This is a genomic window from Bradyrhizobium sp. 61 (assembly GCF_023073075.1).
Taxonomy (GTDB): Bacteria; Pseudomonadota; Alphaproteobacteria; order Rhizobiales; family Xanthobacteraceae; genus Bradyrhizobium; species Bradyrhizobium barranii.
Genome location: NZ_JADPIU010000082.1, coordinates 398,982 through 512,818, shown reverse-complemented (window position 1 = coordinate 512,818; position 113,837 = coordinate 398,982). Strand labels below are relative to the sequence as shown.

109 protein-coding genes and 1 tRNA gene (2 of these 110 cut by a window edge) are annotated in these 113,837 nt (G+C 64.5%); 61 read left to right on the top strand and 49 right to left on the bottom strand.

The features are described from left to right. Together IVB46_RS33325 and IVB46_RS33320 are read right to left on the bottom strand one after the other, a co-directional pair. Positions 1-2,494, bottom strand: the 5' portion of a protein-coding gene (locus IVB46_RS33325; RefSeq protein WP_247344331.1) for a helicase-related protein. The gene continues 1,010 nt to the left of window position 1, outside the view; only the first 2,494 of its 3,504 coding nucleotides appear in the window; its start codon is at positions 2,492-2,494; the stop codon falls past the left edge of the window. A 25-nt stretch (positions 2,495-2,519) separates the two neighbouring features. Beyond that, positions 2,520-3,383 (bottom strand): WYL domain-containing protein, encoded by an 864-nt coding sequence (locus IVB46_RS33320; protein ID WP_247344328.1) that lies wholly within the window; start codon positions 3,381-3,383, stop codon positions 2,520-2,522. A 160-nt stretch (positions 3,384-3,543) separates the two neighbouring features. Here IVB46_RS33320 and IVB46_RS33315 point away from each other — a divergent pair, with 160 nt between their 5' ends. The 3 genes from IVB46_RS33315 to IVB46_RS33305 are packed head-to-tail and all read left to right on the top strand — an operon-like array spanning position 3,544 to position 8,136. Next, positions 3,544-4,677: a hypothetical protein gene (locus tag IVB46_RS33315; protein WP_247344325.1), complete on the top strand. Its 1,134-nt coding sequence runs from the start codon at positions 3,544-3,546 to the stop codon at positions 4,675-4,677. 1 nt (position 4,678) lies between these two features. Further along, entirely contained in the window at positions 4,679-6,928 is a 2,250-nt protein-coding gene (locus IVB46_RS33310; protein ID WP_247344321.1) for a ThiF family adenylyltransferase, read from the top strand. After that, positions 6,925-8,136: a patatin-like phospholipase family protein gene (locus tag IVB46_RS33305; RefSeq protein WP_247344393.1), complete on the top strand. Its 1,212-nt coding sequence runs from the start codon at positions 6,925-6,927 to the stop codon at positions 8,134-8,136. The genes IVB46_RS33310 and IVB46_RS33305 overlap by 4 nt, the downstream gene beginning before the upstream one ends. Positions 8,137-8,215: 79 nt before the next feature. Here the strand turns inward: IVB46_RS33305 and IVB46_RS33300 are convergent, their stop codons facing one another. Further along, positions 8,216-9,838 carry a hypothetical protein gene (locus IVB46_RS33300; RefSeq protein WP_247344316.1) on the bottom strand — a complete coding sequence of 541 codons (1,623 nt, stop codon included), beginning with the start codon at positions 9,836-9,838 and terminating at the stop codon, positions 8,216-8,218. Between the two features lie 370 nt (positions 9,839-10,208). After that, a tRNA-Ser gene (locus IVB46_RS33295) sits at positions 10,209-10,298 on the bottom strand. 235 nt (positions 10,299-10,533) lie between these two features. On the opposite strand from IVB46_RS33295, the gene IVB46_RS33290 reads away from it, so the two are divergent. Beyond that, positions 10,534-11,397: an alpha/beta hydrolase gene (locus IVB46_RS33290; RefSeq protein WP_247306856.1), complete on the top strand. Its 864-nt coding sequence runs from the start codon at positions 10,534-10,536 to the stop codon at positions 11,395-11,397. 169 nt (positions 11,398-11,566) lie between these two features. On the opposite strand, the gene IVB46_RS33285 is transcribed toward IVB46_RS33290, so the two are convergent. Then, positions 11,567-12,700 carry an ROK family protein gene (locus IVB46_RS33285; protein WP_247306853.1) on the bottom strand — a complete coding sequence of 378 codons (1,134 nt, stop codon included), beginning with the start codon at positions 12,698-12,700 and terminating at the stop codon, positions 11,567-11,569. A 331-nt stretch (positions 12,701-13,031) separates the two neighbouring features. Here IVB46_RS33285 and rplU point away from each other — a divergent pair, with 331 nt between their 5' ends. The 3 genes from rplU (at position 13,032) to IVB46_RS33270 (ending at position 14,525) form a co-directional block, all read left to right on the top strand. After that, positions 13,032-13,421, top strand: a complete 390-nt coding sequence (rplU, locus tag IVB46_RS33280; RefSeq protein ID WP_028149982.1) for a 50S ribosomal protein L21 — start codon at positions 13,032-13,034, stop codon at positions 13,419-13,421. Between the two features lie 97 nt (positions 13,422-13,518). After that, positions 13,519-13,788, top strand: coding sequence for a 50S ribosomal protein L27 (gene rpmA, locus IVB46_RS33275; protein WP_011083253.1), 270 nt, complete (start codon positions 13,519-13,521; stop codon positions 13,786-13,788). A gap of 143 nt (positions 13,789-13,931) precedes the next feature. Continuing rightward, entirely contained in the window at positions 13,932-14,525 is a 594-nt protein-coding gene (locus IVB46_RS33270; protein ID WP_028149983.1) for a GNAT family N-acetyltransferase, read from the top strand. Between the two features lie 181 nt (positions 14,526-14,706). Here IVB46_RS33270 and IVB46_RS33265 read toward each other — a convergent pair whose 3' ends face one another. Beyond that, complete coding sequence (locus IVB46_RS33265; RefSeq protein ID WP_247306851.1) at positions 14,707-15,621, bottom strand: DMT family transporter; 915 nt, start codon at positions 15,619-15,621, stop codon at positions 14,707-14,709. Positions 15,622-15,739: 118 nt separating this feature from the next. Here IVB46_RS33265 and IVB46_RS33260 point away from each other — a divergent pair, with 118 nt between their 5' ends. From IVB46_RS33260 to IVB46_RS33250, 3 genes are all read left to right on the top strand, one after another. Next, positions 15,740-16,222: a MaoC family dehydratase gene (locus IVB46_RS33260; RefSeq protein WP_014490587.1), complete on the top strand. Its 483-nt coding sequence runs from the start codon at positions 15,740-15,742 to the stop codon at positions 16,220-16,222. Positions 16,223-16,307: 85 nt separating this feature from the next. Continuing rightward, entirely contained in the window at positions 16,308-17,348 is a 1,041-nt protein-coding gene (obgE, locus tag IVB46_RS33255; RefSeq protein ID WP_063980437.1) for a GTPase ObgE, read from the top strand. Between the two features lie 256 nt (positions 17,349-17,604). Further along, positions 17,605-19,239, top strand: a complete 1,635-nt coding sequence (locus IVB46_RS33250) for an alkaline phosphatase family protein (RefSeq protein ID WP_247306848.1) — start codon at positions 17,605-17,607, stop codon at positions 19,237-19,239. Between the two features lie 133 nt (positions 19,240-19,372). Here the strand turns inward: IVB46_RS33250 and IVB46_RS33245 are convergent, their stop codons facing one another. Further along, complete coding sequence (locus tag IVB46_RS33245; protein WP_247306844.1) at positions 19,373-20,338, bottom strand: Bug family tripartite tricarboxylate transporter substrate binding protein; 966 nt, start codon at positions 20,336-20,338, stop codon at positions 19,373-19,375. A 195-nt stretch (positions 20,339-20,533) separates the two neighbouring features. Here IVB46_RS33245 and proB point away from each other — a divergent pair, with 195 nt between their 5' ends. The 10 genes from proB to IVB46_RS33195 all read left to right on the top strand — a co-directional run bounded on the left by proB (position 20,534) and on the right by IVB46_RS33195 (position 30,137). Beyond that, positions 20,534-21,655, top strand: a complete 1,122-nt coding sequence (gene proB, locus IVB46_RS33240; RefSeq protein ID WP_028149988.1) for a glutamate 5-kinase — start codon at positions 20,534-20,536, stop codon at positions 21,653-21,655. A gap of 146 nt (positions 21,656-21,801) precedes the next feature. Beyond that, positions 21,802-23,097, top strand: a complete 1,296-nt coding sequence (locus IVB46_RS33235; RefSeq protein WP_247306841.1) for a glutamate-5-semialdehyde dehydrogenase — start codon at positions 21,802-21,804, stop codon at positions 23,095-23,097. Between the two features lie 23 nt (positions 23,098-23,120). Beyond that, positions 23,121-23,765, top strand: coding sequence for a nicotinate-nucleotide adenylyltransferase (locus IVB46_RS33230; RefSeq protein ID WP_247306825.1), 645 nt, complete (start codon positions 23,121-23,123; stop codon positions 23,763-23,765). Between the two features lie 208 nt (positions 23,766-23,973). Then, positions 23,974-24,330 (top strand): ribosome silencing factor, encoded by a 357-nt coding sequence (gene rsfS / locus IVB46_RS33225; protein ID WP_014490594.1) that lies wholly within the window; start codon positions 23,974-23,976, stop codon positions 24,328-24,330. Positions 24,331-24,423: 93 nt separating this feature from the next. After that, positions 24,424-24,906 carry a 23S rRNA (pseudouridine(1915)-N(3))-methyltransferase RlmH gene (gene rlmH, locus IVB46_RS33220; RefSeq protein ID WP_247344313.1) on the top strand — a complete coding sequence of 161 codons (483 nt, stop codon included), beginning with the start codon at positions 24,424-24,426 and terminating at the stop codon, positions 24,904-24,906. Between the two features lie 32 nt (positions 24,907-24,938). Next, positions 24,939-26,276, top strand: coding sequence for a peptidoglycan DD-metalloendopeptidase family protein (locus IVB46_RS33215; RefSeq protein ID WP_247306946.1), 1,338 nt, complete (start codon positions 24,939-24,941; stop codon positions 26,274-26,276). Then, positions 26,273-27,628, top strand: a complete 1,356-nt coding sequence (locus IVB46_RS33210; protein WP_014490597.1) for a S41 family peptidase — start codon at positions 26,273-26,275, stop codon at positions 27,626-27,628. The genes IVB46_RS33215 and IVB46_RS33210 overlap by 4 nt, the downstream gene beginning before the upstream one ends. A gap of 145 nt (positions 27,629-27,773) precedes the next feature. Further along, positions 27,774-28,997 (top strand): divergent polysaccharide deacetylase family protein, encoded by a 1,224-nt coding sequence (locus tag IVB46_RS33205; RefSeq protein ID WP_247344310.1) that lies wholly within the window; start codon positions 27,774-27,776, stop codon positions 28,995-28,997. Positions 28,998-29,069: 72 nt separating this feature from the next. Then, positions 29,070-29,573, top strand: coding sequence for an RNA pyrophosphohydrolase (locus tag IVB46_RS33200; RefSeq protein ID WP_063980427.1), 504 nt, complete (start codon positions 29,070-29,072; stop codon positions 29,571-29,573). Between the two features lie 63 nt (positions 29,574-29,636). Then, on the top strand, positions 29,637-30,137 hold the full coding sequence (locus tag IVB46_RS33195; protein WP_063985996.1) for an RNA pyrophosphohydrolase: 501 nt from the start codon (positions 29,637-29,639) through the stop codon (positions 30,135-30,137). A gap of 136 nt (positions 30,138-30,273) precedes the next feature. Here IVB46_RS33195 and IVB46_RS33190 read toward each other — a convergent pair whose 3' ends face one another. From IVB46_RS33190 to IVB46_RS33165, 6 genes are all read right to left on the bottom strand, one after another. Further along, the gene (locus IVB46_RS33190) at positions 30,274-31,956 is read right to left on the bottom strand and encodes an adenylate/guanylate cyclase domain-containing protein (protein WP_247306821.1); all 1,683 of its coding nucleotides are present in this window, start codon (positions 31,954-31,956) and stop codon (positions 30,274-30,276) included. 149 nt (positions 31,957-32,105) lie between these two features. After that, positions 32,106-32,513 carry a F0F1 ATP synthase subunit epsilon gene (locus IVB46_RS33185; protein ID WP_247306819.1) on the bottom strand — a complete coding sequence of 136 codons (408 nt, stop codon included), beginning with the start codon at positions 32,511-32,513 and terminating at the stop codon, positions 32,106-32,108. Between the two features lie 96 nt (positions 32,514-32,609). Next, positions 32,610-34,052, bottom strand: coding sequence for a F0F1 ATP synthase subunit beta (gene atpD, locus IVB46_RS33180; RefSeq protein ID WP_063980424.1), 1,443 nt, complete (start codon positions 34,050-34,052; stop codon positions 32,610-32,612). 54 nt (positions 34,053-34,106) lie between these two features. Then, positions 34,107-34,982, bottom strand: coding sequence for a F0F1 ATP synthase subunit gamma (locus IVB46_RS33175; RefSeq protein WP_063980423.1), 876 nt, complete (start codon positions 34,980-34,982; stop codon positions 34,107-34,109). Between the two features lie 141 nt (positions 34,983-35,123). Continuing rightward, complete coding sequence (gene atpA, locus IVB46_RS33170) at positions 35,124-36,653, bottom strand: F0F1 ATP synthase subunit alpha (protein ID WP_166346738.1); 1,530 nt, start codon at positions 36,651-36,653, stop codon at positions 35,124-35,126. After that, the gene (locus IVB46_RS33165; protein WP_247306817.1) at positions 36,653-37,213 is read right to left on the bottom strand and encodes a F0F1 ATP synthase subunit delta; all 561 of its coding nucleotides are present in this window, start codon (positions 37,211-37,213) and stop codon (positions 36,653-36,655) included. The genes atpA and IVB46_RS33165 overlap by 1 nt, the downstream gene beginning before the upstream one ends. Positions 37,214-37,848: 635 nt before the next feature. On the opposite strand from IVB46_RS33165, the gene IVB46_RS33160 reads away from it, so the two are divergent. Beyond that, a complete protein-coding gene (locus tag IVB46_RS33160) occupies positions 37,849-38,358 on the top strand; it encodes a septal ring lytic transglycosylase RlpA family protein (RefSeq protein WP_028150468.1) in 510 nt (169 codons plus the stop codon). 389 nt (positions 38,359-38,747) lie between these two features. Here IVB46_RS33160 and IVB46_RS33155 read toward each other — a convergent pair whose 3' ends face one another. Next, positions 38,748-40,958, bottom strand: a complete 2,211-nt coding sequence (locus IVB46_RS33155; RefSeq protein ID WP_247306802.1) for a primosomal protein N' — start codon at positions 40,956-40,958, stop codon at positions 38,748-38,750. 123 nt (positions 40,959-41,081) lie between these two features. Here IVB46_RS33155 and IVB46_RS33150 point away from each other — a divergent pair, with 123 nt between their 5' ends. Continuing rightward, positions 41,082-42,047 carry a tyrosine recombinase XerC gene (locus tag IVB46_RS33150; protein WP_166346744.1) on the top strand — a complete coding sequence of 322 codons (966 nt, stop codon included), beginning with the start codon at positions 41,082-41,084 and terminating at the stop codon, positions 42,045-42,047. 88 nt (positions 42,048-42,135) lie between these two features. Next, a complete protein-coding gene (locus IVB46_RS33145) occupies positions 42,136-42,723 on the top strand; it encodes a DUF4337 domain-containing protein (RefSeq protein ID WP_063980418.1) in 588 nt (195 codons plus the stop codon). Between the two features lie 250 nt (positions 42,724-42,973). Here the strand turns inward: IVB46_RS33145 and IVB46_RS33140 are convergent, their stop codons facing one another. From IVB46_RS33140 to IVB46_RS33080, 13 genes are all read right to left on the bottom strand, one after another. Then, positions 42,974-43,504 carry a hypothetical protein gene (locus IVB46_RS33140; protein WP_166346747.1) on the bottom strand — a complete coding sequence of 177 codons (531 nt, stop codon included), beginning with the start codon at positions 43,502-43,504 and terminating at the stop codon, positions 42,974-42,976. Positions 43,505-43,539: 35 nt separating this feature from the next. Continuing rightward, a complete protein-coding gene (lpdA, locus tag IVB46_RS33135) occupies positions 43,540-44,940 on the bottom strand; it encodes a dihydrolipoyl dehydrogenase (RefSeq protein WP_247306799.1) in 1,401 nt (466 codons plus the stop codon). 57 nt (positions 44,941-44,997) lie between these two features. Continuing rightward, positions 44,998-45,747, bottom strand: coding sequence for an SDR family oxidoreductase (locus IVB46_RS33130; RefSeq protein ID WP_063985995.1), 750 nt, complete (start codon positions 45,745-45,747; stop codon positions 44,998-45,000). Positions 45,748-45,772: 25 nt separating this feature from the next. Next, positions 45,773-46,006 carry a hypothetical protein gene (locus tag IVB46_RS33125; RefSeq protein WP_247306798.1) on the bottom strand — a complete coding sequence of 78 codons (234 nt, stop codon included), beginning with the start codon at positions 46,004-46,006 and terminating at the stop codon, positions 45,773-45,775. An 11-nt stretch (positions 46,007-46,017) separates the two neighbouring features. Beyond that, positions 46,018-47,262, bottom strand: coding sequence for a 2-oxoglutarate dehydrogenase complex dihydrolipoyllysine-residue succinyltransferase (gene odhB / locus IVB46_RS33120; RefSeq protein ID WP_014490618.1), 1,245 nt, complete (start codon positions 47,260-47,262; stop codon positions 46,018-46,020). Between the two features lie 177 nt (positions 47,263-47,439). Next, positions 47,440-50,409 carry a 2-oxoglutarate dehydrogenase E1 component gene (locus IVB46_RS33115; RefSeq protein WP_247306796.1) on the bottom strand — a complete coding sequence of 990 codons (2,970 nt, stop codon included), beginning with the start codon at positions 50,407-50,409 and terminating at the stop codon, positions 47,440-47,442. A gap of 137 nt (positions 50,410-50,546) precedes the next feature. Continuing rightward, the gene (sucD, locus tag IVB46_RS33110) at positions 50,547-51,431 is read right to left on the bottom strand and encodes a succinate--CoA ligase subunit alpha (protein ID WP_025575976.1); all 885 of its coding nucleotides are present in this window, start codon (positions 51,429-51,431) and stop codon (positions 50,547-50,549) included. Positions 51,432-51,464: 33 nt separating this feature from the next. After that, entirely contained in the window at positions 51,465-51,944 is a 480-nt protein-coding gene (locus IVB46_RS33105; RefSeq protein WP_166053462.1) for a DUF1579 family protein, read from the bottom strand. A gap of 4 nt (positions 51,945-51,948) precedes the next feature. Further along, a complete protein-coding gene (gene sucC / locus IVB46_RS33100) occupies positions 51,949-53,145 on the bottom strand; it encodes an ADP-forming succinate--CoA ligase subunit beta (protein WP_135215827.1) in 1,197 nt (398 codons plus the stop codon). 205 nt (positions 53,146-53,350) lie between these two features. Continuing rightward, positions 53,351-54,319, bottom strand: a complete 969-nt coding sequence (mdh, locus tag IVB46_RS33095) for a malate dehydrogenase (RefSeq protein WP_063980412.1) — start codon at positions 54,317-54,319, stop codon at positions 53,351-53,353. 263 nt (positions 54,320-54,582) lie between these two features. Next, complete coding sequence (gene zapE / locus IVB46_RS33090) at positions 54,583-55,767, bottom strand: cell division protein ZapE (protein ID WP_166053392.1); 1,185 nt, start codon at positions 55,765-55,767, stop codon at positions 54,583-54,585. 240 nt (positions 55,768-56,007) lie between these two features. Continuing rightward, positions 56,008-56,544 carry an RNA 2',3'-cyclic phosphodiesterase gene (gene thpR / locus IVB46_RS33085; protein WP_063985994.1) on the bottom strand — a complete coding sequence of 179 codons (537 nt, stop codon included), beginning with the start codon at positions 56,542-56,544 and terminating at the stop codon, positions 56,008-56,010. Positions 56,545-56,718: 174 nt separating this feature from the next. Beyond that, positions 56,719-57,354 carry an arylesterase gene (locus IVB46_RS33080; protein ID WP_247306794.1) on the bottom strand — a complete coding sequence of 212 codons (636 nt, stop codon included), beginning with the start codon at positions 57,352-57,354 and terminating at the stop codon, positions 56,719-56,721. A 55-nt stretch (positions 57,355-57,409) separates the two neighbouring features. Between IVB46_RS33080 and IVB46_RS33075 the strand changes: the two genes are divergently transcribed. The 4 genes from IVB46_RS33075 (at position 57,410) to IVB46_RS33060 (ending at position 62,592) form a co-directional block, all read left to right on the top strand. Next, entirely contained in the window at positions 57,410-58,132 is a 723-nt protein-coding gene (locus IVB46_RS33075; RefSeq protein WP_063980410.1) for an ABC transporter ATP-binding protein, read from the top strand. Continuing rightward, entirely contained in the window at positions 58,129-60,699 is a 2,571-nt protein-coding gene (locus IVB46_RS33070) for an ABC transporter permease (protein WP_247306792.1), read from the top strand. Before IVB46_RS33075 ends, IVB46_RS33070 begins: the two co-directional genes overlap by 4 nt. A gap of 270 nt (positions 60,700-60,969) precedes the next feature. Further along, entirely contained in the window at positions 60,970-61,761 is a 792-nt protein-coding gene (locus tag IVB46_RS33065; protein ID WP_014490629.1) for a Bax inhibitor-1/YccA family protein, read from the top strand. Between the two features lie 303 nt (positions 61,762-62,064). Continuing rightward, a complete protein-coding gene (locus tag IVB46_RS33060) occupies positions 62,065-62,592 on the top strand; it encodes a GNAT family N-acetyltransferase (protein WP_063980408.1) in 528 nt (175 codons plus the stop codon). 130 nt (positions 62,593-62,722) lie between these two features. Here IVB46_RS33060 and IVB46_RS33055 read toward each other — a convergent pair whose 3' ends face one another. The 3 genes from IVB46_RS33055 to acnA form a co-directional block, all read right to left on the bottom strand. Further along, entirely contained in the window at positions 62,723-63,094 is a 372-nt protein-coding gene (locus IVB46_RS33055; RefSeq protein WP_063980407.1) for a DUF2794 domain-containing protein, read from the bottom strand. A gap of 611 nt (positions 63,095-63,705) precedes the next feature. Continuing rightward, the gene (locus IVB46_RS33050) at positions 63,706-64,482 is read right to left on the bottom strand and encodes a DUF1223 domain-containing protein (RefSeq protein ID WP_063985992.1); all 777 of its coding nucleotides are present in this window, start codon (positions 64,480-64,482) and stop codon (positions 63,706-63,708) included. Between the two features lie 217 nt (positions 64,483-64,699). After that, entirely contained in the window at positions 64,700-67,420 is a 2,721-nt protein-coding gene (gene acnA, locus IVB46_RS33045) for an aconitate hydratase AcnA (RefSeq protein WP_063980406.1), read from the bottom strand. Between the two features lie 243 nt (positions 67,421-67,663). On the opposite strand from acnA, the gene ccmA reads away from it, so the two are divergent. The 5 genes from ccmA (at position 67,664) to IVB46_RS33020 (ending at position 70,812) form a co-directional block, all read left to right on the top strand. Continuing rightward, a complete protein-coding gene (gene ccmA, locus IVB46_RS33040; protein ID WP_247306943.1) occupies positions 67,664-68,266 on the top strand; it encodes a heme ABC exporter ATP-binding protein CcmA in 603 nt (200 codons plus the stop codon). 268 nt (positions 68,267-68,534) lie between these two features. Beyond that, positions 68,535-69,203, top strand: a complete 669-nt coding sequence (ccmB, locus tag IVB46_RS33035; RefSeq protein WP_028150494.1) for a heme exporter protein CcmB — start codon at positions 68,535-68,537, stop codon at positions 69,201-69,203. A 91-nt stretch (positions 69,204-69,294) separates the two neighbouring features. Beyond that, positions 69,295-70,026 carry a heme ABC transporter permease gene (locus IVB46_RS33030; RefSeq protein ID WP_247306941.1) on the top strand — a complete coding sequence of 244 codons (732 nt, stop codon included), beginning with the start codon at positions 69,295-69,297 and terminating at the stop codon, positions 70,024-70,026. Beyond that, entirely contained in the window at positions 70,023-70,208 is a 186-nt protein-coding gene (gene ccmD, locus IVB46_RS33025) for a heme exporter protein CcmD (protein WP_014490637.1), read from the top strand. The genes IVB46_RS33030 and ccmD overlap by 4 nt, the downstream gene beginning before the upstream one ends. A 10-nt stretch (positions 70,209-70,218) precedes the next feature. After that, positions 70,219-70,812 (top strand): DsbE family thiol:disulfide interchange protein, encoded by a 594-nt coding sequence (locus tag IVB46_RS33020; RefSeq protein ID WP_063980404.1) that lies wholly within the window; start codon positions 70,219-70,221, stop codon positions 70,810-70,812. A 196-nt stretch (positions 70,813-71,008) separates the two neighbouring features. Here the strand turns inward: IVB46_RS33020 and IVB46_RS33015 are convergent, their stop codons facing one another. Both IVB46_RS33015 and ftsY read right to left on the bottom strand, forming a co-directional pair. Next, positions 71,009-71,611, bottom strand: coding sequence for a septation protein A (locus IVB46_RS33015; protein WP_247306790.1), 603 nt, complete (start codon positions 71,609-71,611; stop codon positions 71,009-71,011). 2 nt (positions 71,612-71,613) lie between these two features. Further along, a complete protein-coding gene (ftsY, locus tag IVB46_RS33010; RefSeq protein ID WP_247306788.1) occupies positions 71,614-72,561 on the bottom strand; it encodes a signal recognition particle-docking protein FtsY in 948 nt (315 codons plus the stop codon). A 60-nt stretch (positions 72,562-72,621) separates the two neighbouring features. On the opposite strand from ftsY, the gene IVB46_RS33005 reads away from it, so the two are divergent. Both IVB46_RS33005 and IVB46_RS33000 read left to right on the top strand, forming a co-directional pair. After that, positions 72,622-73,323, top strand: a complete 702-nt coding sequence (locus IVB46_RS33005) for an RNA pseudouridine synthase (RefSeq protein ID WP_247306787.1) — start codon at positions 72,622-72,624, stop codon at positions 73,321-73,323. Positions 73,324-73,544: 221 nt separating this feature from the next. Then, positions 73,545-74,654, top strand: a complete 1,110-nt coding sequence (locus tag IVB46_RS33000) for a DUF2336 domain-containing protein (protein WP_247306784.1) — start codon at positions 73,545-73,547, stop codon at positions 74,652-74,654. Positions 74,655-74,806: 152 nt separating this feature from the next. Here IVB46_RS33000 and mtaB read toward each other — a convergent pair whose 3' ends face one another. Together mtaB and dapF are read right to left on the bottom strand one after the other, a co-directional pair. Then, positions 74,807-76,060 (bottom strand): tRNA (N(6)-L-threonylcarbamoyladenosine(37)-C(2))-methylthiotransferase MtaB, encoded by a 1,254-nt coding sequence (gene mtaB, locus IVB46_RS32995; protein ID WP_063980400.1) that lies wholly within the window; start codon positions 76,058-76,060, stop codon positions 74,807-74,809. After that, on the bottom strand, positions 76,060-76,935 hold the full coding sequence (gene dapF / locus IVB46_RS32990; RefSeq protein ID WP_071908658.1) for a diaminopimelate epimerase: 876 nt from the start codon (positions 76,933-76,935) through the stop codon (positions 76,060-76,062). Before dapF ends, mtaB begins: the two co-directional genes overlap by 1 nt. 206 nt (positions 76,936-77,141) lie before the next feature. On the opposite strand from dapF, the gene IVB46_RS32985 reads away from it, so the two are divergent. Both IVB46_RS32985 and IVB46_RS32980 read left to right on the top strand, forming a co-directional pair. Next, entirely contained in the window at positions 77,142-77,885 is a 744-nt protein-coding gene (locus IVB46_RS32985; protein WP_071908659.1) for a GyrI-like domain-containing protein, read from the top strand. A gap of 5 nt (positions 77,886-77,890) precedes the next feature. Beyond that, positions 77,891-78,610: an SIMPL domain-containing protein gene (locus IVB46_RS32980; RefSeq protein ID WP_247306782.1), complete on the top strand. Its 720-nt coding sequence runs from the start codon at positions 77,891-77,893 to the stop codon at positions 78,608-78,610. Positions 78,611-78,769: 159 nt separating this feature from the next. Here the strand turns inward: IVB46_RS32980 and IVB46_RS32975 are convergent, their stop codons facing one another. After that, a complete protein-coding gene (locus IVB46_RS32975) occupies positions 78,770-79,750 on the bottom strand; it encodes an MBL fold metallo-hydrolase (RefSeq protein ID WP_247306779.1) in 981 nt (326 codons plus the stop codon). A 529-nt stretch (positions 79,751-80,279) separates the two neighbouring features. On the opposite strand from IVB46_RS32975, the gene ffh reads away from it, so the two are divergent. The 9 genes from ffh (at position 80,280) to IVB46_RS32930 (ending at position 87,646) form a co-directional block, all read left to right on the top strand. After that, positions 80,280-81,824: a signal recognition particle protein gene (gene ffh, locus IVB46_RS32970; protein WP_166346789.1), complete on the top strand. Its 1,545-nt coding sequence runs from the start codon at positions 80,280-80,282 to the stop codon at positions 81,822-81,824. 85 nt (positions 81,825-81,909) lie between these two features. Then, positions 81,910-82,242: a 30S ribosomal protein S16 gene (rpsP, locus tag IVB46_RS32965; protein ID WP_063980395.1), complete on the top strand. Its 333-nt coding sequence runs from the start codon at positions 81,910-81,912 to the stop codon at positions 82,240-82,242. Positions 82,243-82,251: 9 nt separating this feature from the next. Beyond that, positions 82,252-82,794, top strand: coding sequence for a ribosome maturation factor RimM (gene rimM, locus IVB46_RS32960; protein ID WP_247306777.1), 543 nt, complete (start codon positions 82,252-82,254; stop codon positions 82,792-82,794). 119 nt (positions 82,795-82,913) lie between these two features. Then, entirely contained in the window at positions 82,914-83,594 is a 681-nt protein-coding gene (locus tag IVB46_RS32955) for a hypothetical protein (RefSeq protein WP_247306755.1), read from the top strand. Between the two features lie 53 nt (positions 83,595-83,647). Further along, on the top strand, positions 83,648-84,313 hold the full coding sequence (locus IVB46_RS32950) for a hypothetical protein (protein WP_247306752.1): 666 nt from the start codon (positions 83,648-83,650) through the stop codon (positions 84,311-84,313). 55 nt (positions 84,314-84,368) lie between these two features. Beyond that, positions 84,369-85,124, top strand: coding sequence for a tRNA (guanosine(37)-N1)-methyltransferase TrmD (gene trmD, locus IVB46_RS32945; protein WP_247306750.1), 756 nt, complete (start codon positions 84,369-84,371; stop codon positions 85,122-85,124). Positions 85,125-85,232: 108 nt separating this feature from the next. After that, positions 85,233-85,613: a 50S ribosomal protein L19 gene (gene rplS, locus IVB46_RS32940; protein WP_063980390.1), complete on the top strand. Its 381-nt coding sequence runs from the start codon at positions 85,233-85,235 to the stop codon at positions 85,611-85,613. Positions 85,614-85,935: 322 nt separating this feature from the next. Further along, the gene (gene leuC, locus IVB46_RS32935) at positions 85,936-87,342 is read left to right on the top strand and encodes a 3-isopropylmalate dehydratase large subunit (protein WP_063985988.1); all 1,407 of its coding nucleotides are present in this window, start codon (positions 85,936-85,938) and stop codon (positions 87,340-87,342) included. Between the two features lie 94 nt (positions 87,343-87,436). Then, positions 87,437-87,646, top strand: coding sequence for a hypothetical protein (locus IVB46_RS32930; protein ID WP_247306729.1), 210 nt, complete (start codon positions 87,437-87,439; stop codon positions 87,644-87,646). Between the two features lie 51 nt (positions 87,647-87,697). Here the strand turns inward: IVB46_RS32930 and IVB46_RS32925 are convergent, their stop codons facing one another. Then, positions 87,698-88,258 carry a hypothetical protein gene (locus IVB46_RS32925; protein ID WP_247306726.1) on the bottom strand — a complete coding sequence of 187 codons (561 nt, stop codon included), beginning with the start codon at positions 88,256-88,258 and terminating at the stop codon, positions 87,698-87,700. A 161-nt stretch (positions 88,259-88,419) separates the two neighbouring features. Here IVB46_RS32925 and IVB46_RS32920 point away from each other — a divergent pair, with 161 nt between their 5' ends. Continuing rightward, positions 88,420-88,719: a DUF1330 domain-containing protein gene (locus tag IVB46_RS32920; protein ID WP_063985986.1), complete on the top strand. Its 300-nt coding sequence runs from the start codon at positions 88,420-88,422 to the stop codon at positions 88,717-88,719. A gap of 9 nt (positions 88,720-88,728) precedes the next feature. Here the strand turns inward: IVB46_RS32920 and IVB46_RS32915 are convergent, their stop codons facing one another. Next, the gene (locus IVB46_RS32915) at positions 88,729-88,989 is read right to left on the bottom strand and encodes a hypothetical protein (protein ID WP_084794921.1); all 261 of its coding nucleotides are present in this window, start codon (positions 88,987-88,989) and stop codon (positions 88,729-88,731) included. Positions 88,990-89,038: 49 nt separating this feature from the next. Next, complete coding sequence (locus IVB46_RS32910) at positions 89,039-89,320, bottom strand: hypothetical protein (RefSeq protein WP_063980388.1); 282 nt, start codon at positions 89,318-89,320, stop codon at positions 89,039-89,041. Positions 89,321-89,486: 166 nt separating this feature from the next. Here IVB46_RS32910 and IVB46_RS32905 point away from each other — a divergent pair, with 166 nt between their 5' ends. Then, on the top strand, positions 89,487-89,885 hold the full coding sequence (locus IVB46_RS32905) for a metallopeptidase family protein (protein ID WP_071908668.1): 399 nt from the start codon (positions 89,487-89,489) through the stop codon (positions 89,883-89,885). A gap of 4 nt (positions 89,886-89,889) precedes the next feature. On the opposite strand, the gene IVB46_RS32900 is transcribed toward IVB46_RS32905, so the two are convergent. Further along, the gene (locus IVB46_RS32900; protein WP_085402930.1) at positions 89,890-90,693 is read right to left on the bottom strand and encodes a helix-turn-helix transcriptional regulator; all 804 of its coding nucleotides are present in this window, start codon (positions 90,691-90,693) and stop codon (positions 89,890-89,892) included. 99 nt (positions 90,694-90,792) lie between these two features. Here IVB46_RS32900 and IVB46_RS32895 point away from each other — a divergent pair, with 99 nt between their 5' ends. The 4 genes from IVB46_RS32895 (at position 90,793) to IVB46_RS32880 (ending at position 93,651) form a co-directional block, all read left to right on the top strand. Then, positions 90,793-91,362: a pyridoxamine 5'-phosphate oxidase family protein gene (locus IVB46_RS32895; RefSeq protein WP_071908670.1), complete on the top strand. Its 570-nt coding sequence runs from the start codon at positions 90,793-90,795 to the stop codon at positions 91,360-91,362. A gap of 106 nt (positions 91,363-91,468) precedes the next feature. Continuing rightward, entirely contained in the window at positions 91,469-92,074 is a 606-nt protein-coding gene (gene leuD, locus IVB46_RS32890) for a 3-isopropylmalate dehydratase small subunit (protein WP_014490662.1), read from the top strand. Between the two features lie 80 nt (positions 92,075-92,154). After that, a complete protein-coding gene (locus IVB46_RS32885) occupies positions 92,155-92,940 on the top strand; it encodes a hypothetical protein (protein ID WP_135213881.1) in 786 nt (261 codons plus the stop codon). Positions 92,941-93,231: 291 nt separating this feature from the next. Continuing rightward, the gene (locus IVB46_RS32880; protein WP_247344303.1) at positions 93,232-93,651 is read left to right on the top strand and encodes a DUF6455 family protein; all 420 of its coding nucleotides are present in this window, start codon (positions 93,232-93,234) and stop codon (positions 93,649-93,651) included. A gap of 21 nt (positions 93,652-93,672) precedes the next feature. Here the strand turns inward: IVB46_RS32880 and IVB46_RS32875 are convergent, their stop codons facing one another. After that, positions 93,673-95,343, bottom strand: a complete 1,671-nt coding sequence (locus IVB46_RS32875; protein ID WP_247306722.1) for a caspase family protein — start codon at positions 95,341-95,343, stop codon at positions 93,673-93,675. Positions 95,344-95,788: 445 nt separating this feature from the next. On the opposite strand from IVB46_RS32875, the gene IVB46_RS32870 reads away from it, so the two are divergent. Beyond that, positions 95,789-96,589: a Crp/Fnr family transcriptional regulator gene (locus tag IVB46_RS32870; RefSeq protein ID WP_063980381.1), complete on the top strand. Its 801-nt coding sequence runs from the start codon at positions 95,789-95,791 to the stop codon at positions 96,587-96,589. 116 nt (positions 96,590-96,705) lie between these two features. Here IVB46_RS32870 and IVB46_RS32865 read toward each other — a convergent pair whose 3' ends face one another. Beyond that, complete coding sequence (locus tag IVB46_RS32865; RefSeq protein ID WP_071908673.1) at positions 96,706-97,587, bottom strand: CoA ester lyase; 882 nt, start codon at positions 97,585-97,587, stop codon at positions 96,706-96,708. A gap of 169 nt (positions 97,588-97,756) precedes the next feature. Between IVB46_RS32865 and IVB46_RS32860 the strand changes: the two genes are divergently transcribed. Continuing rightward, positions 97,757-98,401 carry a carbonic anhydrase gene (locus IVB46_RS32860; RefSeq protein WP_063980379.1) on the top strand — a complete coding sequence of 215 codons (645 nt, stop codon included), beginning with the start codon at positions 97,757-97,759 and terminating at the stop codon, positions 98,399-98,401. Between the two features lie 104 nt (positions 98,402-98,505). On the opposite strand, the gene IVB46_RS32855 is transcribed toward IVB46_RS32860, so the two are convergent. Continuing rightward, the gene (locus IVB46_RS32855) at positions 98,506-99,540 is read right to left on the bottom strand and encodes an aspartate-semialdehyde dehydrogenase (RefSeq protein WP_247306718.1); all 1,035 of its coding nucleotides are present in this window, start codon (positions 99,538-99,540) and stop codon (positions 98,506-98,508) included. A gap of 116 nt (positions 99,541-99,656) precedes the next feature. Between IVB46_RS32855 and IVB46_RS32850 the strand changes: the two genes are divergently transcribed. Next, positions 99,657-100,445: a hypothetical protein gene (locus IVB46_RS32850; RefSeq protein ID WP_247306700.1), complete on the top strand. Its 789-nt coding sequence runs from the start codon at positions 99,657-99,659 to the stop codon at positions 100,443-100,445. Between the two features lie 157 nt (positions 100,446-100,602). After that, positions 100,603-100,989 (top strand): hypothetical protein, encoded by a 387-nt coding sequence (locus IVB46_RS32845; RefSeq protein ID WP_028158592.1) that lies wholly within the window; start codon positions 100,603-100,605, stop codon positions 100,987-100,989. Between the two features lie 68 nt (positions 100,990-101,057). On the opposite strand, the gene IVB46_RS32840 is transcribed toward IVB46_RS32845, so the two are convergent. Both IVB46_RS32840 and leuB read right to left on the bottom strand, forming a co-directional pair. Beyond that, on the bottom strand, positions 101,058-101,696 hold the full coding sequence (locus IVB46_RS32840) for a DapH/DapD/GlmU-related protein (protein WP_247306697.1): 639 nt from the start codon (positions 101,694-101,696) through the stop codon (positions 101,058-101,060). 141 nt (positions 101,697-101,837) lie between these two features. Next, the gene (gene leuB / locus IVB46_RS32835; RefSeq protein WP_071908678.1) at positions 101,838-102,950 is read right to left on the bottom strand and encodes a 3-isopropylmalate dehydrogenase; all 1,113 of its coding nucleotides are present in this window, start codon (positions 102,948-102,950) and stop codon (positions 101,838-101,840) included. Between the two features lie 131 nt (positions 102,951-103,081). On the opposite strand from leuB, the gene IVB46_RS32830 reads away from it, so the two are divergent. Beyond that, entirely contained in the window at positions 103,082-104,284 is a 1,203-nt protein-coding gene (locus IVB46_RS32830) for a YbfB/YjiJ family MFS transporter (protein ID WP_166346833.1), read from the top strand. Between the two features lie 131 nt (positions 104,285-104,415). On the opposite strand, the gene IVB46_RS32825 is transcribed toward IVB46_RS32830, so the two are convergent. The 4 genes from IVB46_RS32825 to IVB46_RS32810 form a co-directional block, all read right to left on the bottom strand. Next, positions 104,416-105,198, bottom strand: coding sequence for a molybdopterin-binding protein (locus tag IVB46_RS32825; protein ID WP_063980374.1), 783 nt, complete (start codon positions 105,196-105,198; stop codon positions 104,416-104,418). A gap of 72 nt (positions 105,199-105,270) precedes the next feature. Continuing rightward, the gene (locus IVB46_RS32820) at positions 105,271-105,900 is read right to left on the bottom strand and encodes a cytochrome b/b6 domain-containing protein (protein ID WP_085403096.1); all 630 of its coding nucleotides are present in this window, start codon (positions 105,898-105,900) and stop codon (positions 105,271-105,273) included. Between the two features lie 183 nt (positions 105,901-106,083). Continuing rightward, the gene (locus IVB46_RS32815) at positions 106,084-106,638 is read right to left on the bottom strand and encodes a fasciclin domain-containing protein (protein ID WP_014490676.1); all 555 of its coding nucleotides are present in this window, start codon (positions 106,636-106,638) and stop codon (positions 106,084-106,086) included. Between the two features lie 316 nt (positions 106,639-106,954). Beyond that, the gene (locus IVB46_RS32810) at positions 106,955-107,716 is read right to left on the bottom strand and encodes an SDR family NAD(P)-dependent oxidoreductase (protein WP_247306694.1); all 762 of its coding nucleotides are present in this window, start codon (positions 107,714-107,716) and stop codon (positions 106,955-106,957) included. A 94-nt stretch (positions 107,717-107,810) separates the two neighbouring features. Here IVB46_RS32810 and IVB46_RS32805 point away from each other — a divergent pair, with 94 nt between their 5' ends. Together IVB46_RS32805 and IVB46_RS32800 are read left to right on the top strand one after the other, a co-directional pair. Further along, a complete protein-coding gene (locus IVB46_RS32805) occupies positions 107,811-109,340 on the top strand; it encodes a malonyl-CoA synthase (protein WP_247344299.1) in 1,530 nt (509 codons plus the stop codon). A gap of 29 nt (positions 109,341-109,369) precedes the next feature. Further along, positions 109,370-109,879 carry a hypothetical protein gene (locus IVB46_RS32800; protein WP_247306688.1) on the top strand — a complete coding sequence of 170 codons (510 nt, stop codon included), beginning with the start codon at positions 109,370-109,372 and terminating at the stop codon, positions 109,877-109,879. Positions 109,880-109,988: 109 nt separating this feature from the next. On the opposite strand, the gene IVB46_RS32795 is transcribed toward IVB46_RS32800, so the two are convergent. After that, entirely contained in the window at positions 109,989-110,849 is an 861-nt protein-coding gene (locus IVB46_RS32795; RefSeq protein ID WP_247306685.1) for a sulfite exporter TauE/SafE family protein, read from the bottom strand. 507 nt (positions 110,850-111,356) lie between these two features. Between IVB46_RS32795 and sdhC the strand changes: the two genes are divergently transcribed. The 3 genes in view from sdhC to sdhA are tightly spaced (at most 3 nt apart) and all read left to right on the top strand, a layout consistent with a single transcriptional unit that may run on beyond the window. Beyond that, positions 111,357-111,755 carry a succinate dehydrogenase, cytochrome b556 subunit gene (gene sdhC / locus IVB46_RS32790; protein ID WP_085402948.1) on the top strand — a complete coding sequence of 133 codons (399 nt, stop codon included), beginning with the start codon at positions 111,357-111,359 and terminating at the stop codon, positions 111,753-111,755. Further along, complete coding sequence (sdhD, locus tag IVB46_RS32785) at positions 111,752-112,156, top strand: succinate dehydrogenase, hydrophobic membrane anchor protein (protein WP_028151915.1); 405 nt, start codon at positions 111,752-111,754, stop codon at positions 112,154-112,156. The genes sdhC and sdhD overlap by 4 nt, the downstream gene beginning before the upstream one ends. Positions 112,157-112,159: 3 nt before the next feature. After that, positions 112,160-113,837 carry the 5' portion of a succinate dehydrogenase flavoprotein subunit gene (sdhA, locus tag IVB46_RS32780; RefSeq protein WP_247306684.1) on the top strand. The gene runs 158 nt beyond the window's last position, so the window shows 1,678 of its 1,836 coding nt (coding positions 1-1,678); it begins with the start codon at positions 112,160-112,162; its stop codon lies beyond the right edge, outside the window.

The window sequence follows — 113,837 nt, the reverse complement described above, 5'->3', positions numbered from 1 at the left end:
GATCGGTTTCGTCGACCAGGATCGCGCCCTGGCGCATGATCTGCTCATATTGCTCTCGGGTGAGGCTGATCACCGCCTCCAGCAGCGGGTGCCCCGGACAGACGAAGGCCGCGACTGGCTGCTGATTGATCTGGCTCTTCTCGAAGCAGATCCGCTCATATTGCTTCTGGATCGGCGCGCCGGTGCCGATCTGGCGATCGCGCTCGCGGATGCGCACCGGCACATGAGTGATCTCCCAACGGCCATCCTCGCGGCGCTTGAGGCGGCCGCCGAGATGCTGGAACGCTTCGACGAAGAAGCTCTGGATGTGATACGGCTGAAGGCGCAGCGCCTCGGCCCGCTCCATCTCGAGCCGCAGTTCCTCGACCTTCGCCTCGGGCATGGTGTCATTGGTGAGCGCCCGGCGGCGAAGCAATTCCAGCAGATGGGTCTGGTCGACCGCGCCATCGACCTGTCGGAAGAGACGCGCCTTCACATCCTCCTGCTCGCCATACTGGATGGCCTCGAAGAGAAGGTCTTTCAGCGCGGTGCCTTCGAACAACTCGCCGAGCACATCATAGACGCGCCCGCCCAATGCCTCGCGCGCGGCCTCCAGTTTTTCGAGGAGGCGCCCATAGACCTCGCCTTCTCGCGTGTCGGCCGCCACGAGGTTCCAGAGATGACAAACTTCGGTCTGGCCGATGCGGTGGATGCGGCCGAACCGCTGCTCAATCTTATTCGGGTTCCAGGGCAGGTCGTAATTGACCATCAGGTGGCCGCGCTGGAGGTTCACGCCTTCACCAGCGGCATCGTTGGCGATCAGTACGAGCAGATCCTTGTCCTGCATGAAACGCTCGATCACCTTGCGGCGCTCTTCGCGCGACACGCCGCCGTGGATCACGTCGACCGCGTCGGGGTTACCGAGACGCGCGCGCACTTTGTCGAGCAGGTAGTGGAGCGTGTCCTTGGGCTCGGTGAAGATGATCAGCTTGCGACGATTGCCGGCGGCGTCGACCATCAGATCATCGTCGAGGATGCGATTGAGCTGGGTCCATTTGGTATCGACCCCGGAGCGCAGCACGCCTAGGGCCATCGACTCCAGGCCCTTCAGCGTCTCGACCTCAAGCGCGAGCTGTTCGACCGTCTCAGCCGTGGTCGCGCCCGTCGAGATCAGCTCTTCAAGCTCGTCGATCTCCTCCTGCCCATATTCCTCTATGTTACCCAGCACGTCGGAGCCTATCGACGGCTCTCCGATGCCGACCCGTCGCCCCTTTGCGGCGAGGCGTGCCTCGCCCAGCTCGGTCTCCAGCCGCTCGCGGCGGCGCTTCAGCGACTGATAGATCGCGGCCGGTGACGAGGCGAGACGCCGCTGGAGGACCTGCAAGGCGAAGCCGACATTGTTGCGCTTCTTGCCGTCCCCCTCCGCGAAACGCTGCACGCGATTCATCTCGGTGCGGACATATTCGGTGACGGCGGCATAGAGCGCGGCCTCGCCTTCCGAGAGCGGATATTTGACCGTGCGGGCACGACGCTCGGGAAAGAGCGGCCGGCCGTCGAATTTGAGCAGTTCCTCCTTGGTCAGCCGCCGCATCATGTCTTCGGTGTCAGCATAGTGGACGCCGTCGCGAAACCGCCCCTCGAAGCGGTCGCCATCGAGCAGCGCCATGAAGAGCTGGAAGTCCTCCTCCTTGCCGTTGTGCGGCGTCGCCGACATGAGCAGCAGGTGGCGGCAGACCTGACCGAGCTTCTGACCGACCTGATAGCGCCGCGTATATTTGACCTCGCCGCCGAAATAGGTCGCCGACATGCGATGGGCTTCATCGCAGATGATGAGATCCCATTCGCGCGCGCTCATGAGCTTGTCCTGCAGCTCTTCATTGCGCGCCAGAACGTCGAGGCGGACGATCAGCCGGTCGCGATCGGAGAAGGGATTGCCCGACCGCGAGGTCTCGATCATGTCGCGGGTGAGGATATCGAACTCGAGGCCGAACTTCTGGCCGAGTTCATCCTGCCACTGTTCGACCAAGCTGCCCGGCGCGACGACGAGGCAACGCTCAAGATCGCTGCGTGCGATCAGCTCCTTGATGAGCAGGCCGGCCATGATCGTCTTGCCGGCGCCAGGATCGTCCGCGAGGAGGAAACGCAGAGGTTGCCGCGGGAGCATCTCGCCATAAACCGCCGAAATCTGGTGCGGCAGCGGATCGACAAGGCTGGTGTGGATCGCAAGATAGGGGTCGAAATAGTGCGCGAGCTTGATGCGATTGGCCTCAGTCACCAAACGCAGCAGCGCACCATCGGCATCGAACGACCATGGCCGCCCATTCCGCTCAACCTCCAGGCGATGCTCATCGTCCCGGTAGAGAACCGCTTCGGCGACGGTCCCGTTGTGATCGCGGTAAACGACATTGATCGCCTGGTCGCCGATCCAATCGATCGAAACGACATGAACGGGCTGCGCGGACGCGATGCCGCGAACCGACGCGCCGTTCTTTACGTCTTCAAGTCTTGCCCCCATCAGCCGGTGCTTCCCCCAAATATCTTCACAGCTGAAGCTCCGCTTTTTCAAGCGCGGCCTCAGTCTCTTTGCGGTTTATTGTCACAATATGCTGCGTGCGAGCGCTTTGCTTTGCTGCATCGCCGAGCAGGCCAAGTCGTTTGAGAACGTAGAATAGCATGGCGTAGCGGACCGAGAGGATGGCGTTGCCGTGGTCGAAACCGTAATCCTTGGCGACGACCTTCTTCTGGCTCTCGGTTAGATCTGGGTGCGGGCCGATGACGACGTCGAAGTAATTGTTCCAGAGCCAGTCCTCTTGGCCGGTCACCCCAGCGGCCCCCTTTTCGCCAACCTCCAAGATTCGCGGAAGTAGAAAATCCTTGAACTTGTGATCGAGGTGGCAATAGGCCCGGACATGCCAGCGGAGGCCGTCATAGCCAAAGGCGTGCGGCGTAATCCTGCGCCAGATCGGATCTGGACGCACCTTGTTCATCGATTGGTAAAAAACCTCCACGGACACGCCTTCGCGCGCTGCGTCGAGAATTCTGCGCAAGACCGTTATGTCGATGTCCCGCTTGGGGGTTAGCGCGACATCGGCCCTGGGAAGCACCGCGATCGAGGAATCTTGGGAAGGAACCGTGCCTTCGGCCACGGCGCGGAGCTGCGCGAGATAAAGGTAGGGGTCAGGATTGAGAAAGCGCAGCACGAACTTTTCGGCGGCGACATAGCGCTTGGCGCGCGTGTCGTATTCCACGTTTCCAGGGGCCCGTTCCTGATAGAGCGTTAGGTCCTTTGACGCCTGCGGGACAGAGACACCGAAAAATTCCACAATGTCGGCGCGGTTGATCGAGCCCTCCCAAAACAGGCGAAACTCAATGAATTCAAGTCTTTGCTCGACACCCCAGCGCACTCTTTCCACCTCATGCGTTTATAAATTATACTGACTAAAGTATAAGTCAGCATAAAAACTATCTGGACAAAGCAAAAAGTCCGTGTATTTTTTATTCGTATTAAGACTGCCCGTCAATGGTGGCGAGCGGTCATCCTAGGCAATATTCAGGAGAACCGCGGTGACCGCCACCTTGACTTTCCACCCGCTTGGCAACGCCGATTGCACCCGCTTCGACCTCGCTGACGGCAAAAAGCTGCTTATCGACTACGCCGACATGAAGAACCGCGACGATCCCTGGGACCGGCGCATCGACCTGCCCGCCGAGCTCAAGGCCGACCTGCGCGCCGCGCAGCGCGATTATTATAATGTGGTGTGCTTCACCCACCTCGATGACGACCATTGCCGCGGGTCTGGCGACTTCTTCTGGTGGGACCATGCGCTGAAGTACCAGGGCGAGGGCCGCATCAGGATTCGCGAGCTGTGGGTGCCGGCGGCCGCTATCCTCGAAGACGGACTGGACGAATGCGCCCGCGTCATCCGTCAGGAAGCGCGCTACCGCCTGAAGAAGGGCTCCGGCATCCGGGTCTTCTCCCGCCCTGCCAAGCTCAAGGAGTGGCTGGAAGCCAACGGCCTGACCCTCGAATCGCGCGCGCATCTGATCACCGACGCCGGGCAGCTCGTGCCCGGTTTCTCGCTCCTCGGAACGGAGCGGGTGCAGTTCTTCATTCACAGCCCCTTCGGCTGGCGGCAGAACGACAACGAGATCGTCGATCGCAACCAGGACAGCGTCGTGTTTCAGGCGACTTTTCTCGAAGGCAGCCGCCAGACCCATGCGCTCTTCATGTCTGACATCGACCATGAGTCGATCGAGCAGATCGTGAAGACCAGCAAGCGGCACAAGAACGAGGACCGCTTGCTGTGGGACATCTTCAAGGTCCCGCACCATTGCTCCTACACCGCCATCGGCCCCGAGAAGGGCGTCGACGAGACCAAGCCGACCGACGAGGTCAAGTGGCTCTGCGAGACCCAGGGGCAGGAGCGCCACACCATGATGTCCACCAGCAAGTCGATGCCGATCAAGGGCAGCGACGAGGACAAGGACGTCCAGCCGCCGCACCGGCAGGCCGGCGCCTACTACAAGCGGGTCGCCAACGCCAAGGACGGGCAGTTCAAGGTGACGATGGACCTGCCGTCCGCCCACAAGCCGAAGCCGACCAAGATCGAAATCACAGATCGCGGCGCCCGGCTGTTGACGGTGTCGGCCACCGTCGGCACGGCCAGCATCGTGTCGACCCCGGCGCGCGCGGGGTAGCATGGGACTTCACGGCTGGTGGTCCGAGTTCGGGCAGACGGTTGAAGCGGCGGACGACCTTGTTTCCGTGCCGGCGCGGGAACTGGCCGCTGCCATAGGCGGTGGCATTCCGGGCGTCACCGTCACCGGCTTCAAGGAGTGCGCCACGACTGGCCACACCGCCGTCGCTATTGAGGTCGAAGTCGAGCGGCCGCAGGACCTTGCGCATACCATCCGCGCGACCGAACCCGTTGCCGTGGTGCTCGCTGCGCAGGGTGGCCAACCGCGCGTTCTCGCGCTGCGCGACGACTTTCCCGACACGCCGCACCAGAACTGGACGCCCCAGGGCGCACCTTGTTCGCTCTGCATCGACGACCGGCCCTGGTCGGAGGCGAAGCTCACCTATCGGCCTGCCGACCTGATTCGGCGGATTCAATTGTGGCTTGCCAAAGCCGCACGCGGCGAGCTGCACGACACCGCGCAACCGCCCGACCCGCTCTTCTTCATCTCGCAGCTTGCCATCATCGTTCCGCGCAAAGCCTTGCAGCCGGCCGCGGAACCCGTCGAGCTCATTGGCTTCGTGCGACAGGATAATCCCGCCCTTATCATCACCCGCGTCGTCGCCGACACCGAGCCCCGCCGCAACGGCCTGCCCGGGATCGTGGTGGTGGCGCTCCGTGCACAGGCGCAGTCGATGACGCGCTTGCGGCACGCGCCGGTGACGCTGGCTGCGCTCAATGACGAACTGCAACAGGCCGGCATCCGTCTCGACGATGAAATCAGAACCCGCCTGAAGGCGTGGGCTGGCATCGCCAACGACAGCGTTCGCCGTCTTTCTTCCCGGATCGCCATCGTCGTCACGTTTCCGGTCACCGCTCCGGACAGCACGGTCACCGACGATGTCCGCGCCTTCATATCGCTCGATACGGCCGGCCAGATCGGCGTCAAATGGGGACTGCTGGCGAATTCCAAGGCCGCCGGTGTTGCCGGCGCCGATAACGTCTTCGTCCGCGCCGTGCCCGAAGGCACGCCCAGCACGGATGAAATCAAGATCGAACCGGCCCAGGTGCATCTCGCCTTCGACCGCGAACTTGCCGCCACGGTGGCCGGCCAGGCAACGCCTGACCGGCGCCGTGCGGTCCTCGTTGGAGGCGGCGCGCTCGGCTCGCAGATCGGCGTCAACTTGGCGCGCGAGGGCCGTTTTTCATGGACCGTCGTCGACAACGACCATTTGCTTCCACACAACATGGCGCGCCATGCGTTGCTGGCCGATGAGATCGGGGCTCCCAAGGCTTTGGCGCTCGCGCGGCAAATGGGATGGCTAATCAATGAATCTTTCACCGCCGTGGCAGGCGACGTCACCAAGCCCGACGCGGAACTGGTTAAGGAATTCGCCGAGGCGGAGGTCATCATCGACGCCTCCGCTTCTGTCGCTGTATCGCGATATCTCGCCGATCTGGGAGATGCCCACGGGCGTCGGCTCTGCGTCTTCTTCAATCCGGCGGGAACGGCCGTAGTGCTTCTCGCCGAGAGCACCGACCGCTCGATCACCCTGCGGGATCTGGAGGCGCAATATCATCGCCTTGTTCAGACGGACCCCGCACTTGACGGCCACCTCCGGGCCGAACCCGGCGTTCGCTACAGCGGCTCGTGCCGCGCTCTGACCAACCGCATCCCCGCCACCAACGCGGCGCTGCTTTCCGCCTTGGGGGCGCGCGGGCTTGTCGAAGCGCTCAAGGGCGACGAGGCCGCCGTTCGTATCTGGAAGGTCGCCGATACCGGCGCCGTCCAGTTCATCGAGCAGCGCGGCGCCCCGGCGCATCGCGCCTCCCTCGGTGACTGGACGATCGTCTACGACGACGATCTCCTGGCGGAACTCGGCCGACTTCGGGACGGCCGGCTGCCGCATGAAACCGGAGGCGTGCTGCTCGGCATCGCCGACATGAGCTGCAAATCCATTCATGTCGTGCATGCTTTGCCCGAACCGGAGGACAGCCGCGGGAGCGCGGAAGGATTCGAGCGCGGCGTCGTCGGGCTCCGGACCGCCGTCGGCCGCGCGGTCGAAAGCTCGCTGCATCAACTCAGCTATGTCGGCGAATGGCATTCGCATCCGCGGAAATCGTCGCCGCTCCCGAGCGCGATCGATCTGGCGCAGATCGCCTGGCTGGGAGGCGAACTCGAACACGAAGGCCTGCCCGGGCTCATGGCGATTGCCGCCGACGACGGCGTCTTCGCTTTTGTCATGCCCAGGCCAAGGTCCCGCACGTCATGAACGAATCAGCGGAACCCAAAATCGGTTTGGCGCTTTCGGGCGGCGGCGCCCGCGCCATCGCGTTTCATCTCGGTTGCCTGCGCGCCCTTCACCGGCTCGGGCTTCTCGATCGCGTTGTGGTTCTGTCGACCGTGTCGGGCGGCAGCGTGATCGGCGCGTATTTCCACGCGCAGGTCAACGCCAAGGGTGGCGACTTCGCCGCGTTCGAGGCGAACATCCGCGCCTTGCTGGCGCGAGGCCTGGCCCGACCGATGTGCCGCAAGCTGTTCAGTTGGCTCGGCATCAAGGTCGCAGCCGCCTTTGCCATGATCGGCATCGTCGCGCTTGGCATCACCTTGATCAAGATGCTGATGAAGATCGCGCGCTGGATCATGCCTCGCGCGCTGGCGGCGCATTTCGAGCAGTTCGAGATACGATCGCCGCTTCATCGTTTTGCAAGCCGTACGACTTTGCTTGAGGCGGTTCTCAACGACCTGCTATTCAAGGAAGCCTCCCTGAACAGCTTGCCGTCCCAGCCGCATCTCGTCATCAACGCCACGGAGCTCAGGACCGGTTCGGCATTTCGCTTCGGCACCAAGGAGTCTGGTTCCTGGCGCTGGGGCAAGCTTCATCGTAATGACGCATCGGTCGCCCACGCGGTCGCTGCCTCGGCGGCCTATCCGCTCTTTCTGCCGGCGTTCGACGAGACGCTGACGTTCAAGAAGGGCGGTGAACTCAAGCCGAGCCGCGTCATCCTCACCGACGGCGGCGTTTACGACAATCTCGGCCTTGGCTGCCTCTGGCCGGACCGTTCGCCCGATGTCAGCCTCAACGTCGTTCCGATCGATGTGATCGTCTGCTGTTCCGCCGGCTACGGCCTGCGTCAGGACCCGCCGAGCCAGTTCATCGGCGCGCGCATGCTGAGCGTCTTCAGCACCATCTTCGACCGCGCGCAGAACGCAGCGATCCACCGACTCCACGAGGCGCAACGCACCGGCCAGATCAAGAGCTTCCTTTTCCCCTATCTGGGCCAACTTGACCGCAACCTTCCGAACCCGCCCGCCGACCTCGTGCGCCGCGAAGAGGCGCGTGCTTATCCCACCGATTTCAACGCGATGTCCAATGAATGGATCGAGCGTTTAAGCCTGCGCGGCGAGCAACTGACCCTGTGTCTGGCGCTCGCCTACATCCCGCATCTGATCAACGAAACGTCAGTGGCTCCTGCTTAGATCGCCTCGTCGGTCATACCAGTGGTGGCTCGCAGCCAGACGTCGGACGTTTACGGACTTGATTGGTTATCGCCACCGATCACAATCGTTTTGGCCTTCCAACAAGCCGCGCCCTGGATGCCATAGCTTCGAAATCCAAGCCATTAAACATCGACCAATCGATCTCCTTCGGTAGCTCGAAATGAGCCAACTCCTGGCACTGCTTGCGTCGCAGCGCGGACTGCTGGCCGTAGTTGCCATGAACATCGTTTGCCTCATGGCCCATCTGCAGCCTCGTGGCCTCGTCGTCGAGATCCTCCTCAATGAACATGTCCTTGGCGCCGTGCCGAAGGGAATGGGCCACCTCGATGTTCATGCCGATAGCGCCGGCCTTCTTCAGGAGCCGGTTCACCCGCTTCGATGCAACATCACCAGGATCGGACGTAGATGCGAGCAGGCGGAAGATAAAGTTATCGCCCTGCTCGGTCGCCCAATCGACAAAGCCGATACGGCGAAAAAAGTCATGCAGTACAAAGAAGCGGAGGCTCCCCTCGGTCTTGTAGCCAATCCGCTTATACGTGCCCTTTTCTTTGTCATAGACGATGCCGTTCACGCGAACGATGTCGACGCTGTGCTTGCGGTCGAAATCGCTACCCCGGATAAAAGGAAGGATACCGATCCGGCGCGAGGAGAGGAGGCACAGGGGCCCCAACATCGCGTCGTCCAAATAGCCGCTGTCGACACCCAGTCTGAAGACCTTGTCGACTTTTTCGTAATCGAGCGCCTCGCGCTTTACTGAGGGTTTGGCGTTGTCCGGCCATCGCACCCTATAGCCTTCGAATGGGTTACGAAGGCGATGCAATCCTACCGCGTTATTGATAATAGCTCGAACCGTCTGCACGTATCCGTCTTGGATAGTTTTCAACGCGAGCGGCTCGTAGCAGCTTTCGGCCTTATTCTTTGCGATCGCCGCATGGATCCCCATCTGTCGCAGCTCTTCGGTATGTTCGCCCTCACGCGAAAGCTCAAGCGGGACATACTGAAGCTCGTTGACGAAGTTCTGGAGATCAATTGGCAAGTAGCAATCGATCGGTCGATCTCCGACAAGTGCTTTGAAGGTCGCCGCACGCATCCGACCAGTGCTTATTGCGCTCTCAGATGCTCCCCCTGCCCTTCGAAGTTCGAAATATTCATCTTCCAACTCGCCGAATTTCGGCGCGGACGATGTGTCGACGGTAGGCAGAGCGTCTGCCGGCGGCTGTTCAGGTGATTGACGCGGCGGCTTCGCCGCCCTGAGGTCGCGCGAGGTGGCAGAGCGGCCAGCCGGCGCCGCCGAGGTCCGTTCCAGAATTGCAAGTTGCCGATCGGCGACTTCGGTGAGCTTGCCGAGCACGTCCGACAATGGCTCACTACCAGGCGCTAGGCCCGCACCGGCTCGCCAGCGATTCCAGACGTCTCGACGCAACAGATCGGCGCGGGCCACGATCGTCGGATTTCCCGCTTTACCTTTGCTGACCTCCTTTTCGATCAGCACCGCCTCTTGGATCGAGGCGATATCGCGCAGTACGTCAGGCGAAAAATCCGGCCACGGAGGGGGATTGGCGATCTTGCCCGCTGCAGTTTCGAGGAAGGCGAGCATGTTCGCGAGGAATTCCTCTGGGCTATCGCCCTTCGGAAACCCGACATCGCTGCACGGAATCTCTTCCCCGGTGTGAATATTCACCCCGCATCTCCACTGGCTAAAGCCGGTTTGCGCCAGCGCGCCCAGCCAGGAGGCCCGCCGCTGCGCCTCGCGATGCGGAAGCACCCCAAGTCGCACCCGAATAGGAGCGCATGACGGCAGACTGGCTGCAAGGTTTGAGGGGGGTCGGATCTGGAAGAAATACGTGGAAAGCCGACGCACCAGATAGGTTGGTGCCCGCCCCGGCCCTCTGGGCCGGCGCGCCGGGCGCTCGGATGCACTTTTCTGTCCGACTACTTTGCGGACTACATTGCGGGATACACGCTTCGACACTTGCACACTCGGGCAGGCCGGAAACGTTGTTTTCCGAGGCTTTTTGCAGTTCCAAAAAGTGGCGGATGGGCGAATTAACTGGCGGAGAGGGAGGGATTCGAACCCCCGATAGGCTTGCACCTATGCCGCATTTCGAGTGCGGTGCATTCAACCACTCTGCCACCTCTCCTGAAGGCGCCAAGTAAGGAGCAGGGCCCCTGTGGTTGGGGGCGTTAATAGGCGAGGATGGCGGGCCAGACAAGGCGCGAAAGGGGAAAATCCGCTGCCTCTTTCGCCCCCGCCTGGAGCCGTTTCCGTTCCGATCAATCGGAAACGGGGCCCTGATTCTTGTTTTGACGCGTTTTCTTGAGGCGAACCGGTGTCCGCTTCGCTCGAAAACGCTCTGATCGCCGGGAGGAACTGCCGTGGAGCATCTCACGATCAACGCCAACGGCGCCGATTTCCACCTGGTCCGCGCTGGCAGCGGCAAACCGCTGCTTTTGCTGCATGGTTGGCCGGAATTCTGGCTGACCTGGGAGCCGGTGATATCAAGGCTTTCGGACCGTTTCATGCTGATCGCGCCCGATCTGCGCGGCTTCGGCGACAGCGACAAGCCGGACGGGCCTTATGGGCCGGACGGCCATGCGGCCGACATGCTGGCGCTGATGGAGGGGCTCGGCATCGAGCGATTCGCCGTGGTCGGCCATGATGTCGGCGGCGCCGTGATGCAGCCGCTGGCCCGGCAGGCGCCCGAGCGGCTCGCGGGGCTGTTCTTCTTCGACTTCGTCTATCCCGGCATCGGGCCGCGGATGGCGGCGCCGGATAGGCTCAACCACATCTGGTATCAATCTTTCCACCAGATGGAGATGGCGCCCGCGCTGGTCGGGGCGAGCCGCGAGAGCTGCCGGCTCTATATCAGTCACTTCCTGAAGGGTTGGGCGCATCGGAAGAACGCCTTCGACGATGTTCTCGACGCCTTCGCCGACAATTTCTGCAAGGCGGGCAATCTCGCCGGCGGCTTTGCGCATTATCGCGCGTCGCATGCCGGGCGGGTCGCGATGATGAAGGGCGAAGCCCCGCAGCTGGCACCGATCAATGTGCCGACCTGCGTGCGCTGGGCCGAGCACGACCCGCTGTTTCCCTATGCCTGGACCGATCGTCTCGGCGAGACGTTTGGCGAGCTCGATCTCGCGATGTTTCCGGGCGTCGGCCACTTCCCGCATCGGGAAGATCCGGATCGCGCGGCGGCGGAGATCGCGGCGTTTTTTCAGCGGATCGGCTGGAGCTGAAGACAGGGGTGGGACCGCCAGACGCGGTAAACACTGGCGGTCCCGTGCCGCTCATTGAAATACTGGCTGGGAAGGGCGGCTTCGCCGGCCAGGGTGAGGCGACGATTCGACCCTAGCGAGTGTCCTGTGCGCCGCAACGCAATCCGTCCCTTAACCTAACCAGTCAAGGTTACTCCTTGTCCGCCTTACTCTTTTTCTTGCCGTTCTCAGTCAAATCCCGGTCTTTTCCGTTGCCGTTCTCCTTGCGGCGGTTGGTGAAGCGGGCATTGCCGAGCCCGGTGCCGATGGTGAGCACACCCCAGCGATCGACGTCCTGCATGAATGGCACCTCGGAGAGGCCCTGAACCACGCCGTCATTGTGCATCAGGATCGCGGTGTCGTGCTCGCCGATCTCGGGGATACCCTCGATCAGGCTCGCCGGCAGGTTGAACTTGCTGCTCTCCCAATTGCCCGGCAGGTTCTGTGCGCCCTTCTCGATCGAGCCATCCGCGTTGATCACGCCGGGACAGGCGATGCCGATGAAGGGAGCGAGCTTGTAGCCATCTTTCTCGGCCTCGGTGATCAGCCCCTTCAGCATCTTGATGAGCCGCTTCACCGCGCCCTCGCGGGTCGGCTCGTCATCGGCATGACGCCACAGCTCGGATTTCACGACCTTGGCCTTCGAGAGGTCCTTGGCCTTCTTCCAGCTGGTCTCCACCAGGCCGCAGCGGATGTTGGTGCCGCCAATATCCACCGCGAGGATGCTGTCATGGGCTTCAAAAATCCATGATGGCGCCAGATGCAGCGCGCCTATCAGGCCTGCTTCATCGGGATGGGCGCGGATCGGCACCATGTCGATCTTGAAATCCTCGGCCTTGAGGATGATCCCGGTGCGCGCGATCGCAAGCTCGCCGAGCCGTGAATCGCGGAAGCCGCCGCCGACAACGATGCGCTCGGTCTTCGCCCAGGCCTTGCTCTTGAGGAAGCGACGGGTGACGTAAGCGAGCTCCTGGGCAAAGTCCTCGATGGCGCTATGCACCACGGCCCAGGCCTCGGTGTCATCGCCGATCAGGATGGCGTCCAGCGTCTTCTTGCTGATCTCATCCGATGGCTCCTTGCCGAACGGGTCCTCGCCGGACTTGCGCAGCGGCTTGCGCCAGCGCTCGAGGATGTCGCGGAACGCGCCCTTGCTGGCGCGGTCGCCGAGGAAACCGTCCTCGTCCTTCATCTCGATGTTGAAGCTGTCGATGTCCACCGACGGCAGCCGTGCCGCGCCGTGGGCGGCGATGCCCGTCGTCGTCTTGACCAGTTCGTCCGTTGCCATGAAAGCCCTGCCCGGTTACCTGTTCCGGCCGGGACAACGGCGCGGGAACCCGGAAGTTGCAAACCGGCTGCAGATTCGCCTGAGGGCCGGCCGACGGCCCAAATCCTTCAAATCCGGGCTGTTTCCGGTGGTTTTCCTTGACTTGCGGCGTCCGGCGGCTATAAGTCCCGCAACCGGCGCGGGGCGTTTCTCGCGCTGTTTGTTTTTGCGTGGGTTTTCAAAGGGATAACTCCCGCCCGCACAAAACGCGCATAAACCCATAGCGACTGACAAAAAGCCGGCCCGGACGATTCTCGTCGCGAGGCCGGGATTTGAACACGGAGAAAAAACGATGTTCGCAGTCATCAAAACCGGCGGCAAGCAATACCGCGTCGTGCCGGATGATGTTCTCGAAGTAGGCAAGATCGAAGGCGAAGTCGGCTCGATCATACAGCTGAATGAAGTGCTGGTGCTCGGCGGTGACACGCCGGTCCTGGGCGTCCCGACGGTCGCAGGCGCGTCCGTTGCGGTCGAGGTGCTCGACCACAAGCGCGGGCCGAAGGTCATCGCGTTCAAGAAGCGCCGCCGCAAGAATTCGCGCCGCAAGCGCGGCTATCGCGACGAGATCACGGTCCTCCGTATCTCCGAGATCCTGACGGACGGCGCCAAGCCCACCAAGGGCCCGCGTCCGAAGCGGGAGAAGGTCGCCAAGGAAGAGGCGAAGGAAGAAGCCGCCGCATAATTTGATCACGCGCAATCACGAATTGATGCGTGAGAAATTGTGAAATGATTCCGTCAAGGAATTGATCTAGAAATACGCAGGATTTTGGAGACGAGCCATGGCTCACAAAAAAGCAGGCGGATCATCGCGCAACGGTCGCGATTCGAAGGGCAAGCGCCTCGGCATCAAGGCGTTCGGCGGCGAAGTCGTGATTCCCGGCAACATCATTGCGCGTCAGCGCGGCACCACCTGGCATCCCGGCCTTAATGTCGGCATGGGCACGGACCACACTCTGTTCGCCAAGATCGAGGGTCGCGTCACGTTCCAAGCCAAAGCCAACGGCCGCACATTCGTATCGGTACTCCCGATCGCCGAGGCGGCTGAATAGACGGTGGACCAAATTTGGAGTCCGCCGGGTCCTTGACCGAACCGGCGGAGTCCACGAGACGGCTCCAGGGGAGGCAGGGAAACCGGCCTCCCCTTTCGTTTGACTTGCTCACTTTTCACTTAGTGACTTTGACGGAGCCGGACATGTTGCAGGATTTCTCGAGCGTGACCTTGCGGGAGGCGAGACCGAGCGTCGTCGCCACCGAGCGGCTGACGTTGCGGCGCCCGACTCTCGCCGACGTCAGGACCATCGCCCACCTCGCCAACGACCGCCGTGTCGCGGAAAACACCCGTCGCCTTCCACACCCCTATTCGCAGGACGACGCCGTCGAATTCGTCCGCGCCACCGCCGCGCTCGGCAGCGAGACCGTATTCCTGATCGAGCACGACACCGGGCCGGTCGGCATGGTCGGCATCGACCGCTCCACGCCCGACAATGCCGAGCTCGGCTACTGGCTCGGCGTCGAGCATTGGGGCCAGGGCTTTGCCACCGAGGCCGCGCGCGGCGCGATCGACTTCTTCTTCGAGGAATTCGAGGACGATCATCTCTATGCGGGCGCGCGCGTCACCAATCCGGCCTCGCGCAACGTGCTGGAGAAGTGCGGCTTCCAGTGGAGCGGCGTCCAGCTGCATCGCTTCCTCGCGCTGGGCTCGTCCACGCCGGTCGATTGCTTCCGCCTGTCGCGCGGCGTGTGGTCGTCGCTGAAGAACTGGAGCAGTGCGAGACGGATGAGGTAGGGCGCGCGGCCACATACACTGCTGTCGTCCCGGGGCGCGACAAAGTCGCGAGCCCGGGACCCATAACCCCAGGGAGAAGTGTGACGCGAGGCTCCCACTCCGAGTCTTCGCAACACTACTGCCTGTGGGTATGGGTCCCGGATCTGCGCTTCGCTTGTCCGGGACGACAGTGTGACCGCGGCTACGCCGGCGGATTGACCTCGTTGCTCGGGCGGCCGAGATCCCGCTCCCGCAAGTAGATGTAGAACCCGGCGCCGATGATGATGGCGGCGCCGATGATGGTGGCAATCGACGGCACGTCGCCGAACACGACGAAGCCGAAGATCACGGCCCAGACGATCATCGAATATTGATAGGGCACCACGACGCTCGCCGGCGCCAGCTTGAGCGAGCGGTTGACGCAGAACAGCGCCGTCACCGAGACGCACCCCGCCAGTGCGAAGATCGCGAGGCTGCCTGATGTGGGCGGCACCCAATGGAACGCCGACAGCACCGCACCCAGCGAGAACGTGCCGATGAATTGCGACGACGCCATCACGATGTCGGGCGTCTTGCGCAGGCTGCGCGTGATCAGCATCAGCGTCGCAAACGACAGACTGCCGCCGAGCGCGATCAGCGCCGGCAGGCTGACCGTCTGCGCCGACGGCCGTAACGCGATCAGCACGCCGCAGAAGCCGATCAGGATCGCCGTCCAGCGCCGCCAGCCGACCTTCTCGCCCAGAAAGATCGCCGACATCGCGGTGACGAAGATGGGGCCGGCGAGATAATAGGTGATGACGTCGGCGAGCGGCAGATAGACCGTCGCGAGGAAGAAGGCGGCGACCTCCAGCGTCGACAGCACGACGCGGAACAGCTGGAGCCATGGCCGCTCCAGATGCAGGAACTGGTGGCGCTGCCGCCACACCAGCGGCGACAGCAGCAGCAGCGCCGCGCAGGCGCGCAGGAACAAGAGCTGCCCCACCGAATAAGTCCCGACCAGGAACTTGCCCATGGCGTCGCCGAACGAGAACATGAAGATCGACAGCACCATCAGCGCAATGCCGGCCAGGCGTGCGGAGCGGTCGTCATAGGCGGAGAGATTCTTGAAGAAGGGCATTGGCGCCGTTTTAATCACGTGGGCGCGCCGGACAAGCCCGCATCTGCCGATTGAACGGATTGTCGCACTCTTCGCGGCGCGATAGCGATAGATGCCTCCCCAACGAAAGAGCATGGACATGACCGACTTCGACCCGACCCGGCATCGCATGATCCCCGCGCAACGCTGGTTTGAGGATTTCGTGGTCGGCGAGCGCTTCGTGCTGCCGAGCCGCACCCAGACCTCGGCGGTGTTCGCCGCCTTCCAGACCGCGAGCGGCGACACCCATCCCGTGCATTACGACGTGGAATATTGCCGCAGCCGCGGCATGCCGCACCTGCTCGCCCACGGCTTTCAGACCTTGATCCACACGGCGCCCGGCGCGGGCCTGTTTCCGTTCATGGTCGAGGACTCCCTGGTCGGCTTCCTCGAGCAATCGAGCCGGTTCCTCAAACCGGTGTTCGCCGACGACACCATCTATCCCGCGCTCGAGGTCACGGAGCTGGTGCCGGGTCGCACGACCGGCGCGGTGACGCTCAAAAGCACCGTATTCAACCAGCGCAAGGAGCTGGTGCTGGAGGGGATGCAGAAATTCCTGATTCGGAGACGGCCTGCGGGTTAAGCACGGGGCCAAATTCGCCGAAATTCGGCCGATTCAGGGATAAGTCCGGGTTGCCGCGCGGGACCGCCTGCCCTACCTATGGCCCATGAAATTCCTCGACGAAGCAAAGGTCTATATCCGCTCCGGTGACGGCGGGAACGGCTGCGTGGCGTTCCGCCGCGAGAAGTTCATCGAATTCGGCGGTCCTTCCGGCGGCAATGGCGGCCGCGGCGGCAATGTGGTCATCGAGGTCGCCGACGGCCTCAACACGCTGATCGACTACCGCTACCAGCAGCATTTCAAGGCCCAGAAGGGCGAGAACGGCTCGGGCTCGGACCGTCATGGCGCCAACGGCAAGGCGATCGTGCTGAAGGTCCCTGTGGGCACGCAGATCTTCGACGAGGATCGCGAGACCCTGATCCACGACTTCACTGATGTCGGCGAGAAGTTCGTGCTGGCCGAGGGCGGCAATGGCGGTTTCGGCAACGCGCATTTCAAGTCCTCGACCAACCGCGCGCCGCGCAACGCCAATCCCGGCCAGCCCGGCGAGGAGCGCTGGATCTGGCTGCGGCTGAAACTGATCGCGGATGCCGGCCTGGTCGGCCTGCCCAATGCCGGCAAGTCGACTTTCCTCTCCAAGGTCAGCGCGGCCAAGCCGAAGATCGCCGATTATCCCTTCACCACGCTGCATCCGCAGCTCGGCGTCGTGAATTCCGACGGCCGCGAATTCGTGCTGGCGGACATTCCCGGTCTGATCGAAGGCGCGCATGAAGGCGCCGGCCTCGGCGACCGCTTCCTCGGCCATGTCGAGCGCTGCCGCGTGCTGCTGCATCTGGTCGATGCGACCTGCGAGCACGCAGGCAAGGCGTATAAGACGGTTCGCAACGAACTCAATGCCTATGGCGGGCTGCTCACCGACAAGATCGAGATCGTCGCGCTGAACAAGATCGACGCGGTCGGGCCGGACGAATTGAAGAAGCAGAAAGACCGGCTGAAGCGCGCGGCCAAGAAGACACCGCTGCTGCTCTCCGGCATCACCGGCGACGGCGTGAAGGAAGCGTTGCGCGCGCTTGTCGAAGTGATCGGCGAGGCCCCGGTATCGGCCAAGGCGAAGAGCGCGGCCGAAGCGGAGCCGTGGTCGGCCTGATCTCTCTCCCCACGGTCGTCCCCGCCTAGTGCGCAATTGCGCACGGGGAGCGGGGACCCATACCGCGTGATCTCTAGATTGCGGATGGTTGTAGTACCGAACAACGAGCCTTCGCAAAACTACGTCTTGGGGTTATGGGTCCCTGCTTTCGCAGGGACGACAGCGGAGTGCGCGGCCGCGGGCACGCGCATCGCGGCTTGTCATCACGACCGCGATAGCGCAGCATCAAAAAATCAAGAAACGGCAGGGGCGAAGCATGGCGCGTGCGAAGAACGTTCTCTGGATCATGTGCGACCAGCTTCGCTACGACTATCTCGGCTGCACCGGCCATCCCACGCTGAAAACGCCCAACATCGACGCCATGGCCAAGCGTGGCGTGCTCTTCAGCAAGGCGTATGTGCAGTCGCCGATCTGCGGCCCGTCGCGGATGTCGTTCTACACCGGACGCTACATGCGCTCGCACGGCTCGCACTGGAACGGCTGGCCGCTGCGCGTCGGCGAGCCCACGCTCGGCGACCACCTCAAAAAGATCGGCGTGCGCAACGTGCTGGTCGGCAAGACCCACATGGCGCCCGATCTCGAGGGCATGAAGGCGCTCGGCATCCCGCCGGAATCGATGATCGGCGTGCACGTCGCCGAATGCGGGTTCGAGCCTTATGAGCGAGACGACGGCCTGCATCCGACGGGACGGCCGCGCCCGAAATACGATGAGTACCTGCGCAGCCAGGGATTCGAGGCCACCAATCCCTGGGAGCATTGGGCGAATTCCGGCGAAGCTGGCGACGGCTCCCTGCAGAATGGCTGGCTGCTGGTGCATGCCGACAAGGCCGCGCGCGTGCCGGACGAGCACTCCGAGACGCCCTACATGACGCGGCGCGCGATGGACTTCATCAGCGAGGCCGAGACCGACGGCAGGCCGTGGTGCCTGCATCTGTCCTACATCAAGCCGCACTGGCCCTATATCGCGCCCGAGCCCTATGCGAGCATGTATTCGACCGATGACATGATCCCGGCGATCCGCTCCGAGCGCGAACGCCAGAATCCGCATCCGGTGTTCGGCGCCTACATGGACATGCGCTACTCCCGCAACATGGCGCGCGACGAGGCCCGCGAGAAGGTGATCCCGACCTATATGGGCCTGATTACCCAGATCGACGACCAGATGGGCGTGCTGATGAAGTTTTTGGAGGCGCGCGGCCTGCTGGACACCACCATGATCGTGTTCACCTCCGATCATGGCGATTATCTCGGCGATCACTGGATGGGCGAGAAGGATCTGTTCCACGAACAGTCGGCGAAGATTCCGTTGATCATCATCGATCCGTCGAAGGAAGCCGACGCCACGCGTGGCACGCGCAGCGACGCGCTGGTCGAAGGCATCGATCTCGCGCCGACCTTCGTCGATTATTTCGGCGGCAAGGTGCCGGGCCACATCCTCGAAGGACGCTCGCTGCTGCCGCTGCTGCGCGGCGAGAGGCCGTCCGACTGGCGCAAGGTGGCGTTCTCCGAATATGACTACGCCATGCAGGATGTGCGGCTGAAGCTGAACCAGCCGATCGAGCGCTGCCGCCTGTTCATGGTGTTCGACGGCCGCTGGAAGTACATCCACGCCTCCGGCTTCCGCCCGATGCTGTATGATCTCGAAACCGATCCGGACGAGTTTCTGGATCGCGGCGACGATCCGGAGTGTGCCGGCATCATCGCTCGCCTTCAGGCCGAGCTGTTCGACTGGGCCCTGCATCCCAACGACCACATCACCACGCCGCGCGAGAAGATCGCGAACTATGCTGACAATCAGCTTCAGGTGAAGGGCGGGATTTTGATCGGTGTCTGGGATGAGGCGGAGCTTGCGTCGATCAAGGACGGCATCGCGCAGCGCGCGAAGCTCTAAAACCCTCATGGTGAGGAGGCGCGAAGCGCCGTCTCGAACTATGCAGGCCCCCGCTGCTACAGCCGGGCCTTTCATCCTTCGAGACGCCGCTCCGCGGCTCCTCAGGATGAGGGGATAGAGTAGCGCGCGGCATTCAATTCTCGATCTTGTACCCCGTCGCCTTCACGATCGGCTGCCAGAACGCCGTGTTGGCGGCGAGCTCCTTGGTCAGGCCATCCGCGGTGCTGCCGACCGGGATCAGCCCGATCGCGGTGAGCTTTTCCTTCACCTCGGGCCTGGCGAGCGCCGCACTCGCGGCGGCGCCGAGCTTGCTGGCGAAGTCCGGCGGGCTGCCGGCGGGAAGCCACATGCCGTACCAGGCATCCGCGACGAGATCGATGCCGCTCTCCTTCAGCGTCGGAACCTCAGGTGCGAACGGCGAACGTTCCGCGCTCGCGACCGCGATGATCTTCACGCCCTTGGCGCGGTGCTGCGGCAGCGCATCGGCCAATGTCACGATGCCGAACGACAGATGGCCGCCGATGAGATCGTTGAGGATAGGCGCGCTCCCGCGATAGGGCACGCGGGTCAAGGGAATGCCGAGATCCTTCTCGAGCTTGGAGCCCATGAAATGCGGAATGGTGCCGTTGCTCGGCACCCCGAACGACGTCTTGTCCGGATGCGCCTTCAGCCACGCCACGAATGACTTGAAATCGGCAGCGTCAATCGCCGGGCCGATCACGACTGCGAATTCGAACCGCGCCAACAGCGACACCGGCATGAAATCCTTCGCCGTGTCGAAGCTCGGCGTCGTCTCCACCATCGGCAGCAGGTACATGGTGGGGCCCGTCGTCACCAGCACCATGCTGCCGTCGGCACTCGCGCCCTTCACCGCCTTGATGCCGATCAGGCCGTCGCCGCCGGTACGGTTCTCGACCACGATGGTCCGTTGCAGCACCGGCGCCATCTCCTGCGCGATCAGCCGGCACAGCGTGTCGCCGCCCGCTCCCGCCGCGAACGGGAAGATCATTTTTGTCAGCCCGGCCTGCGCTTGCGATCCGCCCGCCTGCGCCAACAGCGGCAACCCGAGACATCCGGCGATGAAGTTGCGGCGATCCATCAGTTTCCTCTTCGAGCCCGTTATGGTTGGCGACAGTTAGAGCCAGGCGAGCGTCCCGGACAAGCGCCGTTTACCATTCCGACCGCCTTGCGCCGGCCATCGTCCTGCTGCAAAAGCAGGCCTTAACCGGCGCCGCCTGTCGCTCCGCCGTTTCCGATGCAGAGCAATTCGTCACACGCGCCAACACATACACACATGGCCAGCCCCGAACTCAGTCAATTCCGCCGCATCGTCGTCAAGGTCGGCTCCGCCCTGCTAGTCGATTCCGACAAGGGCGAGGTGCGCGCCTCCTGGCTCGCCGCGCTCGCCGACGACATGGCCAAGCTGCATCGCGAGGGACGCGACGTGCTCGTCGTCTCCTCCGGCTCGATCGCACTCGGCCGCAGCCGCCTCAAGCTGCCGCGCGGCCCGCTGAAGCTGGAGGAGAGCCAGGCGGCGGCCGCCGTCGGCCAGATCGCGCTGGCGCGGATCTGGTCGGAGGTGCTCGGCGCCCACGGCATCGGCGCGGGGCAGATCCTGGTCACGCTCCAGGACACCGAGGAGCGCCGCCGCTATCTCAACGCGCGCTCCACCATCGGCAAGCTGCTGGAATGGCGCGCGATCCCCGTCATCAACGAGAACGACACGGTCGCCACCAACGAGATCCGCTACGGCGACAATGACCGCCTCGCCGCGCGCGTCGCCACCATGGCGAGCGCCGATCTGCTGGTGCTGCTGTCCGACATCGACGGGCTCTACGACGCCCCGCCGAAGAACAATCCGAACGCAAAACTCATTCCCGTGGTCGACAGCATTTCCTCGGAGATCGAGGCCGTGGCAGGCGACGCCGAGTCCGAGCTGTCGCGCGGCGGCATGCGCACCAAGGTCGAGGCAGCCAAGATCGCGACCACAGGCGGCACGCATATGCTGATCGCCTCGGGCAAGATCGAGCATCCCCTGCAGGCGATCGCCGACGGCGGCCGCTGCACCTGGTTCCTGACGCCGGCCAACCCCATCACCTCGCGCAAGCGGTGGATCGCGGGTACGCTGGAGCCGAAGGGCACGCTGACCATCGATGCCGGTGCCGTGACGGCGCTGCGCGCCGGCGCCAGCCTGCTGCCGGCCGGCGTGATCAAGGTGGAAGGCCAGTTCGCCCGCGGCGATGCCGTGATCGTACGCGGCCCTGATACCAGCGAGGTCGGCCGCGGCCTGATCGCCTACGATGCCGAGGTCGCCGAGCGGATCAAGGGCCGCTCGTCCCCGGACGTGATGGCCATCCTGGGCATCAGCGGGAGGTCCGAGATGATCCACCGCGACGATCTGGTGGTGGGCGGGTAAGGGCCGCGACGGCCCTTTTCACTGAATTTGCTGGGCCAATGACCTAGCCGGCGCCTCGCCGGAGAGACCAGCCATACCCTCCCGACCCTTCGCAGACGCGGGATTTCCATGCTAGGACACCGCCTTAGCAGAAGGTTGAAGCTCCAATGGCCGCCCCCCTCAAAGCCGTCGACGGCAATGCCGATCTCCAGGCGCTGATGTCCGATCTCGCCGCCCGTGCCCGCGCTGCCGCGCGCGTGCTGGCGCTGGCGCCGCCGGAGCAGAAGAACCGGGCGCTCGAGGCCATGGAGCGGGCGATCCGCGCGAACTCTGCCGCGATCCTTGCCGCCAATGCCGAGGACGTCGCGGAGGCCCGCGCCTCGGGCACCATGATCGCCTCCTTCATCGACCGCCTGACACTGACACCTGCGCGCGTCGAGTCGATGGCCGAGGGCATCGGTATCGTGCGCGGCATCGCCGATCCGATCGGCATCGTCACCGAGAGCTGGCAGCGGCCGAACGGCATGACCATCGAGCGCGTGCGCGTTCCGCTCGGCGTCGTCGGCGTGATCTTCGAGAGCCGGCCGAACGTTGCGGCGGATGCCGGCGTGCTGTGCCTGAAATCCGGCAATGCCGTGATCCTGCGCGGCGGCTCCGACAGTTTTCGTTCGTGCCGCGCGGTCCATGAATGTCTCGTCCAGGGCCTGCGTGACGCCGGGCTCCCCGAAGCGGCGATCACGCTGGTGCCGACGCGCGACCGCGCGGCGGTCGGCATGATGCTGTCAGGGTTGAGCGGCGCCATCGACGTGATCGTTCCGCGCGGAGGCAAGAGCCTCGTCGCGCGCGTCGAGCAGGAGGCCCGCGTGCCCGTGTTCGCGCATCTCGAAGGCGTCAACCACGTCTATATCGATGCCAGCGCCGACCTCGCCATGGCGAAGTCGATCGTGCTCAACGCCAAGATGCGCCGCACCGGCGTCTGCGGCGCGGCCGAGACGCTGCTGGTCGATCGCGCCGCGGCCGCCAAGAACCTGAGGCCGCTGGTCGAGATGCTGATCGAGGCCGGCTGCGAAGTGCGCGGCGACGACGCCGTGCAGAAGACCGATGCGCGCGTCAAGCCTGCCAGCGAAGACGATTGGGACACCGAATATCTCGACGCGATCATCGCGGCGAAGGTGGTGGACGGTGTCGACGGCGCGATCACGCATATCCAGAACCACGGCTCGCATCACACCGACGCGATCGTGAGCGCGGACGAGGCTGCTGCGAGGAAATTCCTGAGCGAGGTCGATTCCGCGATCGTGCTGCACAATGCCTCGACGCAGTTCGCCGATGGCGGCGAGTTCGGTTTCGGCGCCGAGATCGGCATCGCCACTGGCCGATTCCACGCCCGTGGTCCTGTCGGCGCCGAGCAGCTCACGAGCTTCAAATATCGCGTCCACGGCACAGGTCAGACGCGGCCGTAAGTCATGTCGCGAGGCGTGGGGCATTGAGTAACAATTTCGTCGCGCCACGTTTCTTCGCGCAGGCCATTCCGCCCTACACCGAAGGCATGCGCGTCGGCCTGCTCGGCGGCTCGTTCAATCCACCGCACGAGGCCCATCGCGCCATCAGCCAGTTCGCGCTGAAACGCCTCCGACTCGACCGCGTGTGGTGGCTGGTGACGCCGGGCAATCCGCTCAAGGAGAACGGCACGCTGCATGAGCTCGGCGCGCGCATGCAAGCCGCGCGCGACGTCGCCGACGATCCCAGGATCGAGGTGAGCTGTCTCGAATCCGTCATTCGTACCCGCTATACTATCGACACGATCAACACCTTGCGCCGCCGCCTCAGCGGCCTGCGCTTTGTCTGGATCATGGGCGCCGACAATCTCGCTCAATTCCATCGTTGGCAGCACTGGCGGCGCATCGCCGACCAGGTGCCGATTGCGGTCATCGATCGCCCGCCGCAGAGTTTTCGCGCCCTCGCCTCGCCCGCTGCCCAGGCCCTTGCACGCTACCGCGTGCCCGAGACGGACGCGGCATTGCTTCCGGATCGGCCGGCGCCGGCCTGGGTCTTTCTGACGGGGTTGAAACTGAACCTGTCCTCGACCGGCTTGCGGAACCCGGACGGGAGCTGGAAAGGTCCGAAGTGAGACGGAGTGTGTGGACGTTGTGGGGATTTCGGACTCTCTGGCATATTGAAACCCTTAACCCCACATGATGTAGTGTAACCAGTGAGCGTCGGATTCGGCGTTCGCGATACAGTGAAAGGAATGGTCCCTGACCACATCTGTATTGTCCAAGTCTGTTTTACCCAAGGTAGCGAAACCGGCGCGTAAAACATCGACCAAAGCTGCGGCCTTGAAGGCGCAACCCGACGCCGACAAGACGCTGAGCCTGATCCTCTCCCGCCTCGACGACATGAAGGCGGAAGAGACGGTCACCATCGACCTTCGCGGCAAATCGGCGTACTCCGACTACATGATCGTTACCACCGGCCGGGTGAACCGGCATGTCGGCGCGATCGCGGACAACGTCGCCAAGGGCCTCAAGGAAAACGGCATCAGGAACATCCACGTCGAGGGCTTGCCCAATTGCGACTGGGTGCTGATCGATTCCGGCGATGTGATCGTGCACGTGTTCAGACCCGAGGTCCGTGAGTTCTACAATCTCGAGAGATTGTACACGCAGGGCCCAGGGGCGGCGAAGGCGATCTAGGCTCATCGAGCCGATTTCGAATCGGCTGACGCGCATGCTAGCGTCGTGCGCGCGCATATTGCGCGCGGTCTCGAAACACGACCTGAAGATATCATGCGCGTTGCTGTCATTGCGGTGGGCCGGCTGAAGCAGGGCCCCGAACGGGAGCTTGCCGACCGCTATTTCGAGCGGTTCGACGAAGCCGGCCGCAAGCTCGGATTCCGCGAGCTCACCATCCACGAAATCCCCGAAAGCCGCGCGCGCGACACCGCGACACGGATGGCCGAAGAGGCCGCGGCGATCGGTGCGCACATCCCGGAAAAATCGATCCTGGTGGCGCTGGACGAGCGCGGCCAGAATCTCGACTCCACCGTATTCGCACGGCACCTCGGTCGCTGGCGCGACGAGGGTGCCGGACATACTGTCTTCGTGATCGGAGGGGCGGACGGACTTTCGCCCGAATTGCGCCGTAAGGCCAAGCTCGCTATCGCGTTCGGCTCTGCGACCTGGCCGCACCAAATGGTCCGCGTCATGCTTCTGGAACAGCTTTATCGGGCCGCCACCATTCTGGCCGGCCACCCCTATCACCGCGCGTGATGCGCGCACAACGAGCACCTTTGCGTAAAGCGATGCGAGCGCCGATCCTCAACCTGCTGCTGATCGCCGGCGTCACGGGCGCAAGCCTCGCGCAAGCTCAGACGCAAGGTCCGACAATTGCGCCCGCGCCACAGACGGCGGCCGCCTCGCCCGATGCGATCAAGCAGCGCGAGCAGGAGCTCGAGGCCGCCCGCGCGAGGCAGAAGAGCGCCGAGGAAGCGCAGGCCAAGCTCAAGGCCGAAATCACCTCGCTCGGCCAGGACCGCACCCAGCTCAATCAGCAGCTGATCGATACCGCAGCCAATGTGCGGGCCGTCGAGACCAAGATCGACGAAGCCGAAGCGCGGCTGCGCTCGCTCAACGGCCGCGAGCAGCAGATGCGCACCTCGCTGGAGTCGCGCCGCGCCGACATCGTCGAGGTGCTGGCGGCCCTGCAGCGCGCCGGCCGGCGCACGCCGCCGGCGCTGTTGGTGCGGCCCGAAGACGCGCTGCAGTCACTGCGCACCGCCATGCTGCTCGGCGCCGTGGTGCCGGAATTGCGCGGCCGCGCCGAGAAGCTCGCGGGCGACCTCGGCGAGCTCGTGGCCTTGCGCAAGAACATCGCCGCCGAACGCGACCAGCTTGCCACCGACCGCGACAAGGTCCGCAACGACCAGACCCGGCTCACCGCCCTGGTCGACGAGCGGCAGCGTCAGCAGGCGTCGCGCGAAAAAGACCTCGACGCCGAGAACTCGCGCGCCATCGCGCTCTCCAGGCAGGTCGGCGATCTCCAGGGGCTGATCACCAAGATGGAGCAGGATCTGCAGAGCGCCGCCAAGGCCGCCGAGAAGGCGGCTGAGGCCGCCAAGCAGGCCGAGGCCAAGGCGGCCGCCAGCGCCAAGCCCGGTCCGGGCACTTTCAAGGACCGGTCCCGGACCACCCCGGCGATCGCCTTCGCGGCGGCCAAGGGGCTCCTGCCTCTCCCGGTTAACGGTAACAAGATCAGGGATTTTGGCGGTTCCGACGGGGTCGGCGGTGTCCAGAAGGGCATTTCGCTGGCAACCAGGCCCGGCTCCCAGGTCACGACGCCGTGTGATGGCTGGGTTGTCTATTCCGGCCCGTTCCGCAGCTATGGACAACTCTTGATCCTCAACGCCGGGGGCGGGTATCATGTCCTGATCGCCGGGATGGAGCGCATTTCGGTTAACATCGGTCAGTTTGTGCTCACGGGGGAGCCGGTCGCGACCATGGGATCGACCTCACAAGTCGCCTCCATTCTCGCCACGAACGCGAGTCAACCTGTGCTGTATGTCGAGTTCCGTAAGGACGGCACTCCAATCGATCCAGGCCCATGGTGGGCCGCAAATGAAGGCGAGAAGGTTCGCGGATGATGCGCAAGACTTCAGTTATCCTCCTCAGCGCGGCCACCGGTGCTGCGCTGACGCTGTTCGTGACCCAGCCGCGCGCGGTCTTCATGGGCTCCAGCGCGCGAGCCGCCACCGCAGACACCTATCGCCAGCTCAATCTGTTCGGCGACGTGTTCGAGCGCGTGCGCTCAGACTATGTCGAGAAGCCCGATGACACCAAGCTGATCGAATCCGCCATCAGCGGCATGCTCACCGGCCTCGATCCGCATTCGAGCTACATGGACGCCAAGAGCTTCCGCGACATGCAGGTGCAGACCCGCGGTGAGTTCGGCGGGCTCGGCATCGAAGTCACGATGGAGGACGGCCTGATCAAGGTGGTCTCGCCGATCGACGACACCCCCGCTTCGCGCGCCGGCGTCATGGCCAACGACATCATCACCAATCTCGACGACGAAGCCGTGCAGGGCCTGACCCTGAACCAGGCGGTCGAGAAGATGCGCGGTCCGGTCAACACCAAGATCAAGCTCAAGATCATCCGCAAGGGCCAGGACAATCCGATCGACGTCACCCTGGTGCGCGACAACATTCGCGTCCGCTCGGTGCGCGCGCGCATCGAGGCCGACGACATCGCCTATATCCGCATCACCACCTTCAACGAGCAGACCACCGAAGGCCTGAAGCGCGAGGTCGCCAACCTCTCGAATCAGATCGGCGACAAGCTGAAGGGCTACATCATCGACCTCCGCAACAACCCGGGCGGCCTGCTCGAGGAAGCGGTCACCGTCTCCGACTCGTTCCTGGAGAAGGGCGAGATCGTCTCGACCCGCGGCCGCAATGCCGAGGAGACCCAGCGCCGCACCGCGCATGCGGGCGACCTCACCAAGGGCAAGCCTGTTATCGTGCTGGTCAACGGCGGTTCGGCCTCCGCGTCGGAAATCGTCGCCGGCGCGCTCCAGGACCACAAGCGCGCGACCATCGTCGGCACGCGCTCGTTCGGCAAGGGCTCGGTGCAGACCATCATTCCGCTCGGCTCGGGCAACGGCGCACTGCGCCTGACCACGGCGCGCTACTACACGCCGTCGGGCAAGTCGATCCAGGCCAAGGGCATCGTGCCCGACATCGAAGTGCTCCAGGACGTGCCGGACGAGCTGAAGTCGCGCACCGACACCAAGGGCGAGGCTTCGCTGCGCGGCCATCTCAAGAACGACGGCGACGAGAAGACCGGCTCGCAGTCCTACGTCCCGCCGGACGCCAAGGACGACAAGGCGCTCAAGCTCGCGGACGACCTGCTCCACGGCATCAAGAACAGCGCCTCCGCGGCGCCGACGCCGGGCGACAATAAGGCCACGACCGACAAGCCCAAAGCGGCGAACTAAGTCGGCGCGTCACCTCATCTCTCGAAAAGGGCGGCTCCGGGAGCCGCCCTTTTTGCTTGGGGCTCCTGCTACCCCCGGCCTATCCCGGCCTGACGCCGCTTGACCTCGGCGTGGTATCGTCGGCGGGAGTGATTCGGGATCTCGCATGACTGAAACGGCCGATGATCTGAGCGCCCCGCTCGGACAGGACAAGCCGCGCCGGAAACGGCGGCTGCGGCTGCCGTTCACAGCCATGCAGGCCCTCGCGGTCATGCTCGGCCTGTTCCTGGTCGCCTTCGCCGGCTTCGCCATCTTCAATAAGGATCCGCTCGGCGGCGAGCCGATGACGCGGATTGCGATCCGCGAGCCCAGGGCCACCGACGAGAAGCCGGCCGCCGCGAGCCTTGGCCAGGAGAGCAAGCCAGAGAGCAAGCACGAGGCCAAGGAGGCGCCGAAGCAGGCGGGCGAGCAGAAGACCGTCACCATGATCGACGGTTCCACCGGCACGCGCCATGACGTGGTGATCGGTGGCGGCGACGCCGCCGACAAGGGCGACGCGGCGGCCGCCTCCGCCCCTCCACCCGTCATGGCCGGGATCGACCCGAAACTGCTGGAAAAATCGCGCTACGGCATGATCCCCGTGACGGCCGAGGGCGCGAAGCCGTTCAACGTCTACGCGGCGGATGCCGACCGCGCCAAGGCGGCAAAGATGCCTGTCGTCGCGATCCTGATCGGCGGCCTCGGCGTCGGTGCGGCCAAGACCACCGACGCGATCATGCGGCTGCCGCCGGCGGTGACGCTGGCCTTCACGCCCTATGGCGCCGACCCGGGCAAGCTCGCCGAGCGGGCCCGTGCCCAGCGCCACGAGATCTTCCTCCAGATCCCGATGGAGCCCTACGACTTCCCGGACAACGACCCGGGCCCGCAGACGCTGCTGACCTCGCTCACCACCGACCAGAACATGGACCGCCTGTACTGGCACCTGAGCCGGATGCAGGGCTATGCCGGCCTCACCAATTTCATGGGCGCCCGCTTCGTGGCGACCGACGCCGCGATGCAGCCGATCATTCGCGAGGCGGCCAAGCGCGGCCTCGGTTTCTTCGACGACGGCTCCTCGCCGCGCAGCATCGCGCCCCAGGCCGCGGGCAGCCAGGCGATGCCGTTCGGCAAGGGCGATATCGCGATCGACGTGGTGCCGACCCCGGCGGAGATCGACCGCGCCCTGAACAAGCTCGAATCAACGGCGCGCGAGCGCGGCGTCGCAATCGGCACCGCCTCCGCCCTGCCGGTCTCGATCGAGCGCATCAGCAGCTGGACCAAGACATTGAGCGACCGTGGTATCCTTTTGGTGCCGTTGACAACCGCGATGCTGAAATCAAAATCTAGCTAAATCAACGGATTGGTACGTTACGGGCCCTCGGGACCGGCATACCCACCAAAAGCACGCGAGAGGTCTGGCGGAATGGCACGTTACGAGGATCTGCCCTACCGTACCTGCGTCGGTGTGATGCTGATCAACATGAAGGGTCTGGTGTTCATCGGCCGCCGCGCCGGTGGCATCGAGCATGTCGACGACGCCCATGTCTGGCAGATGCCGCAGGGCGGCGTCGATCCCGGTGAGGACACCTGGGATGCCGCCAAGCGCGAGCTCTATGAGGAGACCAGCGTGCGCTCGGTCGAGCGGCTCGGCGAGGTCCCGGACTGGCTCGTCTACGACATCCCGCGCACGGTTGCCGGGCGCGCCTGGAAGGGCCGCTATCGCGGCCAGCGCCAGAAATGGTTCGCGGTCCGGTTCACCGGCAAGGACAGCGAGATCAATGTCGAAAAGCCCGGCGGCGGCCACAAGGCCGAGTTCGTGAGCTGGCGCTGGGAGCCGATGAAGAACCTGACCGGTTTGATCATCCCGTTCAAGCGCCCGGTCTATGAGCGCGTGGTGAAGGAATTTTCCGCGCTGGCGGATGAATAAATCAAATCGTCATCCCGGGTTCGGTGCTAATGCATCGCCGGAATGACGATGAAAGACGCGCGCGTGACCAATCAAAAACCCTACCGTCCCAACGTGGGGATCGCCCTCTTCAATGCCGATGGCCGCGTGCTGATCGGCCACCGCTTCAAGGGCGACGGCCCCGAGATCATCCTGCCGGGCCTCGACTGGCAGATGCCGCAAGGCGGTGTCGATGAGGGCGAGAACCTGCGCGATGCGGCGCTGCGCGAGCTTTGGGAAGAGACCAGCGTCAAGAGTGCGGACTATCTCGGCGAGACAGACTGGCTGACTTACGAGTTCCCTCCCTACGACGGGCCGCAGACGCACCGGCTGGCGAAGTTCCGCGGGCAGCGCCAGAAATGGTTCGCGCTGCGCTTCACCGGTCGCGACGACGAGATCGATCCGCTGACGCCGCGCAACGAACAGCCTGCGGAGTTCGACGCCTGGCGCTGGGAGCGGCTCGACCGCGTCACCGAGTTCGTGGTGCCGTTCCGTCGCGACGTCTACCGCGCGGTCGCGCAGCAGTTTGCGCCCTTCGCAAACTAAAACCGCGAAAACAACCCCATGCACAGTAGCCGGCGATTGCCGGCGCGATGCGCGGTGGTTGTGGCGAAGTTTTTGAAGCGTCAAAGAGAATCGGCCGCGGGGCACAAGCGGCGTGGCGGCCTACGTCCAGCAAGCTCTAATTCGTCGGTCCGACCGTGAACGGGCCGATCGCGATGACGTGGCAATCGCTGTCGCGCTTGGCGCAGTCGGCGAGCGCGGAGTTGACGGCGGTCTGCTCGTCCGCCGCCTTCAGGCCGAGGCCCGGCCGGCCCGCGGTTCCGACCGCGACCGCGTTCCAGCCCATGCCATCGGCGAGCTTGCGTACGACGTCGGCCCGCGCGTCGGTGGCGATCGAGGCGTTGGAAGCGGCATGGAAGAAGCCGGTGATCCTGAGCAGGGTCGGGATCGGCACGACGAAATTGTCGTCGACCGCGACGATCAGACAGGCCATGCCGGCGATGGCGCCGCACGATTCCAGCGAACGCCGCGCCGAATCGTCGACGGATGACGCGCCCAGTACCATGAAATATTGACCGCCCGGGCCGAGCGCGATCGCGCGGGATTTCGCCGCCGGCACGAACATGTTCTCGAGCCGGACCTTTGCCGGGTCGCGCACCATCGGAAAATCCTTCGGCGCGAAGGCCCGCTCGGTCATGGCGTCGTGGCGCACCCAAGGCTGCGGCGGCATCGGCGGCTTGCCGTGCGTGTAGACGACGTCGTTGCCGACCGCATAGAGCTCGCAGCGCCGCGGCGATTGCGCGGCATCCGCGCGCTTCTGGCACTGCTCGAGCGCCATGTTGCGCGCAGCTTCCTCGGTCTGCTGGTTCAACGCTGCGCCTGTGAAGCCGCCGATATTGAGCGCGAAGGCCTTGTAGTCGCCGGAGGCGGAATAGTCGCCTGCCAGATAGTTGCGGATGCGCTCGTTGATGAAGGGCACGCTGTCGACGGCCAGCTTGCCTGATAGCGGCGCGGCGGATGGCGAGGGCGCGGGCATCGGTGCCATCGCAGCGCCGGCATTCGTCGGGCTCATCGGGGCCATCGGCGTTTTTGCCATCTGGGTCGGCATCGGGCTCGGCGCCACGGCATCTGCCGCTGGCGCTGCACTTGGCATTGCAGCACTTGGCGTCGCGGCCGGCGCGACTGCGGCGGTGACCGTCTGCTTGAGCTTGGTGTTGTAGAGGAAGCCGGTGACAAGGATGGCGACGACCGAGACGACGGCGACCACCAGCGGCCACATCCAGACGGGTGCCGCGGCCAGCTTGGAGGCGGGCTTCTTCAGTTTGGGTGTGGCGTAGGTGCCGTCCTCGCGCCGCATCGCCACCATGTAGGCGTGCACCGGCGTCGGGATGTTCTTGACCTCCTGCGCGCCGATGTCGGCGAACTGCACCGACAGCTTGTTGGCGACCTGCTCGTGCACGGCGCGGGAGACGCAGATGCCGCCGACCTCGGCGAGGCCTTCGAGCCGGGCGGCGATATTGACGCCGTCACCGAGCAGATCGCCGTTGCGCTCGACCACGTCACCGATGGTGATGCCGATGCGGAACGACATCTGCCGGCTCGGCGGATAGGCCATGTTGCGGGTTCGCAGGGATTCCTGGATGTCGATCGCGCAGCGCACCGCATCGACCGCGCTCGGAAATTCCGCGAGCACGGCGTCGCCCGCCGTGTTGAAGATGCGTCCGTTGGCTTTCGCGATGAAGTCGTCGATGACCTCGCGATAGGAGGCGAGACGCCGCAGCGTCTCCTCTTCGTCTTCCGCGACCAGTCTTGAGTAACCGGCAATATCGGCCGCGAAAATCGCTGCGATCTTGCGTTTCATCTGCTGCCAGCCCCGAAACAAATTCGCGGGCGCAGAATGCCGCTATCGGCGGCGCGGTGCAACAAAGTTTCAGCGCCCGCCACTTCCGTGACGAGCGCTGAACCTGTTCAGGAACTTGTAGCTTGAGCCCCGGAGCAGTGCACCGGGGCTTAGTGCATAGCCGTGCTACTGAGCTGCTGCTGGATGCTCTTGAAGTGGTCGAGCCGCTCGATGGCCTGATCGAGCTCGCCGCCTTCGTGCTCCTTCAGGCCGTCTTCCATCTCGGAGATGGTCGCGGCGAACTGGGCACGGTCGAGTTCGTCGAGCGACGTCGCGACGTCGGCGAGCACGGTGAGGCCCTTCTCGGAGACTTCGGCGATACCGCCGAGCACGATGATCTTCACGTGCCTGCCGCCCGTGGTCACGGTGAGGATGCCGGGCCGGATCGCAGCCACGACCGGCGCATGTCCCGCCAGCACGCCGAAGTCACCCTCGACGCCGGGGATATCGACCTGATCGACCTGGCCCGAGAATGCGAGCTTTTCTGGCGAGACGAGATCGAAGTGGATGGTGGCCATTGGAAACCTGCGAATGGTGAGTAGCGAACGCGCGAGTGGCGAGCAGCGAATGGCGAATAGATTCTACTCGCCACTCCCTACTCGCTATTCGCCAGCTTAGGCGGCTTCCGCCGCCAGCTTCTTGCCCTTCTCGACTGCCTCTTCGATGGTGCCGACCATATAGAAGGCGGCTTCCGGCAGGTGGTCATACTTGCCTTCGCAGAGGCCGCGGAAGCCCTTGATGGTGTCCGCGAGGTCGACGAACTTGCCGGGCGAGCCGGTGAAGATTTCGGCGACGTGGAACGGCTGCGACAGGAAGCGCTCGATCTTGCGGGCGCGGGCCACCGTCAGCTTGTCCTCTTCCGAAAGCTCGTCCATGCCGAGAATGGCGATGATGTCCTGGAGCGACTTGTAGCGCTGCAGCACCTGCTGGACCTGACGCGCGGTGTCGTAGTGCTCTTGGCCGACGACGAGCGGCGAGAGCATGCGCGAGGTCGAGTCGAGCGGGTCCACCGCGGGGTAGATGCCCTTTTCCGAGATCGCGCGGTTCAACACCGTGGTCGCGTCCAGATGCGCGAACGAGGTCGCGGGCGCCGGGTCGGTCAAGTCGTCGGCCGGAACGTAGATGGCCTGCACCGAGGTGATCGAGCCCTTCTGCGTGGTGGTGATGCGCTCCTGGAGCGCGCCCATGTCGGTGGCGAGCGTCGGCTGATAACCCACCGCCGAAGGAATACGGCCGAGCAGCGCCGACACTTCCGAGCCGGCCTGGGTGAAGCGGAAGATGTTGTCGACGAAGAACAGCACGTCCTGGCCCTGGTCGCGGAAGTGCTCGGCGACGGTGAGACCGGTGAGGCCGACGCGGGCGCGGGCGCCCGGCGGCTCGTTCATCTGGCCGAACACCAGTGCGCACTTCGATTTCACGCTCGGATCCGGATTGTGCGGATCGGCGTTGACCTTGGACTCGATGAACTCGTGATAGAGGTCGTTGCCTTCGCGGGTGCGCTCGCCGACGCCGGCGAACACCGAGTAACCACCGTGCGCCTTCGCGACGTTGTTGATCAGCTCCTGAATCAGCACGGTCTTGCCGACGCCGGCGCCGCCGAACAGGCCGATCTTGCCGCCCTTCGCATACGGAGCAAGAAGATCGACGACCTTGATGCCGGTGACGAGAATTTCAGCTTCGGTCGACTGGTCGGTGTAGCTCGGCGCTTCCTGGTGGATGGCGCGGAGACCTTCGGACTTGATCGGGCCGGCTTCGTCGATCGGCTCGCCGATCACGTTCATGATGCGGCCGAGCGTGCCGTCGCCCACCGGAACCGCGATCGGCTGGCCGGTGTCGGTCACTTCCTGGCCGCGCACCAGACCTTCGGTCACGTCCATCGCGATCGTGCGGACGGTGGACTCACCGAGATGCTGCGCAACTTCCAGCACGAGGCGGATGTTGCCGTTCCGGGTTTCCAGCGAATTGAGAATGGCGGGCAGGTGGCCCTCGAACTGCACGTCGACGACGGCGCCCATGACCTGGGTGACGCGACCGACCTGGTTAGCTGCTGTAGCCATGAATAGCTCTCCTTCGAAATTCTGGACTTGAACGACCGTCGTTTGGTTCGTGCGTCAGACCGCCTCGGCGCCGGAGATGATCTCGATCAGCTCCTTGGTGATCTGGGCTTGACGGGTTCGGTTGTAGATCTGGGTTTGCTTGCGGATCATTTCGCCGGCATTGCGGGTGGCGTTGTCCATCGAGCTCATCTGCGCGCCATAGAACGAAGCGTTGTTTTCCAGCAGCGCGCGGAAGATCTGCACCGCGATGTTGCGCGGCAACAGGCCGGACAGCAGTTCGTCCTCCTCCGGCTCGTAATCGTAGGACGTCGTCGGCGCGTTCGCCGCCTTTTCCTCGACGACCAGCGGGATGATCTGCTGCGCGGTCGGGATCTGGGCGATCACCGACTTGAACTGCGCGTAGAACAGCGTGCAGACGTCGAACTCACCGTTGTCGAAACGGGCCAGCACCTTCTTGGCGATGTCCTCGGCGTTGACGAAGCCGAGCTGACGAACGCTACGCAGGTCGAGGTGCTCGACGATCTGCTTGTCGAACAGGCGGCGGAGTTGCTCATAGCCCTTGCGGCCGACACAGAAGAATTTGACTTCCTTGCCCTGCGCGATCAGCGCCTGGGCGCGCTCGCGGGCGAGGCGCACGATCGAGGAGTTGAAGGCGCCGGACAGACCGCGCTCGCCGGTGCAGACCAGCAGCAGGTGGACCTGGTCCCTGCCGGTGCCGGCCAGCAGCGCCGGCGCGCCGGGCGAACCCGCAGCGGCGCTGGCGATGTTGGAGATCACCGCGCTCATCTTGTCGGCATAGGGCCGCGCCGCCTCGGCCGCTTGCTGGGCACGGCGCAACCTCGACGCCGCGACCATCTGCATCGCCTTGGTGATCTTCTGCGTCGCCTTGGTGGAGGCGATGCGGACGCGCATGTCTTTAAGTGACGCCATTCTTCGTCCCCGACGATCCGACCCTTTGGCCTGATCGCAAACCTATCCAGTCGTCATGCCCGGGCTCGCCCCGGGCATCCACGCGGTGCCTCACACGCCGTTAGACGTGGATGGCCGGGACAAGCCCGGCCATGACGGCGTTTACGCGAAGCTCTTCGCGAAGCCTTCGACCACCGACTTCAGCTTGGCGGCGGTGTCGTCGGAGAGATCGCGGCTGTCGCGGATCGCGTTGAGGATCTCGGCGTTCTTGCCGCGCAGCAGCGACAGCAGACCGTCCTCGAACGCGCGCACCTTGTTGAGCGGGAGCGGATCGAGATAGCCGTTGGTGCCGGCCCAGATCACGCAGACCTGCTCTTCCATCTTCAGCGGCGCGAACTGCGGCTGCTTGAGCAGCTCGGTCAGGCGCGAACCGCGGTTGAGCAGGCGCTGGGTCGAGGCGTCGAGATCGGAGCCGAACTGCGCGAACGCCGCCATTTCGCGGTACTGCGCGAGCTCGCCCTTGATCTTGCCGGCGACCTTCTTGGTGGCCTTGGTCTGCGCGGACGAACCGACGCGCGACACCGACAGACCGACGTTCACCGCGGGACGGATGCCCTGGAAGAACAGGTCGGTTTCCAGGAAGATCTGGCCGTCGGTGATCGAGATGACGTTGGTCGGAATGTAGGCCGACACGTCGTTGGCCTGGGTTTCGATGACCGGCAGCGCCGTCAGCGAGCCCGAGCCCTGGTCCTTGTTCAGCTTCGCCGCGCGCTCGAGCAGGCGGGAGTGCAGATAGAACACGTCGCCCGGATAGGCTTCGCGGCCCGGCGGGCGGCGCAGCAGCAGCGACATCTGGCGGTAGGCGACGGCCTGCTTGGACAGATCGTCATAGATGATGACGGCGTGCATGCCGTTATCGCGGAAGTACTCGCCCATGGTGCAGCCGGTGAACGGCGCGATGTACTGCATCGGAGCCGGATCCGAAGCGGTGGCGGCGACGATGATCGAATATTCCAGCGCGCCCTGCTCTTCCAGCACCTTCACGAACTGGGCGACGGTCGAACGCTTCTGGCCGATCGCGACATAGACGCAATACAGCTTGATGTTCTCGTCCGGCTGCGCGTTGAGCGGCTTCTGGTTCAGGATGGTGTCGAGCGCGATCGCGGTCTTGCCGGTCTGACGGTCGCCGATGATCAGCTCGCGCTGGCCACGGCCGATCGGGATCAGGGCGTCGATCGCCTTGAGGCCGGTCGCCATCGGCTCGCTCACCGACTTGCGCGGAATGATGCCGGGCGCCTTGACGTCGACGCGCATGCGCTTGTCGGCCACGATCGGGCCCTTGCCGTCGATCGGGTTGCCGAGCGCGTCGACGACGCGGCCGAGCAGGCCCTTGCCGACCGGCGCGTCCACGATGGCGCGGGTGCGCTTGACGGTCTGGCCTTCCTTGATCTCGCGGTCGGCGCCGAAAATAACGATACCGACGTTGTCGGTTTCGAGGTTCAGCGCCATGCCGCGGGTGCCGTTCTCGAATTCGACCATTTCGCCGGCCTGGACGTTGTCCAGACCATAGACGCGGGCAATACCGTCGCCGACGGACAGCACCTGTCCGACTTCGGAGACTTCAGCTTCCTGGCCGAAATTCTTGATCTGGTCCTTCAGGATCGCGGAAATTTCCGCGGCGCGGATGTCCATCAGCCTGCCTCTTTCATCGCGTGCTTGATCGAATTGAGTTTGGTGCGAAGCGAACTATCGATCATGCGGCTGCCGAGCTTGACGACGAGGCCACCGATGATCGAGGGATCGACATTCACGTTGAGCGCGACGTCCTTGCCGGTCACCGACTTCAGGGCGACCTTGAGGGCGTCGAGATTCTTGTCCGAAAGCGCTTCCGCCACGGTGACGTCGGCCGTCACCTCGCCCTTGAACCTGGCGACGAGGGCGCGATAGGCGCGAATGACGTCAACCACCGCGAACAGGCGGCGGTTGGCGGTCAGGACCTTCAGGAAATTGGCGGAGATGCCGGCGATGCCCGCCTTGTCCAGCACGGCCGAGAGGGCCCTGGACTGGGTATCGGCTGCGAACACAGGGCTGCGGACGAGGCGCTTCAGATCGGCGCTTTCGTTCAGCAAGCCCTCGAATTTGTCGAGATCGGCTTTGACCTCGTCGACCACATTCTGGTCGCGGGCCAGTTCAAACAAGGCCGTTGCATAACGGCCGGACACACCGGAAACGGACGTATCTTCTGCAGCCACAGACGCGCTCTTTTTGCTGTCAAACTCGCAAGGGAAAAACCGTCGCCAGGAAGCGGCGCCAAGCGATCCAAGCCCTTGGAATTCAAGCGGGACTTCGATTTTCGGCCGACACGGGAGGTGCCGGGTCCGTTAAAATCGCGGCTTTGCTAACATAGCAGGCGCGCACGTGCAACATGACGCCAAATTAAAGGCACGACGTTCTGTCGCCAGTTCGTCGCAGCCGACGGCGCCGCGACAGCGGCCTGCCACGTCGCGGAATGACGCACCCCCTCGGCGGCATCGCGACCATTGGTTCCTGCCCTCAGCGCATAGCGGCCATGAACACGGATCGCTGAGGCGTGAGTCGGACGTGACGAGCGGCCTCCCCTGAATACTTTCCTAATTCTAAACATGAAGTATAACGACCCCGTTTTACAGTATTAATGAGTAATAAAATAGTTAAAGAATTGTTAAAGCGAAAGATTCCAGAACATTGGCTGCAACATTGATGCCAATCACAGAATATTTCATGACGACACAGAACGGATTTACTGCCCAATTCACGCCTCATTAGGAATCGAAACGCGATCCCGCTCACAGACTTACGGGGGCTCCACTTGCCACATATGTGGCAATACTAGATTAGGGACCACTAAATGCTGTCTTTGAAGACGCTGGGCTCCGTGCCCCGGCCGCGCACGGCGATCGCTTTCGTTGCCGCCACTCTCCTCGTCGGCGGAACCGCCACCGAAGCTTCTGCCAAATCCCGGCATCACCACCGGTACTCTCACCATCATCACCGCCACCACGCCCAGAGCGATGCCAACACGACCTCCGATTGGCGCAACGCCAACGCGTCGATGACGCCGTCGTCGGGCACGGGCCGCAGCTTCTCCGGCATGGCCTCCTATTATGGCAACGAGTCCGGCAGCCGGACTGCGTCGGGCCAGCGCTTCAACCAGAACGCCATGACCGCAGCGCACCGTTCGCTGCCGTTCGGCACCAAGCTGCGCGTCACCCATGGCGGCTCGAGCGTCATCGTCACCATCAATGACCGTGGCCCGTTCATTCGCGGCCGTGTCCTCGACCTCTCCACGGGCGCTGCCCGCGCCATCGGCCTCACCGGCGCCGGCGTCGGCCGCGTCACCGCGGAAGTCGTCTCCTAAGGCGCCACCAGCGCCTCACCGACAAAGCGCAAATCTCGCCATCGTCCGCGGACGTGTGAGCGGCGAGACCAGTTCGGGCGAAACAAGCCCGCCGTCTTGGGGGACGGCGGGCTTTTTGTTTGCCCCGTCATTGCGAGGCATGATCCGTAACCCGGATGGAGCGTAGCGAAATCCGGGGTCTTTGTAGGCGGATCGACTTGTCCCGGATTACGCTGCGCTCCATCCGGGCTACAGGCGCTTGTCATTTACTCCGTCATTGCGAGGAGCCACCCGGTCCCGCCTTTGGCGGGCCGGATGACAGGCTCCACGACGAAGCAATCCAGACTGCCTCCGCGGAGGGTTTCTGGATTGCTTCGCTGCGCTCGCAATGACGGGGATGGATCTCAACCTTACAAGAAGCTCTGCGGGTCGACGTCCACTTCGAGCTTTTGGTTGCCCTTCGGCTTCGGACACACCGCCAGCCAGTTGCGCAAATAGTCCGACAGATCGAAACCGCGCGCCGATTTCACCAGGATGCGGAAACGGTAGCGGCCCTTGATCACGGCGAGCGGGGCCTCCGCCGGTCCCAGCACCACGACGCGCTCGTCGCGCGGTGCGAGCGCAACGAGGCGGCGGCCCAAACCTTCGGCGCTCGGACGGTCGCCCGCCGAAATGATCAGGCTCGCGAGCCGGCCGAACGGCGGATAGAGCGTGCGCTCGCGCAGATCGATCTCGCTGTCGTAGAAGGCCTCGCGGTCGCAGGCGATCAGCGCCTTCATCACGGGATGATCGGGCTGGTGGGTCTGGAGATAGCCGACGCCGCGGCCCTGCTCGCGCCCGGCGCGGCCGATCACCTGGTTGAGCAACTGCCAGGTGCGTTCCGAGGCGCGCGGATCGCCGTTGGACAGGCCCAGATCCGCATCGACCACGCCGACGAGATTGAGCCGCGGAAAGTTGTGGCCCTTGGCGACGAGCTGCGTGCCGATGATGATGTCGACGCGGCCCTCAGCGATCTCGGTAAGCTCGGAGCGCATCGTCTCGATCGAGGTGATCAGATCGCTCGACAGCACCATGGTGCGCGCCTCGGGGAACAGCGCGGCCGCCTCCTCCTGCAAGCGCTCGACGCCCGGCCCGACCGCGACCAGCGATTCCTCCGCCGCGCAATGCGGGCAGGTCTGCGGGCGCGGCATCGAGAAGCCGCAATGGTGACAGACCAGGCGCTGGCGAAAGCGGTGATCGACCAGCCAGGCATCGCAGATGGTGCAGGCGAAGCGATGGCCGCAGGCACGGCACAGCGTCAGCGGCGCATAGCCGCGGCGATTGAGGAACAGCAGCGCCTGCTCGCGCTTTTCAATCGCTTTTCTGATCTCGGAGGCCAAGCGCGGCGAGATGAAGCGGCCGCGCGCCGCCGGCTCGCGGCGCATGTCGATGGCCTCGATATGCGGCATGTGCTGGCCGCCGAAGCGCGAGGGCAGCGCGATGCGCTGATAGCGGCTCTTGCGCGCATTGACCTCGGATTCGACCGACGGCGTGGCGGAGGCCAGCACGATCGGGATCTTTGCGATATGCGCGCGGACCACCGCCATGTCGCGGGCGTGATAATGCACGCCCTCGTCCTGCTTGTAGGCCTGGTCGTGCTCTTCATCGACCACGATGAGGCCGAGATTGGCGTAGGGCAGAAACAGCGCCGAGCGCGCGCCGACCACGACCGGCGCACTGCCATCGGAGATCGCGGCCCAATTGCGCGCGCGGGTGCGCGGCGTCAGCTCGGAGTGCCATTCGATCGGCCGCACGCCAAAACGCTGCGCGAAGCGGTCGAGGAACTGGCCGGTCAGCGCGATCTCCGGCATCAGGATCAGAGTCTGCTTGCCGCGGCGGACGGTCTCTGCAATCGCCTCGAAATAGACCTCGGTTTTGCCCGAGCCAGTGACGCCGTCGAGCAGCGCAACGTGAAAGGTGCCGTTGGCGGCGAGCGCGCGCATTGCATCCACCCCGGCGCGCTGGAGCGGTGAAAAATCCGGCTGGCCGAAATCCGGATCGGGTGCCGGCGGCGGCGGAGGCGGCGGCATCGGCTCGACCGTGAGCGTGCCTTCGTCGACGAGGCCGTCGATCACGCCGGCCGAGACGCCGGCTTCCTTCGCCGCTTCGGACTTGCCATGCAGCAGCCGGTCCGACAGCAGCTCGATCACGCGCTGCCGCGCCGGCGTCAGCCGCCGCGGCGGATCGCCGACCAGGCGCACACCGGCGCGCACCCGCTCCGGGCCGAGATTCTCGCCCATGCGCAGGCACATCCGCAGCACCATGCCGCGCGGGCTCAGCGTGTAATTGGCGACCCAGTCGACGACCGAGCGCAGCTCAGGCTTCAGCGGAGGAAGATCGAGCTTTTCGCTGACCTCCTTGAGCCGGTTGTGCAGGCGCGGGTCGGGATTGGCGTTCTCCGCCCAGACCACGGCCAGCACCTCGCGGGGCCCGAGCGGCACGCCGACGAGATCGCCCGCCTTCAGCTCCATCCCGCGCGGCACCTTGTAGGAATAGGTCTGGTCGAGCGCGACCGGCACCAGCACGTCGACCATGCGGGTCGCGTTGGCGGGGGTGGTCGTGCTGCGCGACGAATGATCCATCAAAGGTCTTTGGAGGGAGAATCGGAACCTTGGGGCCTTGAGGCTAGCGCCCAGGGGCGGCCTTAGCGAACAGTAAACGGGTGTGATGCGATATACTGAGTGGAATCATTACGTCCAGAGCGCATGAGCAAAGCCGCGGCCCCATTAATCGAGCTCGCCAGCGCCGATCCCTCGATCGCGCAGGAGATGACGCGCTGGCTGTCGCATCTCGGCGCCGAGCGGCGGCTGTCGCCGAAGACGCTGGAGGCCTATGGCCGCGACCTGCGGCAATGCCTGGATTTCCTTTGCAATCATTGGGGCGAGCGCGTGACGCTGGCGCGCTTTGCCGCGCTGGAAGCCACCGACATCCGCGCCTTCATGGCGATGCGCCGCGCCGACGATATTGCCGGCCGCTCGCTGATGCGCGCGCTGGCGGGCCTGCGCTCGTTCGGCCGTTTCCTGGAACGCGAAGGCAAGGGCAAGGTCGGCGCACTCTCGGCTATCCGCGCGCCCAAGGTGGCCAAGACTTTGCCGAAGCCGCTGCCGATGGCATCCGCAAAACGTCTCGCCGATGCCGACGAGCGCGCCGGCGAGGAACGCGAGACGTGGGTTCTGGCCCGCGATGCCGCGGTGATGGCGCTGCTGTATGGCTCGGGCCTGCGCATCTCCGAAGCGTTGGGGTTGAAGCGCCGCGAGGTGCCGCGTCCAGGCGAGGGCGACGTGCTGATTGTGACAGGCAAAGGCAACAAGACCCGCATGGTGCCGGTGCTGCAGAACGTGCTCGCGCTCGTGCAGGAATACGTTGCGATGTGCCCCTATCCGCTGCCGGCGGAAGGCCCGATCTTCCTCGGCGCGCGCGGCGGTCCCTTGAGTCCGCGCATCATCCAGCTTGCGATGGAGCGGCTGCGCGGCGCGCTCGGCCTGCCCGACAGCGCGACGCCGCATGCGCTGCGACACTCCTTCGCCACGCATCTGCTCTCGCGTGGCGGGGATTTGCGCGCAATCCAGGAGCTGCTGGGTCACTCCTCGCTCTCGACCACGCAGATCTACACCGGTATCGATTCGGAGCGGCTGCTCGAAGTCTATGCGAGCACGCATCCGCGACGATGAACCTGACATGAAGCTGTCATAGCGCGCGTGCCTCTTGCGCGGCGCCCGCGGTTCGGTCAATCGTGGGGAACCGCGACTGGAGGGAATCATGAGCGCACACGAAAGCATGGAGCATGCCGAGCACGCCGAGCACGCGTCCGGCTCGAACAAGAAGATCGCCCTTCTGATCGCCGTGCTGGCGCTGTTCCTGGCGATCTCCGAGACGCTCGGCAAGGGCGCCCAGACCGAATCGATCAGCAAGAACGTCGAGTCCGCCAATCTCTGGGCATTCTTCCAGGCCAAGACCATCCGCCGCACCGTGGTGCTGACCGCATCCGAGCAGGGCAAGCTCACGCTCGCCGCCGCCGACGAGGCTCAGAAGCCGGCGGTGCAGAAGCAGGTCGACGACTGGACCAAGACCGCGCAGCGCTATCGCTCAGAGCCCGAGACCGGCGAAGGCACCGAGCAGCTCGCCGAGAAGGCCAAGCACGCCGAGCACGAGCGCGACGAGGCGACCGCGAAATATCATCACTTCGAGCTGGCCTCCGCCGCCTTCCAGATCGGCATCGTTCTGGCCTCGGCCACCATCATCACCGGCATGATCGCGCTCGCCTATGTCGCCGGCGTCCTGACCTTGGCCGGCCTCCTCATGACCGCGCTCGGCCTGTGGTGGCCGCATCTGGTGCATTTGCATTGAGGGGCTGATGCGGGGCGCATAAGGCCAACAACATCGACGCTGTCATGCCCCGGCTTGCCGCCTTCGCTGAAGCTTCGGCGGCCGGGCGAGCTTGTGGCCCGGCGTAGCCTTGGCGGAGCCGGGACCGGGGCATCCAGTACGCCGCGGCTCCTCCGTATTCGATTGACGTCTCTGGAATACTGGATCGCCCGGTCAAGCCGGGCGATGACACCGAGTGTGCGGCAATGACAGTGAGTCTATAGCGGGCAGCTCACCGCGCCTGGTGCACGCTCTTGCGAAAGCGCTGGATCAGGCGGAGCGTACGGGAGGACCAGCCTTCGCCGTTGCCGGCGATCAGCTCGCGGATGCGCTGCTTGATCGGGTCGACCAGCTCGGCGGCCTTGGCGCGCAGCTTCATCACGAGATCGTAGAGCCGCTCGAACCAGCGCATCTCCATCAGCTTGTCGCGCGTCACGTCGAACACGAAGGCGGTGACGCCGACGCCGAGCAGCTTTGCGAACAGAAACGTGGATACACCGCTCAGCCAGTATTCATGCGTGAGCAGATACAGGCCCATCAGCTTGAGCGGAAACAGCGGGATGATCGGCACCGCGAACACGATCAGCGTCATAGCCGGCGGCAGCGCGTCGACGCGCTCGGTCAACCATTGCTTGAAACGTGCGAGCGGGATGGCTGCGACAACCCGCGCGACGATCGGCTCGAGATGGTCCCACAGCCAAGCTTCGATCAGGAAGATGATCGCCAGCAGGACCCAGACCGGTTGAAGTAGGCGGCGCAGCATATGTTTCCCGCCCGATTCGACGCTAGGCGCGTCGCCTACATATGGATGGCCCGCTTGCCCACCGCAAGCGCGGCTTCCTTGATGGCCTCTGAACGGGTCGGATGCGCGTGGCAGGTGCGGGCGAGATCTTCCGCGCTGCCGCCAAACTCCATGAGAACGCAGGCCTCATGGATCATTTCGCCGGCTTCACGGCCGATAATGTGCACGCCGAGCACGCGATCGGTCTTCGCATCTGCGAGAATCTTCACGAAGCCGTCGGTGGTCTGGTTGACCTTGGAGCGGCCGTTGGCGGTAAAGGGAAACTTCCCGACGGTATACGCCTGACCCGCCTGCTTCAGCTCTTCCTCGGTCTTGCCGACGGAGGACACTTCCGGCGTGGTATACACGACACCTGGGATAACGTCGTAGTTCACGTGGCCGGCCTGCCCTGCGATGATTTCCGCAACGGCTACGCCTTCATCCTCGGCCTTGTGCGCGAGCATCGGGCCCGCGACGACGTCGCCGATGGCATAGACGCCCTTCACGCTGGTGGCGAAATGCGGATCGATCTGCACGCGGCCGCGATTGTCCAGCACCACACCGGCTTCCTTCAGGCCGAGCCCATCGGTGTACGGCACGCGGCCGATGCAGACGAGAACGACGTCGGCTTCCAGTGTCTCCGCGCCGCCGCCGGCTGCGGGCTCGATGGTCGCCTTCAGCGACTTGCCGGAGGTGTCGACAGCCGTGACCTTGGCGCCGAGCTTGAATGCAAAACCCTGCTTTTCCAGGATGCGCTGGAATTGCTTGGCGATTTCGCCGTCCATGCCGGGCAGGATGCGATCGAGGAATTCGACGACGACGACTTCAGCGCCGAGCCGCTTCCACACCGAGCCGAGCTCGAGGCCGATCACGCCGGCGCCGACGATCAAGAGCTTGCCGGGGACCTTGTCCAGCGACAGCGCGCCGGTGGACGATACGATGCGCTTCTCGTCGATCTCGATGCCCTTGAGACGCGCGATGTCGGAGCCGGTCGCGATGACGATGTTCTTGGTTTCGATCGTCTGCGTCTTGCCGTCGGCGGACACTTCGACCTTGCCTGTCCCTAAGATCTTGCCGGTGCCCTTGAGCACGTCGATCTTGTTCTTCTTCATCAGGAATTCGACGCCCTTGACGTTGCCGTCGATGCCCTGCTGCTTGAAGTTCATCATCGCCGGCAATTCGAGCTTCGGCGCGGAAACAGAAACGCCCATCTTGGCGAAGGAGTGCGCGGCTTCCTCGAACATTTCGGACGCGTGCAGCAGCGCCTTCGACGGCATGCAGCCGACGTTCAGGCAGGTGCCGCCGAGCGTGGCGTCCTTTTCGACCACGGCGACTTTCATGCCGAGCTGGGCTGCGCGCACCGCGCAGACATAACCGCCCGGTCCGGTGCCGATGACGACGAGATCGTAGGTAGCCATGAGAGAAAGTCCCGTGAGTTTAGCGTGATGAGGATGTGTCAGCGTCCGCGCGGCGTGTCAGCGTCCGCCGGACACATCGAGAATGGCCGAGGTGACGTAGGAGGCTTCGTCCGACATCAGCCAGACGATGGCGTTGGCGATTTCGTCGGCGGTGCCGACGCGCTTCATCGGCACCATATGGGCCAGACGATGGGCGCGGTCGGGCTCGCCGCCGGCGGCGTGGATTTCGGTGTCGATCAGGCCGGGGCGGATGCCCGCGACACGAATGCCTTCGCCTGCGACCTCATAGCCGAGACCGACGGTGAAGGAATCGATCGCGCCCTTGGACGCGGCATAGTCGACATAGGTATTCGGCGCACCAAGTCTGGCAGCGACCGATGACAGATTGACGATGACGCCGCCCTGGCCGCCGTGCTTGGTCGACATCCGCTTCACCGCTTCGCGCGCGCAGAGGATCGAGCCGGTGACGTTGACCGCCATCACGCGCCGGATGCGCTCCGCCGACATCTCGTCGACGCGCACGCCGCTCTGGCCGACGATGCCGCCATTGTTGACGAGTGCACCGAGCGTGCCGAACTTGTCGGCAGCCTTGAACAGCTCGATGATGTCGCTTTCCTCGGCGACATCGCATTTCACCGCGATGGCCTTGCCGTTGCTGGCCGCGATCTGGGCAACCACCTCGTCAGCGGCCGTTTTGTTGCTGGCGTAGCCGACGACGACACGGAAGCCGCGCGCGGCCGCCGCAATCGCGGTCGCCCGCCCGATTCCGCGGCTGCCGCCGGTGATGACAACGACTTTATCGGTCACATCAATCCCCACGAGTTGGAGCGCACTACGACGTCTTGCCCTCGAGAGCTGCCAACCGATCCAGCACGGACTTATCCGTCAGGCTGACCAAATGGAACAGAATGAAGGGCGTGAGAAACGGAATCAGGCACCAGGCCGCGAAGCCGCCCCCCTTACCCTTCCTGCGACTGATCGGAATCGCAAAGAAGAAGAAAATAAGGGTGGTCAGCAGGAACGGCACCATGGAGATGAGCGCATGCGCAAGCGACGGCTCCCCCATCGTCGCCTCCCTCAGAGGTCCAGCACCAGGCGCGCCGGATCTTCCAGGCTCTCCTTGACGCGGACCAGGAAGGTGACGGCTTCCTTGCCGTCGATGACGCGGTGATCGTAGGACAGCGCCAGGTACATCATCGGGCGGACCTCGATCTTGCCGGCGACGACCATCGGCCGCTCCTGGATCTTGTGCATGCCGAGGATGCCGGACTGCGGCGCGTTCAGGATCGGGGTCGACATCAGCGAGCCGTAGATGCCGCCATTGGTGATGGTGAAGGTGCCGCCCTGCATCTCGTCGATCTTGAGCTGGCCGTCACGGGCGCGGCGACCGAAATCGGCGATACCCTTCTCGATGTCGGCGATCGACTTGTTGTCGCAGTCGCGCACGACGGGCACGACCAGACCCTTGTCGGTGCCGACGGCGACGCCGATGTGGTAATAGTTCTTGTAGATCAGATCGGTGCCGTCGATCTCGGCGTTGACGGCCGGGATGTCCTTCAGCGCCTGCACGACGGCCTTGGTGAAGAAGCCCATGAAGCCGAGCTTGCTGCCGTGCTTCTTTTCGAACGCATCCTTGTAGTGGGCGCGCAGCGCCATCACGTTGGTCATGTCGACCTCGTTGAAGGTCGTGAGCATGGCCGCGGTGTTCTGCACGTCCTTGAGGCGGCGCGCGATGGTCTGGCGCAGGCGGGTCATCTTGACGCGCTCTTCGCGGGCGGCGTCATCGGCCGGTGACGGCGCACGGACCTGGACGGCGGCCGCGGGCTGGTTGACCGGGGTCGGCGCCGAGGCCGCGCGCTCGATCGCGGCAAGCATGTCGCCCTTGGTGACGCGGCCGTCCTTGCCGGAGCCCGGAACGGTCGAAGCATCGATGCCGGTCTCGGCGGAGAGCTTGCGGACGGACGGGGCGAGCGGCGCATCGGCCGGCGGCGCCTTCGCGGCCGGAGCCGGCGCAGGAGCAGCAGCCACGGCGGCCGGAGCGGCGGCGGCGGGCTTCGCGGGAGCAGCGGCGGGCTTCGCAGCACCGGCACCGTCGGTGATCTGGCCGAGCAACGCGCCGACCGCGACGGTCGCGCCATCGGCGGCGACGATCTCGCTCAGCGTGCCGGCGGAGGGCGCCGGGACTTCGATGGTGACCTTGTCGGTCTCGAGCTCCACCAAGGGCTCGTCGACGGCGACGGGATCGCCGGCCTTCTTGAACCAGCGGCCGATGGTGGCCTCGGTGACGGATTCGCCGAGCGTCGGCACACGAATTTCAGTCATGGTCTTTTCCTTAAGGGATCGCCGGTGCGGTCAAAAATTCGGTCGTCAACGGCCCGCGAAAGGCAAGCCATCCAGCAAGCCGGACGTTCGTATTCTGCACGGACGCCGCGGCGTACTGGATGCCCTGCTCCAGTGCGCAATTGCACACTGGGCGAGGCATGACGCAGTTCAGAAAGATCAGCTCAGTGCTTCGTCCAGGAACGCCTTCAGCTGCGCCTGATGCTTGGACATCAGACCAGTGGCGGTCGCGGCGGAAGCGGCGCGGCCGACATAACGCGGACGCCGGCTCACACCGTTCACCTGGTTCAGCACCCATTCCAGATAGGGCTCGATGAAGTGCCAGGCACCCATGTTGCGGGGCTCTTCCTGGCACCACACCACTTCAGCCTTCTTGAAGCGCGACAGCTCGGCCACCAGCGCCTTCAGCGGCACCGGATAAAGCTGCTCGACGCGCATCAGGTAGATGTCGTCGATGCCGCGCTTCTCGCGCTCCTCGTAGAGGTCGTAATAGACCTTGCCGGAGCAGAGCACGATGCGGCGGACCTTCTCGTCGGGGACGAGCTTGATCGCCTCGTTCGGCAGCATCTGGGCGTCATCATAGAGGATGCGGTGGAAGGTCGTTCCCTTCGCGAGCTCCTCGAGACGCGACACCGCCCGCTTGTGGCGCAGCAGCGACTTCGGCGTCATCAGGATCAGCGGCTTGCGGATCTCGCGATGAAGCTGGCGCCGCAGCACGTGGAAGTAGTTCGCCGGCGTGGTCGGGTAGACCACCTGCATGTTGTCTTCGGCGCACATCTGCAGATAACGCTCCAGACGGGCCGAGGAGTGCTCCGGTCCCTGGCCCTCATAGCCGTGCGGCAAGAGGCAGACGAGGCCGGACATGCGCAGCCATTTGCGCTCGCCCGAGGAGATGAACTGGTCGAACACGACCTGCGCACCGTTGGCGAAATCGCCAAACTGGGCTTCCCACAGCGTCAGCGTGTTCGGCTCGGCGAGCGAGTAGCCGTATTCGAAGCCGAGCACGGCTTCTTCCGACAGCAGCGAGTTGATGACCTCGTAATGGCCCTGCTCGTGGCCGAGATGGTTGAATGGCGTGTAGCGGCTCTCGTCTTCCTGGTCGATCAGGACCGAATGGCGCTGCGAGAAGGTGCCACGCTCGGAATCCTGGCCCGACAGGCGGACATGATGGTTCTCGTTGAGCAGCGTGCAGAACGCCAATGCCTCGCCGGTCGCCCAATCGATGCCGGCGCCGGTGTCGATTGCCTTGGCGCGATTGTCGAGGAAGCGCTGGATGGTGCGGTGGACGCGGAAGCCATCCGGCACCTTGGTGATCTTGCGACCGATTTCCTTCAGCTCGGCGGTGTCGACGCCGGTGACGCCGCGGCGCGCATCCTCTTCCTGATCGGCGATCTTGAAGCCGGACCACTTGCCGTCGAGCCAGTCGGCCTTGTTCGGCTTGTAGGAGGTGCCGGCCTCGAACTCGGCGTCGAGCCGCGCGCGCCAGTCGGCCTTGGCCTTGTCGACCTCGCCCTCGGTCATCACGCCTTCGCTGATCAGGCGGCGGGCGTAGAGCTCGAGCGTCGACGGATGGGCCGCGATCCTCTTGTACATCACCGGCTGGGTGAAAGCCGGCTCGTCGCCTTCGTTATGGCCATGCCTGCGGTAGCAGAACATGTCGATGACGACGGGCTTGTGGAATTTCTGCCGGAATTCGGTCGCGACCTTGGCCGCGAACACGACGGCTTCCGGATCGTCGCCGTTCACGTGGAAGATCGGCGCGTCGATCATCTTCGCCACGTCAGACGGATAGGGCGAGGAGCGCGAGTAGCGCGGATAGGTGGTGAAGCCGATCTGGTTGTTGACGATGAAGTGCACGGAGCCGCCGGTGCGGTAGCCCTTCAGGTCAGACAGGCCGAAGCATTCCGCGACCACACCCTGGCCGGCGAACGCAGCGTCGCCATGCATCAGCAGCGGCATCACCGAGATGCGCTGGTCCGGCGGATCACCGTGCTGGTCCTGCTTGGCGCGGACCTTGCCGAGCACCACGGGATCGACGATCTCGAGATGCGAGGGGTTGGCGGTCAGCGACAGATGGATGCGATTGCCGTCGAACTCGCGGTCCGAGGAGGCGCCGAGGTGATATTTGACGTCGCCGGAGCCTTCGACCGCATCGGGGTTGGCCGAGCCGCCCTTGAATTCATGGAACAGGGCGCGGTGCGCCTTGCCCATCACCTGGGTCAGCACGTTGAGGCGGCCGCGATGCGGCATGCCGAGCACGACCTCCTTCACGCCGAGATTGCCGCCGCGCTTGATGATCTGCTCGAGCGCGGGAATCAGCGATTCACCGCCGTCGAGGCCGAAGCGCTTGGTGCCGGTGAACTTGGTGTCGCAGAACTTCTCGAAGCCTTCGGCTTCGACCAGCTTCGTCAGGATCGCGCGCCGGCCTTCGCGGGTGAACGAGATTTCCTTGTCCGGCCCCTCGATGCGCTCCTGGATCCACGCCTTCTGCGCGGCGTTGCTGATGTGCATGAACTCGACGCCGAGCGTCTGGCAGTAGGTGCGCTCGCAGATCGCGGTGATCTCGCGCAGCGTGGCGTATTCGAGACCGAGCACGTGATCGAGGAAGATCTTGCGGTCGAAATCGGCTTCGCTGAAGCCGTAGGTGCGCGGGTCGAGCTCTTCGCGGTTGCGCGGGGCTTCGATGCCGAGCGGATCGAGCTTGGCGTGGAAGTGGCCGCGCATGCGGTAGGAGCGGATCAGCATCAGCGCGCGGACCGAGTCGCGCGTGGCCTGGAGCACGTCGGCGGACGAGAAATCAGCGCCCTTGTTGCCCGCCTGGGCCTGCGCCTTGGCGGCGATCTTGGCACCGACCGCCTTCTCGACCTGGGCCCAGTTGCCGTCGAGGGCGGAGGTGAGGTCGTCCTGCGGGGTCAGCGGCCAGTTGGCGCGCTCCCAGGACGGGCCTTCGGCGTTCTTGCTGATATCGCCGGGCTGGTCGTTGAGGCTCTTGAAGAACTCCTGCCACTCGGCGTCAACCGAGGACGGGTCCTTCTCGTAGCGGGCGTAGATTTCGTCGATGTAGGTGGCGTTGGTGCCCTGCAAAAAGGAAGAGAGGGCAAAGGCTGCGTTCGCGTCTTGGCGAGACATGCTTGAGTTCCTGGCGATTTCGGTTCGCGCATAACAAACGGCGCTGGCGCTGGGCTCCCCGGCAGAGGCCCAGCGCGACAGGCACCATTTATCCTATTTGCTACGAAACTTCGCCCGGAAAAGTACGAAGAAGTGAATTAGCCTTTCAACTTTTCGGCAAGCGTGTGACCGAGGCGGGCGGGAGACGGAGACACTGTAATCCCAGCCGATTTCATCGCGTCGGTCTTGGAACCGGCGTCGCCCTTGCCGCCTGAGATGATCGCACCGGCATGGCCCATGCGGCGGCCGGGAGGCGCTGTGACGCCAGCAATGAAACCGACCATCGGCTTCTTGCGGCCGCGCTTGGCCTCGTCCTTGAGGAACTGGGCGGCGTCCTCCTCGGCGGAACCGCCGATCTCGCCGATCATGATGATCGATTCGGTCTTGGGGTCGGCGAGCAGCATTTCCAGCACGTCGATGAACTCGGTGCCCTTGACCGGGTCGCCGCCGATGCCGACCGCGGTGGTCTGGCCGAGGCCTTCCTGCGAGGTCTGGAACACGGCTTCATAGGTCAGCGTGCCGGAACGGGAGACGATGCCGACGCTGCCGGTCTTGAAGATGTTGGCGGGCATGATGCCGATCTTGCACTCGCCGGCGGTCATGACGCCCGGGCAGTTCGGCCCGATCAGGCGCGACTTGGAACCGGCCAGCGAGCGCTTCACGCGCACCATGTCGATAACAGGAATGCCTTCGGTGATGCAGACGATCAACGGGATCTCCGCGTCGATGGCTTCGCAGATCGCATCCGCCGCGCCCGGCGGCGGCACGTAGATCACCGACGCATCGGCACCGGTCTTCTCACGCGCCTCGCGCACCGTGTCGAACACCGGCAGGCCCAGATGGGTGGCGCCGCCTTTGCCCGGCGAAGTGCCGCCGACCATCTTGGTGCCGTAGGCAAGCGCGGCCTCCGAGTGGAAGGTGCCGTTCTTGCCGGTAAAGCCCTGGCAGATGACCTTGGTGTTCTTGTCGATCAGGATGGACATGAGGTCTGCTTTCGCGAACTAACGAGTGAGAGGTCAGTGGATGCGGCGGTAGATGCCGGTGAGCACATCGGCCCAGCCTTCCGCGTCCGGCGAGAACTGGATCTTCAACGAGTAGGAATCGTCGTCGATGATTTCGTAGACGTGGCGCGCATTGCCGCGGAGCGAGCCGCGCACCAGCGTCAGGGTCTTGCCGACCCAGCCGCCGGAGGCGGGCGAGGGCGGCGTATAGCCGAGCGAGTCGTACCAGAACAATTTGTAGGTCCGGTCCTCACGATCGTAGGTGAAGAGGCCGTGGGTGGCGAAGACCTGCTTGCCGTCGCGGATCTGGACAGCATCCTGGATCAGGTAGAATCCGTTCAGGTCCATGCGCGCGACGACATGCGAAGTTGCCGGCCCACCCTCCGTCCAGCGTGACGGGAAGACCACCTCTTCGCCATTCCATTCGCCGGCGAACGCGGCGAGGCGCGTGTGCTCTGCAAGCGGAGATGATGCGGCGAGATGGTCCTGGGTCATGGCCTCAGCCTCCCTTGACGGCCTTCACGATCTTCTGCGCGGCGTCGTCGAGATTGTCGGCCGGCACCACGTTCAGGCCGGATTCGCGGATGATCTTCTTGCCGAGCTCGACATTGGTGCCTTCGAGGCGGACCACCAGCGGCACGCTGAGGCCGACCTCGCGCACGGCGGCCGTGACGCCTTCGGCGATCACGTCGCACTTCATGATGCCACCGAAGATGTTGACCAGGATGCCCTTCACGTTGGGATCGGCGGTGATGATCTTGAAGGCGGCCGCAACCTTCTCCTTGCTGGCGCTGCCGCCGACGTCGAGGAAGTTCGCCGGCGCCATGCCGTAGAGCTTGATGATGTCCATCGTCGCCATGGCGAGGCCGGCGCCGTTGACCATGCAGCCGATGTTGCCGTCGAGGGTGACGTAGTTGAGATCGTATTTCGACGCCTCGATTTCCTTGGCGTCTTCCTCGGTCTCGTCGCGCAGCGCGAGCACCTCGGGGTGACGGAACAGCGCGTTGTCGTCGAACGACACCTTGGCGTCGAGCACGCGGAGCTGGCCCTGCTTGGTCACGACCAGCGGGTTGATCTCCAGCATCGACATGTCCTTGGCGACGAAGGCGGTGTAGAGCTGCGCGGTGAGCTTTTCGGCCTGCTTGGCGAGATCGCCGGACAGCTTCAGCGCGTTCGCAACGGTGCGGCCGTGATGGCCCATGATGCCGGTCGCGGGATCGACCGAGAAGGTGACGATCTTCTCAGGGGTGTTGTGCGCGACGTCCTCGATGTTGACGCCGCCTTCGGTCGAGACGACGAAGGAGACGCGCGAGGTTTCGCGGTCGACCAGGAGCGAGAGATAGAACTCCTTGTCGATGTCCGAGCCGTCCTCGATGTAGAGGCGGTTGACCTGCTTGCCAGCGGGGCCGGTCTGGATCGTCACGAGGGTCGCGCCCAGCATCTGCTTGGCGAATTCGGTGACCTCAGCGGCCGACTTGGCGATGCGGACGCCGCCCTTGTCGCCGGCCGAGGCTTCCTTGAACTTGCCCTTGCCGCGGCCACCAGCGTGGATCTGGCTCTTCACCACCCAGACCGGGCCCGGGAGGGCCTTGGCGGCGGCTTCCGCGTCCGCGGGCTTCAGGACGGGGACGCCCTTTGAGATCGCGACGCCGAACTCGTTCAGCAGCGCTTTGGCCTGATATTCATGGATATTCATATGGTCGCTCCCTGAACCCGCGGGCGGTGACCTCTAGGGCCCACCTCAGTCTTGTGGCTGGCATACCATATACCACAGGAACTGCAACCCGGATTCTTTGACATCGAGATCTCTGGACTGCGGACCCGGAACCCGCCCGACGCGGGGCCCGGAAATGAAACCGCCGAAGACCGGTTTTTCGATCTTCGGCGGGGATTGCTCTCGCTTAGCGGCCGAGAAGATCGGGTGCGATCTTCTTGCAGGCATCGACCAGGCCCTGTACGGCGCCGACCGACTTGTCGAACGCCTCGCGGTCCTTGCCGGTGAGCTCGATCTCGACAACGCGCTCGACACCCTTGGCGCCGATCACGACGGGCACGCCGACATACATGTCCTTCACGCCGTATTCGCCGTTGAGGTAGGCGGCGCTGGCCAGCACGCGCTTCTTGTCCCGCAGATAGCTCTCGGCCATCGCGATCGCGGAAGCAGCAGGCGCGTAGAAGGCCGAGCCGGTCTTGAGCAGATTGACGATCTCGGCGCCGCCGTTGCGGGTGCGGTCGACGATCTCGTCGAGGCGCGCCTGCGAGGTCCAGCCCATCTTGACGAGGTCGGGCAGCGGAATGCCGGCGACGGTGGAGTACTTCACCAGCGGCACCATGGTGTCGCCATGACCGCCGAGCACGAAGGCGGTGACGTCCTCGACCGAGACGTTGAACTCGTCGGCCAGGAAGTAACGGAAGCGCGAGGAATCCAGCACGCCGGCCATGCCGACGACCTTCTTGTGCGGCAGGCCCGAAGCCTTCTGCAGCGCCCACACCATCGCGTCGAGCGGGTTGGTGATGCAGATGACGAAGGCGTCGGGGGCGTATTTCTTGATGCCGGCGCCGACCTGCTCCATGACCTTCAGGTTGATGGAGAGGAGATCGTCGCGGCTCATGCCGGGCTTGCGCGGCACGCCGGCGGTGACGATGCAGACTTTGGCGTTGTCGAGGGCTTCGTACGAATTGGCGCCGGTGTAGTGCGCGTCAAAACCGTCGACCGGCGAGGACTGGGCGATGTCGAGCGCCTTGCCCTGCGGCACGCCCTCGGCGATGTCGAACATCACCACGTCGCCCAGTTCTTTCAGGCCGATGAGATGAGCCAGCGTTCCGCCGATCTGACCGGAGCCAATCAAAGCAATCTTGTCGCGCGCCATGTGAACCTGTCCTTTAGACACGTTAAGGAGGGGAAAACTGAGACGGGTGGTTATCCCTTTCGCTCCCCCCGTTCAAGTCGGTGGATGCCCAATTGTCGGGCTTGGCGAACATTGAAGCGCATCCCTGTCATTCCGGGGCGCGACGAAAGTCGCGAGCTACGATGCGCAATTGCGCATCTGAGAATCCATAACACCAGCGGGAGTATCGATTCCGGGCTCGTCGCTTCGCGACGCCCCGGAATGACAGCGCTGGCAAATAGGACTTAAGTCTCCACCAGGCCCTTGGTGGAGCCGCTGGCGGTGGAATCCTTGCGGCCGTGAGGCAGCGCCAAATAGGATTCCGAGCTCATCTCGATCAGGCGCGAGGCCGTCCGCTTGAACTCCATGGCCTCGTTGCCCTCGTGGGCGAGGTAGAGCGAGATCGGATTGGCATCGGCCGAGGCCATCAGCTTCACGGCATTGTCATAGAGCGTATCGATCAGCGTGATGAAACGCTTGGCGGCGTTGCGCTGGGAAAAATCCATCACTGGAATATGGTCGACCAGGATGGTGTGATAGTCGTGCGCGAGGCGGAGGTAGTCGGACGCGCCGAGCGGTTTTTCGCAGAGATCCGCAAATCCGAACCGCGCCACGCCATGGGCCGAGCACGGCACGTGCAGGATGCGGCCCTTGAACGAAATATCGCGCGACTTGCATTTGGCGCCGCCGGTCATTTTCGACCAGGCGCGGTCGAGGGCCGCGCCGGCGTCGCCGTCGGCCGGCGTCAGCCACATCGGCACGCCCTGAAGCTTTTCCAGGCGGAAATCCGTGCGCGCATCGAGCCGCAGCACGTCCATGTGGTCGGTGATCTGCTTGATGAAGGGCAGGAACAGCGAACGGTTCAGGCCGCCCTTGTAGAGATCGTCGGGCGCGACGTTGGAGGTCGCGACCACCACGGTGCCGAGCTCGAACAGCTTTGCGAACAGGCGGCCGAGGATCATCGCGTCCGCGATGTCGGTGACGTGGAATTCGTCGAAGCAAAGCAGCCAGCTTTCCTCGAAGATCGCGTTCGCGGTCAGCGTGATGACGTCGCCATCGGCGATCTCGCCGCGCGAGATGCCCTGGCGATAATCGTAGATGCGCTCATGCGCTTCCGCCATGAACTCGTGGAAATGCGCGCGGCGCTTGTGCTCGACGGTACTGTGCTGGAAGAACAGATCCATCAGCATGGTCTTGCCGCGGCCGACCTCGCCATGGACGTAGAGCCCGCGCGGCGCCTCGTCCTTGTCGCCGCTGAACAAACGACTGAGCAGGCCCTGCTTGCGCTGCGGCTTGTAATTCGCGAGCCGCTGATCGAGCGCCGCATAGGCTTCGGCGATTTCGGCCTGCGCAGCATCGGGCTCGATCGCGCCGGACGCGATCTGGGCCTGGTATGCCTCGCGGAATGAGGAACTGGGAGTGGAGAGCATAGCTCTTTACCGCCAGAGATGCGCGGAAATTGCAAGCCGTGAATTGGTGGGCGGGGTATGCGTTCCGCGTCCCGGACGCGCTACGGGAAGCAGTGACGCTGCGCAGAGCGGGGACCCACTATTTCGTACATCCATCGTGGAGCGATGGGCCCCGGCCCAGCAGCGCACCGCCGTAGCGTGTCGAAGACGCGCGTAAACGCGCTGATGGCGCTGCGCCGCGTCCGGGGCACGAGAGCGGTGCTACTCACACAGCTCGTAGGCGTCCTCGACCACATAGGGGCCGCCACCGGTCGATGCGCGGGACGAGAACAAGACAAACCGTTCGGCCATGAACGCCTTGCTCGGGAAGTAACCGCGCAGCGAGAGATAGTCGGCGACGTCGCGGTCGGACGCGTCGTGCAGCCGGGCCAGCGTGACATGCGGGGTGAACTTGCGCCCCTCAGGGTCGAGGCCGATCCGCTGCATCATGCGTTCGAGCTCGGCCTGCAATTCCATCAGCGGCTTGCTCGGCGCGATGGTTGCGACCACCGCGCGCGGCTTGCGGCCGCCGAAGCTCATGAGCCCCTGCACCTTCACCTCGAAGGGCTTGCGATCAACGCGAAACAGCATCGATGCGATCTCGTTGGCGGACATGCCGTCGATATCGCCGATGAAGCGCAGGGTAACGTGATAATTTTCGGGATCGATCCAGCGGGCGCCGGGAAGGCCGCCCCGCAAATTGGAAAGCGTCTGGCCGATCTCGGCCGGAATTTCCAGACCTGTGAACAAACGCGGCATCGTTTCGCACTCCCGATGCTTGGGCATGATCCCTGGGAAGGATCATATCCAAATTGTAGAGCCGGCGACGAATCACCGGTACCCTGATTCCTATCGCAGTTGTGTGACTCTGCGAAGCATCGCGCGCCTCACTCCGGTAAAACCCTGGGAATTACGGTTAGCGCTGCCCGCTTTTCAGCGGCGCTGCTCGCTTATGTTGCGCAAAAATGCCTCCACGCTGGGCATGATGTTGTTAACGATGATGTCGACGCCGGCCGCGGTCGGATGAATGCCGTCGGCCTGGTTGAGCTTGGCGTCGGCCGCGACGCCGTCGAGGAAGAACGGATAGAGCGGCACGTCGAATTTTTTCGCAAGATCCGGATAAATCGAATTGAAGCGCGCGGCGTATTCCGCGCCGTAATTCGGCGGCGCCAGCATGCCGCACAGCATCACCGCGATCTTGCGTGTCTTCAATCGCTGGACAATGTCGGTCAACGCGGTCCGCGTCAAATCGGGGTCGATGCCGCGCAGCGCGTCGTTGGCGCCGAGCTCGATGATCACGCCGTCGGTTCCGTCCGGGACCGACCAGTCGAGCCGGTCACGGCCGCCGGACGAGGTGTCGCCGGACACGCCGGCATTGGTCATGTCGACCGCTATGCCTTTGGCTTGCAAGGCTTTTTGAAGTTTTGTGGGGAATGCGTCCTGGGCCGGGAGGCCGAGGCCGGCGCTCAGGGAATCGCCGAGAACGACAAGCTTGACCGGCTTTGCCGCTTCGGCCCACGCCGGATCCACCACCGTCATCAAAGCGATCATCAACACGGCTATGTGCATGAAGAATCCGTAACGCCTCTCGACCGCGTGTGCGGAGTTGCCATATGACCGGACCATGGATAGTCGCATCGAAACCTCTTCGCTCGCCGGCACCGCGCCGGACACCATCGCCATCTCCAACGTCAATCTCTCATTGGGTACGGGCGCGGCACGCGTTCACATCCTCAAGGATATCAGCCTGCGGGTCGCCTCGGGCGAGACGATCGGCCTGATCGGCCCGTCAGGCTCGGGCAAATCCACGCTGCTGATGGTGATGGCGGGGCTAGAGCGTCCTGATAGCGGAGAGGTGGTGGTGTCAGGCACGCCTTTCAATGCCCTCGACGAGGACGCGCTGGCCCGCTTCCGCGGCCGCCAGGTCGGCATCGTCTTCCAGTCCTTCCATCTGATTCCGACCATGACGGCGCTCGAGAACGTCGCCGTGCCGCTCGAACTCGCCGGCAACCCTGACGCTGCAAGACGCGCGGCGCAGGAGCTGCAATCGGTCGGGCTTGGCGATCGCCTGCATCACTATCCGACGCAGCTGTCCGGCGGCGAGCAGCAGCGCGTCGCGCTCGCCCGCGCGCTGGCGCCCGATCCCGCCATCCTCGTCGCGGACGAGCCGACCGGCAATCTCGACGAGGCCACCGGAAAACAGATCGTCGATCTTCTGTTCACCAAACATGCCGAGCGCGGCATGACGCTGGTGCTGGTCACGCACGATTCCTCGCTCGCGCAGCGCTGCGATCGCGTGATCCGGCTGCGCTCCGGCCGCATCGACACCCAGTCTGCGCCAGCATGAGCATCGCGGCCGAACCGTTCGCGAAACCCAACGGCGTCGCGCTGTCGCTGCGCTACGCGCTGCGCGAATTGCGCGGAGGCCTGCGCGGCTTCTATGTCTTCATCGCCTGCATCGCGCTCGGCGTGATGGCCATCGCCGGCGTCGGCTCGGTCTCGGCGAGCCTGAGCGACGGTCTCGCGCGCGAGGGCCGTACGTTGCTCGGCGGCGACGTCTCCTTCGTGCTGTTCCAGCGCGAGGCGAAGCCCGAGGAGGTCTCCTTCCTGCGCTCGCGCGGCACGGTCTCGACAGCCGCGACCTTACGCGGCATGGCGCGCGCCGCCGACGGCCAGCTCGCGCTGGTCGAGATGAAGGCGGTCGACGACACCTATCCGATGCTGGGTCAGCTGACGCTGGCGCCGCCGCTGCCGATGTCCGACCTGCTCGCGGAGCGCGACGGCGCGTTCGGTGCCGCCGCCGATCCGACGCTGCTGGCGCGGCTGTCGCTGAAGACCGGCGACCGCGTCACCATCGGGAGCGCAACGTTCCAGATCCGCAGCACCGTCGAAGCCGAGCCCGACAAGCTCGCCGGCGGCATCGGTTTCGGGCCGCGCTTCCTGATCAGCGAGGCGGGCCTGCGCGCCACCGGCCTGATCCAGCCCGGCAGCCTGGTGCGCTGGGTCTACCGGGTGAAGCTGCCTGATACCGGCAACAGCGAGCGCGCCACCGACGCCTTCATCGCGGACGCGCGCAACGCTGCGCCGCAGGCCGGCTGGGAGATCCGCAGCCGCTCCAATGCCTCGCCGCAGCTGGAGCGCAACATCAACCGCTTCACGCAATTCTTGACGCTGGTCGGCCTCGCCGCGCTCCTGGTCGGCGGCGTCGGCGTCGCCAATGCCGTCAAGAGCCATATCGACCGCCGGCTCGAGGTCATCGCGGCCTTCAAGGCGGTCGGCGCCACCGGCCGCGACGTGTTCGGCATCTATCTGGCGCAGGTCCTCCTGCTGGCGGGAATTGGCTCGGTGATCGGCCTTGCGCTCGGCGCCGCCATGCCGTTCGCCATCGTCGGCCTGTTCGGAAAACTGCTGCCGCTGCCGGTGGTGCCGGCCGTGCATGCCGACGAGCTCGCGCTGTCCTTCGTCTACGGCCTGCTCACGGCGCTCGCCTTCGGCCTGTGGCCGCTCGGGCGGGTGCACGACGTGCCCGTCGCCGCGCTGTTCCGCGACACCATCAGCTCCGAATGGCACCGGCCGCGCTGGAGCTATGTCGTGTTCATGGCCGTCGTGATCGCGCTGCTGATCGCGGTCGTGATCGGATTGTCCTTTGACAAGCGCATTGCCGCGGTGTTCGTGGCCTCCTCCGTCGTCGTGTTCGCCCTGCTCCGCGGCATCGCCGCCCTGCTGATGACGATCGCGCGCCGGCTGCCGCGCACGCGCCTGCCGATGCTGCGGCTGGCGATCGCCAACATCCACCGGCCGGGCGCGCTGACGCCCTCCGTCGTGCTGTCGCTCGGACTCGGGCTCGCCGTGCTCGTCACCATCACCCAGATCGACGGCAATCTGCGCCGGCAGTTCCTTGCGGCCCTCCCCGAACACGCGCCGTCGTTCTTCTTCATCGACATCCCGAGCACGCAGGCCGAGCAGTTCGACGGCTATCTGCGCAGGATCGCGCCGGGCGCAAAGGTCGAGGACGTGCCGATGCTGCGCGGGCGCATCGTCGCCGCGCGCGGGGTGCGTGCCGAGGACCTCAAGCCCACCACCGATTCCGAATGGGTGCTGCAAAGCGACCGCGGCCTGACCTATACCGCCGAGCTGCCGAAGGGTTCCAAGGTGGTCGAGGGCGAATGGTGGAGCGCCGACTATTCCGGCCCGCTGCTGGTCTCGATGGAGAAGAAGATCGCCGACGGGCTCGGTCTCAAGCTCGGCGACGAGATCGTGGTCAACGTGCTCGGCCGCGACATCCCGGCCAAAATCGGCAATCTGCGAACCATCGACTGGCAGGGCATGGGCATCAATTTCGTGCTGGTGTTCTCGCCCAACGCCTTCAAGGGCGCGCCCCACACCCATATCGCGACGCTGACTGAGGCCGGCGGCACTGCGGCCGGCGACGGCAAGATCATCAGGCAAGTCGCCGACACCTATCCGATGGTGACGAGCGTGCGCGTGCGCGAGGTGATGGAGACGGTCGGCTCGGTCGTGACCAATCTGGCGCTGGCGATCCGCGGCGCCAGCGCGGTGACCCTGATCTCGGCGATCCTGGTGCTGGGCGGCGCGCTCGCCGCCGGCCACCGCCACCGGGTCTATGATGCGGTGATCCTCAAGACCCTCGGCGCGACCCGGCTGCGGCTGCTCGGCGCCTATGCCCTCGAATACCTGCTGATCGGACTTGCCACCGCGGTGTTCGGCGTGATCGCCGGCAGCGTCGCGGCCTGGATGATCGTGACGCGGCTGATGACGCTGAGTTTCGTCTGGCAGGCCGGCAGCGCGGCCGGCGTGGTCGCGGCGGCCCTGGTCGTCACGGTCGGACTTGGGCTCGTTGGGACGCTGCTGGCATTGAACAAAAAGCCCGCCACGGTGTTGCGGAATTTGTGACAAATGGTAGCGGGCGACCCCGCGATGTCGGAATCGCACGATTCCAGCGATTAACCACGTCTGCTCGCCAGGATTGCGGGCGAGGGCGACATTCAGCCGCGCGTGGACGGTTGCAGCGAATGTGTTAGTTTCCCACATATCCAATGGGTTCGGACCCCCGATTATGAGCCAGAATTTAGTCGGCACCGATCGGTATCCGAGATAGAATTTGACGAACCGGCGGCATGGCGACCCTCATGCCGGACCGGGCTAACCAACGGGAATTCGACCATGTCGGACCTAGACCGTAACTACGCTTCTCCTTTCGGCAGGGCCGCCGGGCGTGTTGACGCCGCGACGGTCGATGCCGGCCTGCGCGCCTATATGCTGCGCATCTACAATTACATGAGCATCGGCCTCGCCATCACCGGCCTGGCCGCGCTCGGCGTCTATATGGCCGCCGTGACCGACGTTCCGACCCCGGAAGCCGTCCGTGTCGGCAAGCTGTTCCTGACGCCGTTCGGCTACGCGATGTTCGTCAGCCCCCTGAAGTGGCTGTTCATGCTCGCGCCGCTCGCGATGGTGTTCGTGATCTCGGCGGGCATCAACCGTCTCGCCCCCTCGACCGCGCAGATCCTGTTCTGGGTGTTCGCGGCGCTGATGGGCATCTCGCTGTCCTCGATCTTCCTGGTGTTCACGCACACCTCGATCGTGCGGGTGTTCTTTATCACCGCGGCCACGTTTGGCGCACTGAGCCTCTACGGCTACACCACCAAGCGTGATCTGACCGGGATGGGCTCGTTCCTGTTCATGGGCCTGATCGGCATCATCATCGCGAGCCTGGTCAACCTGTTCCTGGCCAGCACGATGCTGCAGTTCATCGTGTCCGTGGTCGGCGTGCTGGTGTTCGCCGGCCTCACCGCCTGGGACACCCAGCGGCTGAAGAACGACTACATCTACGGCTACGCCTCGGCCGGCGGTGACATCGCAGAGCGTGCGGCCATCACCGGCGCGCTGTCGCTGTACCTGAACTTCATCAACCTGTTCACGCTGCTCCTGCAGCTCCTCGGCCAGCGCGACTAAGCGCTTCGACGATGGAACGGATACGAACCCCGGCCGAGAGGCCGGGGTTTTTGTTTGGGCCGGGATGCGCGACGCCCCCCCGCTGTCATCGCCCGCCTTGTGCGCAATTGCGCACTGGGGCGGGCGATCCAGTACGCCGCAGCGGCTCGGTTCTAGCCGCGCTGTCTCGGAGTACTGGATGCCCCGCCTACGCGGGGCATGACAGCGGAGAAGATTGGAGGCCTGCTGCGCTGGCAATGACGGAGCATGGGGAAGCGGCGTTGCCCCTTCCAGTGACCGCGGGAAGGCTCTAATCTCGCCGCCATGTCCGCACCTGAGATCAGGCCCGCCATTGAGGCCGACCTTCCCGCCATCACCGCCATCTACAAGCAGGCCGTCCGCGAGGGCACCGCGACATTCGAGCTGGCGCCGCCGGATCTGGCCGAGATGACGCGCCGCTACCGCGCGCTGATCGACGGTGGCTATCCCTATTTCGTCGCCATCCTCGATCGTAGCGTCGCCGGCTATGCCTATGCCGGCGCCTACCGGCCGCGGCCGGCCTACCGCTTCACGGTCGAGAACTCGATCTATCTCGATCCCGCGTTCCACCGCCGCGGCATCGGCTCGTTGCTGCTGGACCGGCTGATCGCCGAATGCGAGGCGCGCGGCTTCCGCCAGATGATCGCGGTGATCGGCGATTCCGCCAATGCCGGCTCGATCGGCGTGCACACGCGCGGCGGTTTCAAGATGATCGGCACGCATCCCAATGTTGGCCTGAAATTCGGCCGCTGGCTCGACACGGTGATGATGCAGCGGGATCTGGGCGAGGGCGCGAGCACGGTGCCGAAATAGCCTCGTAGGGCGGGCAAAGCGACTTGTCCGCCGAAGCTCGGAGAGCGAAGGCGGAAGCGTACCCACCATGCCCGGCGATTGAGGAAAGGCGCGGTGCGCCTTTGCCCACCCTACGGCACCGTCCGTAAGGCTAAACCACCGCCAGCTTGCGATCGATCACCAGCAGCACGCGCTCGAGCTCGTGGCCGCGGCGCAGGATCAGGCCGGTCGCCGAGATCACACTGTACATGCCCTGCTTGCGCGCCAGCCGCGGGTCCTTCTCGATGCGATAGATCGGCACTTCCGAGGCGCGGCGGAAGACCGAGAACACCGCGCGGTCCTTCAGGAAGTCGATGGCATAGTCGCGCCACTCGCCGTCGGCGACCATGCGGCCGTAGAGGTTGAGGATGCGGTTCAGTTCCAGCCGGTTGAATGTCACCCGGTTGGGTTGGGCATTCGCAGCGGTGGGGCGCGCCACTGCGCGCTGCTCGCTCGGATCGGCATCCTCCGGCGTCAGACTCATCGAGCGCCTCCTCCTCTCGCGGCATGATCGCATCCGCGAAGGACCGTCCCCGGAACCGCGGATCATGACAATTGCATGATCGCGCCAACCGTTCCCCGCCGCAAGGGGCTCTTCACTCAACTGATTGAATCGGGTGCGAATCGGAGCACACGCAGGAGTGGAATTCTGTCGCGGCAAACCGTCACGGGATCGTTAGAAGGAATCTTGATATCGCCGCTTTTCCGCCAAGCGCCTGCCGCCCTGCATTGCGAAAAGACCTGTGTGCGTTGACCCGGTCCTTTCGGTTCCGGATTCCTCAGCCCCCAGCCCCCCGGGGCCGTCAGGATCGGGTCTGTACGCGCGACAAGGGGGGCCAACGCAAGTTGGTCCTTTTTGGTTTGTGCCGAGATGTTTCCGGCACGACCAACTTCTCCCTGATTAACGCGAAGACAACTCGCTCCCCTCATCCTGAGGAGCCGCGAAGCGGCGTCTCGCAGGATGGAAGGCCGCGCTGCATCAGCCGGGCCTGCATGGTTCTCGCGGCGATGCGTAGCATCGTCCGCCTCGCGCGCAAGGGCGCTCCTCACCATGAGGCGTGAGAGCGAGTGCGACGCTGGCGAGAGAAATCGGATCTAGTGCAGCGACGTGTAGGCTGCGCCGAGCATCGCACCCGGCTTCTCACGGCTGCCGTCCTGGACATAGACCACAGCGCCGTCGACGCCGTCGCGCGTGAGATTTTCCAACGGCACCGTCCAGCTTTCCGGACGCCCGTTCCAGTCGCCGACCTTGAGCAGGTTGCGCACGACGTTGTGATAGGTGATCTGCTGCCCGCGATTTTCACCACGGCTGATTGCGATCGGCACCGATTTCGTGATCGAGCAGATCCAGACCTCACCGTGCGAGACCGCCGACTCCTTGCTCGCCGCCACCGACACGTTGATCTGCTTGCCTGCAAGCGACATCGTCACCGGCACGCTCATTACGCCCGTGCCGTTGTCGGTCTTGCCGATCGCGCTCTCGATGCCGGCGCGATCGCTGCCGATGACATGCGTCGAACCGTTGACCACGACTTGCGGCGTATAGACCTCGCGGTCGCCGCGCATGCGCGAATAGGCGCGCTGCCGCGCCGAGAAGCGCGAATCCGCAAGCGTGTCCTTCCAGCCGAGATAATCCCAATAGTCGATCGGCATGCTCAGCGCGATGATCGACGGGTCGTTGGAGAGATCGCCGATGACCTGGTCGGCGGGCGGGCAGGAGGAGCAGCCCTGCGATGTGAAGAGCTCGACTACGGCGCGAGGATCAGCCTCGGCGGGACGGATGACGGCGACGATGGCGCAGATACCAAGTGCTCCCGACCAGAGTGCACCGGACCAGCGCGAAACCAGATTAGAAGCCATCATTGCAGTCATTTTGAACGTCACACCTCGCACGCGTGGGGGAAGATCCTATCGCCTGATGGTCACCGTAGTCTTACGGGCATCGTACACTCAACCGTCCGGGGCGAGGTTTTCCGCCGGGCGGGACCATCGGACGCGTGTTCTAACGCACGAAGGCGGCCTTGTGATAGGCCGCCCTCGTTTAACCTTCTACTCACGTCGCGGTGAGCCACCGTTCACAAATTCGCGCTTAGGCCGCGAGCTTGCGCAGCACGTAGTGCAGAATGCCGCCGTTCCGGTAGTAATCGAGCTCGTCCAGCGTATCGATGCGGCAAAGCAGCGAAACCCGCTGCAACGAACCGTCGCCGGAGACGATCTCCGCGGTCAGCTTCTGACGCGGCTTCAGGTCGCCGACCAGGCCGCGCAGCGTGACCTTCTCGTCGCCCTTCAGGCCGAGCGACGACCAGGAGGTGCCCTCTTCGAAGGTCAGCGGCAGCACGCCCATGCCGACCAGGTTGGAGCGGTGGATACGCTCGAAGCTCTGGCAGATCACGGCGCGGACGCCGAGCAGGCGCGTGCCCTTTGCAGCCCAGTCGCGCGAGGAACCGTTGCCGTATTCGGCACCGGCGAACACCACCAGCGGCACCTGCTCCTGCTGGTACTTCATCGCGGCGTCGTAGATCGACATCTGCTCGCCGTCGGGCCAGTGCTTGGTGAGACCGCCTTCCGGGATATTTCCGTCAGCGCCCTTCAGCATGAAGTTCTTGATGCGGATGTTGGCGAAGGTGCCGCGCATCATCACTTCATGATTGCCGCGGCGCGTGCCGTACTGGTTGAAGTCGGCCGGACGCACCTGGTGCTCGCTGAGATATTTGCCGGCGGGCGAGGTGAGCTTGATCGAACCGGCCGGCGAGATGTGGTCGGTGGTGATCTTGTCGCCGAACATGGCGAGGATGCGCGCCTCGATGATGTCGGTGACCGGCTCCGGCTCCTTCTTCATGCCGTCGAAATAGGGCGGGTTCTGCACATAGGTCGAGCTCATGTTCCAGCGATAGGTCTCGCTCTCGACCGTCTTGATCTTGCGCCAGTTGGTGTCGCCCTTGAACACGTCGGCATACTTCTTCTTGAAGATCGACGCGGTCACGAACTTCTTCATGAAGGCGTTGATCTCCTTCGTCGTCGGCCAGATGTCCTTGAGGTACACCGGCTTGCCGTCCTTGCCTTCACCGAGCGGCTCGACGGCGAGGTTCTTGGTGACGCTGCCCGCGAGCGCGTGGGCGACGACCAGCGGCGGCGAAGCCAGATAGTTCGCCTGCACGTCCGGCGAGACGCGGCCTTCGAAGTTGCGGTTGCCGGAGAGCACGGCGGCCGCGACGATGCCGTTGTCGTTGATCGACTTCGAGATCTCCTCGGGCAGCGGACCGGAATTGCCGATGCAGGTGGTGCAGCCGAAGCCGACCAGGTTGAAGCCGACCTTGTCGAGATCGGCCTGCAGACCGGAATCGGCGAGGTAGGCCGCGACCACCTGGCTGCCCGGCGCGAGCGACGTCTTCACCCACGGTTTTGCCTTGAGGCCCTTGGCGGCAGCGTTGCGCGCAAGCAGGCCGGCACCGATCAAGACGCTTGGATTCGAGGTGTTGGTGCAGGAGGTGATCGCAGCGATCACGACGTCGCCATGACCGATCTCGAAGTTCTTGCCGTCGACGGCAAAGCGCTTCCCGGGCTCGTCGGTCTTCTTGTACTCGGTGCCGAGCGCGAGCGAAAAGCCTTCGGCGACCGACGGCAGCGCGATGCGGCCTTCGGGACGCTTCGGACCGGCCATCGAGGGAACGACGTCGCCGAGGTCGAGGGTCAGCGTTTCCGTGAACACCGGATCGGCCGACTTGGCGGTGCGGAACAGGCCCTGCGCCTTGGCATAGGCCTGCACCAGCGCGACGCGCGCCGGAGCGCGGCCGGAGGTCTTGAGGTAATCGAGCGCAGCAGCGTCGACCGGGAAGAAGCCGCAGGTCGCGCCATATTCCGGCGCCATGTTGGCGATGGTCGCCTTGTCGGCGACGGACAGGTGATCAAGGCCGGGGCCGAAGAACTCGACGAACTTGCCGACCACGCCGAGCTTGCGCAGCATCTGCGTCACGGTCAGCACGAGGTCGGTCGCGGTGACGCCTTCCTTCATCGCGCCCTTCAGCTTGAAGCCGACGACGGTGGGCAGCAGCATCGACAGCGGCTGGCCGAGCATGCAGGCTTCCGCCTCGATGCCGCCGACGCCCCAGCCGAGCACGGCGAGACCGTTGACCATGGTGGTGTGGGAGTCGGTGCCGACCAGCGAGTCGGGATAGGCGACCTCGAAGGTGCCGGTCTTCTTGCCGACCGTCATCTTCTCCTTCTTGGTCCAGACCGTCTGGGAGAGATATTCGAGATTGACCTGATGGCAGATGCCGGTGCCGGGCGGCACGACGGAGAAGTTCGAGAACGCCTTCTGGCCCCACTTCAGGAACTCGTAGCGCTCCTGGTTCTGCTTGTATTCCTCGGTGACGTTCTTGCCGAAGGCCTTGTTGTCGCCGAAGAAATTCACGATCACGGAGTGGTCGATGACGAGGTCGACCGGCACCAGCGGATTGATCTTCTCGGCATCGCCGCCGAGCTTCTGCATCGCGTTGCGCATCGCGGCGAGATCGACCACGGCCGGCACGCCGGTGAAATCCTGCATCAGCACGCGGGCCGGGCGGAATGCGATCTCATGCTCCAGCGACTTCTTGCGCAGCCACTTCGACACCGCCACGATGTCTTCCTTCTTGACCGTGCGGCCGTCCTCGTTGCGCAGGAGGTTCTCGAGCAGAACCTTCATCGAATAGGGGAGTTTCGAAATTCCCTTCAGACCATTCTTCTCGGCCGTGGGCAGGCTGTAATAGACATAGGTCTTGGCGCCGACCTTGAGGGTCTTTTTGCATTTGAAGCTGTCGAGCGAGGTCATGTAGGAAATCCCAATTGTTAGTTATACCCGGCAAGGGGTATTTTAACACCGTCAGCGAGTCCGGCTGGGTCGCTTGCAGGGGCAGGTTAAGTTGCTGCATCAAGTAGTTCCGGGCTTATAGAAGCTTTCTAACCGCGCCGCCACAGCCACAAACGTGCCGCAGCAATCCGCGAGCCAAAAATTCCCATGCGCTACCCCAAGATTTCCTGAGGCCAGGCTTTGAGCGGATTGAACCAAGGCAAGATGCAGCTGTCCGGACGCGGGGTCGTCTGCGTGCGCGGCGGGCGCGAGGTGTTCTCCGGGCTCGATTTCGAGGCGGTCTCGGGTGAAGCCGTGGCGGTCGTGGGCCGCAACGGCTCGGGCAAGACCTCGCTGCTGCGGCTGATCGCGGGCCTGCTGATTCCGGCCGGCGGGACAATCGCGCTCGATGGCGGCGATGCCGAGCTGACGCTGCCGGAGCAGTGCCACTATCTCGGCCATCGCGACGCCCTGAAGCCGGCACTGAGCGTGGCGGAAAACCTGTCATTCTGGGCTGATTTTCTGGGCGGTGAGCGCAGTGATGCGGCCAAGAGCCTCGCCATCGTCGGGCTCGATCACGCCACCCATTTGCCGGCCGCCTTCCTGTCCGCCGGCCAGCGCCGCCGCCTGTCGCTGGCCCGGCTGCTGACGGTGCGCCGCCCGGTCTGGCTGCTGGACGAGCCGACCACGGCGCTGGACGTGGCCGGCCAGGCCATGTTCGAGGGCCTGATGCGGGAGCATCTGGCACGCGGCGGCCTGATCATCGCGGCGACGCATGCGCCGCTGGGCATCGATTCGCGGGAGCTTCGAATCGGGGGGATGGTATGAAGTGGGGGGACCCTCAGTTTTCCGAGCGGCTGGGTACCAGCCTCTCCGTTCCCTCCCCCCTTGCGGGGGAGGGTCAGGGAGAGGGGTGCGGCACGGTAGGGCGATTCGGTTCTAGCGCTGGGGAGGCGAGCGCTCTGTTGCTCGCCGTCAACGCTTCAAAAGCATCTCTCCCGGGGCTACCCCTCTCCCCGGCCCTCCCCCGCAAGGGGGGAGGGAGCGCAGTGTGCTTGGGGCTGGCAGACACGAATCTCGCCATCGAGGCCACCCCGTGACCGCCCTGTCCGCCCTCATCCGCCGGGACATCCGGATCGCGCTCCGCGTCGGCGGCGGGGCGCTAATCGGCGTGCTGTTCTTCCTGACCGTGGTCGTGCTGATGCCGTTCGCGGTGGGGCCGGATCTGGCGCTGCTGTCGCGGCTGGGGCCGGCGATCCTGTGGCTCGGCGCGCTGCTGGCGAGCCTGCTCACCCTGGACCGGCTGTTCATGGCCGACCACGAGGACGGCTCGCTCGACCTGATCACGATGAGCCGAACGCCGCTGGAACTCGCCTGCGCCGCCAAGGCGCTGGCGCATTGGCTGGCCGCGGGCCTGCCACTGATTGTCGCAACCCCGGTGCTCGGCCTGCTGCTCAACCTCGACATGGTCGCAACCGGGGCGGTGGCGCTGACGCTCCTGGCCGGTACGCCGGCGCTGACCTTCACCGGCATGATCGGCGCGGCGCTCGCGGTGACGCTGCACCGGGGTGGACTGTTGATGGCCGTGCTGGTGCTGCCGCTGTCGATCCCGGTGCTGATTTTCGGCGTCGCGGCCTCGCAAGCCGTGATCGTCGGTCCCATGACGTTCGGCGCGCCGTTCTCGATCCTGTGCGCGCTGTCGCTGGTCAGCCTCGTCATCGGCCCTTTCGCGGCGGCGGCGAGCCTGCGCCATGGTCTCGATTGAAATGGGCCGGATTGCCCTTGACCCCGATCAACTTTCGCTGCGCGCTTTTATGCTGATTGCGTGAGTGCTGACCTGTGATTATCAGAATACCATGACGCTGATCGATCTCGCCAATCCGACACGGTTCCTCGCGCTGACGGCGCGGGTGCTGCCGTGGCTTGCGGCCGCGACCGTCATCCTGCTCACCATCGGCCTCTACCAGTCCGCTCTCGCGCCCGACGACTACCAGCAGGGCGCGACGGTGAAGATCATGTTCATCCACGTGCCCAACGCCTGGCTCTCGATGTTCGTCTGGGGCGTGATGAGCATCGCCTCATTGGGCACGCTGGTGTGGCGGCATCCGCTCGCCGACGTCGCCGCCAAAGCCGCCGCGCCGATCGGCGCCGCCTTCACCTTCCTCGCGCTGCTCACGGGATCGCTGTGGGGCCGGCCGATGTGGGGCACCTATTGGGAATGGGACGCGCGGCTCACCTCGGTGCTGATCCTCTTCCTGATGTATCTCGGCCTGATGGCGCTGTGGCGCGCGGTCGAGGATCCCTCGCGCGCGGCGCGCGCCGCCGCGGTGCTGACGCTGGTGGGCGCGATCAACCTGCCGATCATCAAGTTCTCGGTCGACTGGTGGAACACGCTGCACCAGCCGGCGTCGGTGATGCGCATGGGCGGCTCGACGCTCGACAAATCGTTCCTGATCCCGCTGCTGCTGATGGCCATCGCGTTCACGCTGCTGTTCGTCACGTTGCACCTGGCGGCGATGCGCAACGAGATTTTGCGCCGCCGCGTCCGCTCCTTGCAGATGATGCAGGCGAGCCAGAGGGCCGCATGACGATGTCGCTTGGTCCCTACGCGTCCTTCATCGTGACGTCCTATGCCGCGGCCGCACTCGTCGTCGTGATCCTGATCGGCTGGATCGTGCTCGACTATCGCAGCCAGACCGAGCGCCTGCGCGAGCTCGACCGCAGCGGCGTCACCCGCCGCTCCGGACGTAGCGCAACGGACACGCCATGAGCGATCAATCATGAGCGATCAACCGACTTCCGCTCCGCCGCAGCGCCGCACCTTCCTGATGGTGCTGCCGCTGATCGCCTTCATCGCCCTGGCGCTGCTGTTCTGGTTCCGGCTCGGCAGCGGCGATCCCTCGCGGATTCCGTCCGCGCTGATCGGCCGGCCGGCGCCGCAGACCGCGCTGCCGCCGCTCGAGGGATTGCAGGCCGACAGCGCGCAGGTACCGGGCCTCGATCCCGCCGCGTTCAAAGGCAAGGTCAGCCTGGTCAATGTCTGGGCGTCCTGGTGCGTGCCTTGTCATGACGAAGCACCGCTCCTGACCGAACTGGCAAAAGACAAGCGCTTCCAGCTTGTCGGCATCAACTACAAGGACGCGGCCGACAATGCGCGCCGTTTCCTCGGCCGCTACGGCAACCCGTTCGGCCGCGTCGGTGTGGACGCCAACGGCCGCGCCTCGATCGAATGGGGCGTCTATGGCGTGCCGGAGACGTTCGTGGTCGGGCGCGAAGGCACCATCGTCTACAAGCTGGTCGGACCGATCACGCCAGACAATTTGCGCACGGTGTTGTTGCCGCAGATGGAGAAGGCGTTGAAGGCGGGGAGCTGAGCTCCGCTCTCGCGCGAGCGCAGGGGCCAGCACCACGCACCGCTGTCATGCCCCGGCTTGACCGGGGCATCCAGTACGCCGCGGCCTCACCGTATCTCACGACTGTCTCTGGAATACTGGATCGCCCGGTCAAGCCGGGCGATGACAGTTGAGTGTATGGCCGCATTTCAGCTCGCAATGACGAGCTGAGAGACCGTCACCCCTTCCTTACATCCCCTGCCTCGGCCTCGCTCGTTTCCAGCGACGCCGGCTCGATCCCGTAGCGCTTGGTCAGCGGCATCTGGGCGATGGCGAAGATCATCGTGATCGGGGTGACGCCGAACACCTTGAAGTTCACCCAGAAGTCCGTGCTCTGGGTGCGCCAGACGATCTCGTTCAGGATGGCCATGCCGGCGAAGAACAGCGCCCAGCGCAGCGTGAGGATGCGCCAGCCCTGCGGGGTCAGGTTGAACATCTGGTCGAACATGACGGCGATGAAGGAGCGGCCGAACAACAGGCCGCCGCCGAGGATCGCCGCGAACAGGCCGTAGATGATGGTCGGCTTGACCTTGATGAAGGTCTCGTCGTGCAGCACCAGCGTCAGCGTGCCGAACACCAGCACGATCACGCCTGTCACGATCGCCATGATCGGGATATGGCGCGTCACCACATAGGACGCGATCATCGCCGCCACGATCGCGACCATGAAGGCGCCGGTCGCGGCGAACAGATTGAACTTCGCATTCACGAAGAAGAACACGAGCAGCGGACCGAGCTCGGTCGCGAGCTTGAACAGCGGATGCGGCTGGGTCTTGTCCATTCTCAGCTTTCGATTCCGGCGATCGCACGGGCGAAATCGCGCGCGGTGAACGGCGCGAGATCGTCGACGCCTTCGCCGACGCCGATGAAATGCACCGGCAGTTTGAATTTCTCCGCGAGCGCCACCAGGATGCCGCCGCGCGCGGTGCCGTCGAGCTTCGTCATCACGAGGCCGGTGACCCCCGCCGTGCGATGGAAGGCCTCGACCTGCGACAGCGCGTTCTGGCCGACCGTAGCATCAAGCACCAGCAAGACGGCATGCGGCGCAGTGTCGTCCACCTTGCGGATCACGCGCACGACCTTTTCGAGCTCGTTCATCAGCTCGGCCTTGTTCTGCAGGCGGCCGGCCGTGTCGATCAGGAGCACGTCGATGGCCTGCTCCTTCGCTGCCGTCAGCGCGTTGAAGGCGAGGCTTGCCGAATCCGAGCCCTGCGTGCCTGATATGACCGGCGTCCTGGTGCGCTCGCCCCAGACCTTGAGCTGCTCGATCGCGGCCGCGCGAAACGTGTCGCCGGCGGCCAGCATCACCTTGCGGCCTTCGGATGCGAATTTTTGCGAGAGCTTTCCGATGGTTGTGGTCTTGCCGGAGCCGTTGACGCCGACGACGAGGATGACGAACGGCTTCCTGCCCGCGTCGATCTCGAGCGGCTTTGCCACCGGCGCCAGCACCTTCTCGACCTCGGTGGCGACGACGTCCTTGACCTCGTCCGCCGAGATCGCCTTGTCGTAGCGGCCCGTGCCGACGGCGTCCGCGATCCGCACCGCGACCGACGTGCCGAGGTCGGCGCGCAGCAGCACGTCCTCGATGTCGTCGAGCATGGCGCGGTCGAGCTTCCGCTTGGTGACGAGGTCGGCAACCGCGGTCCCGAGCGAGGACGAGGTGCGCTTCAGCCCGTTGGACAGGCGGCGCCACCAGCTCAGCTTGGGGGGATCTGACGTGGTATCGTTCATGGTGGCGGTGTGTTAGCCGTTCCGGCTCCCAAACGAAAGTGTTGACCGAAAGTCTTGCAATTGCTCGATGTTCCCGAATTGACCGCAGACGAGATCCTGGCGCGCGTGCTCCATCGCGACGGGCTGATGCTGGTCATCGACAAGCCCGCCGGCCTGCCGGTGCATCGCGGCCCCAAGGGCGGGGCCAATCTGGAAACGTCGTTCGACGCGCTTCGTTTCGGCCTGCCGCGGCCGCCGGTGCTGGCCCACCGGCTGGACAAGGACACCTCCGGTTGCCTCGTGCTCGGCCGCCATCGCAAGGCGACCGCCTCACTCGGCCTCCTCTTCAAGCACGGCAAGATCGGCAAGACCTACTGGACCGTGGTCGAGGGCGGCCCTGCCGAAGACGAAGGCACGATCGACTTAGCCCTCGGCCGGCTCAATGCCGAGCGCGGCTGGTGGCAGAAACCCGATCCCGAGGGCCAGAAGGCGATCACGAACTGGAAGGTGATGGGCCGGGGCGACGGGCTGACCTGGCTCGCCATGGAACCGGTGACCGGCCGAACCCATCAATTGCGGGTGCATTCGGCCGCGACCGGCTGGCCGATTTTCGGCGATAACATTTACGGCAACGGCCCGCGCTTCGGCGAGCCGCGGCTGCATTTGCATTCCCGCGAGATCGTGGTGCCGATCTCCCGGAACAAGGAGCCGATCCGCGTGGTGGCGCCGGCCCCGCCCCACATGCACGAGAAGCTCCGCGCCTGCGGGTGGAATGGGGAATGACGTTGCCAGACCCTCATGGTGAGGAGGCCGCGTAGCGGCCGTCTCGAACCATGAAGGCCCGCTGGTTGCAGCCGGGCCTCGATCCTTCGAGACGCCCGCTTCGCGGGCTCCTCAGGATGAGGGTCATGGGCCGTGGTTTACGAAACGTTCAGTGCTCGTCTCTATTGATAGCGATTGCTTAGAACAAGCTTCCGTCATTCGCTCAGGACGAGCAACGCGTCATGTCCACGGCCGAGTTTTCGATCATCGATGAAGTCGAATCAGCGATTCGGCTCGGCTCGGCGGAAAAGGGCCTGGAAACGGCCCGCCGCGTCACCGACCTGTTCCTCTCCTCCGCCGGAAGTTTTGGCAACGAGCAGATCGCGCTGTTCGACGACGTGCTCGAGCGCCTGATCGGCACCATCGAGCTGCGCGCCATCGCCGACATGGGCGCACGAATTGCGCTGGCCGAGATCAGCGCGCAGCTTGCGCCGATCGCGCAGGCGCCGCCCTCCGTGATCCGCCGCCTCGCCAATAATGACGAAATTCGCATCGCCGGCCCCGTGCTCCAGGAATCCGCGCGCCTCGACGATGGCGAGCTGGTGAAGATCGCCTCCAGCAAGGGCGAATCGCATCTGCTCGCGGTCGCCGGTCGCTGGTGGCTCAAGGAGATCGTCACCGACGCGCTGCTGGCGCGGCGCTATCCCAGCGTCAGCCGGCGGCTTGCCGCCAATCCCGGCGCGCGCGTTTCCGGAAACGGATTTGCCGTCATCGTCGGGCAGGCGGAGGCCGATCCCGAGCTCGCCGTGAGCGTCGGCGTCCGCGTCGACCTGCCGTCCGATTTGCGCCGCCGGTTGCTGCGCTCGGCCACGGATGCCGTGCGCACCCGGCTGCTGTCGCGCGCACCGCCGCATCTGTTCGAGGAGATCCAGGGCGCGATCGCCGCCGTGACCGTCGGTGTCGAGCGCGAGATGTCGGTTGTGCGCGATTTCGAAGGCGCCAAGCGGGCCATCGCAAATCTCAAGGCGACTGGCCAGCTGACCGAAGCGACGCTGCTCGGCTTCGCCACGCAGCGGCGCTACGAGGAAACCGTGGCTGCATTAGCGGCCCTGTCCGGATCGACCATTGAGGTGATTCGCCCGTTGATGCAGAGCCTGCGCGAGGACGGCTTGCTGGTGCCGTGCAAGGCGGCCCAGCTCAGCTGGGAAACCACAGCCGCCGTGCTCGAGAGTCGCTTTGCCACCGGCGCGATGAAACCCGCTGATATCGCGAGGGCGAAAAGCAATTACGCGCGAATGACGTCGGAGAACGCGCGGCGGACGCTGCGATTCTGGCAGGTGCGGGCGTTGTAAGGCGCGCCGCGCGCTACACACACCGGCGTCATCACCTGCCTTGTGCGCAATTGCGCACTGGAGCGAGGTGATCCGGTATTCCAGAGAGTTAGTCGGATGCGGAGAGGCCGCGGCGTACTGGGTCGCCCGGTCAAGCCGGGCGACGACACCGACTATGTGGTCAACCGCTCGCCATCGCTGCCGGCGATCATCAGCGGCACCACACGGCCAATACGTTCACCCGCGATCGCCACCGGCAGATAATGCTCCGTGCGGCCCTGGCTGTCGCTCTCGATCAGCACATCGCGCGTCGTACCCACTTCCTCTTGCAGCCGCCGTCGTAATGCCACTTCGCCCGCCGCACGCAGCCGCTTCGCACGCTCCTTGATCGCACCGCCCGCGACCTGCGGCATCCGCGCGGCCGGCGTGCCGGGGCGTGGCGAATACGGGAAGACGTGCAGGAACGTCAGACCGCACTCCTCCACGAGATCCAGCGAGCGCGAAAACATCTCCTCGGTCTCGGTCGGAAAGCCCGCGATGATGTCGGCTCCGAACGCGATGTCCGGGCGCAGGCGGCGGACCTGGTCGCAGAACGCGATCGCGTCGTTGCGCGAATGCCGCCGTTTCATGCGCTTCAAAATCATGTCGTCGCCGGATTGCAGCGACAGGTGCAGATGCGGCATCAGGCGCGCATCGTCGCCGATGGCATCCAGCAGATCGGCATCGGCCTCGATCGAATCGATCGAGGAGATGCGCAGGCGCTTGAGCTCCGGCACGTGCCGCAAGATCTGCTTCGTCAGCATGCCGAGTCTTGGTGCACCCGGCAGGTCGGCGCCATAGCTGGTGAGGTCCACACCGGTCAGCACGATCTCGGCATGGCCGCGCGCAACCAGCGCCCGCACCTGATCGACCACCGCGCCCATCGGCACCGAGCGTGAATTGCCGCGGCCATAGGGGATGATGCAGAACGTGCAGCGATGGTCGCAGCCGTTCTGCACCTGCACGAACACGCGCGGCAGGCCGCTCGCAAAGCCGTCGATCAGATGCGGCGCCATCTCCTTCACCGCCATGATGTCGCTGACGGCGATTTTTTCGCTCGCACCGAGATCGAACGCGGCACGCGCATCGCGCCAGGCTTCGCTGCGCATCTTGTCGTCATTGCCGAGGACACGATCGACCTCGGCCATGTCTGCGAACATCCGGCTCTGCGTCTGCGCCGCACAGCCGGTGACGACGATGCGCGCACCCGGCCGTTCGCGCTTCAATTTACGGATCGACTGGCGCGCCTGCGCCACCGCTTCGTTGGTGACGGCGCAACTATTGATGACGATGGTGTCGGAAAGGCCTGCGCCCTCGGCCTCGCGGCGGATCAATTCGGCCTCGAAAGCATTGAGGCGGCAGCCGAAGGTGACGACGTCGACGGCCATCAGCCGACCGGCGCGAACAGCGCCGGATCGAAGGAGCCCTCATATTCGAAGGTCGCGGGGCCCGTCATCAGCACGTGGTCGTCGCTTTCACGCCATTCGATCCCGAGCTTGCCGCCGGGCAGCGTGATCTCGACATTGCGCTCGGTGCGCTTCAGCCGCGCGGCAGCGACCGCGGTCGCGCAGGCCGCCGAACCACAAGCCCTGGTCAGGCCCGCGCCACGCTCCCAGGTGCGGATCGTGATGTGCTGGGGATCGACGATATGGGCGAGCGTAATGTTGGCACGCTCGGGGAAGATCGGATGATTTTCCAGCAGCGGACCAAAACGCTCGAGATCGTAGGCGTTGACGTCCTCGACCCAGAAGATCGCGTGCGGATTGCCCATGCTCACCACCGAGGGCGAATGCAGGATCGGATTGTCGATCGGCCCGATCTGCAATTCGATGTAACGGGTGTCGCGAAACTCTTCCGCCAGCGGAATCTCCTGCCAGCCGAACTTCGGCGCGCCCATATCGACGGTGTAGAGATCGGGCGCCGGGCCCTGCCAGCAATTGAGCAGGCCCGCGGCGGTCTCGAACGTTGCCGTGGTCTGCCCGGTCTTCTCGAAGATGCGCCGCACCACGCAGCGCATGCCGTTGCCGCAGGCGCCGGCCTCGGAGCCGTCGTTGTTGTAGATGCTGATGAAGGCCTCGGTCCCGTCGAACCGCGGCTTCCGGAGCACCATGAGCTGGTCGTAGGGCACGCCGCCCGGCGCGGACGCGACCGCGCGGGCGTCGTCCGGCGTCACCGGCGCGGCGGAATCACGCATGTCGACAACGACGATCTCGTTGCCGATGCCGTTCATCTTGGCAAATGCGTGGTTGGCCAGAGCGCTCATGAAATGTCCCGAATTTCGCCTGCCTTATATGGCGATCCTTGGCGGCTTGGCCAGTGATTTGCCGCCATAGCCATGACGCATCTGTCATGGGACGAATTCGGCACTCGCGTGTTAGAACGGCGCGGTTCGCGCGATCCGGGACGCGCGGCCGGCTCAGGGCCTTGGGGACGTAAGGCCTTGGCGGATAAGCCCTTGGGGAGAATAGAATGAATCGTTTTTGTCGCCTCGCACTGCTCGCGCTGATCCCGGCAGCGACCATGTCGTTTGGCGTGCCCGGCGCTCTGGCGCAGACCCCCAGCCCGGCGCCCGCCGCGTCGGCCAGCCCTTCGCCGGCTCCGTCGGCCTCGCCCTCCCCGGCCGCAAGTGCCGCACCTGCGCCCGCGGCGGCGCCCTCTCCGGCGCCATCGCCTGCGGCCAGCGCTTCGCCCTCACCCGCTCCGGCGGCCCCACCGCCCGCTGCGGCCGCGACACCTGCCCCGGTGCAGACCGCCGATCCCTTTGGCCTGGAGACCACGCTCGAGCCGAAGAAGGTCGTGATGGTCAAGGGCACTGCCAATTGGGATTCGGCCTTCGACACGCTGATCGACGCTTTCAAGGCGCTGAACACGCTGCTGGACAAGCAGGGCATCAAGCCCGCCGGCAATTCGATGATCGTCTACACCTCGACCGACGACACCGGCTTCACCTTCCTGGCCGAGATCCCGGTCGAGCAGGACCCGAAGAACCTGCCCAAGGACATGAGCATCGGCAAATCGCCGGAAGGCAAGGCGTTGAAATTCGTCCATCGCGGCTCCTACGACAACATGGACAACACCTATGAGGCGATCACCAATCACCTCGACGACAAGAAGCTGGAAGCCAAGGACACCTTTATCGAGGAGTACCTCACCGATCCCCTGAAGACGGCCGAGGACAAGCTCGTGATCAACGTGTTCGTGCCCTTGAAGTGAGAGAGATGAAGAAGCCTGCCGTCCTTTTTACGTCTATTGCCGCCGCTGTCGCCGCCACGCTGCTGGCAGCGCCCGCACGCGCGGACGATTTTCCCTCCGCGATCTCGGTGAGCGGCGAAGCCACGATCTCCGCGGCGCCCGATCTCGCGCAGATCGACGCCGGCGTCGCCAACGACGCCAAGTCGGCGAAGGAAGCCTCCGACGCCAACAACGCCGCGATGGGCAAGGTACTGCTGGCGCTGAAGGGCGCCGGTATCGCCGAGAAGGACTATCAGACCTCGCGCCTGTCCTTGCAGCCGCAATACGGCCAGAACAAATCCACCGGCGCTTCGCCCGTGGTCGGCTTCCGCGCCTCTAACCGCGTTACCGTGAAGATCCGCGACGTGACCAAGGTCGCTGGCATCATCGACACGCTGGTCGGCGCCGGCGCCAACGACATCGGCAACATCTCCTTCGAGGTGACGCAGGCCTCAAAGCTGCTCGACGACGCCCGCGAACAGGCGGTCGTGGACGCCCGCCGCAAGGCTGAGATCTACGCCAAGGCCACCGGCGTCACGCTCGGCTCGCCGCTCAGCGTATCCGAGGGCGGCGCTCCGGTGCCGCTGTTCAAGGCAAGAATGGCGACCGCGCCGATGGCGGCGCCCGCGGCAGTCGCGCCGGGCGAGGAAACGCTGTCGGTGACGGTGAATGTGAGCTGGGCGATTATTCGCCCTGAGGGCAAGTAAGTCTCGTGTCCCGGACGCGCTGCAGCGTGAAACGCTGCTGCGCAGAGCCGGGACCCAGAAAGCCAACGGCACGTGCTGCTGCATGGGCCCCGGCTCTGCAACGCACTGTCGAAGAGACGCTGCGCTGCGTCCGGGGCACAGTTGTGTACGTGGATGGATTCAGATCTCCACCACCTGCCCCGGCTGCATCGCCACAAACCGCTCCTGCGGAATCATCGCGGCATCCAGCGCTTCGACCAGCGCCTTCGCCGGCGCGTCGATCGCTTCGTCCGTCAGCTGGAACGTGCCGTGATGATGCCCGAGCGCGGCTTGCGCGCCGCAATCGGCCAGCGCCTTCACGGCGTCTTCCGGGTTCATGTGCTGGTCGCGCATGAACCAGCGCGGCTCGTACGCGCCGATCGGGAGGATCGCCAGACGCAGCGGCCCGTGCCTCTCGGCGATGCGGCGGAAATGCCCGCCGTCGCCATAACCGGAATCGCAGACGACGTAGATTTTTCCCGCAGGCGTCTCCAGCACGAAACTCGCCCACAGCGCCTTGTTGCGATCGAACATGCCGCGCGCCGACCAGTGCCGGGTCGGCACCAGCGTCACGGCGATGCCGCCGCCGAGCTCGACGCGGTCGTGCCAATCGAACGCCTCCGCCTTGATCGACGAGTCGGCGCTGCGCATCGTCACGTCATTGCCGAGTGGCGTCACCACGCGCGGCGCAAAATTCTTCGCGAGCCGCGACAGCGTCGCAATATCCAGATGATCGTAATGACCGTGCGAGACCAACACGACGTCGATCTTCGGGAGCTTCTCGAACGCAATGCCGGGGTCGTTGTGCCGCTTCGGTCCGGCAAAGCTGACGGGCGAGACCCGCGAGGACCAGACGGGATCGACGAGGATGTTGAGGCCGCCGGCCTGGACCAGCCAGCTGACGTGGCCGACGAAGGAGAGCCGCACCTTGTCGCCCTCGACGCGCTGCGGCGGCGTGTCGGCATGGGGGTTGGGCACCCAGTCGGGCCAGTCCGCGCGCTGCCCCCGGCCACCTAATTGCCACCGCAGCACCTCGCCGAGCGATCTCGGCGGCGCCCCGTCGGGATCGAAGAAGGTCAGGCCGTCAAAATGGTCGGAGACCGGGCCGTCATAGGTTTTCATGCGGGACATCCAGAGGGGCGGAACACCAACCAGCGCGGCGCCACCGGCGAGCAATCCAAAGAGGCGGCGGGTGATCGGCACAAGCGGGCTTCAGGGATGGTAACGGAGGTAAGTCATCGTCTTCTATATGGGCGGAGCCCAGGCAAAAGGAACCGGCCGCCAAAAGTTCCGTATTCTCAGGGCCTTGCCCTGGCAAAGACACCCCGGCACCCTAACTTTCCTTGACTTTTGGGCGGGAGCGGCGTTTAACCCCGGCACTTTCTCGGAAAGGCTTTCTTTTCGACCCGCCCACTGGCCCTGGAGGCCAGAGGCCAACGCCCGACAGCGCTGTGCGCCCTCGGGCGCAAAGGTGTTTGGAAGATCGCTTGCTTAGGAAGTGGTCATCGCCCGACTTGATCGGGCGATCCAGTATCCCAGGGGCCGCTCGGCTGAACCGAGGGGCCGCGGCGTACTGGATGCCCCGGTCAAGCCGGGGCATGACAGTGGTGAACGCGGCAACCCTGCGCGAGCAGGACAAGGGACAACGGCATTGTTCGACAATCTGTCGGAACGGCTTGGTGGCATTCTCGATCGTCTGACGGGGCGCGGTGCGCTGACCGAAAAGGACGTCGACGCCGCGATGCGCGAGGTGCGCCGCGCGCTGCTGGAGGCCGACGTCGCGCTCGAAGTGGTCCGCAGCTTCACCGAGCGCGTCCGCGAGCAGGCGATCGGCGCCACCGTCGTCAAGTCGGTCACGCCCGGCCAGATGGTGGTCAAGATCGTCCATGACGAACTGATCAACACGCTCGGCGCCGAAAGCCAGACCATCGACATCAATTCCGTGCCGCCGGTTCCGATCATGATGGTCGGCCTGCAAGGCTCCGGTAAGACCACCACCACCGCAAAGCTCGCCCGCCGCATGGTCCAGCGCGACAAGCGCAAGGTGCTGATGGCTTCGCTCGACATCTATCGCCCGGCGGCGATGGAGCAGCTGGCCGTGCTCGGGCGCGATCTCGACATTCCGACGCTGCCGATCGTCGCCGGCCAGCAGCCGGCTCAGATCGCGAAGCGCGCGCTGGAGGCCGGCAAGCTCGGCGGCTACGATGTCGTGCTGCTCGACACCGCCGGCCGCACCACGCTCGACGAAGACATGATGGCGGAAGCGGCTGCGATCAAAGCCGCTGCCAATCCGCATGAAGTGCTGCTGGTAGCAGACAGCCTCACCGGCCAGGACGCCGTGAATCTTGCGCGCGCCTTCGATCAGCGCGTCGGCCTCACCGGCATCGTGCTCACACGAGTCGACGGCGACGGCCGCGGCGGCGCCGCGCTGTCGATGCGCGCCGTCACCGGCAAGCCGATCAAGCTGATCGGCACCGGTGAAAAGACCGACGCGCTGGAAGATTTCCACCCCGATCGTATCGCCGGCCGCATCCTCGGCATGGGCGACGTGGTGTCGCTGGTCGAACGTGCCGCCGCCAACATCGACGCCGAAAAGGCCGCGCGCACCGCCGAGCGCATGCGCAAGGGTCAGTTCGACCTCAACGACATGCGCGAGCAGCTGTTGCAGATGGCGAACATGGGCGGCATCAGCGGGCTGATGGGCATGATGCCCGGCATCGCCAAGATGAAGAACCAGATCGCGGCCGCCGGCATCGACGACAAGATCCTGAAGCGCCAGGTCGCGGTGATCGATTCCATGACGCGCGACGAGCGCCGTCATCCCGACCTGCTCAAGGCCAGCCGCAAGAAGCGCATCGCCGCAGGAAGCGGCCAGAGCGTCGAGCAGGTCAACAAGCTGCTCAAGATGCACCGGAACATGGCCGACGTGATGAAGGCCATGGGCTCGGGCAAGCGTGGCCCGCTCGCCGGCATTGCGCAGGCGATGGGCTTTGGCGGCGGCATGAAGCCGCCCTCACCGGAAGAGATGAAGGCGTTGCAGGAGAAGATGCAAGGCGGCGGACAAGGTCTGCCCAGCCTGCCGAAGGATTTGCCCGCTGGTCTGCGCACCGGCCTGCCCAACGTTCCCGGACTGACCGGGCTGAGCGGCAAGCCGACGCTGCCGGGCCTCGGCGGATTTCCGGGCAAGAAGAAATGAGGAATTCGTCGCGAGGGATCCTAAGCATCTCGCGCGACGCGGAATACCAATCAACCGAACAAACTGTACTTTGAAGGAGAACCAGATGTCCGTCGTTATCCGCCTCGCTCGCGCAGGCACCAAGAAGCGCCCCGTCTATCACGTCGTCGTCGCCGATTCGCGCTTTCCCCGCGATGGCCGCTTCATCGAGCGTCTCGGCTATTTCAACCCGCTGCTGCCGAAGGACAACGAGGCCCGCCTCAAGCTCGACATGGACAAGGTGAAGGCCTGGGTCGCCAAGGGCGCGCAGCCGTCGGACCGCGTGGCGCGTTTCCTCGACGCCGCCGGCGTCAAGAAGCGCGAAGCGCGCAACAACCCTGAGAAGGCCGTGCCGCGCAAGGAGCGCAAGGCGCAGGCCGAAGCCGCCGCGAAGGGTTAAGGTCAGATCATGTCGGCGCTGGTCTGCGTCGCGCGGATCGGCGCCGCCCATGGTGTGCGCGGTGCGGTCAAGCTGTGGACCTTCACCGAAGATCCCTTTGCCATCAAACGCTACGGTCCGCTTCTCTCCAAGGACGGCAAGCGTCAGTTCGAGGTCGCGCAGGCGCGCGAGGCCAGGGATCATCTGGTCGCGACGTTCAAGGGCGTCACGACCCGCGATGAGGCCGAGCGCCTCAACGGCATCGAGCTCTACGTCGCGCGCGAAAAGCTGCCCGCGATCGATGCGGACGAATATTACCACACCGACCTGATCGGGCTCGCCGCCGTCACCACCGACGGCGACGCGCTCGGCCGCGTGCTCGCGATCCACAATTTCGGCGCCGGCGACATCATCGAGATCGCTCCGCCCAAAGGATCTGCAAAGGGCACGACGATGCTGCTGCCGTTCACAAACGCAGTGGTACCGGAAGTCGATCTCACAGGCGGCCGCGTCGTGATCGCGCTGCCGCAGGAGATCGAGGGTGATGATGACAGCGAGGCTCCGTCATCATGACGGTGCGGTAACGGCTCGCTAACAAATCTCGCGAAATCTTCACTTGCATCGGGCATCCGGCTCGTTCACGCTTTGGTTGCATCGCCCTCCCGCGCGTCTCCCCAACACCGGAGCTCCAAATGCTGCGCCGCTGTCTTATGGCAACGATCGGCCTGCTCGCATCCGCGGGCCTCGTCAGTGCGCAGACGCCACCGAGCCCCCCGCCGGCTGCAGCCGAGCCAGCCACCTCGCTCGCCCCGATGGAGGAGCCGCAGGTCGGTGACCACTGGACCTACGAGATGCGCGACGAGATCACGGGCGACCTCAAATCGACCATGACGCATACCATCACCGACGTGTCGGCCACCGAGATCAGCGTCCGGTTCGAGATCCTCGGCAAGCCCGGTTTCGGCTACCAGACCTATGACCGGTCGTGGGACATCATCAACAATGGTGCATGGCGGTTCACGCCGAATGACGGCACGGGCATCCGCATACCCCTCGCGATCGGCAAGACCTGGACGTTCAAGTCCAGCGACTCCAACAGCACGGCGGGTGTCAACCTGAAGCGCACGGGTACCTCGAAGGTCACGGCCAGGGAGACCATCACCACCCGCGCCGGCACATTCGAGGCCTACAAGATCGAAACCTCGATCGAGATGCGAAACGCCAACGATCCCACCAAGAAATCCCAGGCCGAGCAGCAGGCCTGGTACGTGCCCGAGATCAACCATTGGGTGAAGCGCACTTATGTCAGCAGGGCGGACGGCAGGGTTCGAGAGCGGGGCGCGCTCGAAATGATCGAATACGGCCGCCGCTAGCGACCAGCGCAAAAGCGACCGTCGATGACCGAAGCCTTCCGGGGAGCATGAAGATGTCTCGTTACGCGGCCACGATGATGGCTTGTCTGCTTGCCGGCACCACCCTGGCATCGGCGGCGAGTGATCCGCCCGCCGCCGCAAAGCCGGTCATCGCGATGGAGGCACCCCTGCAAGGCGACTTCTGGACCTACGAGGTGCGGGACGAAATCAGCGGCAAGGTCAGCGCGGTCCGCAGGAACATCGTCACCGAGGTCACGCCTGCCGAGATCAGCGTTCGGGTCACGACCGACGGCAAGGAGGCCGAGGGCCTGAACATCTACGATCGGTCGTGGAATCTGAAGAACACGGGTGAGTGGAAATATCAGCCCGGCGACGGCAGCGGCATCCATGCGCCGCTGAAAATCGGCGATAGCTGGAGCTTCTCCGCCGATGACGTCAACGGCAGCAAGGGCTTCATCTGGAAACGCTCGGGCCATTCGAAGGTCGTCGGCCAGGAGACCATCACCACCAAGGCCGGCACATTCGAGACGTACAAGATCGAAACGACGCTCCTGAGGCGCCCGACCAACGATCCGAGCCGCAAGCACGAGATCTCGGCCATGACCTGGTACGCGCCGGCCATCGACCACTGGGCGAAACGGACCTACGTGGCGCGCGGCAACGGCCATCTGCTGACCAATAACGTCATCGAGCTCGTCGAGTACGGCCGCAAGCAATAACCAACCCGGCTGGCCGGGCCTCGACCTGTCGGCCGCAATGCCCTAACCAGCGGCCATGACGACCTCCTCACCCTGGCGCGCGACGGTGCTGACGCTGTTTCCGGAGATGTTTCCGGGGCCGCTCGGCGTGAGCCTGGCCGGCCGGGCGCTGGCTGGCGGGCTCTGGGAGCTCGACGCGCGGGACATCCGGGCCTCGGCCACCGACCGGCATCGGAGCGTCGATGACACCCCGGCCGGCGGCGGACCCGGCATGGTGCTGCGGGCCGATGTTCTGGCGGCGGCGATCGATGCCGCCGGGATCAGCCCGGACCGGCCGAAGCTGCTGATGAGCCCGAGGGGTCGGCCATTGACCCAGGCCCGGGTGGTGGAGCTGGCCGAGGGTCCGGGCCCCCTGATCGTTTGCGGACGGTTCGAGGGGGTGGACCAGCGGGTGATCGACGGACGGGGCCTGGAGGAAGTCTCGATCGGCGACTACGTGCTGTCCGGGGGCGAAATCGCCGCGCTGGCCCTGATCGACGCCTGCGTCCGGCTGCTGCCCGGCGTGATGGGCAAGGAGGCCTCGGGAACCGAGGAAAGCTTTTCGGAGGGCCTGCTCGAATACCCCCAATACACCCGCCCGCAGCTGTTCGAGGGCGCTCCGATCCCGGAGACCCTGACCTCCGGCGACCACGCCAAGGTTGCAGCCTGGCGGCGGGCACAATCCGAGGCCCTGACGGCGGCCCGGCGGCCTGATTTATGGGCCCAAATCCCGGCCAAAGCCCCGAATCGGGCAAGACGCCAAAAAACGCCAAAAAACAAGACAGACGGGTGACAAACCCTCCGGCTTGCCTTATAGGAGCGGCCACATCCGCAATAGCTGGATCAACGAATTTCGCGCAGCCCCCGTCCTGCGGCTGGGCGCGCCGATGGAGACTTACCCATGAACCTGATCCAACAGCTCGAAAAAGAGCAATTCGACAAGCTCTCCGCCAGCAAGGAGATTCCGGAATTCGGTCCCGGTGACACCGTGATCGTCAACGTGAAGGTCGTCGAAGGCGACCGTACCCGCGTGCAGGCCTATGAAGGCGTCTGCATCGGCCGTTCCGGCGGCGGCCTCAACGAGAGCTTCACCGTCCGCAAGATCTCCTATGGCGAGGGTGTCGAGCGCGTGTTCCCGCTGCTCTCCCCGATGATCGACTCGATCAAGGTGGTGCGCCGCGGCAAGGTGCGTCGTGCCAAGCTCTATTACCTCCGCAACCTTCGCGGCAAGTCGGCCCGCATCGTCGAGAAGACTGAGCACGCCAAGGCCGTCAACGAGTAAGCACCGCTACCAGACGAGTTCTAGAGAGCGCGGGGCAAAACCCCGCGCTTTTTTGTTGCGTCAGCCGTGCGCGTCAAAGCACTCGCGCTTCCAAATCGGCCTGCTATATATTCTTGGAATGTTTCCAGATCAGACCAGCCTCGCCCCCGTCACGCGCATCGTCATCGACGATCGCTCGCGGCTGCCTGGCCGGTTCTTCGGACGCTTCGCGACCTCGGCAACGTCAGAGCTTACGCGCGCAGCCTAAAAGCTGCGCTGACGATTTTGTTGCCCGCGCGTGACCGCGCATATCCGCACCACAACATTCCTGGAGCTGAAGCTCATGTCCAAGCCGACCACATTGTACGACAAGATCTGGAACGACCATCTGGTGCACGAAGCCGACGACGGCACCTGCCTGCTCTATATCGACCGCCATCTGGTGCACGAAGTGACCTCGCCGCAGGCGTTCGAGGGCCTGCGCGCCACCGGCCGCAAGGTGCACTCGCCGGAAAAGACGCTCGCCGTCGTCGACCACAACGTGCCGACCACCGATCGCACCAAGCCGAATCCCGATCCGGAGAGCATCGAGCAGATCAAGGCGCTGGCCGAGAACGCCAAGCAATTCGGCATCGAATATTACGACGAGTTCGACAAGCGCCAGGGCGTCGTCCACGTCATCGGCCCCGAGCAGGGCTTTACCCTGCCCGGCACCACCATCGTCTGCGGTGACAGCCACACCTCGACGCATGGCGCGTTCGGCGCGCTCGCACACGGCATCGGCACCTCCGAGGTCGAGCACGTGCTGGCGACGCAGACGCTGATCCAGAAGAAGGCGAAGAACATGCGCGTCACCGTCGACGGCAAATTGCCGGAAGGCGTGACGGGCAAGGACATCATCCTCGCCATCATCGGCGAGATCGGCACTGCCGGCGGCACCGGCTACGTGCTGGAATACGCCGGCGATGCGATCCGCGCGCTCAGCATGGAAGGCCGCATGACGGTCTGCAACATGTCGATCGAAGGCGGCGCGCGCGCCGGCCTGGTTGCGCCCGACCAGAAGGCGTTCGACTTCCTGCGCGGCCGCCCGAAGGCGCCGAAGGGCGCGGACTGGGACGCGGCGATGCGCTACTGGGAGAAGCTGCGCTCCGACGACGGCGCGCATTTCGACCACGAGCTGCGCCTCGACGCTGCCAAGCTGCCGCCGATCGTGACCTGGGGCACCTCGCCTGAGGACGTCATCTCGGTGACCGGCATCGTGCCCGATCCGGATCAGATCGCGGACGAGGCCAAGCGTCTCTCCAAGCACCGCGCGCTGAAATACATGGGCCTGACGGCGGGCACGAAGATCACCGACATCAAGCTCGACCGCATCTTCATCGGCTCCTGCACCAACGGCCGCATCGAGGATCTGCGCGCGGCGGCGAAGATTGCCGAAGGCAAGACCGTTTCAGCGCATGTCAACGCCATGGTCGTGCCGGGCTCCGGCCTCGTGAAGGAGCAGGCCGAAGCTGAGGGTCTGGACAAGATCTTCATCAAGGCCGGCTTCGAATGGCGCGAGCCGGGCTGCTCGATGTGCCTCGCGATGAACCCGGACAAGCTGGCCCCGGAAGAGCGCTGCGCCTCGACCTCGAACCGCAACTTCGAGGGACGCCAGGGCTTCAAGGGCCGCACGCATCTGGTGTCGCCGGCGATGGCGGCAGCGGCTGCGATCGCGGGTCACTTCGTCGACGTCAGGGAGTGGCGGTAAGCCGCTCCCAGCAATTTGAGCTAAAGTGGCAAACGGCCGTTAATCGGCATCGCCGACACTGCGTCCTCGCGACGGTTTCGCGAGGACACAGCGCATGGCCAACAAGCCTGAATATGTCGATCTGATCGGCGAGGCGACGCGCCAGCAGCGGCGACGCGCAACGCCCTTGCCCATCGTCGCCAAGCCCGAGGTCGAGGAGACCTCGAAGCTCAGCCGCTGGCCGCCGGCGATGATCAAGCAGTGGAAGCTCGAGAACCTGACGCGGTGGAAGCCGGCGTCGTGGAAGCTGAAGGATTGGCTCTAGGCCACACGAACAAAGGGCGCCGTCGCGGCGCCCTTTTCATTTCGATCGCGATTACCAATAGCGGTACGGATAGTGCCAGCGATGCCACCGGCAGACGCGGCGCGGACCGTAATAGGTCCAGATCACCCGGCAGCGGCGCGGATAGTTGTAGTAGGGATAGTAGCCGCCGTAATAATAGCGCCGGTGGAAGTGGCGATAGCCGTAATGCGGGCGATAGATCCCGTAGCGATGAAAACCGCCATAGTGGCGAAATCCGCCGTAGCGATAGCCGCCACCGTGAAAGGCGGGTGCGGCGCGGAAGCCGCCGATATGGCCGCCACGAAAGCCACCGCCGCGGAAACCGCCGATATGTCCTCCGCCGCCATGGAAACCACCGCCACGAAAACCGCCGCCGCCATGGAAGCCGCCACCATGTCCACCACCGCCGCCACCGTGGCGAACCTGGGTGATCATGTCGTCGCTTGCAGCCTTCGCCGCCGGCAACGGCGTCGGATTGATCGGAGTCATCGCTTCGGCACGTTGTGCAGTCCCGGCCGACAGCATCAGCGTGGCAACGGCCGCGAGCCCGAGCAAGCGTATCGGGCTTGTCCGAGCATCCAAGATCCGCAGCATGGAATTCTCCCTGAATCTGAACGGCAGCATTGCGGCGCATCGTCGCTCGCATCGCTGCTCAATTGCAGCCGCTCCCAAGATTAAATTAGGGACAGCGACGTGAACGCCTTGTGAATGAACAAGCTTCCTGCCGAGGCGCCACGACAAAAGGAATTCGAGAGATGACCGTCTACGCGATCGCGCAATTGAAGATGACGGACCGCGCGGCCTATGACCGCTATCAGGCGCGGTTCTTCGACGTGTTCAGAAAGTACAATGGACGGCTGCTCGCCGCCGACGAGCAGCCGCGCGTGCTCGAGGGCCCGTGGCCGTTCGACAAGCTCGTCATGATGTCGTTTCCCGACGAGGCGGCGTTCCTTGCCTTCTCGAATTCGCCGGACTACGAAGACATCTCGCGCGATCGCAAGGCGGGCGCGCAGGCAACCGTGCTGCTGGTCAGGGGATTTGCGCCGGCGGGCTAACGCGGTGCGTCACCACCACGGCCCGTAGCCGAACACGAACGGTGCCGGCACGCCGTAGGGATAGGGACGATAGTAGATGGGCCGCGCGTAATAATGCGGATCATGGGGCGCTGAGCGCCGCGCAACGTCATGGTGTCTTGCGTGCCGTCTCGCATCGAAAATCGCTGTCCCGGCCGAGGCATCCGACTTCGTCACACTCTGCGCGGTTGAAGCGCGAGGCAAACCCGCTGCGAGCCCGGCGACAACGGCCAATGCAATCCATCTCGTCATGACGAACTCCGCCCTCAAGATGCGGGCATCACACGGCCGTTGAGGCGCGTCAGCCCCGCCGCCAGTAGCAGCTCATATGCGGCACGATCACCGTGCCGCTCGGCCGATATTCCTGCACATAGGTCGCGTTGCACTCGCGGACCGCATCGGGACCCGGATAGTAGCGCGGATAGACGCCGTCCGGAGCGTAGTAGGGCGTGACGCGCAGCCGGGCGGGCGGGCGCCTGCGCGGCGGGGGAACGTCGTCTGGCGAGGCCGCCTGGGCCAGCCTGACACCGGCGCCGGCCGTCTGGGCTTCCGCACCAACGCAAAATTGCGAAAACAACCCCATGCAAAGTAGAACCAGTACTGCTGTTCCTGCCCGCATCGCACCACCACCCACCTGAGCTATCCCCTTGAGGCGCCGTACGCTCCCCGTTTTCGCGCGCGGCGTCAACTCTTCGTAGCCTTCTATAAAGCCGGATGCATCGCCACGGAACCCGCGCTAAGAAAAGCCCATGTGGACGGAATTGAAAGCGCCCTCGCTGGCGGAGATGGAAGCGACGGCGCACGACATCTTCGAGCGCCTGCCGGCGGAATTTCGCGGCCTCTGTGAGGGCGTGATCCTCCGCGTCGACGACTTCCCGACCGAGGAAGTGATGGACGAGATGGAATGCGAGAGTGAGTTCGACCTGCTCGGCCTGTTCCAGGGCGTCGGCCTGCCCCAACAGAGCCTGGGCGACGTGGCGCGGCTGCCCAACATGGTCTGGCTCTACCGCCGGCCGATCCTGGATTACTGGGCCGAGCACGACGAGAGCCTCGGCCACATCGTCCGCCATGTCCTGATCCACGAGATCGGCCACCATTTCGGCCTCTCAGACGACGATATGGCGGCGATTGAGGCTCAGGCGGAGTAGGACGTCATCGGTTGCGTATGGTTGGCGCAGCGAGAAGCATCGTCAGTCGATAGTCGGACCAGCCCGCGAGAGACAGCGACACCTGCTGATAGTGCAGCAGTCCCATGGTCGGATGATCGAACGCACGCTCGCCGCCTTCGCGTGCCAGAACCCCCTGCGTCTCCCAGCAGCGTTCGAAGTCGGGGCTTCCAACTCTCAGTTCCTCGACGAGCCGGCGAATGTCCGGATCGTCGGAATAGGCTGTAACAGCGGCGCGGAATTCTGCGACGACGCGTTGCGCGCGTGAGGTCCAGTCGAGGATCAGTGTTCGCGCCTCGGGCCTGAGGAAGATGTAGCGCAGAAGATTTTTTTCGCCGTCAGCATCGAGCCATCCGGCAAACAACCGGGACGCTTTCGCATTCCAACGACGCGCGCCCCATGTGCGATCGAGAATGTAGGCCGGCCCATCGATCGCATCGACACAGGCCAGCACCTCCTCAGGCGGATCATCCCTGTGGCCGGGACGCTCGGGATCGCGCTTGCCCCCAACTTCGAACAGATAGCTGCGCTCCGCTCGTGACAGGCGCAATCCGCGTGCGAGGCGCGCAAGTGTCGAAGCCGAGACGGAGACATCGCGACCCTGCTCGATCCACGTGTACCAGGTGACGCTCAATCCGCAGAGCTGAGCGACCTCCTCGCGCCGGAGGCCGGGCGTGCGCCGCCGTGCTCCGGCGGCGAGGCCGAATTCTGCCGGAGACTGGCGCTCCCGGAGCGCGCGCAGGAACGCGCTGAGCGAGAGAGCTGGAGCGATCGGGTCTGGTCCCTTCATGGTGGTTTTTATACCAGCATAAATAACATTCTTAAACGGGTATAATCGGCATGCTAACTCTTTGCCGCTGCGGCGTCGCTGCGGAAAGGACGAACGGGTATGGGCAGGCAATTCGCAAGGATCGAACCCGAGCACAGGGCTTTCATCGAACGGCAGAAGATCTTCTTCGTCGCGAGCGCCCCGCCGAAGGGACGCATCAACGTGTCTCCCAAGGGCCTGTCGTCATTCCGGGTGCTGGGAGAGAGCGACGTCGCCTACCTCGATTGTACCGGCAGCGGCAGCGAGACCCGTGCGCATCTGACCGCCTCCGACGACAAGCGGCTGACCATCATGTTTTGCGCCTTCGACGGCGCCCCGATGATCCTGCGGCTCTATGGCCAGGCTCGATCGCTCATGCGCGGCACGCCGGAATATTCCGATCTCGTTCCTGACTTCGAGGACATGGCAGGCGCCCGCCAAATCGTGCGCCTCTCGGTCGACCTCGTGCAGACGTCATGCGGTATGGGCGTGCCGCTGTTCGACTACAGACAAGAACGCGGCAGCCTCGTGCGCTACTGGACGGCGCAGGGTGTCAACAATTTGCGAAAATACTGGGGTCTGAAGAACATGAAGAGCATCGACGGCCTGCCGACCGGCTTTGCTCCTGACAGCATGGCTCCGCCAGGCTGAGGACGAACCTCGATTTACGCCCCTTAGGCCTGCCGAATCCGGCCTAGGATTTGTGTGCCAACCGGGCTAAATAGCCCTCCCCTGACTTCAAACCGGGAAGCCTGAAATGGACAAGTTCACCACGCTGGAAGGCGTCGCGGCGCCGCTGAAGATCATCAATGTCGACACCGACATGATCATTCCGAAGCAGTACCTCAAGACCATCAAGCGCACTGGCCTTGGCAAGGGGCTCTTCTCCGAGCAGCGCTACAAGGACGACGGCAGCGAGAATCCGGATTTCGTCCTCAACCAGCCCGCCTATCGCAATTCGAAGGTGCTGGTCGCCGGCGACAATTTCGGCTGCGGCTCGAGCCGTGAGCACGCGCCCTGGGCGCTGCTCGACTTCGGCATCCGCTGCGTGATCTCGACCTCGTTCGGCGACATCTTCTACAACAACTGCTTCAAGAACGGCATTCTGCCGATCCGCGTCTCGCAGGAAGACCTCGACAAGCTGTTCGACGACGCCGAGCGCGGCGCCAACGCGACGCTGACGATCGACCTGCCGAACCAGGAGATCCGCGGCCCCGACGGCGGCAAGGTCAAGTTCGAGATCGATCCGTTCCGCAAGCACTGCCTGATCAACGGCCTCGACGACATCGGCCTGACGATGGAGAAGAAGGCCTCGATCGACACCTACGAGGAAAAGCTCAAGCGCGAGCGCGCCTGGGCCTGAGATCGAGCTCCAGTTCGAGCCCCGGTGCTGATAGCGCCGGGGCTTTTTCTTTGTCCTGATTAACCCCTAGATTGACGCGCATGCTGCCCGACATCGTCACCTTCTGGCACGGCCCGATGGACGCACTGCGCCAGACCTGTCTGCGCTCGCAGCTCGCGGCCGGGCACAAGGTCACGGTCTACAGTTTCGACACCATTCCCGGCCTGCCCGCGGGCATCGGGAACGCGGACGCCGAGGCGATCCTGCCGCACGCGTTCTCCGAACGATTGCGACCGCCGCAGCCGGACGGAAGCTGGCGCGACTGGACCACGCTGCAGTTCAGCGACTTCTTCCGCATGAAGCTGATGGCGAAGAACCTCGGCCTCTGGCTCGATGCCGACGTGCTGCTGCTGAAACCCGTCGAGATCGATCCGGCAAAACCCTACTTCGCCTGGGAGCGGCCGCGCCAGCTCGGCAATTCCGTGATCTATCTGCCGGCGGAGCACGGCATCGTTGCCGCCTTCGAGGAGCTGATGGAGCAGGAGGAGCTGACGCCGAACTGGCTGTCGGTGCGCCATCGCATCACCTTCATGATGCGTCGCCTGCGCGGGGGCTCGAACCGTCTCTCGGACATTCGCGTCGCGATCTTCGGGCCGGCAGCGCTGACCGCGCTCGCGCGCCGCACCGGTGAACTACAGAACGCGCTGCCGAAGCAATCGTTCTACGCCGTGCATGCCGAGCCAAAACTGTTCTTCGATCCCTCGAGCTATCTCGGCCTCGTCACCAACCCCGAGATCATCGGCCTCCACATCTCGCCCAAGGGCCGCGGCGGCGAAAAGCCGATCCCGGGCAGCCTGTATGCGTGGGCGACGGAGCGGTTCGCGTAACTCAGTCCGCTACGCGGCGCTCTCCTGCCCCGGACGCAGCGCAGCACCATAAGCGCGTTCACGCGCGTCTTCGACGCGCTATGGTGATGCGCTGCTCAGCCGGGGCCCGGAGATGCGGCGAGATGGGTCCCGGCTCTGCGGAGCGGCACTTCGCGCCGCACCGCGTCCGGGACACGAAACCAACCACCAACGCGCCACACTCCAACGCTTCCAAATTTGATCCAGCGCAACGCGCCTCTGCACCATTGTGCCTATTCTCGCTCCAATTCCGCCGCCCGAATGGAGCTTTCCATGAGCACCGCAAGCAGGCCTTATCCCATCGTCCAGGACCTCATCGAGTCCTTTGCCGCCTGGCTGAAGCATCGCCGCGAGATGAACGAGATGCGGCAGCTCGATCGCGCCGATTTCGACCGGATCGCGCAAGATCTCAGGATCGCGCCTGACGATCTGGAGGAGCTGGTCCGTCACGGCAAGCACGCCGCCGACGAGCTGCCGAAGATGCTCGAGCAGCTCGGCATCAGCACAGACAGGCTCGGTCGTGCGCAGCCGCTGCTGCTCCGCGACATGGAGCGCGTCTGCTCGCTCTGCAATCACAAGGGACAATGCGACCGCGATCTCGCCGAGGGCACCGCCGCGGAGAACTACCACGGCTATTGTGCTAATGCTTCGACGCTGGAGTCGCTCGATCGGGCCGACGTCGCCCCGCGCTGACGTGTCGTCTGGGTCGAAAGATCAGATCGTGCCGTTTCGCGCGCATGCGTCGCGCTGGGCAAATCCTTTCACGAGCTTTCTGCACGCGCGATAGCGCTCTTCCATACTCGCTCCGCCGGCATGACCCGGAGGGCCAGGTTCGGCCGCGCTCTCTTTCTTGACTGCATGAGCTCGCGACGTTTTATCGCGCTTGGTCGGAGGTTCGGCATCCTCGGGCACCGGCACAAGCTGCCAGACTGGACGAAGCTCGATATTCGCGGTCTCCGACGGATTCTCCTTGTTGACAGAAGTCAGGGCAAGGACGTTCTTGTCCAGCTTGGCCGTAACCGGCGTTCCAATGATGGAGAATTTATCGTTCGCAATGAACTCGGCGAACGATTTGTATCCCGCCACATCCTTCGCCCATGATTGTTTCGTGGGCGGCCCCCAGAGGTAGTATCCCTTGGCCAAGCCCGTCGCGGAGACCTCCGTGACGATCAGCATGGCGTAGCGTCCCTTGCCATTGGTCCACCCACGCTTGTTGGACCACACGCCGACAAACCTGGAATTGGCGTTGAGTGGATCGTTCTGATCGGACGAGATGGTGAAGCTCGGCAATTCGAGGTGCTGAGCTGCCGCGATGACAGAGATCTTTTTGTTGTCGTCGGGCGTAAATGGATTTCGTACGGCGCGCTTGGCATCAGCCTCCTGGCGTCCGCTCGCATCGGATTTCGGAGCAGCAGCCGGAGATGATAGCGCCGCAACTTCGCTGGCCTTGAGATCCTTGATTCGCTGGCGGGCTTCGGCAGCGTGGTCGCTGCGGGGATATCTGGCGAGAAACTCCTCAAAGAGAGCTGCCACCGTCGACGTCCGGACAGCCTGCCAGAATTTCTCGTCTTCCGCGGGAGCAGCAGGCGCCGGAGCCGATGCAGCTGGTGCCTGAGCGGCGACGGCAGGGGCCTTGAGGTAGATCTCCTCCTTCGACAAGGAGCCATACACAAAGGGCTGCTGTTCGCGCCTGGTTGCCGCCATCACGTCGTCACGAACCCGGCGAAACAGAAACGATATCTCCAGGCCGGGTGTTTCGATGTGGCGAAGCAGCGACGTCGTGAACGGGCTATTCCGGCCATCGCCGTCGCTTGCCGTGGTGCCGTCCCGGGCGGCATACGCGATCAGGACGTTGTCGGACGGCTCCATCGGCGCGAGCCCGCGAGCCACGGCCCGGGTGCTCAACGAGCGCTTCATCTTCGCGGCAAAAGGGTTGTTGCGGCACGCGTCAAGTATCACGAGGCCCAACTTCCGTGCCTTCGAAACCTGAAGGCTCACCGAACGCAGGCTGATCGCCTCGCTTTCGGCGTCGGTATCGCTGCGCAGCTCGGCGCTGATTGGGATCAGCCAATTCTCGCCGCCGACTTCCATGCCGTGCCCGGCGTAGAACACGACGGCGATGTCGGACATTTCGGCGGATCGGCCGAACTCAACGACGGCCTTCCTCATCTCTTGCGCGGTGGCGTTCTTGACTTGAGTGACCTTGAAATCCAGCCGCTCCAGCGCGCGGCCGATGTCGGCCGCATCGCGAGTCGGGTTCGGCAGCTCGGGCACCTTCTCGTAGGCGCCATTGCCGATGACAAGCGCAACCCGCGCCTGCGCAAGGGCAGGCTGAGCGGACAAAAGCGACGTGACGAGAAAGACGGCTGCCCCAAAAAAACGCATCAATAGATTGCCCGGCCCCACCAATGGCTTCGAGGGTAGCACCCCTGTTCACTACCGCAACGGGAAAAGCCGAGATCGCGGGCTTCGGCGAAACAGCCGCCGTCGCGACGAGCCGACGACAAGCTGCTGATGATGCCGGTGCAGCTCGGCATCGGCGCGGAAGCACCCGGGCCAGGGCAAACTCACGCGCTGCCGCAACAATCACTGGTCGATCACCACGTGTGGCACCTCGCCCAGTAGCAAAGGGCGTCAATAGTATGATGTATGCAAGGCCCTGTTTGCGCGGCGAGGATGCCGGCAAGGTCTCCGCAATTGTCCGTGCTTGATCTCGACGAATGGCTCTGTTTGGATGGTTGCCCTTCGGCAATTCGAATTCCGGACAATCATGGCAAACGAAATAGATGGTTACCGTCGTTCGTTGGGTGCTCGTTCACCGGAAAGCGCCGTGACCGTCCACCGCACGGGCATCGGGAATCGACTATTGGCGGCGTTGCCGCCGGCGGATCTCGGTTTGCTCACGCCCTACTTCCAGAAGGTCTCGTTCGAACCCGATGCCATCCTGGTGCGGTCGGGCGATGAGCTCGACCCGGTTTATTTTCCCCATAGCGGCGCCATCGCCTTCATGATCGATATGCCGGACGGGCAAACGGTCGCAACCACCTTGATGGGACGGGAAGGCGCTTTGGCCTCGTTCTCCGTGCTCGGCCCGTCGCTGTCATCCGTGACCGCGATTGCTCGGATCGCCGGCACAGCATCGCTGATTTCCGCCGCCAAGTTTCGCGCGGCCTTTGCGCAAAGCGCCGCCATCAGGAACGTCGTGCAAGTCCACGCCCGCGCGGTGTTGTTGCAGCTCCAGCACGTCGCCGCCTGCAACGCGCTGCACCGGGTCGATGGCCGCATGGCGCGGTGGCTCCTGCAGCTGCACGACCGCGTTCCCGATGACCGGCTTCCGGTGACGCACGAGGCGCTTGCGCAATTGCTTGGGGTGCGACGGACAACAGTGACCCTGACGATGAGCAAGCTGCGCGATGCCGGCGCCGTCCCGTCCGACCGGCGCGGGTTTGTCGAGATCCATCGGGCGCGGCTCGAGAAGGTCGCATGCGATTGCTATGCGCTCATGCAGCGCAAGATCGATCAGATGTATTGCCAGGAATTGGCGGCGCCGCAGCCTGTCGATGCACCGTCCCGCGAAAGCGCCATCGTCGCGGGTGACGAATCCAGAGCCGCTTCGCGGGCGGGAAAATAGGCGATTGGGACTGACCGCCGCGATGACCGCATGGGTCACAAGCGGCAGTCCTCTTGACGTCGAGAAGATGTCCGCCTGGCGGGGAAAAGCGGATATCGCTTCTTCGAGTTGACGCCTCAGCCCTTGCTCATCGCTGCGATCGCGTCCGCGATCTCGATCGTGCGCCGCGCCATGTCGGCGTGCAGACGCTCCACCATTGCGCCATCGAGCCGGATCGCGCCGCGCGAAACGTTCTCCGGCAGCTCGAATGCCGCGATGATCTTTCGCGCGCGCGCGACTTCCTCTTCGGGCGGCGTGAAGATCGCGTTGCAGGCCTCGATCTGCGACGGATGGATCAGCGTCTTGCCGTCGAAGCCGAGGTCGCGGCCCTGTGCGCATTCGGTGGCAAAACCGTCTGAATTCGCGATGTCGCTGTAGGGGCCGTCAAGGATCTCGAGGCCATGGGCGCGCGTCGCCAGAATGCAATGGGTGATCATCGGGATCATCGCCGCGCGACCCGGCAACATCTTGATGCGCGTCTCGCGCGAGATGTCGTTCGGGCCGAACACGAAACCGGAGAGGCGCGTCTTGGGATCGCGGCCCGCGGCGGCCAGCTCCTCGGCATGAAGCACGGCGCGCGCGGTCTCGATCATCGCCCAGACCTTCACCGTCGGCGCGGCGCCGAGTTCGGCAAGGCGAGCGCCGATCGCCTGGAGATCCTCGATGCTTGAAACTTTTGGAACCAGAATGCCATCAGGCGAGGCCTTGGCGGCCATCGCGACGTCATCGGCCCACCAGGGCGTGTCGAGGCCGTTGGTCCGGATCAAAATCTCGCGCTTGCCGAATCCCTTGTCCGCGATCGCAGCGGCGATGCCGTCACGCGCCACCCCTTTGAGGTCGGGGGCGACGGAATCTTCCAGATCGAGGATCAGGCCGTCGGCGGCGAGATTTCGCGCCTTTTCCAGCGCGCGGGGGTTGGAGCCGGGCATGAACAGATGGCTGCGGCGCGGGCGGGTCATGCGAGCATTCCTTCCAGTTTCCTCGGGTGTATTCTGGAGCATGATCCCGGAAAAATGTGCGGCGGTTTTCCGAAAGGATCATGCTCAAACAACAAGCCAAGCCGATAGCATCTGGCCTGCCTATTCGAAAGGCTTGTTCGCCCCTCTGGTCTATGGTTAGGCATAGGCCATGATCACATTCCCGAAGCATTTGCTGGAAGGCTACAAGGCCTTCGCCACCCAGCGGCTGCCGACCGAGCAGAGCCGCTATCGCGAGCTGTCGGTGAAGGGGCAGTTCCCGGAAGTGATGGTGATCGGCTGCTGCGACAGCCGCGTCTCGCCCGAGGTGATCTTCGACGTCGGCCCGGGTGAACTGTTCGTCGTCCGCAACATCGCCAATCTGGTGCCGGTGTATCAGCCCGACGGCAATGCGCACGGCGTCTCCGCGGCGCTGGAATATGCCGTGACGGTGCTGAAGGTGAAACACATCGTCGTGCTCGGCCACGCGCAATGCGGCGGCATCCGTGCCTTCGTCGACAAGATCGAGCCGCTCACGCCGGGCGACTTCATCGGCAAATGGATGCAGATGTTCATCAAGCCGGGCGAAGTGGTCGAGCAGCGCGACCACGAAACCATGGCACAGTTCGTCGAGCGCATCGAGAAGGCCGCGGTGTTCCGCAGCCTGGAAAACCTGATGACGTTTCCGTTCGTGCAGAAGGCGGTGGACTCAGGCCAGATGCAGACCCATGGCGCCTATTTCGGCGTGGCAGAGGGGTCGCTGTTCGTGCTGGACAAGGTCGCGAAGGAATTCAAGAGCGTGCGCAACGCGGCTTGAATTCGTAGGGTGGGCAAAGGCGCAACGCGCCGTGCCCACCATCTTTCCCGATTGAGACCTTGGTGGGCACGCTTCGCTTTGCCCACCCTACGAGATCCCGCTCGTTACGCCGCCTTCTTCTTCGCGCTGATTAGCTTGCGGTTGATGAGGACTTCCGCGATCTGGATGGCGTTGAGCGCCGCGCCCTTGCGCAGATTGTCGGACACGCACCACAGCACGAGGCCGTTCTCCACCGTCGCGTCCTCGCGGATGCGGCTGATATAGGTTGCGTCCTCGCCGGCGGCTTCATACGGCGTGGCGTAGCCACCGGGCTCCTGCTTGTCGATGACGAGGCAGCCCGGCGCCTTGCGCAGGATGTCGCGCGCTTCGTCCGCCGTGATCGGATTCTCGAACTCGATGTTGACGGCCTCGGAGTGGCCGACGAACACCGGCACGCGCACGCAGGTCGCGGAGAGCTTGATCTTGGGATCAAGAATCTTCTTGGTCTCCGCCATCATCTTCCACTCTTCCTTGGTGTAGCCGTCCTCCATGAAGACGTCGATCTGGGGGATGACATTGAAGGCGATGCGCTTGGGGAATTTCTTCGCGATCAGCTCGCTGTTGGTGTAGACGGCCTTGGTCTGCGAGAACAATTCGTCCATCGCATCCTTGCCGGCGCCCGAGACCGATTGATAGGTCGAGACAACGACGCGCTTGATCGTCGCCTTGTCGTGCAGCGGCTTCAGCGCGACCACGAGCTGCGCGGTCGAGCAGTTCGGGTTGGCGATGATATTCTTCTTCTTGAAGCCGGCCGTCGCATCCGCGTTCACTTCCGGCACGATCAGCGGCACGTCCGGATCCATGCGCCAGGCGGACGAGTTGTCGATCACGACGGCGCCGGCGGCGCCGATCTTCGGCGACCATTCCTTCGACACCGAGCCGCCCGCCGACATCAGGCAGATATCGACATCGGAGAAGTCGTAGTGCTCGAGCGCTTTGACCTTCAGGGTGCGGTCGCCATAGGAGACCTCGACGCCGACGCTGCGGCGTGACGCCAGGGCCACGACCTCGTCCGCGGGGAATTTGCGCTCATCGAGGATGTTGAGCATTTCCCGTCCGACATTGCCGGTCGCGCCGACGACTGCGACTTTGTAACCCATCGTTCACTCTCCGATGAAAAAGCCCGTTCCTGAAGCTGACGCTTAAACAGGAAGAGCAGCGCTTCTATGCGAGAACTGGCCTCAAGACAACGTTGGACCATGCCTGAAGGCCGTGGATGCAGTCGCCAGAGGCCAGCACGGCCGCAACCCCTACCCAGATCCATCTGGCGCTCGCAGCCCTCGCCGACGAAGTCGTCGGCACGCTGGCGCGCCTGTTCGCCTATGTGGGGGCGCTGGTCCTGTTTGCCATCCTCGCGCTGGCGGCGTTCGACCAGCTGCCCAGCCTGCGTGACGATGAGCCGGCCGAGAAGCCGGGGTGGAGCGTGGCCGACCGCTCGCAACCGGCCTTCGCCCTCAGCCGGCTCGATTCATCAGAAAAAACAGCCTCTTACGTCATTCTCAGGCATCCCGAAGGCGGTCGCCGGGACGTGATGCGCTGGACCGGCGAGGCGGACAAGCCCGTGGCGGAGCTCGAGATCTACCGCGAAGGCGGCGAATTCGACGTGACCCGCCCGGCGACAGCGGACCTGGCCGTCCACATGGGCCTGGGTGACGCAACGCCGCTCGAGCAGGCCGGCCTGATCGACACGAAATTCGGTCCCGTCGCCCTGTTCCGGCCCACCGGCACGGCGGAGGCCGCGCGGGCGTGCCTCGGCTACCTCAAGCGCAGCGAGGAGCCGGCGCTCCAGATCTCCGGCTTCTCCTGCCAGGGCGACACCCTGCCCGCCCGGCGCGCGGCGATCGCCTGCACGCTGAACCGGCTGACGCTCCTGACCTCGGGCAACGAGCCGAAGCTGGCGGACTTGTTCGCCCATGCGGAGCTGAAGCGCCGCTCCTGCGCTCCCCAGGGTTCGTCGGACTGGCTGCTGGGCGCGGCGAACGCGCAATTGCGCGGGGCGCTTTGACCGGCATCAAGGTCAAGTGGCTGGTATTGATGCAACTTTTGCCAGCGCGCACGATTATTCCGAGCTGGTGTGACCCAATAGACCTAGTTGCGGCCACCCTTGCCGGGCTAGTATGGGGATGAAATCGATTGGCGGCTTGCCGCCTGAAGGGGACGTGATGAGCTCGAATTTCTCCGCCGCGAACAAACTGGCGATGTGGCTTGCGGCCGGCGCCGTGGTTGCCATGTCCTCAGCCCTCGCGACTCCCGCCTCGGCCGACACCAAGAAGCAACGTTACGACAACAGCCGGCCCTATTACGGTCCGAGCGGCCCCAACGCGGTCTATCAGCAGGGCCGCACCCGCCTTTATGTGAGCAAGCGCTCCTGGCTCGACGGCGGCACCGAGGTCAATCCGGGCGACCGCAAGTTCTCCGACTACGCTTTTCCGCCGGCGATCGGCTATCCGACCTTCGCGCGCGAGAACAACAACCGCCCGATCGATCGCCAGCCGCTGAGCACGCCGGCCGACGTCGGCGGCTATCCGCGGAATTTCCCGCTGTACTGAGCGGAATGATCGACCGAATCAAAATGGCCGGGCTCACGCCCGGCCATTTTTGTTTGTGAGCGTCCGCTTCAGGCGTTGGCTGCCGGATCGTAGCGCCTGCAAAATTCTTCGATCGCCTCGGAGCGGAAATCGCCCAGGCGCTCGAAGATGAGTTCGTCCGGCCAATCCCACCAGGCAATGCGGCGCAGGCTTGCCGCGACCGAATCGTCAAAGCGCTTGCGGATGGCACGCGCGGGAACGCCACCGACGATCGTGTAGGGCTCGACATCGCGGCTGACGACCGCGCCCGCGGCGATCACCGCGCCGTCGCCGACCGTGACGCCTGGCAACAGGATCGCGGCGTGGCCGATCCAGACATCGTTGCCGACGATCACCCGGTCGCTGCGGCGATCCGCGAAGAAGTCGCGGTCACGGCTCGCGGTCGCGTCGTAATATTCAGGGCAATAGGTGAAGCGATGCTGGGACGGCCGGCCCATCGGATGATTGGGCGCGCCGATCCGCACCGAGTTGGCGATGGCGGTGAATTTTCCGATCACCGCGTCGGCGACCTCGCAGTTCTCGCCGAGATAGGAGTAGTCGCCGAGCGAGGCATATTCGATGCGGGTGTTGGCGAGGATTTCGCAGCGCCGCCCGATCTGCGCTTCGCGCTGGCGCACCGTTTCATGGATGATGGTTTCCGCGATCTTGGGGCGGGGCGAGGCATCCATGAGGTGGCTTCCCTGAGGTCGTCGGCAGAGCCGTTGGGTGGGCAAAGGCGCGAAGCGCCGTGCCCACCATCTCGCGGCAATCGCGATCGAAATGGTGGGCACGCTATCGCTTTGCCCACCCTACGATTGCGGTGTTTGTGGCTATGCGTGCAGCTTCTGCAATTCCTTCAGGATCGCTTCGCCCATCTGCGTGGTCGAGGCGGCCGTGGTGCCTTCCGACTTGATGTCGGCGGTGCGCAGGCCGCTCGCCAGCACCGCGGCGATCGCGGCATCGACCTTGTCGGCGAGATCGCCCATGTCGAAGGAATAGCGCAGCGCCATGCCGAAGGACGAGATCATCGCGATTGGATTCGCGAGGCCCTTTCCGGCGATGTCGGGCGCCGAACCGTGCACGGGCTCGTACAGCGCCTTGCGCTTCTTGCTCTTGACGTCGACCTCGCCGAGCGAGGCCGAGGGCAGCATGCCGAGCGACCCCGTCAGCATTGCCGCGATGTCGGAGAGCATGTCGCCGAACAGATTGTCGGTGACGATGACGTCGAACTGCTTCGGCGCCTTCACCAGCATCATGCCGCCGGAATCGGCGAGCTGGTGCTCGAGCGTCACGTCAGGATATTCGCGCTTGTGGACCGCCGTCATGACCTCGTTCCAGAGCACGCCCGACTTCATGACGTTGCGCTTCTCCATCGACGTCACCTTGTTCTTGCGCTTCCTGGCAAGCTCGAAGGCGACGCGGCCGATACGCTCGATCTCATAAGTGTCGTAGACCTGAGTATCGACGGCACGCTTCTGGCCGTTGCCGAGATCGGTGATGGTCTTGGGCTCGCCGAAATAGACGCCGCCGGTGAGCTCGCGCACGATGACGATGTCGAGACCCTCGACCGCCTCACGCTTCAGGCTGGAGGCATCGGCCAGCGCCGGATAGCACACCGCGGGGCGGAGGTTGGCGAACAGGGCGAGATCCTTGCGCAGGCGGAGCAGGCCGGCTTCGGGGCGCACCTCGTAAGGAACGGCATCCCACTTCGGGCCGCCGACCGCGCCGAAGATAATGGCGTCGGCGGCCAGCGCCTTGGCCATGTCGCCCTCGGAGATCGACACCTTGTGGGCGTCATAGGCGGAGCCGCCGACCAGGCCGGTATCGGTCTCGAATTTGGCGATCCCTGCCGAATTGAGCCAGTCGATCAGCCGCTTCACCTCGCCCATCACCTCGGGGCCGATACCGTCGCCGGGGAGCAGCAGCAATTTGTGGGTCGCCATGGTCGTTTCCTCTGAGATCGAATTCGGCCGGAGTGCTAGAGCGGCGTTGCGCGCTTGGCAAGACACCATTGCCGCCTCGCGGCTGTGCAAGGCCCGCAGGGCCTGCCACAGTGGGCGCGCCGGAGTATCCCTTGCGCGCCCCTGATCGTCCCCCGCCCGACGCACACCCCGCGCGGCTGATCCTGACCCTGTCGCTGGCAGCGACGGTCGGGCTCGGCATCGGCCGCTTTGCCTATGCGCTGGTGCTGCCTGATATGCGGGAGGACCTCGGCTGGTCCTACTCGGCGGCGGGTTTCATGAACACCATCAATGCCGTCGGCTACCTCGTGGGCGCGCTTGTCGCGTCCCGGCTGATCCAGCGCGTCGGCTGGTCGGCGGCGATCCGCGGCGGAACCCTCGCCTGCGTCGCCGCACTCGCCACCTGCGCGCTGACAGGCAATTTCGTGGCGCTGAGCCTCGCACGCCTCGTGCTGGGCTTAGGGGCCGCGGCCGGCTTCGTCGCCGGCGGCGCGCTGGCCGCGGCTATCGCGCAGTCGCGCCCGGAACGGGCCAATTTCCTGCTCAGCCTGTTCTATGCCGGGCCCGGCATCGGGATTCTCGCCTCGGGGTTGATCGCCCCGTTCACGCTGCAATATTTCGGGCCGGGCTCGTGGTGGCTGGTGTGGTGGGCGCTGACGCTGCTGTCCGTCGTGATGACCGTGCCGCTGTTCCTGATCCGCATCGAGAGTGGGGTGCGCTTCTCGGAAGGCAGCCACGCCGCCTTCGCGATTCTGCCAGTACTGATCTATCTCGCCGGCTACTTCCTGTTTGGTGCCGGCTACATCGCCTACATGACCTTCATGATCGCCTATGTGCGCGATGGCGGCGGCGGCGCCGCGGCGCAGGCCGCGTTCTGGAGCCTGATCGGCCTCAGCGCCTTCGTCACACCCTGGGTCTGGCGCGGCGTGCTGGCGCTCGACCGCGGCGGACTTGCCACCGCCATCATCCTCGGCACCAACGCGCTCGGCGCGGCCTTGCCGATGCTCGGGCATTCGCCGGCGTGGCTCGCGGTTTCGGCGGTCGTGTTCGGCGTCGCCTTCTTCGCCGTGGTCGGCTCGACCACGGCCTTCGTCCGCTTCAACTATCCGCCGGAGGCGTGGCCCACCGCGATCGCAGCGATGACGATCTCGTTCGGCGTCGGCCAGACGCTCGGCCCGATCGTGGTCGGCGCGATCACGGATGCGTTGGGGAGTCTGAGTTACGCATTGAATGTGTCGGCGGCGCTGCTGGCGCTGGGGGCGGTTGCCGCGTTGTGCCAGCGCAAGGTGGGGCCGGCCAAAGAATCGGTGCCGTAGGGTGGGCAAAGGCGCAAAGCGCCGTGCCCACCATGACCGTTGTCGCGGATACAGCATCGGTGGGCACGCTTCCGCCTTCGCTCTTCGAGCTATGGCGGACAAGTCGCTTTGCCCACCCTACGGCAGCGGAGCTAGCTCCCGCTGAACGAATTGTACCCCTGGTCTTCCCAGTAGCCGCCCTTGTAGTCGTTGGTGACTTCCATCGAGACCACGTATTTCGGGTTCTTGAAGCCGAGTTTCGTCGGCACGCGGATCTTCATCGGGAAGCCGTAGGCGCGCGGCAAAATCTCGTTCGCGTATTTGAACGTCATCTGGGTTTGCGGATGCAGCGCACTGCGCATGTCCAGGGGCGAGTTGTAGCCGTCCTTGTCGGCGCACTGGAACCAGACATACTTTGCGCGCGTGTCGGCGCCGATCAGCTTGAGGAAATCGCGGAGCGGCGTGCCGGTCCAGCTTCCGATCGCGCTCCAGCCCTCGACACAGATGTGGCGGGTGATCTGCGTGACCTGCGGCAGCTTGTAGAGCTCGTCCAGCGTCCAGGACTTCTTGTTGTCGACGAGACCGCGCACCTCGAGCTTCCAGTCGGCGCCGTCGACATCAGGCGCATCGTCGAGATCGTAATAGGCGTTGAACGGGAACGGCTTTGTAATCGCGCTCTCGGGGAAGGTCGGCGCCAGCGCATCCGGATTGAACATCCAGGCCTGCACGGCGTCGTTGAATTTCGAGACCTTCGCCAGCAGGGTGTCGGCCGACGAGGAATCGACGACGTCGCAGCCGGTGAGCAGCGTCAGCGCGCCGAGGCTGGCGCCGCCGGCGATGAAGCGGCGGCGGGTGAAGTCCGGCATGGACTTGATGGAGTCCTTGATCAGCAGCCGCTTGTCGACGCCGGGGATGAGGAATGAGCGCTTGGCCATAACGGGTCTCACATATTTATCTTGAGCATGATCTTGTCGGAAAACCGGTTCCCACTTTTCCGGATCATGCTCTCAGCGACCAATGATCATCGCGCGCAGGCTCTTCGGCACCAGCAGCGCGAGCAGGACGTGAATGACGAGGAAGGCGCAGATCGCGGCCATGCAGAAGAAGTGCACGTAGCGCGCGGTCGGATAGTCACCGAACAGCATCACGAGCCAATGCAGTTGTACCGGCTTCCACATCGACAGGCCCGACAGCACGATCAGCACGCCAACCACGATGATGCCGGCGTAGAGTGCCCGCTGCACGTAATTGTAGACGCTCAGATCGTCATGGCCGAGCTTGAAGGTCAGGGCAGCCCTGACGTCGTGGAGCACACCGGACGGCGTGATCGGCAGCAATTTTTTGCGGAAGCGGCCGGTGGCGAAGCCGGTGATGAGATAGGCGAGGCCGTTGATCATCAAGAGCCACATGGCCGCAAAGTGCCAGAGCAGGCCGCCGCCGAGCCAGCCGCCGAGGGTATATTCGCGCGGGAAACTGAAGCCGAACAGCGGCGAGGCGTTGTAGATTTGCCAGCCCGACAGGATCATCAGGATCATGGCGACCGCGTTGGTCCAGTGCATGACGCGGACCCAGGCCGGCTGGATCACTTTGGCGGGGGTGGCGCTGACCTGCTCGTCGCTGACTGTGAGGCTCGACATGATGGTTCCGTCCTGAAGGTCGTCTGACACCGAATATACGCCGATACTTCCGCTTTCGTTACGCCCCCGCACGACGGCGAATCGAGTCTGCGGGCGACCTTGGTCACAATAAAGCGAGCCGGGTGCCCCCGGCTCGCCGTCTCAAAGCATCCTGTTCCGGGGATGAAACAGGGGTGGGCGGTGTTACGTCGCCGGCATCAGCACGGTATCGACCACATGGATCACGCCGTTCGACTGGTTGACGTTGGAGATCGTCACCATCGAGGTGCCGCCCTTGGCATCGACGATCCAGACCTTGCCGTCCTGCTTCTTCACCGTCAGCTCCTCGCCTTCGGCGGTCTTCATCTTCTTGCCGTCGGTGAGGTCGGAGGCCTCGAGCTTGCCGGGCACGACATGGTAGGTGAGGATCTTGGTCAAGGTCGCCTTGTTCTCGGGCTTGACCAGATTGTCGACGGTGCCGGCCGGCAGTTTGCCGAAGGCGGCGTTGGTGGGCGCGAACACCGTGAACGGGCCCTTGCTTTCCAGCGTCGGCACCAGGCCGGCCGCCTTCACCGCCGCCACCAGCGTGGTGTGATCCTTCGAGTTGACGGCGTTCTGGACGATGTTCTTGGACGGGAACATCGCGGCGCCACCGACCATGACGGTCTTCTCCTCGGCGCGGACAGGCGCGACGACGGTCGCGGTGATGGCCAGGGCGCTGAAGGCGGCGGCAGCGAGGTAGGCAATACGCTTCGACATGGAGAGTCTCCCGATTGAATTGTGACCGGCAATGGCCGGCGTTTGCGTTGGGGCAACAACGGCGCCTGCGACCTTTTGGCGTGAAGCAGCAGTGCCGTCGTTGGACCGAACTACGGGAGGGTTCGCGATGGGGTTTCGGGAAATAATTTATCGTGATGCGTGAAACTAAGCGGGGGTACGTTCGTGTGTGAGCGAGCGCGCCACACATCTCAGGAGCCGTAGGGTGGGCAAAGGCGCGCATGCGCCGTGCCCACCATCTCTCGCTCGATTGAGATAGGCATGGTGGGCACGCTTCGCTTTGCCCACCCTACAAGGCTCAATCCCTGTTGTTCGGCGTCTGAATGAATCCGCGATTATGCGTCGGGCTGATCAGGAGCTCGTTGATGCAGACGCGCGGCGGCATCGATGCGATGAACGCGATGGTGCGGCCGAGATCTTCCGATTGCAGCATCTTGGCCTGCTCCGCCTCGCTCGGCACCACCGGGCGCAGCTTCAGGATCGGGGTCGCCACCTCGCCCGGCATCAGGCAGCAGGCGCGCAGGCCGTTGACGCATTCGTCCATGTTGAAGGAATGAGTCAGCGCCAGCACCGCATGCTTGGTGGTGGTGTAGGCCGGGCCCGGCATCTTCGAGACGTGGCGGCCGGCCCAGGACGAGACGTTGATGATCGAGCCATCCTGCTGCTTGCGCATCGTGGGCAACACTGCGCGCATGCAATACAGCACGCCGTTGAGGTTGACCTGGACGAGCTTGTCCCAGCCCTCCAGTTCCATGTCCTCCCAGCTCCGCTTGGGGACATTGATACCGGCATTGTTCACGAGCAGGTCGATGCGGCCGTGCTTTGCGACGATTTGATCGGCCGCTTTCTGGGCTTCGGCGGCGTTGGACACATCCAGCGCAATGGCCTCGGCTGCCCCGCCTACCCCGGCAATCCTGGCAACCACGGTATCCAGGACATCCTTGCGGCGGCCCGAGACCACGACTATCCAGCCGTCGGCCGCGAGCGCCTCGGCGCCGGCCTCCCCGATGCCGCTGCCGCCGCCCGTCACCCAGGCCACGCGTTTCCCGTTTTTGGTCATGCAAACTGTCTCCGTTGCTTCATTGGGGCGGTTTTTGCTAATCCAGCCCTCGGTTTTGACCGGCCTTGTTGCCTTGCGGTCGAGGAAATCTTGCATGAACCAAGCTGCCAACGCCAACCTGTTTTCCCGCCTGTTCGACGGTCTGGACGATCCCAAACGCCTCGCGGTCGAGACGCAGGACGGCGGCCGTATCAGCTATGGCGACCTGATCGCGCGGGCCGGGCAGATGGCGAATGTGCTGGTCGCGCGCGGCGTGAAGCCCGGCGACCGCGTCGCGGTGCAGGTGGAGAAATCGGTCGCCGATATCGTGCTGTATCTCGCCACCGTGCGTGCCGGCGCGGTCTATTTGCCGCTGAACACGGCCTATACGCTGAACGAGCTCGATTACTTCGTCGGCGATGCCGAGCCGTCGCTGGTGGTCTGCGATCCCTCCAAGGCCGAGGGCCTCGCCCCGATCGCCGCCAAGGTGAAGGCCAGGGTCGAGACGCTCGGGCCCGACGGCAAGGGCTCGCTGACGGAAGCCGCCGACAAGGCCAGCAGCGAATTCGCGACCGTCTCGCGGGCAAACGACGATCTCGCCGCGATCCTCTACACGTCGGGCACCACCGGCCGCTCCAAGGGCGCGATGCTGACGCACGACAATCTCGCGTCGAACTCGCTCTCGCTCGTCGGCTACTGGCGCTTCACCGACAAGGACGTGCTGATCCACGCGCTGCCGATCTACCATACGCACGGCCTGTTCGTGGCGACCAACGTCACGCTGTTTTCGCGGGCGTCGATGATCTTCCTGCCGAAGCTCGACCCGGACCTGATCATCAAGCTGATGGCGCGCGCCACGGTGCTGATGGGCGTGCCGACCTTCTACACACGGCTGCTCCAGAACTCCGCGCTGTCGCGCGAGACCACAAAGCACATGCGGCTGTTCATCTCGGGCTCCGCGCCGCTGCTCGCCGAAACCCATCGCGAATGGTCGGCGCGCACGGGCCATGCGGTGCTCGAGCGCTACGGCATGACCGAGACCAACATGAACACGTCGAACCCGTATGACGGCGAGCGCGTGCCCGGCGCGGTCGGCTTTCCTCTCCCCGGCGTCTCCGTGCGCGTGACCGAGCCCGAGACGGGCAAGGAGCTGCCGCGCGACGAAATCGGCATGATCGAGGTGAAGGGCCCGAACGTCTTTAGGGGTTATTGGCGCATGCCGGAGAAGACCAAGTCCGAATTCCGGCCCGACGGCTTCTTCATCACCGGCGACCTCGGCAAGATCGACGACAAGGGCTACGTCCACATTCTCGGCCGCGGCAAGGATCTCGTGATCTCCGGCGGCTTCAACGTCTACCCCAAGGAAATCGAAAGTGAGCTCGACGCCATGCCCGGCGTGGTCGAGTCCGCCGTGATCGGCGTGCCACATGCCGATTTCGGCGAGGGGGTCACGGCCGTGCTCGTCTGCAACAAGGGCGCCGACGTCACTGAGGCCGCGGTGCTCAAGGCGCTCGACGGAAGGCTGGCAAAGTTCAAGATGCCCAAGCGCGTCTTCGTCGTCGACGAACTGCCGCGGAATACGATGGGCAAAGTGCAGAAGAACGTGCTGCGGGATACCTACAAGGATATTTACGCGAAGAAATAGAGAGCTCAATCGCTCCGGGGGTGGGGGACATGAACCGAGAGCAAGCTAAAAAGATACACAAGCACCTGCTTGATGCCGCAGCAGCATTCCGGCGAGCTGAGGCCGCGATCGTCGATGTTGGCGACGACGGCAGAAAGCTGTTTGCAGAACCGCTTATAACGGCGGTTTTCAATTTGCAGTTCAAGCTTCTGCGACTGATCTACAAAAGATATCCGGACCTTGAGCCACCAGGCCGGCCTCCCACAATCGACAGCACGCTCCGATGGGAGAATGTTTTTCTTCCATCGTCTGTGCTGGAGACTGATTTGGATCGCATCATTTTCTCTGTCATGAAGCCACGATGGCAGAAGGTCGCGATGGTTCTGTACTGCGCGGTTGAGAAGGTCGAAAAGGAAGAAGCGCTAGCGGCTCCTGTCGACTTTGAGGTCTTTGCGGCCCGCATTCAGGCGTTGGTCGAGGCCGATCTTCTGGAAGCGCAAGGCAATCTTCAAATGTGGGGCCGCAGCGAAGTGAGATTGAAGGACCGATCCGTCAACTAGCACGCAATCCGTAGGGTGGGTTAGCCGAAGGCGTAACCCACCACTTTAGTCTCCGCGATGCGAGAAGTGGTGGGTTACGCTGCGCTAACCCACCCTACGATGCCAGCGCTTACTGCCCGCCCACCAAGCTCATCACGAACCGGCTGCCGACGATAAACAGATAGCACCCGAACGCCACCTCCAGCGTTCGCTTCGACATCGCATGCGCGGCTCTCACGCCGAGCGGCGCTGTCACGAGGCTCATCGGCATCACCAGCACGGCGCCGATCAGCGAGACGTAACCGAGCGCGAACGGCATTTGCAGCGCTGCGACGGCCGGATAGGTCGCCGCGGCCGGCCAGCCGGCATAGATGTAGCCGAGCGCGCCGGGGATCGAGATCAGGACCGCGAGTGCCGACGAGGTCGCCACTGCCTGGTGGATGGGGCGGCCGTAGAACGTCATCAGCAGGTTCGAGAACAAGCCGCCGCCGATGCCCATCAGCGTCGAGAGGATACCGACGCAGAAGCCGTAGACGCGCATCAGCGGGCCTTTGGGCAGATCGTCGCCGAACTTCCAGCCCTCGCGCGCAAAGATGAGACGCGCCGACGCGGAATAGGCGACGCAGACGAACACGATCTTGAACAGTTTCTCCGGCGCGTAACGCGCGATGACGCTGCCGGCGACGACGCCGATCACGATCGGCAGCCACCACACGCGCAGGATCGACGTGTCGACGGCGCCGCGCTTGTAGTGCGCCTGGAACGAGCGGATCGACGTCGGGATGATCACCGCGAGCGAGGTGCCGATGCAGAGCGGCATGCGCACTTCGAGCGGCACGCCGGCGATGCGGAAGCATTCGTAGAACACCGGCACGAGAATCGCGCCGCCGCCAATGCCGAACACGCCGGCCAGGAATCCCGAGAGCGCGCCGGTTGCGATCAGCAACAGCGCGAGCTCGACGATCTCCTTGATATCAAGACCTGCAATCACCCCTGACCTGCCCCGGCGACTGGTCGCAACTTCTCCGAAACACGCGTTCGGAAAGCTGCGTGCGGAGCTTTAGGCGATCTGATTCTCGCGGTCGACACGCCACGTCTTGCGGCTGGGGTGGAATGCAAGGTGCGCATATCCGGACAGGGTCAAACCGGGCCGGGGCGGGAGCGGATTGGTGCCGTCCGAATGGCGTTAGCGGCCCAAATGACCGGCGCCGGGCAGGTTTGGACGGCATGGTCCGTTTAGAGGCGTTCCAATAGCAATTTCAACGCGCATCGGTCCCTTCAGAACAAATGAATCTCGATTTTGTTTTTCGTTGGCGGACAGAAGTGCTGGTATACCAAGCCACTGATTGGCCTTGCATCATCAACGCTCTAGAGCTGAACCGCGGTTCGATTTATGGCGATTTGGTGATTGCGCAGGCGAAATCGACTCCGTAAATAGAGCCGACCTTTCGCGATCCCCGCGTGCCCCCTGCTGGGCCGCAATAAACATCAAAAGCCCATGACCGCACGGATCGAACGACCGCTTTCCCCCCACATGCAAGTCTACCGCTGGACGCTGACGATGGCGCTGTCCATTGTCCATCGCGCCACCGGTATCGCGCTCTACGTCGGAACCCTGCTGCTGGCCTGGTGGCTGATCGCGGCGGCTTCCGGCCCCGCCGCCTATTCCCACGTCCAGGCCTTCACCGGCAGCATCATCGGCCGACTGATCGTGTTCGGCTACACTTGGGCGCTGATGCACCATATGCTGAGCGGTATCCGGCACTTCGTGTGGGACCTCGGCTACGGCTTCAAGGCCAATGAGCGCGAAGCCCTGACCTGGGGCGCGTTGATCGGCGGGATTGTGCTCACGGTCCTGATCTGGATCATCGCCTATGCGATCGGAGGCGGACGATGAGCGCGACCGATACGCCCAAGCGCAGCATGCGCACCCCGCTCGGCCGCGTCCGCAATCTCGGTGCGGCGCATTCGGGTACGTCCGATTTCTGGCGCCAGCGCATCACCGCCGTCGCCATGACGCTGCTGATGATTCCGGTGCTCGTGATCATCATGATGCTGCTCGGCCGCAACCAGGCCGGTGCCGCACAGATCCTCGGCTCGCTGCCGATCGCGGTGATCCTGCTGCTCTTCATCGCCGCCAGCGCCTGGCACATGAAGATCGGCATGCAGGTGGTGATCGAGGACTACGTCCATAACGAGAAGCTGAAGCTCATCTCGATCATGCTCAACAATTTCTTCTCGATCGCCGTGGCGCTCGCCTCGACCTACGCGATCCTCAAGCTTTCATCCGGAGTGTAACCCATGGCCACAGCGACGAATGGCAAGGGCAACGGCGCTCCCGCCACCAACGGCAAAGCCTATCCGATCGAAGACCACACCTATGACGTCGTCGTGGTCGGCGCCGGCGGCGCCGGCCTGCGCGCCGTGGTCGGCTGCAGCGAAGCCGGTCTTCGCACCGCCTGCATCACAAAAGTGTTCCCGACCCGCTCGCATACGGTCGCAGCCCAGGGCGGCATCTCGGCCTCGCTCGGCAACATGCACAAGGACGATTGGCGCTGGCACATGTACGACACCGTGAAGGGGTCGGATTGGCTGGGTGACCAGGACGCGATCGAATACATGGTGCGCAACGCGCCCGAGGCCGTCTACGAGCTCGAGCATTGGGGCGTGCCGTTCTCGCGCACCGAGGACGGCAAGATCTACCAGCGCCCGTTCGGCGGCATGACCATGGACTACGGCAAGGGCCAGGCGCAGCGCACCTGCGCCGCCGCCGACCGCACCGGCCACGCCATGTTGCACACTATGTATGGCCAGTCGCTGCGTCACGCGGCCGAGTTCTTCATCGAGTTCTTCGCCATCGACCTGATCATGGACGACCAGGGCACCTGCCGCGGCGTCATCGCGCTCAAGTTGGATGACGGCACGCTGCATCGCTTCCGAGCCCAGACCGTGATCCTGGCGACCGGCGGCTACGGCCGCGCCTACGCCTCCTGCACCTCGGCGCACACCTGCACCGGCGACGGCGGCGGCATGGTGCTGCGCGCCGGCCTGCCGATGCAGGACATGGAGTTCGTCCAGTTCCACCCGACCGGCATTTACGGCTCGGGCTGTCTCGTCACCGAAGGCGCGCGCGGCGAAGGCGGCTATCTCGTCAATTCCGAGGGCGAGCGCTTCATGGAGCGCTATGCGCCGTCCGCGAAGGACCTCGCCTCGCGCGACGTCGTCTCGCGCGCAATGACCATCGAGATCCGCGAAGGCCGCGGCGTCGGCAAGAAGAAGGACCACATCTTCCTGCATCTCGACCATCTCGATCCCGCGGTGCTGGCCGAGCGGCTGCCGGGCATCTCCGAATCCGCAAAGATCTTCGCCAATGTCGACGTGACGCGCGAGCCGATCCCGATCGTGCCGACCGTGCACTACAACATGGGCGGCATCCCCACGAACTATCATGGCGAAGTGCTGACCAAGAAGGACGGCGACGACAACGCCATCATCCCGGGCCTGATGGCGATCGGCGAAGCCGCCTGCGTCTCCGTGCACGGCGCCAACCGCCTCGGCTCGAACTCGCTGATCGACCTCGTCGTGTTCGGCCGCGCGGCTGCGCTCCGTCTCGCCGACAAGCTCACGCCCAACGCCAAGCAGCCGGAGCTGCCGGCGAACTCGTCCGAGCTCGCACTCGGCCGCCTCGACCATTACCGCTACGCCTCTGGCGGCACGCCGACCGCGAAGCTGCGCGAAGGCATGCAGCACGTGATGCAGAACAATTGCGCGGTGTTCCGCACCGGCGACATCCTGAGCGAAGGCCAGAACCTGATCGAGAAGGTCCACAGCGGCATCACCGACATCGCCGTGTCAGACCGCTCGCTGGTGTGGAATTCCGACCTGATCGAGACGCTCGAGTTCGACAATCTGATCTCGCAGGCGGTGGTGACGATGGACTCCGCCGCCAACCGCACCGAGAGCCGCGGCGCCCACGCCC

Coding starts and splice junctions, on each gene's coding strand:
- IVB46_RS32900 (WP_085402930.1), bottom strand. CDS start 90,693: ATGAAGGGACCAGACCCGATCGCTCCAGCTCTCTCGCTCAGCGCGTTC.
- rlmH (WP_247344313.1), top strand. CDS start 24,424: ATGCGCGTTGCTGTCATTGCGGTGGGCCGGCTGAAGCAGGGCCCCGAA.
- IVB46_RS32810 (WP_247306694.1), bottom strand. CDS start 107,716: ATGACCAAAAACGGGAAACGCGTGGCCTGGGTGACGGGCGGCGGCAGC.
- IVB46_RS32895 (WP_071908670.1), top strand. CDS start 90,793: ATGGGCAGGCAATTCGCAAGGATCGAACCCGAGCACAGGGCTTTCATC.
- ccmA (WP_247306943.1), top strand. CDS start 67,664: ATGCAGCTGTCCGGACGCGGGGTCGTCTGCGTGCGCGGCGGGCGCGAG.
- IVB46_RS33175 (WP_063980423.1), bottom strand. CDS start 34,982: ATGGCGTCACTTAAAGACATGCGCGTCCGCATCGCCTCCACCAAGGCG.
- IVB46_RS33270 (WP_028149983.1), top strand. CDS start 13,932: ATGTTGCAGGATTTCTCGAGCGTGACCTTGCGGGAGGCGAGACCGAGC.
- IVB46_RS33245 (WP_247306844.1), bottom strand. CDS start 20,338: ATGGATCGCCGCAACTTCATCGCCGGATGTCTCGGGTTGCCGCTGTTG.
- IVB46_RS33145 (WP_063980418.1), top strand. CDS start 42,136: ATGAGCGCACACGAAAGCATGGAGCATGCCGAGCACGCCGAGCACGCG.
- sucC (WP_135215827.1), bottom strand. CDS start 53,145: ATGAATATCCATGAATATCAGGCCAAAGCGCTGCTGAACGAGTTCGGC.
- IVB46_RS33000 (WP_247306784.1), top strand. CDS start 73,545: ATGTCCACGGCCGAGTTTTCGATCATCGATGAAGTCGAATCAGCGATT.
- IVB46_RS32865 (WP_071908673.1), bottom strand. CDS start 97,587: ATGACCCGCCCGCGCCGCAGCCATCTGTTCATGCCCGGCTCCAACCCC.
- thpR (WP_063985994.1), bottom strand. CDS start 56,544: ATGCCGCGTTTGTTCACAGGTCTGGAAATTCCGGCCGAGATCGGCCAG.
- rimM (WP_247306777.1), top strand. CDS start 82,252: ATGTCGGCGCTGGTCTGCGTCGCGCGGATCGGCGCCGCCCATGGTGTG.
- IVB46_RS32880 (WP_247344303.1), top strand. CDS start 93,232: ATGAGCACCGCAAGCAGGCCTTATCCCATCGTCCAGGACCTCATCGAG.
- IVB46_RS32840 (WP_247306697.1), bottom strand. CDS start 101,696: ATGGATGCCTCGCCCCGCCCCAAGATCGCGGAAACCATCATCCATGAA.
- IVB46_RS33030 (WP_247306941.1), top strand. CDS start 69,295: ATGACGCTGATCGATCTCGCCAATCCGACACGGTTCCTCGCGCTGACG.
- IVB46_RS32855 (WP_247306718.1), bottom strand. CDS start 99,540: ATGGGTTACAAAGTCGCAGTCGTCGGCGCGACCGGCAATGTCGGACGG.
- IVB46_RS33205 (WP_247344310.1), top strand. CDS start 27,774: ATGACTGAAACGGCCGATGATCTGAGCGCCCCGCTCGGACAGGACAAG.
- rplU (WP_028149982.1), top strand. CDS start 13,032: ATGTTCGCAGTCATCAAAACCGGCGGCAAGCAATACCGCGTCGTGCCG.
- leuB (WP_071908678.1), bottom strand. CDS start 102,950: ATGGCGACCCACAAATTGCTGCTGCTCCCCGGCGACGGTATCGGCCCC.
- IVB46_RS32910 (WP_063980388.1), bottom strand. CDS start 89,320: ATGGGGTTGTTTTCGCAATTTTGCGTTGGTGCGGAAGCCCAGACGGCC.
- IVB46_RS32920 (WP_063985986.1), top strand. CDS start 88,420: ATGACCGTCTACGCGATCGCGCAATTGAAGATGACGGACCGCGCGGCC.
- IVB46_RS32815 (WP_014490676.1), bottom strand. CDS start 106,638: ATGTCGAAGCGTATTGCCTACCTCGCTGCCGCCGCCTTCAGCGCCCTG.
- IVB46_RS32820 (WP_085403096.1), bottom strand. CDS start 105,900: ATGTCGAGCCTCACAGTCAGCGACGAGCAGGTCAGCGCCACCCCCGCC.
- odhB (WP_014490618.1), bottom strand. CDS start 47,262: ATGACTGAAATTCGTGTGCCGACGCTCGGCGAATCCGTCACCGAGGCC.
- IVB46_RS32950 (WP_247306752.1), top strand. CDS start 83,648: ATGTCTCGTTACGCGGCCACGATGATGGCTTGTCTGCTTGCCGGCACC.
- IVB46_RS32925 (WP_247306726.1), bottom strand. CDS start 88,258: ATGCTGCGGATCTTGGATGCTCGGACAAGCCCGATACGCTTGCTCGGG.
- IVB46_RS33140 (WP_166346747.1), bottom strand. CDS start 43,504: ATGCTGCGCCGCCTACTTCAACCGGTCTGGGTCCTGCTGGCGATCATC.
- rpmA (WP_011083253.1), top strand. CDS start 13,519: ATGGCTCACAAAAAAGCAGGCGGATCATCGCGCAACGGTCGCGATTCG.
- acnA (WP_063980406.1), bottom strand. CDS start 67,420: ATGACCTCGCTCGACAGCTTCAAATGCAAAAAGACCCTCAAGGTCGGC.
- IVB46_RS32845 (WP_028158592.1), top strand. CDS start 100,603: ATGAGCTCGAATTTCTCCGCCGCGAACAAACTGGCGATGTGGCTTGCG.
- IVB46_RS33070 (WP_247306792.1), top strand. CDS start 58,129: ATGAGCATCGCGGCCGAACCGTTCGCGAAACCCAACGGCGTCGCGCTG.
- IVB46_RS32955 (WP_247306755.1), top strand. CDS start 82,914: ATGCTGCGCCGCTGTCTTATGGCAACGATCGGCCTGCTCGCATCCGCG.
- dapF (WP_071908658.1), bottom strand. CDS start 76,935: ATGAGCGCTCTGGCCAACCACGCATTTGCCAAGATGAACGGCATCGGC.
- IVB46_RS33150 (WP_166346744.1), top strand. CDS start 41,082: ATGAGCAAAGCCGCGGCCCCATTAATCGAGCTCGCCAGCGCCGATCCC.
- obgE (WP_063980437.1), top strand. CDS start 16,308: ATGAAATTCCTCGACGAAGCAAAGGTCTATATCCGCTCCGGTGACGGC.
- IVB46_RS32860 (WP_063980379.1), top strand. CDS start 97,757: ATGATCACATTCCCGAAGCATTTGCTGGAAGGCTACAAGGCCTTCGCC.
- IVB46_RS32805 (WP_247344299.1), top strand. CDS start 107,811: ATGAACCAAGCTGCCAACGCCAACCTGTTTTCCCGCCTGTTCGACGGT.
- IVB46_RS33020 (WP_063980404.1), top strand. CDS start 70,219: ATGAGCGATCAACCGACTTCCGCTCCGCCGCAGCGCCGCACCTTCCTG.
- rpsP (WP_063980395.1), top strand. CDS start 81,910: ATGTCCGTCGTTATCCGCCTCGCTCGCGCAGGCACCAAGAAGCGCCCC.
- mdh (WP_063980412.1), bottom strand. CDS start 54,319: ATGGCGCGCGACAAGATTGCTTTGATTGGCTCCGGTCAGATCGGCGGA.
- IVB46_RS33065 (WP_014490629.1), top strand. CDS start 60,970: ATGTCGGACCTAGACCGTAACTACGCTTCTCCTTTCGGCAGGGCCGCC.
- leuD (WP_014490662.1), top strand. CDS start 91,469: ATGGACAAGTTCACCACGCTGGAAGGCGTCGCGGCGCCGCTGAAGATC.
- atpA (WP_166346738.1), bottom strand. CDS start 36,653: ATGGACATCCGCGCCGCGGAAATTTCCGCGATCCTGAAGGACCAGATC.
- IVB46_RS32930 (WP_247306729.1), top strand. CDS start 87,437: ATGGCCAACAAGCCTGAATATGTCGATCTGATCGGCGAGGCGACGCGC.
- ccmD (WP_014490637.1), top strand. CDS start 70,023: ATGACGATGTCGCTTGGTCCCTACGCGTCCTTCATCGTGACGTCCTAT.
- IVB46_RS33265 (WP_247306851.1), bottom strand. CDS start 15,621: ATGCCCTTCTTCAAGAATCTCTCCGCCTATGACGACCGCTCCGCACGC.
- IVB46_RS32980 (WP_247306782.1), top strand. CDS start 77,891: ATGAAGAAGCCTGCCGTCCTTTTTACGTCTATTGCCGCCGCTGTCGCC.
- IVB46_RS33200 (WP_063980427.1), top strand. CDS start 29,070: ATGGCACGTTACGAGGATCTGCCCTACCGTACCTGCGTCGGTGTGATG.
- IVB46_RS33055 (WP_063980407.1), bottom strand. CDS start 63,094: ATGAGTCTGACGCCGGAGGATGCCGATCCGAGCGAGCAGCGCGCAGTG.
- IVB46_RS32850 (WP_247306700.1), top strand. CDS start 99,657: ATGCAGTCGCCAGAGGCCAGCACGGCCGCAACCCCTACCCAGATCCAT.
- IVB46_RS33260 (WP_014490587.1), top strand. CDS start 15,740: ATGACCGACTTCGACCCGACCCGGCATCGCATGATCCCCGCGCAACGC.
- IVB46_RS32800 (WP_247306688.1), top strand. CDS start 109,370: ATGAACCGAGAGCAAGCTAAAAAGATACACAAGCACCTGCTTGATGCC.
- IVB46_RS33015 (WP_247306790.1), bottom strand. CDS start 71,611: ATGGACAAGACCCAGCCGCATCCGCTGTTCAAGCTCGCGACCGAGCTC.
- IVB46_RS33310 (WP_247344321.1), top strand. CDS start 4,679: ATGGGACTTCACGGCTGGTGGTCCGAGTTCGGGCAGACGGTTGAAGCG.
- IVB46_RS32915 (WP_084794921.1), bottom strand. CDS start 88,989: ATGACGAGATGGATTGCATTGGCCGTTGTCGCCGGGCTCGCAGCGGGT.
- IVB46_RS33305 (WP_247344393.1), top strand. CDS start 6,925: ATGAACGAATCAGCGGAACCCAAAATCGGTTTGGCGCTTTCGGGCGGC.
- IVB46_RS33155 (WP_247306802.1), bottom strand. CDS start 40,958: ATGGATCATTCGTCGCGCAGCACGACCACCCCCGCCAACGCGACCCGC.
- proB (WP_028149988.1), top strand. CDS start 20,534: ATGGCCAGCCCCGAACTCAGTCAATTCCGCCGCATCGTCGTCAAGGTC.
- IVB46_RS33215 (WP_247306946.1), top strand. CDS start 24,939: ATGCGAGCGCCGATCCTCAACCTGCTGCTGATCGCCGGCGTCACGGGC.
- ftsY (WP_247306788.1), bottom strand. CDS start 72,561: ATGAACGATACCACGTCAGATCCCCCCAAGCTGAGCTGGTGGCGCCGC.
- IVB46_RS33060 (WP_063980408.1), top strand. CDS start 62,065: ATGTCCGCACCTGAGATCAGGCCCGCCATTGAGGCCGACCTTCCCGCC.
- IVB46_RS32905 (WP_071908668.1), top strand. CDS start 89,487: ATGTGGACGGAATTGAAAGCGCCCTCGCTGGCGGAGATGGAAGCGACG.
- sucD (WP_025575976.1), bottom strand. CDS start 51,431: ATGTCCATCCTGATCGACAAGAACACCAAGGTCATCTGCCAGGGCTTT.
- sdhD (WP_028151915.1), top strand. CDS start 111,752: ATGAGCGCGACCGATACGCCCAAGCGCAGCATGCGCACCCCGCTCGGC.
- IVB46_RS33050 (WP_063985992.1), bottom strand. CDS start 64,482: ATGACTGCAATGATGGCTTCTAATCTGGTTTCGCGCTGGTCCGGTGCA.
- IVB46_RS33185 (WP_247306819.1), bottom strand. CDS start 32,513: ATGGCCACCATCCACTTCGATCTCGTCTCGCCAGAAAAGCTCGCATTC.
- IVB46_RS33105 (WP_166053462.1), bottom strand. CDS start 51,944: ATGACCCAGGACCATCTCGCCGCATCATCTCCGCTTGCAGAGCACACG.
- IVB46_RS33160 (WP_028150468.1), top strand. CDS start 37,849: ATGCTGTCTTTGAAGACGCTGGGCTCCGTGCCCCGGCCGCGCACGGCG.
- atpD (WP_063980424.1), bottom strand. CDS start 34,052: ATGGCTACAGCAGCTAACCAGGTCGGTCGCGTCACCCAGGTCATGGGC.
- IVB46_RS33190 (WP_247306821.1), bottom strand. CDS start 31,956: ATGAAACGCAAGATCGCAGCGATTTTCGCGGCCGATATTGCCGGTTAC.
- sdhC (WP_085402948.1), top strand. CDS start 111,357: ATGACCGCACGGATCGAACGACCGCTTTCCCCCCACATGCAAGTCTAC.
- lpdA (WP_247306799.1), bottom strand. CDS start 44,940: ATGGCTACCTACGATCTCGTCGTCATCGGCACCGGACCGGGCGGTTAT.
- trmD (WP_247306750.1), top strand. CDS start 84,369: ATGACGACCTCCTCACCCTGGCGCGCGACGGTGCTGACGCTGTTTCCG.
- IVB46_RS33125 (WP_247306798.1), bottom strand. CDS start 46,006: ATGGGGGAGCCGTCGCTTGCGCATGCGCTCATCTCCATGGTGCCGTTC.
- IVB46_RS32975 (WP_247306779.1), bottom strand. CDS start 79,750: ATGAAAACCTATGACGGCCCGGTCTCCGACCATTTTGACGGCCTGACC.
- IVB46_RS33285 (WP_247306853.1), bottom strand. CDS start 12,700: ATGGCAACGGACGAACTGGTCAAGACGACGACGGGCATCGCCGCCCAC.
- IVB46_RS33235 (WP_247306841.1), top strand. CDS start 21,802: ATGGCCGCCCCCCTCAAAGCCGTCGACGGCAATGCCGATCTCCAGGCG.
- rplS (WP_063980390.1), top strand. CDS start 85,233: ATGAACCTGATCCAACAGCTCGAAAAAGAGCAATTCGACAAGCTCTCC.
- IVB46_RS32825 (WP_063980374.1), bottom strand. CDS start 105,198: ATGGCCAAGCGCTCATTCCTCATCCCCGGCGTCGACAAGCGGCTGCTG.
- IVB46_RS32985 (WP_071908659.1), top strand. CDS start 77,142: ATGAATCGTTTTTGTCGCCTCGCACTGCTCGCGCTGATCCCGGCAGCG.
- mtaB (WP_063980400.1), bottom strand. CDS start 76,060: ATGGCCGTCGACGTCGTCACCTTCGGCTGCCGCCTCAATGCTTTCGAG.
- IVB46_RS33250 (WP_247306848.1), top strand. CDS start 17,605: ATGGCGCGTGCGAAGAACGTTCTCTGGATCATGTGCGACCAGCTTCGC.
- IVB46_RS32885 (WP_135213881.1), top strand. CDS start 92,155: ATGCTGCCCGACATCGTCACCTTCTGGCACGGCCCGATGGACGCACTG.
- IVB46_RS33115 (WP_247306796.1), bottom strand. CDS start 50,409: ATGTCTCGCCAAGACGCGAACGCAGCCTTTGCCCTCTCTTCCTTTTTG.
- IVB46_RS33210 (WP_014490597.1), top strand. CDS start 26,273: ATGATGCGCAAGACTTCAGTTATCCTCCTCAGCGCGGCCACCGGTGCT.
- IVB46_RS33075 (WP_063980410.1), top strand. CDS start 57,410: ATGGATAGTCGCATCGAAACCTCTTCGCTCGCCGGCACCGCGCCGGAC.
- IVB46_RS32875 (WP_247306722.1), bottom strand. CDS start 95,343: ATGCGTTTTTTTGGGGCAGCCGTCTTTCTCGTCACGTCGCTTTTGTCC.
- IVB46_RS33080 (WP_247306794.1), bottom strand. CDS start 57,354: ATGCACATAGCCGTGTTGATGATCGCTTTGATGACGGTGGTGGATCCG.
- zapE (WP_166053392.1), bottom strand. CDS start 55,767: ATGCTCTCCACTCCCAGTTCCTCATTCCGCGAGGCATACCAGGCCCAG.
- leuC (WP_063985988.1), top strand. CDS start 85,936: ATGTCCAAGCCGACCACATTGTACGACAAGATCTGGAACGACCATCTG.